The 115,343-nt window shown below is 69.7% G+C and carries 95 protein-coding genes and 3 pseudogenes (2 of these 98 running past the window's edge); 54 read left to right on the top strand and 44 right to left on the bottom strand.

The window, feature by feature from the left end; translation table 11 throughout:
- Nucleotides 1-620: the 5' end (the start) of a helix-turn-helix domain-containing protein gene (locus tag ACWDLG_RS23395; RefSeq protein ID WP_449923069.1), read on the bottom strand. 1,636 nt of this gene lie to the left of the window's left edge; the window shows 620 of its 2,256 coding nt (coding positions 1-620); it begins with the start codon at nt 618-620; its stop codon lies off the left edge, out of view.
- 163 nt (nt 621-783) lie between these two features.
- On the opposite strand from ACWDLG_RS23395, the gene ACWDLG_RS23400 reads away from it, so the two are divergent.
- From ACWDLG_RS23400 to ACWDLG_RS23420, 5 genes are all read left to right on the top strand, one after another.
- The gene (locus ACWDLG_RS23400; protein ID WP_449923072.1) at nt 784-1,608 is read left to right on the top strand and encodes an alpha/beta fold hydrolase; all 825 of its coding nucleotides are present in this window, start codon (nt 784-786) and stop codon (nt 1,606-1,608) included.
- Between the two features lie 10 nt (nt 1,609-1,618).
- Entirely contained in the window at nt 1,619-2,437 is an 819-nt protein-coding gene (locus tag ACWDLG_RS23405; RefSeq protein WP_449923075.1) for an alpha/beta fold hydrolase, read from the top strand.
- Nucleotides 2,438-2,446: 9 nt separating this feature from the next.
- The gene (locus ACWDLG_RS23410; RefSeq protein WP_449923078.1) at nt 2,447-3,244 is read left to right on the top strand and encodes an alpha/beta hydrolase; all 798 of its coding nucleotides are present in this window, start codon (nt 2,447-2,449) and stop codon (nt 3,242-3,244) included.
- Between the two features lie 76 nt (nt 3,245-3,320).
- The gene (locus tag ACWDLG_RS23415; RefSeq protein WP_449923081.1) at nt 3,321-3,614 is read left to right on the top strand and encodes a WhiB family transcriptional regulator; all 294 of its coding nucleotides are present in this window, start codon (nt 3,321-3,323) and stop codon (nt 3,612-3,614) included.
- Between the two features lie 130 nt (nt 3,615-3,744).
- Nucleotides 3,745-4,536, top strand: coding sequence for an MBL fold metallo-hydrolase (locus tag ACWDLG_RS23420; protein WP_449923084.1), 792 nt, complete (start codon nt 3,745-3,747; stop codon nt 4,534-4,536).
- Between the two features lie 74 nt (nt 4,537-4,610).
- Here ACWDLG_RS23420 and ACWDLG_RS23425 read toward each other — a convergent pair whose 3' ends face one another.
- Together ACWDLG_RS23425 and ACWDLG_RS23430 are read right to left on the bottom strand one after the other, a co-directional pair.
- On the bottom strand, nt 4,611-5,273 hold the full coding sequence (locus tag ACWDLG_RS23425) for a recombinase family protein (protein ID WP_449923901.1): 663 nt from the start codon (nt 5,271-5,273) through the stop codon (nt 4,611-4,613).
- A gap of 54 nt (nt 5,274-5,327) precedes the next feature.
- Nucleotides 5,328-5,456: pseudogene (locus ACWDLG_RS23430) on the bottom strand (zinc finger domain-containing protein); the annotation flags it as partial.
- A gap of 169 nt (nt 5,457-5,625) precedes the next feature.
- Between ACWDLG_RS23430 and ACWDLG_RS23435 the strand changes: the two are divergent.
- A complete protein-coding gene (locus ACWDLG_RS23435) occupies nt 5,626-6,633 on the top strand; it encodes an RNA polymerase subunit sigma-70 (protein WP_449923087.1) in 1,008 nt (335 codons plus the stop codon).
- A 249-nt stretch (nt 6,634-6,882) separates the two neighbouring features.
- Here the strand turns inward: ACWDLG_RS23435 and ACWDLG_RS23440 are convergent, their stop codons facing one another.
- Complete coding sequence (locus ACWDLG_RS23440) at nt 6,883-7,467, bottom strand: dihydrofolate reductase family protein (protein ID WP_449923090.1); 585 nt, start codon at nt 7,465-7,467, stop codon at nt 6,883-6,885.
- 566 nt (nt 7,468-8,033) lie between these two features.
- On the opposite strand from ACWDLG_RS23440, the gene ACWDLG_RS23445 reads away from it, so the two are divergent.
- Nucleotides 8,034-8,279, top strand: a complete 246-nt coding sequence (locus ACWDLG_RS23445; protein ID WP_449923093.1) for a Tn3 family transposase — start codon at nt 8,034-8,036, stop codon at nt 8,277-8,279.
- Between the two features lie 388 nt (nt 8,280-8,667).
- Here the strand turns inward: ACWDLG_RS23445 and ACWDLG_RS23450 are convergent, their stop codons facing one another.
- The 3 genes from ACWDLG_RS23450 to ACWDLG_RS23460 all read right to left on the bottom strand — a co-directional run bounded on the left by ACWDLG_RS23450 (nt 8,668) and on the right by ACWDLG_RS23460 (nt 13,971).
- The gene (locus ACWDLG_RS23450; protein WP_449923096.1) at nt 8,668-10,752 is read right to left on the bottom strand and encodes a prolyl oligopeptidase family serine peptidase; all 2,085 of its coding nucleotides are present in this window, start codon (nt 10,750-10,752) and stop codon (nt 8,668-8,670) included.
- A 458-nt stretch (nt 10,753-11,210) separates the two neighbouring features.
- Nucleotides 11,211-12,635, bottom strand: a complete 1,425-nt coding sequence (gene rox, locus ACWDLG_RS23455; protein ID WP_449923904.1) for a rifampin monooxygenase — start codon at nt 12,633-12,635, stop codon at nt 11,211-11,213.
- 682 nt (nt 12,636-13,317) lie between these two features.
- The gene (locus ACWDLG_RS23460) at nt 13,318-13,971 is read right to left on the bottom strand and encodes a TetR/AcrR family transcriptional regulator (protein ID WP_449923099.1); all 654 of its coding nucleotides are present in this window, start codon (nt 13,969-13,971) and stop codon (nt 13,318-13,320) included.
- 97 nt (nt 13,972-14,068) lie between these two features.
- Here ACWDLG_RS23460 and ACWDLG_RS23465 point away from each other — a divergent pair, with 97 nt between their 5' ends.
- The 4 genes and pseudogenes from ACWDLG_RS23465 to ACWDLG_RS23480 all read left to right on the top strand — a co-directional run.
- Nucleotides 14,069-15,085 carry a hypothetical protein gene (locus ACWDLG_RS23465; protein ID WP_449923102.1) on the top strand — a complete coding sequence of 339 codons (1,017 nt, stop codon included), beginning with the start codon at nt 14,069-14,071 and terminating at the stop codon, nt 15,083-15,085.
- Nucleotides 15,086-15,195: 110 nt separating this feature from the next.
- Nucleotides 15,196-16,755, top strand: coding sequence for an FAD-dependent oxidoreductase (locus ACWDLG_RS23470; protein ID WP_449923105.1), 1,560 nt, complete (start codon nt 15,196-15,198; stop codon nt 16,753-16,755).
- 359 nt (nt 16,756-17,114) lie between these two features.
- A complete protein-coding gene (locus ACWDLG_RS23475; protein WP_449923108.1) occupies nt 17,115-17,930 on the top strand; it encodes a CPBP family glutamic-type intramembrane protease in 816 nt (271 codons plus the stop codon).
- Nucleotides 17,931-17,962: 32 nt separating this feature from the next.
- Nucleotides 17,963-18,156, top strand: a pseudogene (locus ACWDLG_RS23480) (ISAzo13-like element transposase-related protein); the annotation flags it as partial.
- A 467-nt stretch (nt 18,157-18,623) separates the two neighbouring features.
- Here ACWDLG_RS23480 and ACWDLG_RS23485 read toward each other — a convergent pair.
- The gene (locus tag ACWDLG_RS23485) at nt 18,624-20,189 is read right to left on the bottom strand and encodes an alpha/beta hydrolase (RefSeq protein WP_449923111.1); all 1,566 of its coding nucleotides are present in this window, start codon (nt 20,187-20,189) and stop codon (nt 18,624-18,626) included.
- A gap of 428 nt (nt 20,190-20,617) precedes the next feature.
- Between ACWDLG_RS23485 and ACWDLG_RS23490 the strand changes: the two genes are divergently transcribed.
- Complete coding sequence (locus ACWDLG_RS23490) at nt 20,618-20,764, top strand: hypothetical protein (RefSeq protein WP_449923113.1); 147 nt, start codon at nt 20,618-20,620, stop codon at nt 20,762-20,764.
- Nucleotides 20,765-20,865: 101 nt separating this feature from the next.
- Here the strand turns inward: ACWDLG_RS23490 and ACWDLG_RS23495 are convergent, their stop codons facing one another.
- On the bottom strand, nt 20,866-21,318 hold the full coding sequence (locus ACWDLG_RS23495; protein WP_449923116.1) for a VOC family protein: 453 nt from the start codon (nt 21,316-21,318) through the stop codon (nt 20,866-20,868).
- A gap of 687 nt (nt 21,319-22,005) precedes the next feature.
- Between ACWDLG_RS23495 and ACWDLG_RS23500 the strand changes: the two genes are divergently transcribed.
- Nucleotides 22,006-25,512 carry a S8 family peptidase gene (locus tag ACWDLG_RS23500; RefSeq protein ID WP_449923119.1) on the top strand — a complete coding sequence of 1,169 codons (3,507 nt, stop codon included), beginning with the start codon at nt 22,006-22,008 and terminating at the stop codon, nt 25,510-25,512.
- A 3-nt stretch (nt 25,513-25,515) separates the two neighbouring features.
- Here the strand turns inward: ACWDLG_RS23500 and ACWDLG_RS23505 are convergent, their stop codons facing one another.
- On the bottom strand, nt 25,516-26,478 hold the full coding sequence (locus tag ACWDLG_RS23505) for a helix-turn-helix domain-containing protein (RefSeq protein WP_449923121.1): 963 nt from the start codon (nt 26,476-26,478) through the stop codon (nt 25,516-25,518).
- A gap of 812 nt (nt 26,479-27,290) precedes the next feature.
- Nucleotides 27,291-27,902 carry a class I SAM-dependent methyltransferase gene (locus ACWDLG_RS23510; RefSeq protein WP_449923124.1) on the bottom strand — a complete coding sequence of 204 codons (612 nt, stop codon included), beginning with the start codon at nt 27,900-27,902 and terminating at the stop codon, nt 27,291-27,293.
- Nucleotides 27,903-28,416: 514 nt separating this feature from the next.
- On the opposite strand from ACWDLG_RS23510, the gene ACWDLG_RS23515 reads away from it, so the two are divergent.
- Nucleotides 28,417-29,154: a VOC family protein gene (locus ACWDLG_RS23515; protein ID WP_449923907.1), complete on the top strand. Its 738-nt coding sequence runs from the start codon at nt 28,417-28,419 to the stop codon at nt 29,152-29,154.
- Nucleotides 29,155-29,696: 542 nt separating this feature from the next.
- Here ACWDLG_RS23515 and ACWDLG_RS23520 read toward each other — a convergent pair.
- Nucleotides 29,697-30,236: a hypothetical protein gene (locus ACWDLG_RS23520; RefSeq protein WP_449923127.1), complete on the bottom strand. Its 540-nt coding sequence runs from the start codon at nt 30,234-30,236 to the stop codon at nt 29,697-29,699.
- 828 nt (nt 30,237-31,064) lie between these two features.
- Entirely contained in the window at nt 31,065-32,108 is a 1,044-nt protein-coding gene (locus ACWDLG_RS23525) for a PKD domain-containing protein (protein WP_449923129.1), read from the bottom strand.
- 750 nt (nt 32,109-32,858) lie between these two features.
- On the opposite strand from ACWDLG_RS23525, the gene ACWDLG_RS23530 reads away from it, so the two are divergent.
- Entirely contained in the window at nt 32,859-34,343 is a 1,485-nt protein-coding gene (locus tag ACWDLG_RS23530) for a UDP-N-acetylmuramoyl-L-alanyl-D-glutamate--2,6-diaminopimelate ligase (protein ID WP_449923132.1), read from the top strand.
- Nucleotides 34,344-34,426: 83 nt separating this feature from the next.
- Nucleotides 34,427-34,957 (top strand): site-specific integrase, encoded by a 531-nt coding sequence (locus ACWDLG_RS23535; RefSeq protein WP_449923135.1) that lies wholly within the window; start codon nt 34,427-34,429, stop codon nt 34,955-34,957.
- A 56-nt stretch (nt 34,958-35,013) separates the two neighbouring features.
- On the opposite strand, the gene ACWDLG_RS23540 is transcribed toward ACWDLG_RS23535, so the two are convergent.
- Nucleotides 35,014-35,613 (bottom strand): TetR/AcrR family transcriptional regulator, encoded by a 600-nt coding sequence (locus ACWDLG_RS23540; RefSeq protein ID WP_449923138.1) that lies wholly within the window; start codon nt 35,611-35,613, stop codon nt 35,014-35,016.
- A gap of 177 nt (nt 35,614-35,790) precedes the next feature.
- Between ACWDLG_RS23540 and ACWDLG_RS23545 the strand changes: the two genes are divergently transcribed.
- Together ACWDLG_RS23545 and ACWDLG_RS23550 are read left to right on the top strand one after the other, a co-directional pair.
- On the top strand, nt 35,791-36,969 hold the full coding sequence (locus ACWDLG_RS23545; protein WP_449923140.1) for a YbfB/YjiJ family MFS transporter: 1,179 nt from the start codon (nt 35,791-35,793) through the stop codon (nt 36,967-36,969).
- Between the two features lie 49 nt (nt 36,970-37,018).
- Complete coding sequence (locus ACWDLG_RS23550; protein ID WP_449923143.1) at nt 37,019-37,693, top strand: alpha/beta fold hydrolase; 675 nt, start codon at nt 37,019-37,021, stop codon at nt 37,691-37,693.
- Between the two features lie 206 nt (nt 37,694-37,899).
- Here the strand turns inward: ACWDLG_RS23550 and ACWDLG_RS23555 are convergent, their stop codons facing one another.
- The 4 genes from ACWDLG_RS23555 to ACWDLG_RS23570 form a co-directional block, all read right to left on the bottom strand.
- Nucleotides 37,900-38,061: a hypothetical protein gene (locus tag ACWDLG_RS23555; protein WP_449923146.1), complete on the bottom strand. Its 162-nt coding sequence runs from the start codon at nt 38,059-38,061 to the stop codon at nt 37,900-37,902.
- A gap of 8 nt (nt 38,062-38,069) precedes the next feature.
- Entirely contained in the window at nt 38,070-38,624 is a 555-nt protein-coding gene (locus ACWDLG_RS23560; protein ID WP_449923148.1) for a DinB family protein, read from the bottom strand.
- A 68-nt stretch (nt 38,625-38,692) separates the two neighbouring features.
- A complete protein-coding gene (locus tag ACWDLG_RS23565) occupies nt 38,693-39,319 on the bottom strand; it encodes a site-specific integrase (RefSeq protein ID WP_449923151.1) in 627 nt (208 codons plus the stop codon).
- A gap of 660 nt (nt 39,320-39,979) precedes the next feature.
- Nucleotides 39,980-40,798 (bottom strand): MBL fold metallo-hydrolase, encoded by an 819-nt coding sequence (locus ACWDLG_RS23570; RefSeq protein WP_449923153.1) that lies wholly within the window; start codon nt 40,796-40,798, stop codon nt 39,980-39,982.
- Nucleotides 40,799-40,910: 112 nt separating this feature from the next.
- On the opposite strand from ACWDLG_RS23570, the gene ACWDLG_RS23575 reads away from it, so the two are divergent.
- Entirely contained in the window at nt 40,911-41,519 is a 609-nt protein-coding gene (locus tag ACWDLG_RS23575) for a helix-turn-helix domain-containing protein (RefSeq protein ID WP_449923156.1), read from the top strand.
- A gap of 119 nt (nt 41,520-41,638) precedes the next feature.
- Here the strand turns inward: ACWDLG_RS23575 and ACWDLG_RS23580 are convergent, their stop codons facing one another.
- Complete coding sequence (locus ACWDLG_RS23580; protein ID WP_449923159.1) at nt 41,639-41,920, bottom strand: recombinase family protein; 282 nt, start codon at nt 41,918-41,920, stop codon at nt 41,639-41,641.
- Nucleotides 41,921-42,052: 132 nt separating this feature from the next.
- Nucleotides 42,053-42,709 carry a TetR/AcrR family transcriptional regulator gene (locus tag ACWDLG_RS23585; protein ID WP_449923162.1) on the bottom strand — a complete coding sequence of 219 codons (657 nt, stop codon included), beginning with the start codon at nt 42,707-42,709 and terminating at the stop codon, nt 42,053-42,055.
- A 20-nt stretch (nt 42,710-42,729) separates the two neighbouring features.
- On the opposite strand from ACWDLG_RS23585, the gene ACWDLG_RS23590 reads away from it, so the two are divergent.
- Nucleotides 42,730-43,557 carry a class I SAM-dependent methyltransferase gene (locus tag ACWDLG_RS23590; protein WP_449923164.1) on the top strand — a complete coding sequence of 276 codons (828 nt, stop codon included), beginning with the start codon at nt 42,730-42,732 and terminating at the stop codon, nt 43,555-43,557.
- A 259-nt stretch (nt 43,558-43,816) separates the two neighbouring features.
- Here the strand turns inward: ACWDLG_RS23590 and ACWDLG_RS23595 are convergent.
- Nucleotides 43,817-46,727: pseudogene (locus ACWDLG_RS23595) on the bottom strand (Tn3 family transposase); the annotation flags it as partial.
- A 749-nt stretch (nt 46,728-47,476) separates the two neighbouring features.
- Between ACWDLG_RS23595 and ACWDLG_RS23600 the strand changes: the two are divergent.
- From ACWDLG_RS23600 to ACWDLG_RS23610, 3 genes are all read left to right on the top strand, one after another.
- The gene (locus ACWDLG_RS23600) at nt 47,477-48,022 is read left to right on the top strand and encodes a TetR/AcrR family transcriptional regulator (RefSeq protein WP_449923166.1); all 546 of its coding nucleotides are present in this window, start codon (nt 47,477-47,479) and stop codon (nt 48,020-48,022) included.
- Nucleotides 48,023-48,076: 54 nt separating this feature from the next.
- The gene (locus tag ACWDLG_RS23605; protein ID WP_449923169.1) at nt 48,077-49,273 is read left to right on the top strand and encodes an MFS transporter; all 1,197 of its coding nucleotides are present in this window, start codon (nt 48,077-48,079) and stop codon (nt 49,271-49,273) included.
- 487 nt (nt 49,274-49,760) lie between these two features.
- Complete coding sequence (locus ACWDLG_RS23610) at nt 49,761-50,441, top strand: helix-turn-helix domain-containing protein (protein WP_449923172.1); 681 nt, start codon at nt 49,761-49,763, stop codon at nt 50,439-50,441.
- A gap of 374 nt (nt 50,442-50,815) precedes the next feature.
- Here ACWDLG_RS23610 and ACWDLG_RS23615 read toward each other — a convergent pair whose 3' ends face one another.
- Nucleotides 50,816-51,532 carry a TetR/AcrR family transcriptional regulator gene (locus ACWDLG_RS23615; RefSeq protein WP_449923174.1) on the bottom strand — a complete coding sequence of 239 codons (717 nt, stop codon included), beginning with the start codon at nt 51,530-51,532 and terminating at the stop codon, nt 50,816-50,818.
- 79 nt (nt 51,533-51,611) lie between these two features.
- On the opposite strand from ACWDLG_RS23615, the gene ACWDLG_RS23620 reads away from it, so the two are divergent.
- The gene (locus ACWDLG_RS23620) at nt 51,612-52,997 is read left to right on the top strand and encodes an MFS transporter (RefSeq protein WP_449923177.1); all 1,386 of its coding nucleotides are present in this window, start codon (nt 51,612-51,614) and stop codon (nt 52,995-52,997) included.
- A gap of 316 nt (nt 52,998-53,313) precedes the next feature.
- On the opposite strand, the gene ACWDLG_RS23625 is transcribed toward ACWDLG_RS23620, so the two are convergent.
- Nucleotides 53,314-54,390, bottom strand: a complete 1,077-nt coding sequence (locus ACWDLG_RS23625) for an LLM class flavin-dependent oxidoreductase (RefSeq protein ID WP_449923180.1) — start codon at nt 54,388-54,390, stop codon at nt 53,314-53,316.
- Nucleotides 54,391-54,909: 519 nt separating this feature from the next.
- Here ACWDLG_RS23625 and ACWDLG_RS23630 point away from each other — a divergent pair.
- Nucleotides 54,910-55,422: a GDSL-type esterase/lipase family protein gene (locus tag ACWDLG_RS23630; RefSeq protein ID WP_449923183.1), complete on the top strand. Its 513-nt coding sequence runs from the start codon at nt 54,910-54,912 to the stop codon at nt 55,420-55,422.
- Between the two features lie 699 nt (nt 55,423-56,121).
- Here ACWDLG_RS23630 and ACWDLG_RS23635 read toward each other — a convergent pair.
- The gene (locus ACWDLG_RS23635; protein ID WP_449923185.1) at nt 56,122-56,643 is read right to left on the bottom strand and encodes a helicase associated domain-containing protein; all 522 of its coding nucleotides are present in this window, start codon (nt 56,641-56,643) and stop codon (nt 56,122-56,124) included.
- 39 nt (nt 56,644-56,682) lie between these two features.
- On the opposite strand from ACWDLG_RS23635, the gene ACWDLG_RS23640 reads away from it, so the two are divergent.
- Nucleotides 56,683-57,228, top strand: a complete 546-nt coding sequence (locus tag ACWDLG_RS23640) for an RNA polymerase sigma factor (RefSeq protein ID WP_449923188.1) — start codon at nt 56,683-56,685, stop codon at nt 57,226-57,228.
- A gap of 68 nt (nt 57,229-57,296) precedes the next feature.
- Entirely contained in the window at nt 57,297-57,908 is a 612-nt protein-coding gene (locus ACWDLG_RS23645) for a hypothetical protein (protein ID WP_449923191.1), read from the top strand.
- A 61-nt stretch (nt 57,909-57,969) separates the two neighbouring features.
- Here the strand turns inward: ACWDLG_RS23645 and ACWDLG_RS23650 are convergent, their stop codons facing one another.
- The 4 genes from ACWDLG_RS23650 to ACWDLG_RS23665 form a co-directional block, all read right to left on the bottom strand.
- Nucleotides 57,970-58,116, bottom strand: a complete 147-nt coding sequence (locus ACWDLG_RS23650) for a hypothetical protein (RefSeq protein WP_449923193.1) — start codon at nt 58,114-58,116, stop codon at nt 57,970-57,972.
- 146 nt (nt 58,117-58,262) lie between these two features.
- The gene (locus tag ACWDLG_RS23655; RefSeq protein ID WP_449923910.1) at nt 58,263-58,664 is read right to left on the bottom strand and encodes a (R)-mandelonitrile lyase; all 402 of its coding nucleotides are present in this window, start codon (nt 58,662-58,664) and stop codon (nt 58,263-58,265) included.
- A gap of 119 nt (nt 58,665-58,783) precedes the next feature.
- Nucleotides 58,784-58,981: a carboxymuconolactone decarboxylase family protein gene (locus ACWDLG_RS23660; protein WP_449923196.1), complete on the bottom strand. Its 198-nt coding sequence runs from the start codon at nt 58,979-58,981 to the stop codon at nt 58,784-58,786.
- Nucleotides 58,982-59,265: 284 nt separating this feature from the next.
- Nucleotides 59,266-60,240: a helix-turn-helix transcriptional regulator gene (locus ACWDLG_RS23665; protein WP_449923199.1), complete on the bottom strand. Its 975-nt coding sequence runs from the start codon at nt 60,238-60,240 to the stop codon at nt 59,266-59,268.
- Nucleotides 60,241-60,376: 136 nt separating this feature from the next.
- Between ACWDLG_RS23665 and ACWDLG_RS23670 the strand changes: the two genes are divergently transcribed.
- From ACWDLG_RS23670 to ACWDLG_RS23680, 3 genes are all read left to right on the top strand, one after another.
- Nucleotides 60,377-60,772 carry a RidA family protein gene (locus tag ACWDLG_RS23670; RefSeq protein ID WP_449923913.1) on the top strand — a complete coding sequence of 132 codons (396 nt, stop codon included), beginning with the start codon at nt 60,377-60,379 and terminating at the stop codon, nt 60,770-60,772.
- Between the two features lie 201 nt (nt 60,773-60,973).
- A complete protein-coding gene (locus tag ACWDLG_RS23675; protein ID WP_449923202.1) occupies nt 60,974-62,113 on the top strand; it encodes a sensor histidine kinase in 1,140 nt (379 codons plus the stop codon).
- The gene (locus ACWDLG_RS23680) at nt 62,110-62,769 is read left to right on the top strand and encodes a response regulator (protein WP_449923205.1); all 660 of its coding nucleotides are present in this window, start codon (nt 62,110-62,112) and stop codon (nt 62,767-62,769) included. The genes ACWDLG_RS23675 and ACWDLG_RS23680 overlap by 4 nt, the downstream gene beginning before the upstream one ends.
- Here ACWDLG_RS23680 and ACWDLG_RS23685 read toward each other — a convergent pair.
- On the bottom strand, nt 62,739-63,482 hold the full coding sequence (locus ACWDLG_RS23685; protein WP_449923207.1) for a DUF2306 domain-containing protein: 744 nt from the start codon (nt 63,480-63,482) through the stop codon (nt 62,739-62,741). The genes ACWDLG_RS23680 and ACWDLG_RS23685 overlap by 31 nt on opposite strands.
- 207 nt (nt 63,483-63,689) lie before the next feature.
- On the opposite strand from ACWDLG_RS23685, the gene ACWDLG_RS23690 reads away from it, so the two are divergent.
- On the top strand, nt 63,690-64,676 hold the full coding sequence (locus ACWDLG_RS23690; protein ID WP_449923210.1) for an NAD(P)-dependent alcohol dehydrogenase: 987 nt from the start codon (nt 63,690-63,692) through the stop codon (nt 64,674-64,676).
- 261 nt (nt 64,677-64,937) lie between these two features.
- Here the strand turns inward: ACWDLG_RS23690 and ACWDLG_RS23695 are convergent, their stop codons facing one another.
- Nucleotides 64,938-65,978: a trypsin-like serine peptidase gene (locus ACWDLG_RS23695; protein WP_449923213.1), complete on the bottom strand. Its 1,041-nt coding sequence runs from the start codon at nt 65,976-65,978 to the stop codon at nt 64,938-64,940.
- Nucleotides 65,979-66,468: 490 nt separating this feature from the next.
- On the opposite strand from ACWDLG_RS23695, the gene ACWDLG_RS23700 reads away from it, so the two are divergent.
- Genes ACWDLG_RS23700 through ACWDLG_RS23715 form a run of 4 tightly spaced genes read left to right on the top strand, consistent with a single transcriptional unit; the run spans nt 66,469 to nt 71,077 of the window.
- Entirely contained in the window at nt 66,469-67,587 is a 1,119-nt protein-coding gene (locus ACWDLG_RS23700) for a hypothetical protein (protein ID WP_449923216.1), read from the top strand.
- 34 nt (nt 67,588-67,621) lie between these two features.
- Nucleotides 67,622-68,788, top strand: a complete 1,167-nt coding sequence (locus tag ACWDLG_RS23705) for a toxic anion resistance protein (RefSeq protein ID WP_449923219.1) — start codon at nt 67,622-67,624, stop codon at nt 68,786-68,788.
- A 38-nt stretch (nt 68,789-68,826) separates the two neighbouring features.
- Nucleotides 68,827-70,461: an extracellular solute-binding protein gene (locus ACWDLG_RS23710; RefSeq protein ID WP_449923222.1), complete on the top strand. Its 1,635-nt coding sequence runs from the start codon at nt 68,827-68,829 to the stop codon at nt 70,459-70,461.
- The gene (locus ACWDLG_RS23715) at nt 70,448-71,077 is read left to right on the top strand and encodes a hypothetical protein (protein ID WP_449923225.1); all 630 of its coding nucleotides are present in this window, start codon (nt 70,448-70,450) and stop codon (nt 71,075-71,077) included. Before ACWDLG_RS23710 ends, ACWDLG_RS23715 begins: the two co-directional genes overlap by 14 nt.
- Nucleotides 71,078-71,085: 8 nt before the next feature.
- Here ACWDLG_RS23715 and ACWDLG_RS23720 read toward each other — a convergent pair whose 3' ends face one another.
- Nucleotides 71,086-71,403, bottom strand: coding sequence for a hypothetical protein (locus tag ACWDLG_RS23720; protein WP_449923228.1), 318 nt, complete (start codon nt 71,401-71,403; stop codon nt 71,086-71,088).
- 196 nt (nt 71,404-71,599) lie between these two features.
- A complete protein-coding gene (locus tag ACWDLG_RS23725) occupies nt 71,600-72,409 on the bottom strand; it encodes a helix-turn-helix domain-containing protein (RefSeq protein ID WP_449923231.1) in 810 nt (269 codons plus the stop codon).
- 154 nt (nt 72,410-72,563) lie between these two features.
- On the opposite strand from ACWDLG_RS23725, the gene ACWDLG_RS23730 reads away from it, so the two are divergent.
- The 3 genes from ACWDLG_RS23730 to ACWDLG_RS23740 are packed head-to-tail and all read left to right on the top strand — an operon-like array spanning nt 72,564 to nt 74,923.
- A complete protein-coding gene (locus tag ACWDLG_RS23730) occupies nt 72,564-73,421 on the top strand; it encodes an alpha/beta fold hydrolase (RefSeq protein WP_449923234.1) in 858 nt (285 codons plus the stop codon).
- An 18-nt stretch (nt 73,422-73,439) separates the two neighbouring features.
- Entirely contained in the window at nt 73,440-74,693 is a 1,254-nt protein-coding gene (locus ACWDLG_RS23735) for an FAD-dependent monooxygenase (RefSeq protein ID WP_449923237.1), read from the top strand.
- Nucleotides 74,694-74,746: 53 nt separating this feature from the next.
- Nucleotides 74,747-74,923, top strand: coding sequence for a hypothetical protein (locus ACWDLG_RS23740; RefSeq protein WP_449923240.1), 177 nt, complete (start codon nt 74,747-74,749; stop codon nt 74,921-74,923).
- 626 nt (nt 74,924-75,549) lie between these two features.
- On the opposite strand, the gene ACWDLG_RS23745 is transcribed toward ACWDLG_RS23740, so the two are convergent.
- Entirely contained in the window at nt 75,550-75,942 is a 393-nt protein-coding gene (locus tag ACWDLG_RS23745; RefSeq protein ID WP_354908692.1) for a nuclear transport factor 2 family protein, read from the bottom strand.
- A 142-nt stretch (nt 75,943-76,084) separates the two neighbouring features.
- Between ACWDLG_RS23745 and ACWDLG_RS23750 the strand changes: the two genes are divergently transcribed.
- The 4 genes from ACWDLG_RS23750 (at nt 76,085) to ACWDLG_RS23765 (ending at nt 80,248) form a co-directional block, all read left to right on the top strand.
- The gene (locus ACWDLG_RS23750; RefSeq protein ID WP_449923244.1) at nt 76,085-76,564 is read left to right on the top strand and encodes an AAA family ATPase; all 480 of its coding nucleotides are present in this window, start codon (nt 76,085-76,087) and stop codon (nt 76,562-76,564) included.
- Between the two features lie 642 nt (nt 76,565-77,206).
- Nucleotides 77,207-77,992 carry a TIGR03084 family metal-binding protein gene (locus ACWDLG_RS23755; protein WP_449923247.1) on the top strand — a complete coding sequence of 262 codons (786 nt, stop codon included), beginning with the start codon at nt 77,207-77,209 and terminating at the stop codon, nt 77,990-77,992.
- 498 nt (nt 77,993-78,490) lie between these two features.
- The gene (locus ACWDLG_RS23760; protein WP_449923250.1) at nt 78,491-79,051 is read left to right on the top strand and encodes a cysteine hydrolase family protein; all 561 of its coding nucleotides are present in this window, start codon (nt 78,491-78,493) and stop codon (nt 79,049-79,051) included.
- Nucleotides 79,052-79,276: 225 nt separating this feature from the next.
- Nucleotides 79,277-80,248, top strand: coding sequence for an AraC-like ligand-binding domain-containing protein (locus tag ACWDLG_RS23765; protein WP_449923253.1), 972 nt, complete (start codon nt 79,277-79,279; stop codon nt 80,246-80,248).
- Between the two features lie 7 nt (nt 80,249-80,255).
- On the opposite strand, the gene ACWDLG_RS23770 is transcribed toward ACWDLG_RS23765, so the two are convergent.
- On the bottom strand, nt 80,256-80,774 hold the full coding sequence (locus ACWDLG_RS23770; RefSeq protein WP_449923256.1) for a hypothetical protein: 519 nt from the start codon (nt 80,772-80,774) through the stop codon (nt 80,256-80,258).
- A 45-nt stretch (nt 80,775-80,819) separates the two neighbouring features.
- On the opposite strand from ACWDLG_RS23770, the gene ACWDLG_RS23775 reads away from it, so the two are divergent.
- The 7 genes from ACWDLG_RS23775 (at nt 80,820) to ACWDLG_RS23805 (ending at nt 98,860) form a co-directional block, all read left to right on the top strand.
- Nucleotides 80,820-81,689 (top strand): SseB family protein, encoded by an 870-nt coding sequence (locus ACWDLG_RS23775; RefSeq protein ID WP_449923259.1) that lies wholly within the window; start codon nt 80,820-80,822, stop codon nt 81,687-81,689.
- A complete protein-coding gene (locus ACWDLG_RS23780) occupies nt 81,686-82,078 on the top strand; it encodes a hypothetical protein (RefSeq protein ID WP_449923262.1) in 393 nt (130 codons plus the stop codon). The genes ACWDLG_RS23775 and ACWDLG_RS23780 overlap by 4 nt, the downstream gene beginning before the upstream one ends.
- A gap of 76 nt (nt 82,079-82,154) precedes the next feature.
- Nucleotides 82,155-82,562 carry a YbaB/EbfC family nucleoid-associated protein gene (locus ACWDLG_RS23785; RefSeq protein WP_354908707.1) on the top strand — a complete coding sequence of 136 codons (408 nt, stop codon included), beginning with the start codon at nt 82,155-82,157 and terminating at the stop codon, nt 82,560-82,562.
- Nucleotides 82,559-82,903 carry a hypothetical protein gene (locus ACWDLG_RS23790; protein ID WP_449923266.1) on the top strand — a complete coding sequence of 115 codons (345 nt, stop codon included), beginning with the start codon at nt 82,559-82,561 and terminating at the stop codon, nt 82,901-82,903. The genes ACWDLG_RS23785 and ACWDLG_RS23790 overlap by 4 nt, the downstream gene beginning before the upstream one ends.
- On the top strand, nt 82,900-97,830 hold the full coding sequence (locus ACWDLG_RS23795) for a WXG100-like domain-containing protein (protein ID WP_449923269.1): 14,931 nt from the start codon (nt 82,900-82,902) through the stop codon (nt 97,828-97,830). The genes ACWDLG_RS23790 and ACWDLG_RS23795 overlap by 4 nt, the downstream gene beginning before the upstream one ends.
- A gap of 5 nt (nt 97,831-97,835) precedes the next feature.
- Nucleotides 97,836-98,297, top strand: coding sequence for a hypothetical protein (locus ACWDLG_RS23800; protein ID WP_449923271.1), 462 nt, complete (start codon nt 97,836-97,838; stop codon nt 98,295-98,297).
- Complete coding sequence (locus tag ACWDLG_RS23805; RefSeq protein ID WP_449923274.1) at nt 98,294-98,860, top strand: hypothetical protein; 567 nt, start codon at nt 98,294-98,296, stop codon at nt 98,858-98,860. The genes ACWDLG_RS23800 and ACWDLG_RS23805 overlap by 4 nt, the downstream gene beginning before the upstream one ends.
- On the opposite strand, the gene ACWDLG_RS23810 is transcribed toward ACWDLG_RS23805, so the two are convergent.
- Entirely contained in the window at nt 98,857-100,134 is a 1,278-nt protein-coding gene (locus ACWDLG_RS23810) for a WXG100 family type VII secretion target (protein WP_449923277.1), read from the bottom strand. The genes ACWDLG_RS23805 and ACWDLG_RS23810 overlap by 4 nt on opposite strands.
- 2 nt (nt 100,135-100,136) lie before the next feature.
- Complete coding sequence (locus tag ACWDLG_RS23815; RefSeq protein ID WP_449923280.1) at nt 100,137-100,553, bottom strand: hypothetical protein; 417 nt, start codon at nt 100,551-100,553, stop codon at nt 100,137-100,139.
- A 113-nt stretch (nt 100,554-100,666) separates the two neighbouring features.
- On the opposite strand from ACWDLG_RS23815, the gene eccB reads away from it, so the two are divergent.
- Nucleotides 100,667-102,100, top strand: coding sequence for a type VII secretion protein EccB (gene eccB, locus ACWDLG_RS23820; RefSeq protein WP_449923283.1), 1,434 nt, complete (start codon nt 100,667-100,669; stop codon nt 102,098-102,100).
- Between the two features lie 15 nt (nt 102,101-102,115).
- Here the strand turns inward: eccB and ACWDLG_RS23825 are convergent, their stop codons facing one another.
- From ACWDLG_RS23825 to ACWDLG_RS23850, 6 genes are all read right to left on the bottom strand, one after another.
- Nucleotides 102,116-102,874, bottom strand: coding sequence for a WXG100 family type VII secretion target (locus ACWDLG_RS23825; protein ID WP_449923285.1), 759 nt, complete (start codon nt 102,872-102,874; stop codon nt 102,116-102,118).
- Nucleotides 102,874-103,971 (bottom strand): hypothetical protein, encoded by a 1,098-nt coding sequence (locus ACWDLG_RS23830; RefSeq protein ID WP_449923288.1) that lies wholly within the window; start codon nt 103,969-103,971, stop codon nt 102,874-102,876. The genes ACWDLG_RS23825 and ACWDLG_RS23830 overlap by 1 nt, the downstream gene beginning before the upstream one ends.
- Nucleotides 103,968-105,308 (bottom strand): hypothetical protein, encoded by a 1,341-nt coding sequence (locus ACWDLG_RS23835; RefSeq protein ID WP_449923290.1) that lies wholly within the window; start codon nt 105,306-105,308, stop codon nt 103,968-103,970. The genes ACWDLG_RS23830 and ACWDLG_RS23835 overlap by 4 nt, the downstream gene beginning before the upstream one ends.
- A gap of 2 nt (nt 105,309-105,310) precedes the next feature.
- Nucleotides 105,311-105,691, bottom strand: coding sequence for a hypothetical protein (locus tag ACWDLG_RS23840; RefSeq protein WP_449923293.1), 381 nt, complete (start codon nt 105,689-105,691; stop codon nt 105,311-105,313).
- 62 nt (nt 105,692-105,753) lie between these two features.
- Nucleotides 105,754-106,059 carry a WXG100 family type VII secretion target gene (locus ACWDLG_RS23845; RefSeq protein WP_354908732.1) on the bottom strand — a complete coding sequence of 102 codons (306 nt, stop codon included), beginning with the start codon at nt 106,057-106,059 and terminating at the stop codon, nt 105,754-105,756.
- A gap of 24 nt (nt 106,060-106,083) precedes the next feature.
- Nucleotides 106,084-106,548 carry a WXG100 family type VII secretion target gene (locus ACWDLG_RS23850; protein WP_449923916.1) on the bottom strand — a complete coding sequence of 155 codons (465 nt, stop codon included), beginning with the start codon at nt 106,546-106,548 and terminating at the stop codon, nt 106,084-106,086.
- A 205-nt stretch (nt 106,549-106,753) separates the two neighbouring features.
- Between ACWDLG_RS23850 and ACWDLG_RS23855 the strand changes: the two genes are divergently transcribed.
- Nucleotides 106,754-107,173, top strand: coding sequence for a hypothetical protein (locus tag ACWDLG_RS23855; protein WP_449923296.1), 420 nt, complete (start codon nt 106,754-106,756; stop codon nt 107,171-107,173).
- A gap of 68 nt (nt 107,174-107,241) precedes the next feature.
- Here the strand turns inward: ACWDLG_RS23855 and eccD are convergent, their stop codons facing one another.
- A complete protein-coding gene (gene eccD, locus ACWDLG_RS23860) occupies nt 107,242-108,738 on the bottom strand; it encodes a type VII secretion integral membrane protein EccD (protein WP_449923299.1) in 1,497 nt (498 codons plus the stop codon).
- A gap of 136 nt (nt 108,739-108,874) precedes the next feature.
- Between eccD and eccCa the strand changes: the two genes are divergently transcribed.
- From eccCa to ACWDLG_RS23875, 3 genes are read left to right on the top strand one after another with little or no spacing between them, the layout of a single operon-like run.
- Entirely contained in the window at nt 108,875-112,807 is a 3,933-nt protein-coding gene (gene eccCa / locus ACWDLG_RS23865) for a type VII secretion protein EccCa (protein ID WP_449923302.1), read from the top strand.
- A gap of 21 nt (nt 112,808-112,828) precedes the next feature.
- Entirely contained in the window at nt 112,829-113,143 is a 315-nt protein-coding gene (locus ACWDLG_RS23870) for a hypothetical protein (RefSeq protein ID WP_449923305.1), read from the top strand.
- Nucleotides 113,140-114,354 carry a transglycosylase SLT domain-containing protein gene (locus ACWDLG_RS23875; RefSeq protein ID WP_449923308.1) on the top strand — a complete coding sequence of 405 codons (1,215 nt, stop codon included), beginning with the start codon at nt 113,140-113,142 and terminating at the stop codon, nt 114,352-114,354. Before ACWDLG_RS23870 ends, ACWDLG_RS23875 begins: the two co-directional genes overlap by 4 nt.
- 88 nt (nt 114,355-114,442) lie before the next feature.
- Here ACWDLG_RS23875 and ACWDLG_RS23880 read toward each other — a convergent pair whose 3' ends face one another.
- On the bottom strand, nt 114,443-115,343 hold the 3' portion of the coding sequence (locus ACWDLG_RS23880; RefSeq protein WP_449923310.1) for a serine/threonine protein kinase. The gene runs 1,214 nt beyond the window's last position; 901 of the gene's 2,115 nt are visible here — the last part of the coding sequence; the start codon falls outside the window, past its right edge; it ends in the stop codon at nt 114,443-114,445.

Consider the following 115,343-nt stretch of genomic DNA (forward strand, 5'->3'; position numbering starts at 1 on the left):
TCGAGGACGATCAGGCAGCTGCGCTCGCGCAGCAGCACCCGGTAGTGCCCCGCCCGCTCCTCCTCCTCGCCCGGGATCGCGTTCTCCGGGACGCCGAGAGCCTTGAGCAGCCGCGACAACGCCACCGCGGGAGGCAGGGGCGTGGCGTCCATGCCGCGCAGGTCGAGGTAGTAGCGGCCGTCGGGGAACAGGCCGGCCAGCTGCCCGGCGGCGTGCACGGCCAGGGCAGTCTTGCCGATGCCGCCGGTGCCGGAGACGGTGGCGATGCTCGCGGCCGGGGCGCCGGCCTGCTCGGCCAGCCGGCGCAACTGGAGCAGTTCGGCGGCTCGTCCAGTGAAGTCGCCCACGCCGCGCGGCAGCTCGCACGAACCCGGCGCGGGACCCGTCGGCCTCGGACGGCCCGCCTTCGCGGCGTCGGTCAGCGCCGTCCGCCGCTCGCCGTCGAGCTTGAGCGCGTCGGCCAGAGCATCCACCGTGCGCCGTTGCGGGCCGCGGCTGTGGCCGCGCTCCATGTCGCTGATCGCCCGCGCGCTCACGCCCGACACAGCGGAAAGCTCTTCGAGCGTCAGCTCTGCCTCTTGCCGCAGCCGCCGTAAGAGCAGACCGAACTCACTGACCATGCATCCTCCCCACTGACGATGAATCTACGGCTTGCGCCAGTTGTGGATCAACGTGTCCGGATCGTGGATCCGCGCTACTTCTGCATGCGGTTCTGCATGGTCGCCCCACGGCCACGCGACTTGGATGAAGACCACAAAGCCCACGTCAACCAAGGAATCCGACATGCCTTACGTGACCACCAGCGACGGAGCCTCGATCTTCTACAAGGACTGGGGAACCGGCGGCTCGCCGGTCCTGCTCAGCCACGGCTGGCCGCTCAACTCCGACGCCTGGGAAGCGGCCGCCCTTTTCCTCGCCGAGCACGGGCACCGCGCCATCGCCCACGACCGGCGCGGGCACGGCCGCTCGGCGCAGACCTGGCACGGCAACGAGATGGACACCTACGCCGACGACCTGGCCTGCCTGATCGAGCAGCTCGACCTGCGCGACCTCACCTTGGTCGGGCACTCGACCGGGGGCGGGGAGGTAGCCCACTACCTCGGCCGGCACGGCAGCGACCGCGTCTCGAAGCTGGTGCTGGTGTCGGCCGTGCCGCCGCTGATGCTGCGCAGCGAGGACAACCCCGAGGGCCTGCCGGTCGAGGTCTTCGACGCGATCTGCGCGGGCGAGGTCGCGAACCGGTCGCAGCTCTACCGTGACCTGGCCGACGGCCCGTTCTTCGGGCACAACCGCAGGCAGGACGTCCCTCAGGGCTTCCGGGACGCGTTCTGGCTGCAGAGCATGGCGTGCGGGCACCGGGGCGCGTACGAGTGCATCGCGGCCTTCTCCGCCACCGACTTCCGGCCGGACCTGGCCAAGATCGACGTTCCCACCCTGGTCATTCACGGTGACGACGACCAGATCGTGCCGTTCGAGGTCGGGGGCAAGCGCTCGGTCGACATGATCAACGGCGCCGTCCTGAAGGTGTACGAGGGCAGCGGGCACGCCCTGCCCGACACCGACCGCGACCGCCTGCACGCCGACCTGCTCGCCTTCGTGAACTCCTGAGGAGCATGACGTGACCCTCCTACGCCGGGCCGGCCGCCTGCTGGGCGCCCTCGTCACGAGCTGTGCCCTGATCCTCGGACTGGGCGGAGCGACCGTCTCCGCCTCCGCGGCCCCCGCCAAGCCGACCGTGGTCCTGGTGCACGGGGCGTTCGCCGACGCCTCGGGCTTCAACCAGGTCATCGGCCTGCTGCAGCGGGCCGGCTTCCCCGTCATCGCCCCGGCCAACCCGCTCAGGGACACCGCCGGTGACGCGGCCTACATCTCCAGCGTCCTCGACACCATCACCGGGCCGGTCATCCTCGCCGCCCACTCCTACGGCGGCATCGTCATCACCAACGCCGCCCGCGGGCACGACAATGTCAAAGCCCTGGTCTACCTCGGCGCCTTCGCACCCGACGAGGGCGAGAGCGCGCTGCAACTGGCCCAGCAATTCCCCGGCAGCGAACTCGGCACAGCCCTGATCACGCGGAAGTACCCGGTGCCGGGCCGTACCGAACTCGGGACCGACGGCTACATCGACCCCGCCAAGTTCAGGGCGGTGTTCGCCGCCGACCTGCCCGAGTCCACCACCCGGCTGATGGCCGCCACCCAGCGGCCCGGCAGCGTCGAAGGACTCTCAGGACCCAGCGGTGTGCCCGCCTGGAAGACCATCCCGTCCTGGTACCTCATCCCGGCCCAGGACAAGGTCATCCCGGCCGCCGCCCAGCGCTTCATGGCCAAGCGCGCCGGCAGCAAGGTCACCGAGATCAACTCCTCGCACGTGGTCATGATGTCCCACCCCGCCGCCGCCACGGCCGTCATCCTCGCCGCCTACGCCGCCACCCGCTAGGAGCAGCCGATGAAACCCGACACGATCGTCCTGATCCATGGCTTCTGGGTCACCCCGCGGAGCTGGGAGAACTGGATCGCCCACTACGAGGCCAAGGGGTTCCGGGTGCTCGCCCCCGCCTACCCCGGCTTCGAGGTCGAGGTCGAAGCGCTCAACGCCGACCCCACGCCCATCGAGCGGGTCACCGTCCCGCAGATCATCGACTCCCTGGAGAAGCTCGTCAGCGGCCTGGAGCGGCCGCCGATCCTCATGGGACACTCCGCCGGCGGCGTGTTCACCCAGATCCTGCTCGACCACGGGTACGGCACGGCCGGCGTGGCGATCAACTCCGCCCCGACCGAGGGGGTGAAGGTCATCCCGCTCTCGCAGGTCAAGGCCACCTTCCCGATGCTCAGGAACCCGGCCAACCGGCACAAGGCGGTCGGCCTGGACTACGAGCACTGGCGCTACGCCTTCACCAACACCTTCCCCGAGGGCGAGGCGCGGGCCGCCTACGAGCGCTACCACATCCCGGCCTCCGGGCACATCTTCTGGGGGAGCGCGCTGGCCAACATCCACCCCGGCAAGGACGACACCTACGTCGACTACCACAACAACGACCGCAAGCCGCTGCTGTTCATCTCCGGTGAGCACGACAACCTCATGCCGCCGAAGATCCAGCGCTCCAACGCCAAGCACTACAAGGCGCCGGACACGATCACCGAAGTGGTCGAGTTCCCCGGCCGCTCCCACCTGATCCCCGCCCAGCAGGGCTGGGACGAGGTCGCCGACCACGCCCTGAACTGGGCGCTCAGGCACGCCGGCTAAGGCGAGCAGGTCCGGCGTGACGGCACAGCCACGCCGGACCTCACTCCCCGGTGACAGCCCACGACAAGGCACGGACATGACACAGCTGAACCTGCACTGGGCCGAGTCGGCGGCGTGCGGCGCCCAGGATCCGGACGTGTTCTTCCCGCTGGACTGGAAGACCGTCCCGGCGGCACAGACCGCAGAAATCCGCCGGATCTGCACCTCCTGCCCCGTCAGGCTCCCGTGCCTGGAATGGGCGGTGACCACAGGCGAACCGGACGGCATGTGGGCCGCGACCACCCCGGCCGACCGCCGCCGCATGCGGGCCGCCCAAAGGCCGGCATCTCCCTCAGCGCACCCACCCACACGGGCCCGTTCACAGAGCTGACCTCACGGGAACCGCTCTGCAGAGGAGGCGATGAACCTCGTTCCAGGCGGCACCCTCCTCCCCCCACCATCGCCGTTGCCAACGGCTTGCGGGCCCTGACCGGCACCACACCACACAAGGAAGCGGTCACGTGACGAACGTCCACTTCACCCATATCGGCGGCCCGACCGTGCTCATCGAGTTCGGCGGCTGGCACCTGCTCACCGATCCCACCTTCGACGCTCCCGGGCAGACCTACTCCTTCGGGTGGGGCACCTCCTCACGCAAACTCACCGGACCAGCCGTGAGCGCCGCCGATCTGCCACCCATCGACGCCATCCTGCTCACCCACGTCCACCACGGCGACAACCTCGACCACGGCGGCCGGGCCCTGCTGCCGGACGCGGGAACCGTGGTGACCACCCGGTCGGGAGCCCATGCCCTCCCGGTGGCGGCTCGCGGCCTGCTCGCCGGCGAATCGACCCGCCTGGAAGCGCCCGGCCGCCCGCCCATCGACATCCTGGCCACACCCTGCCGGCACGGGCCGCCGCTGAGCCGCCCGATCACCGGCGAGGTGATCGGATTCGCCCTGACCTGGCCAGGCCAGGCCCACGGCCCGCTCTGGATCACCGGCGACACCGTCGACCATCGGGCGCTGCGCCGGGCCGCCGCCGCGATCCGGCCCAGCACGGTGCTGCTCCATCTGGGCGGCGTCGGCTTCCCGCTGACCGGGCCGTTGCGGTACAGCATGACCGGGCGCCAGGCCGTACGGCTGTGCCGGACCTTTACCCCGCGCACGGTGCTGCCGGTCCATTACGAGGGCTGGGCGCACTTCCGGCAGGGCCGCGACGGCGTCGAGCGCGACCTGGCGCGAGCTCCGGAACAGATCAGGGGCCTGTTCCGGTGGCTCCCGCGAGGTGCGGCGGCACAGTTCCAGATCTGACCTCTTCGGGTTGAGCGGGCGTCGGGCTCCTGCTCAACCCGAAGCCGTTGGCGTGAGCCGACGAACTGGGGGTGTCAGGTCGGCGTGCCCTCGTTGTCTGCGAGGATGCGGTAGACGCTGGCCACGGAGGGGTTGCTGCCCTTGTTCTTGCCCGTGGGGATGATCAGCTTGGACGCGATGTCGGGCACCGCCACACCGCGTTCGCGTAGCGTTCGCGCGTAGGCGATCATGTCGTCGTCGAAGACCTTGGAGCGGCCTCCGTGGCGGCCGCGCTCGCGGGCCGAGGCCTGGCCCTCCAGCGATTTCTCGCGCACGTACTCGCGCTCGGACTCGGCCATGCCGGCGAAGAAGGCGAACAGTGCGGCGCCGTGCCCGGACGGGTCGTAGACGCCTTGCAGCGGGCCGGTGAGCAGCTCCAGTTCGATGTCGTGGTGGCGTAGGTCTTCGGCGATGGTGAGCAGTTCGGCGGCGCCGCGTCCGAGGCGTTTCATCTCGTGCACGGTGAGGATCACGCGCTGGTGCGGGACGGCTTGCTTGATGGTGCGGGCGTACTGCTGCGCCTTGGCGAATTCGGGCCGTACCTTGATCCGGGTGCTGATCCTCTCGGAGAAGACCGGGTCGCATCCGGCGTCGGCCAGGGCGTCTAGCTGACTCTGGAGTTCCTGCTGGGCGGTGCTGCAGCGGGCGTAGCCGACGCGGGCCGGCTTCGTGGCGGCTTGCGGCGCCGGGGCGTGGATCGCCGCGCCTGCCGCCCAGCTACGACCGGGGCCGCGATCGGCCGGAGTGCGTACCTCGAGTTCGGCGCGTAGCTGGGGCGCCAGGGTGAAGCGCGAGGTGTGGTACTTCGGGGCGACCTTGCCGCCCCGGGTCCGGCAGGGGCTGCCCGCCGCAGCGGCGCACATCGGGCAGGCGAAGGCTTCGACGGCGGCGGCCGCCGACCCGAGAAGGGGCCCTCGACATCGAGGGTGTGTCCGACCCGACCCATCCGGCCTGACGAACGGCCCGGTGTCAGCGCTTCACCGCTCAGAAATCCTCCGCCACGTCGTCTGTTCTGGTGTCCCCTCGCCACCTGCGGAAGGATTGACGACCATGACCGACGCCAGACTGCTAGGCGACGACGAAGCCGCGTTCATCGCGGCGGCCCGCTCACATGACGCAGCACAGTTCGCGCTCATCACGGAGCGCTACCGGCGTGAGCTGCAGGTGCACTGCTACCGGATGCTCGCGAACTACGAGGACGCCCAGGACATGACGCAGGAGACGTTCCTGCGGGCGTGGAACAAGCGGGAGTCGTTCAAGGGCCACGCTGCGCTGCGGACCTGGCTGTACCGGATTGCGACGAACGCCTGCCTCGACTTCCTGGACAAGCGCAACGACCGCACACCCGTGCCTGCCGAGCTGCCGGGAGCGGGCTCGGAAGTGCACTACCTGCAGCCCTACCCGGACCGGATGCTCCCGGAGGACCCGCAGGAATCGGTGGTGGCGCGGGAGACGATCGAGCTGGCGTTCATCGTCGCCGTCCAGCACCTGCCGCCGCGGCAGCGGGCGGTGTTCATCGTGCGCGACGTCCTCGGCTGGCCGGCGTCGAAGGCCGCCGACGCCCTCGAGCTGACCGTCGCATCGGTGACCAGCGCACTGCAGCGGGCGCGCGTGACGATGCGCGAGCAACTGCCCGACCGCCGCCTCGACTGGCGGCGCTCAGCCACGCACGAGCTGTCGGATGACGAGCGCGACGTGGTGAAGTCGTACATCGACGCCCATGAGCGCAACGACCTCGACGGGCTGATGGCCCTGCTGCGCGACGACCTGCGCTTCGCGATGCTGCCCGACCCGGGCACCTTGATCGTCACGGCCAAGGACGCGGTGGACGGCTGGGTCTCCAGTGGGCTCTTCCAGTGCGGCTACGACGACTGGCGCTGCATCGCCACGACGGTCAACCGCATGCCTGCCGCCGCGCTGTACCTCCGCACCCCCGACGACCCGGAATACCGTTTGTTCACCATCGCGGTCCTGCACATCGTCAACGGGAAGATCGCCGAGCTCACCGGATTCGACGCCACCGACAAACCATGGCTGGGCCTGCCCGCGACGCTGTGATCAGGCAAGTCGCCATCGTCGACGAGTCCTGCGCACGGGCCGGCCTTACCGAAGTCACCGCGGAATGAGCACCCCGACCAGCTGAACACCAACGCGGCAACGCGAACACCACCGCCCCGCCGGCGTTGCCGGCGGGGCATCTTCATGCCCGAAGAACATCGTCACGATCAACGGCGCCGTCGTCCTCATCTTCAGCGAGTCGGTCAACAACTCACTCGGAACGCAAGGAAGCGCCGGGAGAAGGTTCCCTCATCGCCGCGTCTCGTATCGGGTCAGCATCACGCCGCCGGGAAATGTCCGCGTCTCGACCAGGTTCAGGTTCACCCAGCTGTCCAGCGCGGTGAAGAACGGCGTGCCGCCGCCCACCAGGACCGGCACGGTGACCAGCGCGTACTCGTCGATCAGCCCGGCCCGCATGGCCGCCCCGGCGAGCGTCGCGCCGCCGATGTCCATCGGGCCGCCGTCCTCGGCCTTGAGCCGGGCGATCTCGGCGACCGCGTCACCGGTGACCAGGCGGGTGTTCCAGTCGACCTTGTCGATCGTCGATGAGAACACCACCTTCGGCATGTCCCGCCAGAGGCGCGCGAACTCGATCTCCGCCGGCGTGGCGTTGGGCCGCTGGTCGCCGGTCGGCCAGTGGGAGCTCATCGCCTCCCACAGCTTGCGCCCGTACAGCGACAGATCGCTCGCCCGCATCTGGTCATACCACCACTGGAACAGCTCGGCGCTCGGCGATGAGTCCGGCCCCTCTCCCCCACCCCAGCCGATGTCGTCGCCGGTCGCGGCGATGTAGCCGTCCAGGGTCACGTTCATGCCGAAGATCAGTTTCCGCATCCTGCCAGCCTCCTGTGAGTCGATCTCACACGTACAGACGGGCGCGGCGCGGAAACCTAATCGGTGCGCGATCTGCGTCCGCGGGTAGCACTCGCGTTCCTGACTCAGCACCCGGCGTACTCGGCGGGCTCGAGCACCACCGACCGGATCTCGATTTCACCCTCGCGAACGCCTGGTCACACAGCTCACAGCGCCGGGCCCTCTCACCGCGCTGGAGATCGCCAAGCAGTTCCCGACGCTGGGCATCTCGCTCGGCGACCAGCGGCCGCAAGATCCGCGAGTACCTACCTCTCTACCAGCGCCGACGCATGTGCCCAAGGCCTGGACCGAGGCGATCACCGATGCCGCCAGCGGCCGGATCGAGCGCATCCCGTACGAGTTGTGCGTGCTGATCGCGTTGCGCGAGGCTTTGCGCCGCCGGGAGGTCTACGTTGAGGGCGCGGGCCGCTGGCGCAACCCGGATGAGGACCTGCCCGGCGGACAACCGCGACGTGCACTACGCCGCGCTTGCCAAAAGGAGAACTGGAACGGCGCCAACGACAAGATCTTCTGCGGCAAGGAAAGGCGTGCTCACCGGCCCCGACCGCGAGCACGCCGAGGTCTCCATGCTGGCGCTGCACCTGCTGCAGTCCTGCCTGGTCTACGTCAACACCCTGCTGCTGCAGGCGGTGCTGGCCGACCCGGCCTGGGCCGAGCGGCTCACGGCAGAGGACCGGCGCGGCCTATCACCGCTGTTCTGGTCGCACATCAACCCCTACGGCCGCTTCCACCTCGACATGGCCAAGCGTCTGGACCTGTCCGGCGTCGCCTGAAAGCAGCTTCTGGTCCTCCTGTCCCCCGTCACCGCCCGAACGCCCGCCACCACGACCCTTTGACGGCTTTGCCGCGGTAGACAGCGTCGTGACGGCGCGCCGCCACTCACGCGGTGACGGCCTGCTCAACCTTGTCGCGCGGGCGCCTCGTCGTAGGCACCGCCGAAGATGCGGCTCTCCCAGAGCCACCTGTCCCCGCCGGGATGGGCGGTCAGGCCCCGTTGCCGGTCCCGGTGACGAACTGGGACAGGTAGCCGCCGTCCTTGGCAGCCTGTCGAGGACCGCCAGCTCGCCACCAGGGTTGAGCGTCACACGCAGGCCGGGATCGACCGGGCCGTGACGTGGCTGAGGGCGCGTGCGTGTGCCGTACCCGACATGTCTGTCGTCATCATGACCCGTCGGACGCGTGCAGGATGAAGGCCAGCACATCGGCGAGCAGCGCCTGCTCCTGGTCTCTGGTCGAGCCGGCGCCATGCCAGCCGTGCTCCTCGACGCGCATCAGCACCGGCCGGCCGGAGGCCGTGGCCGCCTGCAGGCGAGCAGCAAGCTTCGCCGGCTGCCACGGCGGCACCCGCGCGTCGCGCAGGCCGGCGGTCAGCAACACCGCCGGGTACGGCACGCCGTCGTGAACCCGCAGGTAGGCGTCGATGATCAGAAGGGCACGCAGGCCCTCCTCGGTGGTGATGCTGCCGAACTCGGGCACGTTAATCGGCCCGCTCTCGGTGAACTCGTTGCGCGTGGCGTTCACCGTCGGCACGTGCATCGCCATGGCCGCCCACAGATCGGGGCGGCGCACCAGCGCGCCGCCGGTGGGGATGCCGCCGCTGCTGGCGCCCTCGGCGGCCAGCCGTCCCGGGCGGGTGTAGCCGAGGGCGATAAGATGTTCGGCGCAGTCGATGAAGTCCGTGATGGTGGCCTCCTTGCGCTCGCCGCGCCCGGCCTCGTGCCATTCGCGGCCGTAGGTGCCGCCGCCGCGCAGGTGCGCGACGGCGTAGACGCCGCCGCGCTCGTACCAGGCGAGCATCTCGGGACGGAACTCCGGCAGGTCGATGAACCCGTGGGAGCCGTAGCCGGTGAGCACGGTCGGGTTGTCGCCGTCCAGCTCCAGGTCCTTGTGGTGGATGACGGTGAGCGGGATCGGCGTCCCGTCCTGCGCGGGCGCGTACAGGGTGCGGGCGTGCACGTCGCCGAAGTCCACCGGTGAGCGGGGCGCCAGCCCGGTGTCCTGGAGGGACTGGCCGTCGTAGCGGTAGAGCCGTGGCGCGTCGGTCCAGCCGGCCACCAGCAGCAGGGCTTCGGGCCGCGTCGGGTGGGTGGTCCACTCCAGGATGGTGCCGTCCACTGGCATCGGGAGGTCGGCGGGCTCGCCGCCGGACAGGGGCGCGTGCCGTATCCGGCTGACGCCGCCGTCGAGATCGCGCACCAGCAGCCGGTCGCCCACCACCCGCACCGTCTCCACCGCCCGCTCACCCGCGGGCACGACCACCCGGGCTCGGGACAGATCGGGTGCGGCAAGCGGAACGGCCAGCACGCGGGAGCGCGGCGCGTCCCGGTGGGAGACCAGGTAGAGGGTGTCGTGGCTGGTGGCGAAGGCGGTCACGCCGTCCGCTGCGCCCGCGACCGTCCGCCACGGGCAGGCGTCCGGGTCGGCCAGCCCGGCGCGCGGCGCCACGTATATCGTGCAGTCGCTCAGCTGCTCGCTGGTCCAGGGCCAGGGACTGAGCGCGCCGTGGGAGATGATCGCCAGCATCCACTCGCCGTGCGGCGGCACCACCAGGAAGGGCCGGTCCTGCGGGGTCAGCTCGATGTGGGGATTGAGTCCGCGGGCCAGCACCACCGTGTCCTGCGCCGGGTCGGCGCCCAGCTGATGCAGGAAGGAGCGGCTGTCCAAGCGGTTCTGCTCCACGTAGCGGTGATAGACGAACGACCGGCTGTCCTCCAGCCAGCTCAGGAAGGCGAAACGCGTCGTGGGCGGGATCGTCTCCCGGAGGACTCCGGAGTCGGCGTCGATCACGTGGATGGAGCTGTCCTCCGACCCGGAGTCGGAGACGGCGCAGGCGACGTGGCGGCCGTCGGGGGAGGGCACGTACCAGTCGATGGCGTGGTGCCCGTCGCCGGGCACCGTGCCGGGGTCGAACAGGACCCTGCTCGCTCCGTCGGCCTCGGTCACCGTCAGCACCGGCACGCGGGCGTCCGGCTCGCGCACCAGGGCGAAGACCTTGTCGGCTGCCATCGCGAGGCCGAAGTACTGCGTGAGCGCGCTGCCCAGTTCGCGCATCCGGGTCAGCAGGCCGGCGCGGTGCGGCAGGGCGTCCAGGTGCTCGCGGGCGTGCCTGGCCTGGCCGTCCAGCCAGTGCTGGATCTCCTCGCCTTCGGTTTCCATCCACCGGTAGGGGTCCTCGAGTGTGATGCCGTGGAGGGTCTCGCGCACGACGTCCACCCGGGCGATCGGGGGTTCGGTGATGTCGCTCATATGCGCATGATCATATGCCGGAGATCCAGTGACTTATCGGACATTGGATCGCGCGCCCCTCCGCCGGGCTCGCCTGACTGCCTGGCTGCGGAGGGGATGTCGCACTCGCCAACCTCTCAACAAACGGCCGTCGACGGTTATTGAAGGGGTTTTTGACGGCCCCAGCGCCGCTTCCGAGGTCGATTTCATGATCTACAAAAAACGCTGCGAGTTACTTTGCCCTCGCCGTAGCTTCGGGAGCACTGGGCCCTTTTGTATGAAACGCGCGGATGCCTGCGCCGATGCACCCCGCGGTGCTCTTCCGCCGTCTCCCGGTCGCCACTCGGAGGCTAACCCTCCTCGCAGGCCGACCCTGGCGCCAGAGCACCGCGGTAGATGCTGCCTCCAGCCTTCCGATGGTCAGTCGCTGCTGGCCGTTCCGATCCTTCTCACGGACCTTTTCGGTTGCTCAGGCGACATCAGTTGGCGGGCTTGCCGAACCAGCGGGAGAGATGGTCGTCCAGGTCCTGCTGATCGTCGCCGATCCAGGCGACGTGGCCGTCGGGGCGTAGCAGGACGCACGGGACATCCAGTTCCGCAGTGCGATCCGCGAGGTAATCGACCCGGTCTGACCAGCCGCCGACGGTCAGACGTTCGGTGCGGTCCAGCAGCAGGCCGCGGCCGCGGTGCAGCAGACCGTAGAGGTGGCCCTGTTTCACGTCGATGTCGGGCAGGCGGCGGCCGAGCAGGTCGGGGCCTTCGCCGAAGTCGTAGCGGATGCCGATCGCGGTGATCTTCTCGATCAGATGGCGGTTCACCTCGTCGAAGTCCATCAGTTCGGTGAGCAGCCTGCGTACGGCCTGCGGGCCCGGTTCGGTGGACAGCAGTTCCATCTGGGCGCGGGTGTTGTCCAGCACGTCCTCGGCGACCGGATGACGTTCGGCCTGGTAGGTGTCCAGCAGTGTTTCCGGGGCCCAGCCGCGGACCTGTGCGGCCAGTTTCCAGCCGAGGTTGAATGCGTCCTGAACGCCCAGATTGAGGCCCTGTCCGCCGATGGGTGGATGGATGTGTGCCGCATCGCCGGCCAGTAGCACCCGCCCGACCCGATAACGTTCGGCCAGCCGGGTGGCGTCCCCGAAGCGGGACATCCAGCGCGGGGAGTGCACGCCGAAATCGGTTCCGGCGATGGTGCGCAACTGTTGTTTGAAATCCTCGAGGGTGGGCGGTTCCGCGCGATCGCCGACTCTCGCGGCGGGGACTACGACGCTGTAGACCCCTTCGCCGAAGGGCCGAAGCCACAATCGCTGATGGGTCTCGCGGATTTCGGTCACCTTGGCGGCGATCTCCTCGTGCGGCACACCCACTTCCATCTCGCCCATCAGCGTGTCGGTCCGCGAGGGCTCGCCAGGGAAGCCGACACCGAGCAGTTTGCGCACCGTACTGCGCGCGCCGTCACAGCCGACGAGAAAGCGTGAACGCAGCTGTTCCCCGTCGGCCAGCTCGACGGTCACACCCTCGTCGTCCTGCTCGAAACCGGCCACCGCACAACCGCGCCGGACCTGCGCACCCAGTTCGATCGCGTGTTCTTCAAGCAGACGTTCGATGACCGGCTGCGGGATACCCAGCAGATAGGCGTACGCGGAATCCAGGCCCTCGGGCGCGGGTTTGTTGATGGCGGCGAAGAAGCCACCGGCCGGACGCTGTCTTCCATGCTGGAGAATGCGCTCCAGCAGTCCGCGCATCGCCATCAGCTCGAGACTGCGAATATGCAGACCGACTATGCGGACGAACGACGCAGGTTCGGTTTCCTTCTCCAGAACGAGTACCCGCACATCGTGCAGCCGCAGTTCGGCGGCCAGCATCGCACCGGTCGGCCCGCACCCGGCAATGATCACATCGAACATGAGGGGCGCGCGATCGGCGCCGGAGGCCGGCGACCAGAGGACTCCGGGGACGTCGCCCACCGTGGAGTCACGCTCGACCCTGTCGTTCGACGACAGCTCGGCGGTGAATTGCGAAGAGTGCATAGGTGTTGCCTTTCGGGAGTGCCTTGGTGGCGAGGCGCTCCCGGCGACACCTACCTCAATCGCCCGACCGTGACGGGAAGGGGGAGCACCCACATCGATACAGCGTTCATGGGTCTCACCTCCTCGGGCGGCGTCACGATCAACTGCAAGCTACAAGCCCGAGCATCATCCCGTCCAATCCTTTCCCAGCCACGTGATCACGACTCCAAAGGGCTCGTGCGGCTGCAGGGCGAATCCGGCGTGGCGGCCCGGCTGGTCCCGGTCACGGTAGACGGTCTGATCCTGGCTGCCCCCATCCCGCCCCCCGGACGCGATGATCGAGCGAACAGGACGACGGCGGCCTGGCCCTGATGGTCAGGCTGCGAGGTCGAGGCGGCGGCCCATGTCGATGTCGATGGTGCCGTAGAGGTTGGCCTTGGACCAGAACAGCGGCGACCATCTGGTCGTTCTGCTGGGCGATGATCTCCGCAACGGTCATGACCCGCAAGCGCGATCTCTCACTCGGCTACCTGACAGCTGGGGACACGTTCGGGAGCGGAGGCCCCTTGCGGCGGGGAGTTCACGGATGCCGGTGGCGGAGTGCTCGTTGCTCGGCGGCGTCGAGTGCGGGTGTGAGGGGTGCGAGCGTGGTGCGAAGGAGCTCCGGGAGCGAGCTGGACGGCACGACGAGTCCGCTGGTTGTGGAGGACGCGGCAGTCGTCTGCAGCCATTGCTCGAGCGCCACGCGAACGGCGGCGGCCACGCTCGCGGCGAGCACACGGGCGGTGTGCGGGTCGGTGTCGCCGAGGCGTTCGGCGATCGCGTCGGTGAGGGGATGTTCGATCGCGGTGGTGGTTTCGACGAACGCGTCGCGCAGCGCGGGGCGGGTGGTGATCAGCAGCAGCGCGTCCCGGCCGGGCTCGCCTGGGGCGGTGTACTGATCCACGATCGCCTCGACGACGGCGTCCGCGAGGCCGACGCCATCGGGCCGGTCGGCCACTGCCGCCGCGACCCGCGCTTCCCGTTCGCTGGTGACGGCGGCGACGATCGCCTGCTCCCGGCTGGAGAAGTAGTTGTTGTACGTCCTCGGCGAGACGCCGGCGGCCTCGGCGATGTCATCGACGCGCACGTTGTCCGGTCCACGCTCAAGAGCCAGCCGCAGTGCCGCCGCGCTCAATGCCTCTCGGGTGGCCTGCTTCTTCTGCTCGCGCAACCCCGTTCGTCGTGTCGTCACGGTGTCAGCATAACGTGGGTGCGTGCACGCAAATTTGCGTGCACGCACTTTTTAGGCCTAACCTGGCGGCCTCACTCCGTCAGGAAGGACCAGAACGATGAGGGCCAAGGGCATCAGCTACGACACCGGCTTCGTCAAGAACGGAGCGATCTCCCGGAAGCACTTCGACCCGGACGCGGTCAAGCGCGAGTTGCGCATCATCCGCGACGACCTGCACTGCACCGCGGTCCGTGTCATGGGCGGTGACGCCGATCGGATCGAGCTGGCGGCGGCACACGCAGCCGAGCTGGGCCTTGAGGTCTGGTTCTCCCCCTATCCCCTCGAGCTGACAGCCGATGAGATGTTGTCGCTGTTCGCGGACTGTGCCGAACGCGCGGAGCGGCTGAGGCGGCGGGGAGCCGAGGTGGTGTTCGTCACCGGTGCTGAGCTGAGCCTGATGAATCCGGGGTTCCTGCCCGGAGACAGCACCGACGAGCGGGTCGCGTCGCTGAGACAGCCGGATCGCGTGCGGGAGCAGATCGGCGAGGTCAGCGCACGTGTCAACGAATTCCTCGGCACAGCCGTGGCACTGGTCCGCGAGCGCTTCGGCGGCAGGGTGACCTACGCCTCCGTGCCGCTTGAGCGCGTCGACTGGGCGCTCTTCGACATCATGTCCGTGGATCTGTATCGGTCGGCCGAGATCGCCGACCGTTTCGCCGAAGGCGTCCGTGGCCTGGTCGCGCAGGGCAAGCCGGTCGCGATCACCGAGTTCGGCGCGGCCTGCTACCAGGGTGCCGGTGACAGGGGCGCTCTCGGTCTGGAGATCGTCGAGTACGACGAAGCCGGCCCTGTCCGGTTGAACGGTGAGTACGCCCGGGACGAGGACGGGCAGGCCAGGCATGTGCTTGAGCTGCTGGAGGCATTCGACGCCGGCGGCGTCGACAGCACGTTCGTGTTCACCTTCGCGCTGTACGACCATGTGCACCGCCCCGACGGCGCTCCCCGCGACGACCTGGACCTGGCCAGTTACGGCATCGTCAAGGTCTACGAGGACCGGCTCGGAGCCGCCTACCCCGACATGCCCTGGGAACCCAAGGCCGCCTTCACCACCCTCGCTGAGTACTACCGCGGCTGACCACGTCCCAAAGACCGCAACCCGGAGCGAGCCGCACCGGCACCGCCCACGGCCCTGCGCTTCAGCGCTCCATCCGTCCCGTCCCCTTCCGTACGAATCAAGGAGAACACGTGATCACAGATGTCGTCATCGCCGGCGGCGGCCCGAACGGGCTGATGCTGGCCTGCGAACTGAGCCTGGCAGGGGCCCGGCCGGTCGTGCTGGAGCGGCTGGTCGAGCCCAGCGAGGAACCGAAGGCGAACGGATTGCTCGGCCAGGTGGTGAAAATGCTCGACCACCGGGGGCTGCATGAACGTCTCAGTGGCAGCCCACAACCTCCGCAGCCGAACTCCGGATACTTCATGTTCGGCGCGATGGGCCTGGACCTGAGCCTGCTGCAGGACAGCCCCGTCTATGCCCTGCCGGTGCCGCAGCGACGCATAGTGCAGGTCCTGCAGGAGCGCGCCATCGAACTCGGCGTGGAGATCCGGCGAGGACACGAGGTCGTCGGCCTGTCGCAGGACGACGACGCGGTGACCATCGACGTCGCGAGCCCGGGCGAGGCCTACCAATTGCGGGCCCGGTACCTCGTCGGCGCGGATGGAGCACACAGCACCACGCGCAAGCTCTCCGGCATCACATTCCCCGGCATCACCTACGACCGGATGACCGTCCGCTCAGCGCACGCGACGGTCCCGGCGGACTGGGTCGATCCCGCGACCGGTGCGCTGAACGTGCCCGGCCACGGCGCTGTCCTGCCGTTCCTGCCCCACCGCACCGAACACGGAGGGTTCTCCTACGCGCCGATGCCCGGCCACCCACCGCTGGTCAGCACCACAGAGTGGGACCGGCCCGAGACCGACGCCCCAATGAGCCTCGACGAGTTGCGGGCGAGCATCCGCCGCGTGCTCGGCGTCGACGTGCCGCTCGGTCCACCCGACGGCGCAGGGCCGCACGTGCTGCGCCGGCTGGCCGGCGGGAACACCCGAATCGCCGAACGGTTCGCCGACGGCCGAGTGTTCCTGATCGGTGACGCCGCGCACGTGTACGCCGCCACGGGAGGTGGTCCAGGGCTCAACCTCGGCCTGCAGGACGCGGTCAATCTCGGCTGGAAACTCGCCGCCGAGATCCGGGGAAGCGCCCCGTCCGGACTGCTGAACAGTTACGAGGCAGAGCGGCGATCGGCCGCCCAGCGCATGGTGCTGAACGCGCAGGCACAGGCGGCCCTGATCGCCCCAGGCAGCGATGTCACCGGACTGCGCGAGGTGTTCACCGAACTGCTCCGCGACCCGGACACCGTGCAGCGCCTGGCCGAACTCACCGCGGGCGCCGACGTCCGCTACGACATGGGCGAACGCGAGGCGCACCCTTTGACCGGCCGGTTCGCCCCGAACATGGAGCTGCACACTCCGACCGGGCCGGTCCGGCTGGCCGAGCTGACCAGAACCGCACGCCCTCTGCTGCTCGACCTGACCGAAGATGCGTCACTGGCGGAGACACTTGCCCCACGGCACGACCAGGTCGATATCGTCACGGCGCGCTCCCAGACCCCCGCGCCCACCGCCCTGCTCCTTCGACCGGACTGCTATGTGGCCTGGGCATCTGCATCCCCCCGGCCCGATCCCATGGAGATCGAAACACTCCGGGCAGCCTTGCAGCGGTGGTTCGGAGTCGAACCCGCCCACGCCTGAAGTCGTACGCGCTGACTCGGGCACGTACGTGGGCAGTCCCACGTTCGTTCTCCTGCTCACACAGACCGAGCCGTGAGCTTGGTGGCGGTCCGCGCCGTGCGCGGGCCGCCCCCGCCCACGCCTCCTCCACCTGGCGGCGCAGGGCCAGTCAGGGCGTCAGCCCCAGCTCACGCAGTTGCGCCGGCCGCAGCGGCCGCCATCCGCTGGTGTCGAGCTTGACGTGGCAGCGGCCGGCCAGGGGCGCACCGACCTGCTCACCCGTGGCCAGACCCGCCGCGACCTGCGCCTTTCACGGCGACTCGAAGCCGTGTCAGCGCGATGTCAGGTCCGTGTTAGGTCGCGGGGCCACCATTCTCGGCATGGATACAGCAATGCAGCCCCCGGCAGACACCCAAGGCGCCCAGCCGAGAGGCTTCGTCGCGAAGCTCCTCGCCGACCGTCACTCCGTCCCGTTCTCCATCGCACTGCACCTGGTGCCCGGCGCGGTCATCGTCGCCGTGTACGCGTTCATCGCCGCCCCCCTGGTCCGGGCGATAGGCTTCCCGATCTTCCTGGCCTGGGCCATCGCCCTCGCGGTTGTGCTCTTCCCGCTCCAGCTGTTCCTGCTGTGGCTGGGCAAGAAGCGGACCGGCCGCTTCACGATGAAGGGCGTCGTCCACTACCGCGACAAGCCGGTCTCGCGCGGCAAGGTCTTCTGGCTCGGGGCCGCGTGCCTCGTGTGGATGACCGTGGTCGCGCTCTCGCTGACCCCGCTGGACAACATCGTCTACGACTGGTTCTTCACCTGGGTGGACTACCAGGGCGCCGGCCCCGACGGCACCGCCTACCTCCAGGGCTACTCGCAGGAGCTCGTGCTCACCACGCTGCTCATCTGCGCACCGTTCACCGGCTTCACCCTGCCCCTGCTCGAGGAGTACTACTTCCGCGGCTTCCTGCTGCCCCGCCTCCCGCAGCTCGGCAAGTGGGCCCCGTTCTTCAACACCTTCTTCTTCTCGGTGTACCACTTCTGGGCCCCTTGGACGGTCCTGTCGAAGCTCGTCTTCCTCTACCCGGGCGTCTGGCTCGCCTGGAAGAAGCAGGACATCCGCATCTCGATCGCCATGCACCCCGGCTCGGCGCTGCTGATGACCGTGGTCGGCGTCATCGCCCTCGCCTCCGGCGCCTACTCGATGTAAGACCGCCCGAAACGAGGGGCGCCGTCCGCAGGGAGGGCTGGATGCGTCGATCCGGAGCGGTCCGCAAGCGCGCCGAGCAGGTCGACCCCCGGCTGCCCGCGGTGCTGGATGCGCTGGTGGAGCCGGCCACTCGGGGCGATCCGGAGTCGCCGCTGCGCTGGACGGCGTTGTCTTGAACACGCTCGCCACCGAGTTGACCTGCCAGGGGCAACCGGTCAGCAGGCCCGCGCCGACGGCCTCGCCGGGCCGCGACCGGCCAAGCTGCTTCACATCGGCGTCGCCCTGGCCGTCACCCTCCTCGCCGGCGGACTGCAGGTCGGCGCCCTGGCCTGGATCGGCCTGCCGCCCAGGCTCGACGAACTCACCACCGGCAACCTGCTGGAGATCATCAAGATTGCCCGTGCCGTGGTCGGCGGCGCTGTCGCCTACCGCAAACAGCGCCTGGCCGAGGAGGACAACCACCAGGCCCGCGACAGGCGGTCTTCGGCCTGCTGGACCGCTGCGGTGAGAGCGTCCGCGTGGACGTCGGGGAGGCTCCTGGCCCCGAGACTTGCGACGGCGAGCACGCCCGAAGAACGACAAGCACCTGTTCGCCGCTCTTGATGCCGCATTGCTGGCCGCCGTCGTCGGCCTTACCCTGAGGGCCCTACCACCCGCTCTGGCCGTAGAGCCCGATCATGTCTCATGAACGGCTCACCGTCGTCCGGCCGGAGCGCTGTCCTTGTCGCAGGTGGTGGCGCCGTCGGGCAGGATGCCGTCCACCAGATACCGGTTGACGGTGGCGTCCACGCAGGCGTTGCCCGCCGCGAGGTAGGCGCCGTGGCGGAAGGCGCCGCGCAGGGTGACCATGCGGGAGCCGGTCAGCGCTCGGTGCATGGCCCGCTGGCCGGGGTGGGGCGTGACGGGGTCGCCGTCGGCGCCGACGATCAGCATCGGGGTGTCGTTGCCGATCGTGGTAGGCGCCTCCACCGGTGTGGTCGGCCAGAAGGCGCAGGGGCTGATGTTGCGGGTCATCGGCCCGAACAGCGGCTCGCCGGCACGGTGGGCCTGGATCGCGCGGAAATAGGTCTCCAGGTCGCGAGAGGCGGCCCGGTCGGCGCAGAGGATCGAGGTTCCCGCCCGGTCCTCGGCCGTCCCCGAGCCGGTGAACAGGCCGTCGAGGGTCTCCTTCAGCGAGGCCGGGACGGCAGTGACCGCCTCTCCACGGGCGGCGTCGGCCAGCACCCGAACCTCCGCGGCGAAGCCGGCGTACGCCCTTGCGCTGTCGTCGTAGAGGCGGATGAACAGCAGATAGGGGACGTGGTGGGCGTCGATCCGGTACCCGCCGACCCGCAGCGGGCGCCGGGTGGCGGCCTGGTTCACGCGCTCCACAGTGGCCAGGACCTCGGCCTCGGTGGCGCCCAGGCCGTACTCGGCGTCGTGAGCGGCGGCCCATGAGGCCCAGTGCTTCAGTGCGGCGGTGATCGCCGGGCCGTTCTCGGACAGTAGATCGGGACCGTAGACGTCCGGATCGACCGCGCTGTCCAGCACGACCCGGTCGGCCCGGCCGCCGAACATCTGCGTGTAGACGGCGCCCAGGTAGGTGCCGTAGGAATAGCCGAGGTAGGACAGCTTGGACTCGCCGAGGGCGGCGCGGATGACGTCCATGTCGCGGGCGGTGTTGCGGGTGCTGGCGTACGGCAGCAGGCCACGGTTGCCTTGGACGCACCCGACCGCCAGCTTCTTCATGAGGACCACGCTCTCGTTGAAGGTGCGGCGGGTCGGGCCCGCCGAGCGGGTGGGGGTGTCGGTCGTCCACCGGCAGTGGATCGGCGTGCTACGGCCGACGAAGCGAGGATCCATCCCGATCAGGTCGTAGCGGGCCGCGACGGCGGGCATGAACGTGCCGAGGAGCGCGCGTTGCAGCCCGCGCCCGCCCGGACCACCGGGATTGATCAGCATGACGCCCCGGCGCCTGGCGGGGTCGGTTGCCTTGATTCGTGAGATCGCCACCGAGATGGTCCGTCCCTGGGGCCTGCGGTAGTCCAGCGGGACGGTGATCTCGGCGCACCGGGCGCCCGCCGCGTCCAGCTCCTCGCCGGTCTCGTCGTTCGGTCCCGTCTTACAGCCGTGCCAGTTGATCATTTGGTGCTGAAACCGGGCCAGTACTTCGGTCCCGGCGTCACCCGCGACGCTTGCCGATGCTTGGCCGGTGACCGCCATCCCCGCCAGCAGAGTCGCGCTCGTGGCGACGGCCGCGGCGATCTTTCGTGCACGCACAGGAAGCTCCTTTGTCCGGATGATCTCGTCACCCGACGCTAGGGTTCCGCGCGGTTGATCTTGATCGGCCATATGGCCGACCGGGATCGACCATACGGACATTCCCTCGTCGCCTCCGGCAGGAGGCGTTCGTCGAAGGGCTCTCAACGGAGGACACGTGATGGCGTCCTGCTGCTTCACGCTGCCTGACAGCGCCCTTCATGCGGGCCTTCTCGTCCCGACGCCGGGGCGTCACGCACGGTCACACAGCTCCGTGAGCAGGCGGGGTTTCGGTCCGGGTACGGCGGGATGGTGAGGCGCCGGTCCGGAGATGGGCCGCACGTGATGCTGGACGCCGAAGGCTTCCGCACGCCGTTCCTGCCCGGCTGGACGACGCCGTCCGGCGACCACGCACCTTGCCGTGCTGCGAGTTCGACACCCCAACCGGGGTGGACGCCAAGTACGCCGAGCTGGTCGAGGCCGGCCATCGCGGGATCGCCGAGCCGTTCGATGGGTTCTGGGGGATGCGCCACACCACGGTGGCCGACCCGGACAGCGGCGGCGCCGGCCTGTACGCCGCGCTTCCGGCCAGCTGAGCCCAGGGCTCCTCGACTGGTTTGGCCGCAGCCCGTGATCAGGTTCGCCCTCCGGGGCGCACGTCGAGGTTCCGCTCGCGCCCGTCCCCGGCCGGACGGGGTCAGGCGGGCGGGTCGGCGTAGACGCCGTGCAGCATGCCGGTGGCCTGGCCGACCTCGATGAGGTGCCCGTCCGGGTCGCGCATGTAGCAGCGGATCTCGGCCTTGCGGTCGATCGGCTCGGTGAGGAACCGGGCGCCGAGCGACGTCGCGTGCGTGTGGAAGGCGGCGATGTCGGCGACGCGGACGTTCATGAACGCGGTCACCGGGTCGCCGGGCTCGGGCGCCCGCAGCGTGACGTCCGGTTTGTCCGGGGTAGGCCCGCCGCCGGGGTTCATGATGATCCACGTGTTGGCGACCTTCACGATCGCCGGGTTCTCGTCAAGCACGACCTCGCCGCCCAGGACGTCCGCGTAGAACGCGCGCGAGCGGGCCACGTCCCGGACGGTCAGGAAGTGCGTGACCACGAGCCCTTCGACGGGCGCGGGCAGCTGTTCGCGGTCGACCATGCTCATCCCCTCACAGGCTGTGGTGCGCCCGGCGGGCGGGGTCGCTCTCCAGGGCGTCCCGATCCCAGCGGGCGAGTTCGGCGGTGGCCTCGCTGCAAGGTGGCGCGCATCTTGTGCCAGTTGGCCACGCGCAGCCGCGGCCGGACCTGCCGTCCCATCGCCGTCCCCCTCGGCCGATCGGTCGTGCGCCGTTCTCACGCAAGGGGGTCATGCCCGGCCGGACGGGGGGTTAGTCGGGCAGCGAACGTCACATATCGACCGGCCCCGCTCGGCGCCTTCGCGGCGGTGAGGTGCGAGAGCGCCATCAGCCGGCGGTCGAGCTGGTACGGCCTGCGGCCGAGCGCTGGTTCTTCTCCCAGCGGTGGTGAATCACCAGGCTCTTCCCGGAGTCGCGGGTGATGGGTGCCGATCCGGTGTCGAGCAGGTCGCCGATGTTGCAGATGAACGTCGATCCGGCTGCGCGGTGTGCACCTGGAGACCGCCGTTGCCGTCCTGGAACGGCAGCGTGAGCAGGCCGTGGTCGGTGTGCTCCTTTGACGCGCCCGGGCGATGCCGGTCATGTGTCCAGGTAACGCTGCACCCCTGTCGCATTAACGACATGGCAGACAAACGGCAGGTCTGCGCACTGGCGGGCAGGACCCGCCATCGCCACTCTCGTGATCACTAGTTGTTGATACGAGAGGTTCACCCCCCATGCACTGGTCCGCACATGTGGCGGCGGTGGGAATATCCGCCGCCGCCCTGCTGAGCTCTCCATCACCGGCGACGGCACAGCCTGCCGCCTCCGGCGTCCACCGCGTCACGTTGATCACCGGTGACGTGGTGACCGTCAGGCAGGCGGAACAGGGCAGGACCGCGGTAGAGGTGAAGCCGGGGCCCGGCCGTGAGCGGATGGGTTTCCACACCACCGAGGAGGACGGCGAGCTGCGGGTTCTGCCGGTCGACATGGTGCCCTACCTGGCGGCCAAGCGGCTGGACCCGAGCCTGTTCTCCGTGACCGACCTGATCGAGCAGGGCTACGACGACGCGACGACGGACAAGCTGCCGCTGCTCTTCGTCTACGACGCCATGGCCACCAGGACCGCGGCTCCGCTGGAGAGCGTCAACGGGCGGGCCGTGTCGGCGGACAAGCGCACGATCGGCCGGCTGTGGAAGTCTCTGGACGGTGAGCGGGCGAGCCTGGCCCAGGGCGTGGCGAAGATCTGGCTCGACGCCAAGGTCAAGGTCTCGCTCGATCACAGCGTGCCGCAGGTGGGCGCGCCCGAAGCGTGGCAGGCCGGGTTCGACGGCAAGGGCGTCAAGGTCGCCGTCCTCGACACCGGAGTCGACGCGGCCCACCAGGATCTCGCGGGCCGGGTGACGCGGACCAAGGTGTTCACCGGCGACCCGGACGTGAACGACGCCCACGGGCACGGCACCCATGTGGCCGCCACCATCGCGGGCGGGGTCGGTAAGAAGGGCGTCGCCCCGGGCGCGGAGCTGATCATCGGAAAGGTGCTCGGAGACGACGGGTCCGGCACTCTTTCCGGCGTCATCGAGGGCATGGAATGGGCCGCCGCCGAGGGAGCGTCGGTGATCAACATGAGCCTCGGCGGTGACGTCACCGACGGCACCGATCCGCTCAGCGTCGCCGTCGACAATCTCACCGAGCGGACCGGCGCGCTCTTCGTGGTCGCGGCCGGCAACGACGGCACGGCCTACTCCGTGGGCAGCCCCGGAGCGGCCACCTCCGCGCTGACCGTCGGGGCCGTGGACGGCAAGGACGCCATCGCGGACTTCTCCAGCAGGGGTCCGCGACTGGACGACGCGCCCAAGCCGGACCTCACGGCGCCTGGCGTGGGCATCGTCGCTGCCAGGGCGACGGGGACGGGGATGGGCCAGCCCGTCGACGAGCAGTACACGGCCGCGTCCGGCACCTCCATGGCGACCCCCCACGTGGCGGGGGCCGCCGCGATCCTCAAGCAGCGCCATCCCGAGTGGAAGGCGGCGCAGATCAAGGACGCCCTGGTGGGCTCGGCCAGGACGGTGGACGGCCAGCAGGTCGACGACGCGGGCGGGGGCAGGCTCGACGTGGCGCGCGCCCTGCGGCAGGGCGTGACGGCCACGGGCGTGGTCAACCTCGGCAGGCACGAGAAGGGTGAGGGGACAGGCACGGCCGAGGGCACGATCACGTACACCAACGGCACGGCGGCGCCGGTGACGCTGGAGCTCTCCAGCACCCTCACGGGCGCCGTGCTCAGCGCGCGGAACGTCACCGTCGCCGCCGGCGGCACCGCCGAGGTCCAGGTCCGGGTGGATCTGGCCAAGCTGCCCTTCGGCAGGTACGGCGGGCACGTCACCGCGACCGCGGGAACCGAGAGCGTGCACACGACGCTGGCGCTCACCTGGAAGGGACCACAGCACACGGTCCGCTTCACCGCCGTGGACGCGGCCGGCAAGCCCACCGGCACCGACACGCTGTCGATGTTCGGCGCGTCGCAGCAGGACGACGTCTTCACCTGGGTGCCCGAGCAGGGTCTGACCGTGGAGGTCTCCGAGGGCACGTACATGACGCAGGCGATCAACCTCGCGAACGGCTGGGGCCGCATGCACCCGCGCGACGGGCTCGTCGTCATTCCGGAGCTCAAGGTCGACCGTGACCTGGAGGTGGTCCTCGACTACCGCAGGACCAGCCCCGTCACCGTCAAGGTGAGCGAGCCGGTGGAGCAGGTGGGCATCTTCACCTACTTCACCCACCGTGCCTTCGGCTCGCGCAAGATCTCCCAGGGCGTCATGAACTTCGACGTCGTCGAGGGGCTCAACGTCTCGCCCACCCAGCCGGTCAGCGAGGGCACGTTCGAGTTCGCCTCCCGCTGGCAGCTGGTCGCGCCGAAGATCTCCGCGCGGGTGGCGGGCTCCGCGTACCCGATGGGCTTTCTCGGCGGCTCGCCCGGCGTGGAGGGCCGTCACCTGTGGCGGCTCGCGGAGGGGGCGGGCGCCGCTCGGGGCAAGGTCGCCGTGATGGGCGACCCGTCAGTGGCGTGGGGAGACGCCGCTCAGGCGGCGGTGAAGGCCGGGGCGGTCGCGGCGATCATCGTGATGACTCCCGATGACGCGCTCGGGCGTGGCTGGAACCCGGTCCAGGTCTCGCTGCCCATCCCGGTCATGCTGATCGCCAACGATCACGGCCAACGGCTGCTCGAACGGGTCAGGAAGGGTCACGCCCTGCTGGACATCAGCGGGACGATGGCGTCGCCGTACCTCTATGACGTCATGCAGGTCTCCAGCGGGCACGTGCCGGACGAGATCGTGCACGAGGTGAGCAACCGCAACACCGCACGGGTGGATACGAAATATCAGGACACGGGCGGTTTCGGGTGGGCCAAGGAGCAGCGGTTCGGCTGGCGGCCCTGGCAGGCCTACTCCCTGGGCAACCAGATGGAGACGCAGCGGATCGTGCGGACGCCGTTGCGGCGGGCCGAGTACATCAGCGCGGACGGCTCCTTCTGGCAGCACATCGTCAACCACCAGTTCACCTGGGACGACATGAACCGGTTGCGCGACGGGCTGACCGAGCCGCCCCGCACCTACCAGCCCGGTCAGCAGGTCAGCGAGAGCTGGCACGCGCCCGTCGTACGGCCCGCCATCCCGGACTGGCTGGCCCCCTCCACCCGCACGGGCGACACCCTGGAGATCCGCGTCCCCGAGTTCGTCGACGCCTCCGGCCACGCCTCCCGCGCAGGGGTCGACAACGACAGCGCCTCGGCCAGGTTCCTGAGAGACGGCAAGCTCGTGGAGGAACGCGACGCCGCGTGGGGCGCCTTCCCCGCCGTGCCGCAGGAGGCCGAGTACCGCCTGGAGCTGTCCACCAAGCGAACCTCCGAGGAATGGACGCGGGCGATCGCGACCGAGACGGCCTGGACGTTCAGGTCGAAGCAGGGCCAGCAGGTGCTGCCGCTGCTGCAGGTCGACTACGACGTACGGCCCGGCCTGCTCGGCTTCGCCGTACGGCACCAGAAGGGCGTGAGCGGGCTGACCGCCAAGGACCTGCGGCTGGAGCTGTCCTACGACGACGGCGTGACCTGGCGCAGGCAGCCCGTTCTCACCCTCGGCCACGGTCGCTACAGCGCGGTCGTCCTTCGTCCGCATCCGTCGCTTCGCGTCACCGCCACCGACTCCGGCGGCAACCAGGTCACGCAGACGGTGATCAGGGCCTACTGACCTTCACAGCCAATTCTCGCGGGCGGCGTGCCAGGCCAGCTGCATTCTGGTCTGGGCGCCCGCCTGCTCCATCAGGTGGGTGATCCGGCGCTGGACGGTCCGCTGCGACACCTTCAGCTGCGTGGCGATCGACTTATCGGGCACGCCCGCCACCAGCAACGACAGCAGGTAGAGGTGATCGGAGTCGAGCGGGCTGCCTGGCGTGGTGAGACTGACGGGGGTGGCCCGCTCCCAGAGGCTCTCGAACAGCGCCTTGAGCGCGTCCAGCAGGCTGCTCGGCCTGATCAGCGCCGCGGTGAGCTGGGTCAGCCCGCCGGTGTGCTGGATCAGCGGAAGCACGCCCAGCTCGCCGTCCGCGACGATCATCCGCACCGGCAGGGTGGGCAGGGCGCGCGCCTGCTCACCCAGCTTGATCCCGTCGGCGAGGTTGACCAGCATGCCTGGCTCCTCGAGCAGGGCGCGTTCGTACACGACGCGGTAGCCCACCCCACGTCGCAGCGCGGCCAGCTCCTCGGTGTTCTCCTGCGAGGTCATCGCCACGTGCCCGGCCCGGCAGAGGCAGACGACCTCGTGACGGGCGTTGTCCTGCAGCAGCCGCAGCTGCTCGCGCAGCGCCGTCCTGCTGGTGATCACCTCGACCAGCTGGGCGGCCTCGCGACGCCGCGCATGGGCCAGGTACTCCCCGGTGAGCTGCTCCACGGCCTGCCTGGCCCGGTCCACCTCCTCCTGCCGCCTGTGCAGCCGGGCCGCGAGCGCCACGTCCGGCGCGACGGCGCAGAACCTGTCGTGCTCTCCAGGTACGGCGCGCGCCAGGCCCTTGGCGAGCAGGGAGCCGAGCACCCGCCGCGCCGCTCCGCTCTCGACGCCGAGCTCTTCCGCCAGCTCGGTGGGCTCGACCCCGGCGGTCCTGACCAGGAGCCGGTAGGCGGCCTCCTCCTCGGCGCTCAGCCCCGCGGCGCTCAGCACGTCGCTCGGGAGACCCGGCGCGCGCCCGCCAGGCCGACATGAGCCACCGCACACCTGACGCCGCGCAGGTCGAACGCCGTCAGCTCCTCGCGCGAGAACACCCTTCGGGTCGGGTTCCGCCGGTTGGCCGGCAGCGGGATGCCGCATCCTGTCACATCGGGCTCCTCGAATCGCCAGGAGTCGCCGCGTGGCGGCATCGGGATGGACACGATCGAGCGGTCGGCCCCGGCCCGCGTCTCGAGGAGAAGCGGGTGCGCGGGGGACGTGCGAGGCCACCGGCTCGCCGGGGCGCCCAGGTGGGAAGCACGCCAGGACTCGCGTCAGCCCACTTCACCCCGCCACGTCGTGTCATCCGGCCATTGTAGGGAGACCGCTGCCCGTCCAGGCGCGCGTACGATGCCCGGCTGGCTGGAGGACAGATCGCCCATCAGCCCGCGCCGAAGCGGTCCGCGCCTTCTGCGGTCAGCTCGGCCAAAGGTTCACTGTGGAGGTGCGGCCGCACTGGTGGAATGCGGGCGACCAACGCAGATCGACTGGGAGGTGAGCGAGGACGGTCACCCCACGCGCGAGGAGGTGGCCGCCCACCGCGGCACCCGCACGCACGTCGACCACATCACCCTGTCCACGCGGGTGGGCGAGATGATCGGTGGGTGCGCCAGTCCCTGCGCTCGCCGTGCTGCTGCGCCGCAACGGACAGCCCGCTTCTCACCGTGGCGCTGTGGGACGCGGTCACCAGCCCGCCCCGATCCGCCGGCCCGGCAGCCACCGTTGTCATGCCTGCTCCACTGGTCTGCCAGATGCCGCTTCTTTCGCTACGAACGGCCCTCCCGCTCGGGCGGCGTGGCCACGATCGGGCGTCGGCAGACGTACGTGCGCGCGGGCGGCAGGTTGCGCCAGACGGTTCTGGTCGTCAGCACCTCGTCGAAGGCCGCGCCCAGCCGCCCGCGGAACCGCCTGCCTGGGCCGAAACGGGTGCCGGTCAGATAGGCGATCGTGGCGAAGCTGCCGCCGGGCGCCAGGACGCGCGAGACCGCCTCGAGGATGCGCCCCTGAGCTCGTTCCGGGATGAGCGTCCACGGCAGCGCGCTCACCACGGCGTCCACCTCGCCCTCGCCGATGCGTGAACCCAGATCGGCGGCGTCCATGTGCAGCACCTCCAACCACGGACGGGTCTCCGCCAGATGATCGACCATCGCGGGGTCGGTCTCCACCGCCACGAACCGCGCATGGGCCGGTAGCCGCGATCTGATCAGCCCGCTGATCACACCGGTCCCTGGACCCAGCTCCAGCACGGTCGGCGCGCCCCGCTTCGGCACCACCTCGACCAGTTGCGCGGCCAGCGTTTCCGAAGTGGGGGCGAACGCGCCGATCACCAAGGGCCTGCTCACAGCCGCCTTCAGGAAGACGCCAAGATCAGATCGCATGCTTCGACGCTAGTGACGCGGCGGTCCGGCCGACTCCTGCCTGGCGGCGATCTCTTGTCTCCGCCCACGAGCCGGGGCCCGGCGGCCGACAGGCCGGACCTGTCCTCCTGCGGGAGGACCCACTCACGCCTACGGTAGGCCGCCCGTCCTACCCGATGTACTCGATGGTGAGCTGCGCAGCCGACGTGTGATCGGGCTTGTCCCGGTCGGCGAGGACCACCAGAATCTCGGCCCGGGCCGGCGGCTGGTGCTCACGCCACCGCACCCGGCTACGAGTGGACCACCAGCCCGCACCGCCCGCGATGCTCTTGTCATCGGAATCAGCTGACCACCCCGCTGACTTCAGGAACCGGCGCCGGCCCCATTCCGGTGAAGCGCATTCCTGCTCGCGTGAGACCTGGCTCCACCCGCTCGGGTCTGGGACTGGCCACCTCTCCCCTATCCAGGCGACGAACCCGCGTTGAGCGGCTGGATGCGGACAAGGGCTCATCTACCTGGCCATATGATCGGCGGCATGGCATTGAGACTCGTTCAGGTGAACTTCAAGGCTCGGGACGACTCGGCGCTCGGCCGGTTCTGGGCGGAGGCGCTCGGTTGGGGTGTTTCCAGCGAGGGGCCCGGCGTGACCAACCTCGAGCCCGAGGGCTTGGTCTGGCCGGACCCCGCCGGCTTCTACATCGATGTCGTGACCGTCCCGGACCCCGAAACGGTGAAGTACCGCGTACACATCGAACTCGCCACCACCTCTGCGGCCCATCAGGCCGAGTTGGTCGCGCGCCTCCAGGATCTCGGCGCTACGCCCGCCGATGTGGGTCAGGGCGACGTGCCGTGGACGGTTCTGGCCGACCCGGAGGGCAACGTGTTCTGCGTGCTGGAGCCTCGGGAGATCTACCGGGACACCGGGCCGATCGCCGCGGTGGTGGTCGACTGCGCGGACCCCCGGGCCATGGCCCGGTTCTGGGGCGAGGCGGTGAACTGGACCCTGCACGAGATGACCGACGATCATGCGGTGCTGCGCTCCGCCGAGGGCGTCGGGCCGTATCTGGAGCTTCGCCGCGCCTCCGACGGGACGACCGTGTGGAATCGCGTCCATCTCGACCTGCTGCCGTACCCCGTTGACGACAAGGAGGCGGAGGTGGCCCGGCTGCGGGCTCTGGGCGCCACCAGCGCCGACGTCGGCCAGGGCGAAGTGTCGTGGACGGTCCTCGCCGACCCGGAGGGCAACGAGTTCTGCGTTCTCGGCAAGGGCTGAAGCAGAGCTTCTTCACCTGCGGGTCGTACAACGGCTCCTCAGCGGCGTGGTCGGGCATCTTCCCGTGCAGCGAGGCCATCGCCGTCCGGTCAGCGCGGTCCTGACGGTGACCTGCGGCGAGCGGCGGCCATCCTCGGCAGCGAGGTGGGCCAAATCTCACTGACGACCATGGAGCACTGAAGATCGACAAGTGGGGTTACTTCTCGCCCGTGGAATCACCCCACCGCTGTCCCGCGTGAGGCAGCGCCGGGCGGAGAAAGAGGAGTTTCCGGATGGCCCCGGGCCGCTACAGCTTTCCATCCTGATCAAGGACGCTGCCCGGGGGCTCTCCGGTTACTTCGCCCCTGATCGCATGAACCCGAGTGGCGGGCCGGGTAGGGGCGGCGCATTACTGCGCCGCCCCTACCCGGTGAGCGCCAGCCCTGACTTGACGCCCGCCGCAGCCGGGCCGGCCGCTGGCCGAACGCCCGGCAGGGCGGGGTGCGCTCCTGACGGGGCAGGGCAAGCTATCGACTCTGGTCTACTCCTGGCTGCGACGTTGATCAGGCGTCACAGACCTGCATGATTCCATGGCCGGCGTCCACGCCCCAGCCGATTCGGCCTGACGGCCATGCAGTGCCGTCGGTGAACCAGATGTGGGACACGGGCGCGTCGCCGGGCACGTGTCCGCTGGACGCGAGCCAGGTGAATCCTGAGTATGGGTTTTCGTCGAAGACGAGGTTCACCAGGCGCTCGCCGGTCTGGCTCTCTAGCTGCCACTCCATTCTTGCGGTCGCGTAGTTGCTGGGGACGTAGAAGTAGAAGTTGCAAAAGCGCGAGGTGGTCACCGGGTAGTAGTCCACGCGGAGGCACGGGTGGTCTTCGTTCGTGGCGTTGGTCCAGTTGATCTCGACGTTCTGGTAATCGCGCGCATTGAAGTACTGCGTTGCGCCGCGGCAGCCGTCGGTGTTCGCCTCCGTTACCGTCACGTGAGGGGCGATGTAGAAGACCTGCGAAGGCTCCGCCGATGCGGGCGCGGTGATGGCGGCCGTTGCCAGGGCCGTGCTGACGACGAGGACCGCGATGCGCTGAATGGATCTCACGAGAGGAACTCCTGTCGGGGACGAGATGGTGTGCCGTGATGGCGTGAGATCACTTTCGACAGGCCGATGCCGTGTCCACCACCAGTGGACAGCGGGTGCGGACGACAACCGGACACCCACCGGGCGTGGACAGCCGTTGACCAGCGCAGAGAAGAGAGCATCGGCGAGTGTCCGAACGTGATGAGCCGGTCGCCGAGCACGGCCATGGACACCGCCTTGGGTCGGGCGAGGACCCGGTGGCCGCCTTCATCGCGCACTTACGGGTGCTGCGTCAGCGGCGGGGGCCGTCGGTGCGGGAGTTGGCGGACAGGACCCGGCGCGCCCGGATGCCGTATCCGAGGTCGGTCATCGGCCAGGCACAGGGGATCGTCTGCCCTCGAAAGGCGTGGGTTCGATCCCAGCCCTGGGGTGGAGCGCCGCGCCCAGGTCCTCGCAGCCGCCAGGACCCTTTCAACGGCGCAGCGAGAAAACCTTGTCAAGCAGACCCTCGGCGAGGGCGACAGCGCCGATGAACAGGCGGCCTCAGCCTGGAAGAGGCCTGCCCGGCTTCATGCCAATGACCGCCGCACGCTCCTGTCGGGCCGGCCCTCCCCCGCGATAGATGGTCGTGGCGGCGGTCCAGGATGTCGCTCTGGGCGGCACGGATGCAGGCACTGGCCCCCGGCCCACCCGGACACGGTCCGGAGGCCGGCGTGATGATCAAGAGGTGTGTCGGGGCTGGTTTGCGCAGTCCCGGGCACGCTCACAGCTGCTCGACGCGGCCGCCGTCCAGCCGGGCGCGGGCGTCGCTCTTCCCGTAGGGACGCGGTGGCGGGGACCGGCCGCGCGTCAGCCACACCGGTTGATGTACGGGCGGCTCTCGGAGGCGACGATGCCATCGGTGCCTGCGATCTCCAGACGCCACAGGCCGCTCTGCCCCATCGGCGCGGTCCAGGTCTTGCTGACGGTTTGACGGCCGGGCGAGTTGGAGGTGGTGAAGGTGAGGGTCTGCCAGGGGTCGCGGATCCATTCGTCGCCCTCGTCGGGCACCTGACGGGACCACGCGTAGGAGATCTCACCCAGCCCGTTGCTCTCGATGGAACCCGTGAATGAGTACCTGAAGGGCGCGCCGGTGCGGCAGTTGCCTGACAGCCAGGTCAGCTTGGTGAATTCCGCGCTCACGCAGGTCGTCCGGTAGTACAGCTGGCCGCTCTCCACCTGTGACGGGCTGGTGGTCCGGATGTATGCGGCGCCGCCGTACGGGGCGTCGGGCAGGGTGACCCGCTGGAACGGCGCGCTGACGATCTTGCTGCCGGGCTCGGTGAACACCACCTCCCGATCGCCGTCCAGGCCGGGAAGCGGCTGGCCGAAGCCATCGACCCAGCGGTAGCGGACGGCCTGGGCGGCCGGGGAGTCGATCCGCGCGTTGATCGTGTGAACCACGTCGGCGCCGCAGCGGCCGATGTAGTCGTTCGCGGGCTGGATCTGGGCAGTCTGCGGGACGGCGTCCGTGCACGACAGCTGGTAGGTGACGGTCGCCTGCGCCTGGTTGGCGCCCGTCACGGTGATGGTCCGGCTCTGCGAGCCGCTGCTGCCCGCGTAGTGGGACATGACTTCGGTCACCGTCTTGGTGCCCGCCTCGGTGAAGGTGACCGATTCAGGCCTCCGCCCCCATTGCCAGTGCGACCAGCGGTAGGAGACGGTGCCAGGACCGTTGGCGGTGACCTGCACGGTGGCGGTGAACTGCATGGACGGCGCGCAGATTCCGGTGTAGGAGGGAGGCGCGACGCCCGTCGGCGTCACCGAGACCTCCACTCCGTCGGCGGCCAGGGCTGGGACCGTACCGGCCAGCATCAGCACGATCGCCGCAAAGAGAACGCTCCACAAGCGCATGTCTCGTCCTTTCACATCAGATGACGGGAACGGATGGTGGCGGGGAGCGCTTGGGTTCCACTTGGAACGTTTGGAAGCGGCTGGAAGCGAGACGTCGTGAGGCGACACGAGCGACCTCGGCTCGAAAGCACTCCGCATCTGGACGGCTCAGGACTTACTGCGAGCACCACGCAGATGCCTGGACATGTCCAGCATTCGACCCGCTCTCCGAGCCGCTTGGTGAAAGGCGAACGCCGTGCCACGACGATGATCGGCAGGGCTGGCCGGAGCTCGCGGCGAGCAGGGATTTCTTGGTGCTGTCCTGCTCGGGCGGCCGCGCGGTCAGGCCCGCCTCCGCGGCCCGCAGCCGCGCCAAGTCCGCCCGTTCATCATGCAGGCTCTCCACCTGCTGGCGCGCCGTCGCGTGCTCGCGTGCGGCGTTCTCCCATTCGGTCTGCGCGCGGGTGAGCTGGACGGCCGCCGCGGTGCGGGGGCTGGCCGCTATGTGGACGCTGTTCCGCGTCTACAAGGCGACGTTCGGACGCCCGAGGCGCGCAGGTTCCGGGCGCTGGCGGCTGAGGCGGACTGCGCCTGGACGCGGTACTGCCTCGACGCCCGATAGCATGTGCCGCCCTCGAGGAACTGGGTGTAGGGCGCCAGCGGCTCCGGTGGCCGCCCACGCTCCACACCCTTCCGGGGCCGGCCCCGCTTCGGCGCGTTGCTCGGACGCCGGCCGGCCTGCCCGGCAGGCTGGCTCACGAAGGAGAGCTGATGAAACTGAGTGACCTACTCGCCGGCTACCCCCATGAGGTCGTGCAGGGTGAGCCGGACAAGACCGACGTGCGAGCCGGCATCGCCTACGACTCGCGGCGGATGACCGCCGGGTCGATGTACGTGGCGATGCGAGGCCGCCAGGCTGATGGGCATCAGCATGTGGCCGACGCGGTGCGTCGGGGCGCGGTCGCGGTGCTCGTGGACCAGCCGATCGAGGCCCTGCCCGAGCCGGTGTGTGTGGTGCGGGTGGCCGACACCCGCGCCGCCGTACCGCGGGTCGCCGCCCGCTACTTCGGCGAGCCCAGCCGGGAGATGGACGTGGTGGCCGTCACCGGCACCAACGGCAAGACCTCCATCTCGTACATGGTGGAGGCGGTGCTGCGGATCGCCAGCCTCGCGCGGGTGGGGGTGATCGGCACCGATGGGTACCGGATCGCCACAGAGACGATCGCAATGGACCGGACCACGCCGACCACGCCGGAGGCGGTGGACCTGCAACAGCTCCTGCGCACCATGCGGGATCGAGGTACCGGCACGGTGGTGATGGAGGCGTCCTCAATGGCGCTGGAGCTGCATAGGGTCGATCACACCGACATCGACGTGGGCGTTTTCACCAACTTGACCCCGGATCACCTGGACAATCACGGCAGCATGCAGGCGTACAAGGAGGCGAAACTCCTGCTGTTTCGGGGGCTGTGTCGGCGGGCGGTGGTCAACGCCGACGACCCGGTCAGCGCCGACATCGCCGCCCTCATGCCGGGCGCCACGACGACGTATGGACTGGAGGACGCGTCTGCGGACTTCCGCGCGACCGACCTGCTCATCGAGGCGACCGGCACCCGGTTCGTGCTGCACCACGCCGGCCGGATGCGCCCGGCGCGGGTGCCGCTGCCCGGCCGGTTCGCCGTCTCCAACGCTCTGGCCATGCTCGCCGTCTGCCACCTGCTCCGCCACGACATGGACGCCCTCGTCGCCGCCCTGGCGGAGCTGCCGCCGATCCCGGGCCGGTTCGAGACCTACCAGACGCCGGATGGGGTATCGGTGGTGGTGGACTACGCCCACAGCAGCGACTCGCTGGAGGAGGTGCTGACCACGATCCGAGGCTTCGCCGGCGGTCGGGTGATTACGGTGTTCGGCTGCGGCGGCGACCGGGATCCCAGCAAGCGCGCCCCGATGGGCGAGATCGCCGGCAAACTGTCCGACATCGTCATCGTCACCAGCGACAACCCGCGCACCGAGGACCCCGGAGCGATCATCGACCAGATCATGCCCGGCGTGGCGGCCACCGATGCCTCGGCCGTGCGGATCACCGATCGGCGCGAGGCCGTCGCCCGGGCCCTGCTGGAGGCCCAGCCCGGCGACATCGTGCTGTTGGCGGGCAAGGGCGCCGAGCCGTACCAGATCATCGGCGAGCGCAAGGCGCCGTTCGACGACATGAGCATCGTCCGCGAGCTGACCGGCGACTCCTCGCCGGCCCGGTGACCCGCGAGGGCGCCCGCGGACCTGCGCTCCGCGGGCACGTCAGGCTTGTCGTCGGTTCTTCAGCACCGTGAGGAACAACGGCTATGGCCTACTGCATCGCCGTACGACCACCTGGCGGCGCGCGAACGTGGACGGTGATCGATTCCACCTTCGCCACGGTGGGGCCAGTCGAGGAATGGCTGGAGGCCCATCGCCTGAGCTGGTCGCCCAACACGGTGCGCAGCTTCGCGACCGCGCTGTCGCAGTGGTGGACGTTCCTGCAGCACCGCGACGAAGCCGAGGGCTGGGATCGGCTTGGCGTTCCGGCGATGGCAGCCTTCGTGCGCTGGCTTCACGACGGCCGGCACCGTGAGACTGTGCCCGCCGTGCCCATGGTCGCAGCCGGGGCGGGTGGTGGGCTGTCGGTCAGCACGTTGGAGGCCCGGCTGGCCGCGGTGACCTCGTTCTACCGCTGGCAGGAGGCGGTGCATCAGGTGACCGTCACGCACCGCCTGCTCAAGGGCGTCTCCCGCCGCGCTCCTGCGCGGGGTCTGCTGGCGCACCTGGCCAGCAGACGTCCCGTGGTCGCGGCCAGGCTGGTCCGCGTGCGCCGTACGCGCCGGAGCGACCGGTGACGATGGCGATCAGGCGGGTCAGGATCTGGTCGTGGCGGTGGAGCGGCTTTGCGGCGTCAGGAGTCGTGCGGGGCGGCGGTGGCGGTCGCGAGCAGGGTGAGGGCGGCGTCGCGGGCCTGGTCGGCGGTTCCGGCCGTGCGGTGGTGTGCGGCGACGACGGTGGCGCCCTCGACCAGGATGAGCAGTTGGCGGGCGAGGGAGGCGGGGGCGGCGGCTCCGGCGCGGGTGGCGATGTCGGAGAGAAGGTCGAGGTAGCGGTCCAGGTGCCGTGCGGTGATGGCGCGCACGGTTTGGTCGTGGTGTTGGGTGGCCGCGTTCACCACGGCGCAGCCGCGGAAAGTCGGTTCGTCATGCCACTGTTGCAGGGCGTCGAAGATCGCAGCCAGCTGGTCGGCGGGGTTGTCTCCGGCCGCCGCGACGGCCGCGGCGAGCCAGTCGGACACGCGCTGGCTGCGTTTCTCCAGCATGGCCGCGACGAGGCCGTCCTTGGTGCCGAAGTGCCGGTAGAGCGTTTCCTTGGACACCCCGATGCGCGCGCACAGCTCGGCGACGCCGATGCCGTCGAGTCCGCGCTGGTACAGCAGCGGGGTGGCCGCCTGGAGGATGGCGGCGCGGGTGCGCACCGGGTCGATCGTCGTTCCCTTGGTCACTGGCACACACAGATGGTACCGCTCGGTTCGATTACTGCTAGGCTCCACAGGCCGAACCGATCGGTTCGATCTCTTGGGTGGTGTCAACATGATCATTGTTCGTCGGCGCGATCGTCGCAGTGGGGCCGCCCCGCGCAGGGCCCCCGATCGCCGGGTCCTGGCGGCCGGGTCGGTGTGGGGACGGTGAGGCCGCCGGTGTGGCAGGCGGTGCGGCTGGCCGCGGGTACCGCCTCGGCTCTCGGCCTGGCCCGCTTCGCCTATGGTTTGCTCCTGCCGGCCATGCGCGATGATCTTCGCTGGAGTCTGACCCAGGCCGGCGTGATGAGCGCCGCCAACGGGCTCGGCTACCTGTTCGGCGCGCTGGTGACCGCCGCCCTGGTCCGGCGGATGGGCAGCGCGGCCGCTTTCCGCTGGAGCATGGTGCTGACCGCGGTGGCGCTGGTGGTCACCGCGGTCAGCGGCCACTATCCGGCGCTGCTGGCCGCCAGGGCCGCGGCGGGCGTGACGGGGGCGGTGGTGTTCATCACCGGCGGTGTGATCGCATCGCGGATCGCCACTCGCGCCTCCTCCGGTGCCCCCATCGTCGTCTACTTCGCCGGCACCGGGCTGGGCATCATTCTCAGCGGCGCGACCATTCCGGCACTGGGCACCCACTGGCGCATCGCCTGGGTCGGCATGGGGCTCGCCGCCGGCCTGGCGACCCTGGTGAGCTGGACGGCCGCGAGCCCTGGGGGGGAGGAGAGGGCCGTCACCGCCGGACGAGCGCGACTGCGCCCTCTGCGGCGCATGCTCCTGGCCTACCTACTGTTCGCAACCGGATACATCACCTACATCACTTTCCTGTCCGCCTACCTCGCCGAGCGCCAGGCCCCCCTCACACAGGTGACACTCATCTGGACGGCCCTGGGGACGGCGGTCGTGGCGGCACCGGCGCTGTGGAGCCGTCCCATCACCCACTGGCGCGGCGGCAGCGCGCTCGCCGCGCTGTTGGTCCTGCTCGCCGGCGGAGCGGCACTCGCCCTGGCATCCCCTGCCCCGCCCCTCGTTCTCCCGTCCGCGCTCGTCTATGGCGCGACGTTCATGAGTGTGCCCGCCGCCGTCACCGCGCTGGTCAAGGCGGAAACCCCACCCGCCGACTGGACGGCCACGCTGGCGGCCTTCACCACCGTGTTCGCGGTGGGCCAGACCGCCGGTCCGTGGATCGCCGGCATCCTGGCCGATCACACCTCGACCAACGCCACGCTGGCCTGGACCGCGATCCTGTGCGCCGCCGCGGCAGCGATCGCCGCCACCGTAGGCCACCACCGGTCGCCCGCGCCGCCCGCCACGGCCACCACCGCAACGCACCAAACCGGCACCTGAGATCACCCGCACGCCGGCCTTCGCCGGCCACCAGACAAGGAGAACGACAGTGACCACCTTCGTGCTGATTCCCGGCATGTGCCACGGCGGCTGGTGCTTCCACGAGCTCACCGAACAGTTGCGCTCCCGCGGGCACCGCGCATACCCCCTGACCTTGAGCGGGCTGTCCGAGCGCAGCCATCTCCTGCACGGCGGCGTGAACCTGGACACCCACATCCAGGACGTGACCGGCGTGCTGGCGGCCGAGCAACTCCTGGACGCGGTGCTGGTCGGCCACAGCTACGGCGGAATGGTGATCACCGGAGTCGCCGACCGCATGCCCGAGCGCGTCAGATCACTGGTCTACCTGGACGCCGTCGTACCAGGCGACGGCGAATCCATGTGGAACCTGGTCTCCGACAACGAACGGCAGTGGTACCTGGAGGTCACCGAGACCGGCAACGCGGTCCGTCCGATGCCGTTCTTCGACCCGCGAGCCACACCCCACCCCCTTGCCTCCCTGCTCCAGCCACTGCGCGTCACCAGCAGCCCCACCCACAGCCGCCGCGACGTCTACGTGTATGCGGCAGGATGGCCGACCCCATCACCGTTCACCACCACCTACCAGCGGCTACGCCAGGACCCCGCGTGGACCACCCACGCGCTCGACAGCGGGCACAACCTCATGCGCGACGCCCCACAGGACCTGCTGAAGATCCTGCTCGAAGCCGGCGAAACCAGCTGACCCACCGATCTCGGCTACCCGACCGGACTACAGGCCAGTCCTCTACATCATCCTCGTCAACCCCGAGCGGGGCACCCGCCACCATCTGACGACGTCTCGTACCTCGGCTACCTGGCCGAGTTCGCTCATAGTGGGCGATGGCCTCCCCACGCGGGGTCGGGTTGCCGTCCCGCTGGATCATGCGCATCACGCCGTAGGCGCGGATCTCACCGGTGTAGATCGACACCACGACACGCAGGGATGTCGCTCCAGTGCCGCTTGATCTTTTCCAGGCCGATCTTCCCGCGGGCGAACCGGGACAGGCTCCCGTAGGCGGCGTCCTGGATGCGCCAGCCCTTCTGATCGGAGAGATCGACAAGGTCGCCCACCGCCGAAATCAGACGCCTTCGCGCAGGTACAGGTCGCGCAGCAGGCCGATCTCGCCGCCGTGATGTGTGACCTCTTTCAGAGCGTGCAGCGCGAGCTTCAGATAGGTCTCATCGGCCCAACCGCCGGGGCCCATGCCTATCGGCGCCAACAGGCGCTTGTCGCCGAGGGCTGCGATCCGGGAGATGAAGTGCTCCCAGTCCTCGGCGAGCGCCTGGATGCCCTCTTTGGCGGTGCCCGGCCACACATCGCGGTCGCCGTAGTCGGGAACGTCGTCGAAGAGGTAGATCACGTAGCCTCGCAGGCAGAGGTTGCCGATGTGCCAGATGCGCCAGGCGATCGTCGTGACGGGGTCCGGCGCCTCCGGACTCGATTCCGGAAAGAGCGTGGCGACGCGGAAGACGCCGTCGTCGCCGGGGCGGATGCCGATGCAGTCGCCGACCGGCTCCCAGTGGTACTCGGCGTCGGTCAGGCCCTCCAGGCGGCCGAACAGCTGGTAGCGCACGTTTTCGAAGGTCGCGAGAATGTCCCGCGTGACGGGGTCGGGCACGATCATGTCAGCCATGTCAACTCCAGGGCTCGGTGGTTTCGGGTCGGTCGGGATGATCAGGGTCGACGGGTTGGCCGACTCGGTCACGTGCCGCCGCCTCGGCGTGTGTCGCCGGGTGCGAGCAGGCTGGTGAGTTCGGCGATGGCGTCCGGCGACGGCTTGAAGTAGCGGCGGACGTTCTCCGCCTTCTTGTGCCGCGACTTGGCCATCAACATCAGCAGGCTCGCCCCCTGCTCTCCGAGGTGGGTCAGCCCGGAGTGCCGGAACTCGTGCAGATCCCAGCCTGTGCCCGCCCCGTGCAGCGCGGTGTGCTCGTCCAGCAGGGCGCGGGCCTGGCCGTACGACAGCCGGGCCAGCCCGGAATCCGGGCACACGTCCCGCGACGAGACCACCTTGCCCGGCCCAGGGCGGCGGTGAGTGACGAACACCGGGCCGCGGGTGCGGTTCTTCAGCAGCCGCGGCAGCAGCCGGGCGGTGCCGGCGTCCCAGTACACAGGCTCCAGCACGAAATCCTCGCGGGCCTGGCTGCGGCGGGCCTTGGACTGCGTGCCTGTGGCCTTCACCAGAGCGCGGCGGCCGGCGAAGTCCACGTCCTCGATGTTCAGCGGCAGGATCTCCCCTGCCCGCGCCACGGTCTCGTACAGCATCCGGTAGAAGCACTTCTCCCGCAGGTGCACCTCGCGGCGGGCGATCAGTCGGTCGATCGCCATCTTCGAACGCGCCGGCGTCTCGGAGTCCGGCGGGGTCAAGCGCTTGGCCCAGGCCGGCACCTCCGGGCCGTCGAAGCCGCGCTCGGCGCACCAGGCGAGCCAGGACAGCACCGCCGCCCGGCGGGCGTTTCCAGGTGTTCACCGCCGTCGAGCCCCACAGCGCTTCGAGGGCCTCGCCGATCTCGTCGTCCGCGACCTGCCCGAGCGGCCGGCCCTCACCGACCCGTTCGGCGGTCTTGCCGACCCCGATCGCGTAGTTCCGCACCGTGTTCGGGTTGCCGAGCGCGTCGAGGAAGGCGTCCGCGGCGCCACGGATGGTGAGCGCCTTCCCGGCGGGCAGCTGCGCGACGGTGGCCACCGCTTCCCCCTCGCCACAGATAACAGGGCCGCTTCGCGTAGCGGCCCGGAACCGTCGCCGCAGGTCGCGATCAACGATGCCCCAGATAATAGGGCGCTATCTGCGGCAAGGCTTCAGCATCCCCCGACGCCGCCGGCGTCACCGACCGCCCACCAGGGCCGATCAAGGCTTGGCGCCGGTTTTCGTTCCGATGTTCCTCAACCCCCGTCCAGGTAGTCGAGTTCGTGGGCGGTCAGCCGGGCCAGACGAGCTTGCCCTCCTTGGCCGCCATCGCGAGCGCGGCCCGGAGCCGACAGGCTCGATCAGCCGATCGGTGGTGCGAGGTACTCCAGCGCATAACCGTCGCCGGAGGGGGTTACGCGGGCGATGCCGGGTGAGTCGAGGTGGGCGCCGGCTACGAAGTGGTGTGGTCGGGTCAGTTGTTCGAGGAGGGCCGCTCGCGCGGCGCGGGCCTGGGACTGGTTGCCGTCAAGCTCCCAGGACACCTTCGGCTGATCGAATTGGAGCGTGGGAACGTGAACGGTGTCGCCCCAGGCGAGAAGGTGGCCGGTGCCGCTCCTGACGTCGTAGACCGTGTGACCGGGTGTGTGGCCCGGTGTCGGGATCGCGGTGATCCAGTCGTTGATCGCGACCTTCTCCGACACGGGTACGACCCGGTCGCGGATCGGCTCGAGCCGCCCCGTGAACACCGAGGTGTCGCCCGCGCCGATCCACACGCGCTCGAGTTTGGCGAACGCCTCTGAACCGTCCGGCGCGATCAGGCCGCTCACGTGGTCTTCGTGCTTGTGGGTGATGGCCACATCGGTGACATGCGCGCGGTCGATTCCCGCTTCGTCGAGCGCGTCGTAGATCAATCCCATGGTGGGGTCGTGCCAGGCGTTGGACGCGCCGGTGTCGATGAGAACCGACCGCGTGCCGTCGGTGACGAAGAAGGCGTTGACCGACAGCCGCAAGTTGTCGCCGGCCAGCGGGACGGCGGCCGGCAGCTCATCGAGCGTGCGCCCATCCTCGTCGCGGAGCCGTGTCGGCGGCATGTCGATGTACCCGTCTCGCAACGAGATCACCTGCAGATCGCCGAATTCGAACGTGGCATGGTGCTGGCCACTCGAGATCAAACGCATGGAACCTCCGTCGTGTTGGGCACACATCTTGTGTCTTCGATAGAAGAGCATATCTTCTTTAGAAGAAACCCTACACTGTGGGCAGCGAAGTACCCATCGATCGAGGAGCACGGTGCTCGAGCAAGACGGAAACGCGGCCGGACCACAGCACGGTGACGACCTGGCCGGCGCGTTCGGCGGTAACGTGCGGCGACGCCGCGAGGAGGCGGGCCTGACGCTGGAGCAGCTGTCCACACAGTCGTCGGTCAGCCGGGCGATGCTGTCCAAGGTCGAACGCGGTGAGAAGAGCCCGACGATCGGCGTCGCGTCCAGGATCGCCCACGCGCTCGACGCGTCGCTCTCGGACCTGATCGGTGCGCCGGCTGCTGCCGCATCTGGTGTGGCCATTGTCATGCGCAAGAACGATCGCCCCGTTTTCCGTGACCCGGAAACCGGCTTCGAGCGGCACATGGTGTCAGCGGCCCCGGGCGCGGGAGGAGCCGAGATGGTCGTCCACTACCTCCCCGCGCAGGTCTCTACCGGACTGCTGCCCGCGTATCCGCCGGGTACGGAGAAGCAACTCGTGGTGCTCGAAGGCACCCTCACCGTCGCGATCGGCGGGATCAGCGAGACCCTGAACACAGGCGACTCCCTGTTCTTCCAGGCCGACGCGGACCACGGCTTCGCCAACCGAACGAACGCTCCCTGCGAATACATCATGGTCATCTCGCGCAGAACCTGATCGGCCGCAGCTTGCGGGGCTGGACGAAGCTGGCTAGGGCATCGCCAAACTCACGGCATTCTCCGGGAAAGCCGACTTGCGAGCATCGCCCGCCCTTCCATGGTGGCGGTGTCGATGCCCTACTCGATGACGTGCAGTCCGATACCGCGCTCGCGCAGCTCGGCACCGAGCGTCACCAGGTGCAGCACGGAGCGGGAGAGCCGGTCGAGCCGGGTGACCTTCAAGGTGTCACCCTCGCGCAGCAACTGCATGACGAGGTCGAGCTTCGGGCGGGACGCCTTCGCGCCGCTGGCGACGTCGACATGGATGTTGTCGCGGTCCACGCCGTGGCGGAGAAGCGCGTCCATCTGATGATCGGGGTTCTGGTCGGCCGTCGAGGTGCGGCAGTAGCCGATGAGCATTGTCGGAAACTACCCGAAGGGCCGTTCTCCGACGTTGATGTCCGACGCGAGTTGCCGACAGTGCCCACCTGCGGGTTCACGATCACAGACGGAAGTGTCGGCAGACGATCGTTTGCCGACACTGAGGGTTCTCTAGGCCGGTCGTCGTTGCACGGCGTCGGCGATGACCGCTGTCACGAGCTTGTTGACGACTGACGTGGTAGGTGGGCCGGGGTCGCGGTCTGCGAACAGGAGATGCCCACCGCCGACCAGGGAGAGGGTGAGTGAGTCGATATCGGCGTCGGCCGCGATGCGGCCCAGTTCACGCTCGTCGGCGAGATAAGCGGAGATCGCGGTCGTGGCCTGGGCGAGGATCGCGATGCCCCCTCCTGGTCTGGCTTGCCGCAGCCGTGTGCGCAGCTCGTCCCGGAAGGTGATGAGCGGGATGATTGCCACCGGAATCGGTCCGAACAGGGTGGTCAGTGCGCTGGTGAGGTTGTCGGCCACCGTGCCAGTTCCAGCGGACTCGCGCAGCGCCCTCGCCTGCGTCTCAAGCTGCGCGGCCCGGTCGAGCACGAGGTCGGTGAGGAAGGCGTCGAAGTCGGTGAAGTGCCGATGCAAGACGCCTTTGGCGCAGCCTGCCTCGTCGGTGACGGCCCGGCTGGTCAGCCCGTTCGGCCCGTCCCGCAGAAGCACACGTTCGGCAGCGTCGAACAGTTGCTGCCGCGCGTCGCGGAGGTGTACCCCAGTTGGCACTCGCAGATCCTCTCGTGCGGTCAGCCCGATGGCATCCGTTGCCTTAGTGGGCATGCGCCCACTAAGGTGGGCGCATGCCCACCTTACCGCGAGAACAACCAGAACCATCCCCAGCGGAGCCGTATAAGGCCCGGCGGACGGCCGAGTCGTTCGGCATGGATGCTCAGCGCTACGACCAAGCCCGGCCTGGCTACCCCGATGCGCTAGTGGCGCGGATCGTCGCAGGCAGCCCCGGGCCTGACGTGCTCGACATCGGCTGCGGCACCGGCATCGCAGCCCGACAGTTCCAAGCCGTCGGGTGCGCCGTGCTCGGCGTCGAGCCCGATGCGCGGATGGCCGACTTCGCGCGAGCCCGTGGCCTGGAGGTCGAGGTGGCGGCCTTCGAAGCCTGGCAGCCAGCCGGCCGGACGTTCGACACGGTTATCGCCGCCCAGTCGTGGCACTGGGTGGACCCGGTCGCCGGCACCGTGAAGGTCGCACGTGTGCTGCGTCCAGGGGGACGGCTGGCGATCTTCGGGCACGTGTACGAGCCGCCTGCCGAGGTGGCCGAACCGTTCGCCGCTGCCTTCCGGCGGTTGGCGCCCGACTCCCCGCTTAGCAGTCAACCGGCCCGACGCCCGCTCGACCTCTACCAGGCGGGATACGCGAAGTTCGCCGACAAGATCCGGGAGACCGAACAGTTCAACGATCCCGAACAGTGGCGATTCGACTGGGAGCAGTCCTACACGCGCGACCAATGGCTGGACCTGCTACCCACCACCGGCGGCCTCACCCAACTCCGTCCCGATCAACTGGCCGAAATACTGGACGCGGTCGGGAACGCCATCGACTCCCTGGGCGGACGCTTCACGATGAACTACACCACCCTGGCCGCGACCGCCGTGCTCGTCGGCACCTCCTGAGTCCATTCGCCAAGTCGCGGCCGACCTAGGAGTCCGCGCGGCCGTTCGATGCTCCGCCGGGCGCAAGCAGAGTGCGGCCAGGAGTTGACGGCGGGCGGGTTGCCGGTGACGACCGGGATGCCGATGGGGCCGGGATGCTTTTTCGGTGCAGTGCGCGCAGGCGGTCGATAGGCGTGCCGAGGCCGCCTCACGGTGTTGAGCGCAACGACCGTGTCGGGGTGTCGGCCGCTCGGCGGGGTCCGGGCATGGCCAAGGGCAACAGGTCGAGCCGCTTGTCCATGTCGAGGCGAAAGGTGCCGTACGGGTTGACGTTGGACCAGAACAGCGCGGTCAGGCCGCGCCGGTCCTCGGCGGTGAGCTTCTTGGCCCACTTCGGCTCCGCCAGGACCTGCTGGAGCAGCAGCGTGTTGACGTGCACGAGCGCGGACTGGAGCAGGTGCAGCGCGAGCATCGACGTCTCGGCGTGCTCCTTGTCCGGGCCGGTCAGGGCGCCGTCCTTGCCGTAGTGCAGCACAGTGTTCGCGCTGTTCCAGTTCTCCACGACCTGGAGGCCGCCGTGGATCTCGCGGCGCAGGTCGGGGCTGGCGAGGTAGTCGCACGCGAAGATCGTGCGCACGGCGCGGCCTAGCTCTTCGAGGGCCTGGTAGGTGGGGTGTTTGGGGCCGCCGCGGGTGAAGCGCCGCAGCACCTGCTCGGCCTCAGCCGTCCCCAGCCGAAGGGCGGTGGCGTACTTGACCATCTGGTCGTACTGCTGCTCGATCAGGTCCCAGCGGATCGGCCGGGTCAGCGAGCCGCCGAGCGCCGGCCAGCCGGGCGGGGCGTCGTCCGGACGGTACAGGCGGATGCTGCCGATGTTCTTCAGCCGCGGCAGCAGGCGGAAGTTGAGCAGCTCGGTGAAGGCGAATCCGACGACGCTCGCGCCGTGGGTGTCGACGTAGTTGGACTCGATCTCGGCGTCCGTGCAGTGTCGCAGCAGGCCCTCGATCATCGCTGCGACCTCGGACGACGAACAGGACTTCAGCTGGGAGTAGATGCAGACCATTCTTCTTCTCGACGTGCCAGTAGATCATCACGCCGTTGCCGCCGTAGCGGGCGTGGTACTCGGTCATGAAGTTCGAGGACCAGGACCCGAACTTCTTCGAGTCCGACGCGCACGAGGTGCCTTGTCCCCACCAGGCGGCATCCCTGGCGGCGAAGGTGCCGTTCACCAGCCGGGTGACGGCCGAGCGGAGGTTGTCGACGGTGATGAAGTGCCGGCGGACGTGCCGCAGGGCGGCCTCGGTCTCGCCGTGCTCGCCGGTCGCCACGATTGCCCGGATTCCCATGTTCGTGCCCAGGGCGAACAGAGCTAGCAGCAGGCGCCGCTGGAGGGTGGCGCGGTCAATGCGCTCGTACGCGGCGACCGAAGAGAACTCGTCGGTGAAGCCGGTGAGGAAGTCGGCGTTCTTCAGCACGTCCAGCAGGTCGAGCACGCCCCACCGTCGTACGACCTCGTCCTTGAGGGCCTGGAGGCCGGTGGGCTCGTCCAGCGGCTCCAGCTTCGGCACGGTGATCCACGACTCGCCCTTGCGGGTAGTGACCTTCACTCCGCCCGCCGAGCCGTCCGCGAGCGCCGCCGACAGCCGATTTAGGCCGTCCGTCATCCGGCGCTTCAGGCCCGTGACGAACTTCTTGGGGTCCTCGGGCTGGCGGATCGCGGCGTAGTGCACGGTGCGGGCCGACTCGAAGTCACCGGGCAGGTCGTCCTCCGGATCGCCCCACCGCCTCCCGCCCTCGACGTAGATCTCCCGGCGCCGGATCGCGTCCCGCAGCGCCACCAACACGCACAGCTCGTACGGGATGCGCTCGATACGGCCCTTGTCGTCGACAACCGCCTCGCGCCAGTCCTTGCGTACGACGCCGTCCATCGGCACCGCGTCGCCGGCGTCGTAGAAACGGGCCTTGCCGTCGACGTCGGCGTACTTCGCCAGCAGCGCGAGCGCGTCCATCACCGGCCGGTAGGCGGTGTTGTTGCACTTGAAGCCCAGCGTGTTCAGCAGCGGCGGCAGCATCTGCCGGTAATACGAACTGTACGACGAGCGCAGTGTGGTGCGGACCTTGGCCTTGAACGCCTTCTCGTTCGCCTTCGCCTCCGCGACCAGGTCGCGCAGCGTCTTCTCACCCACCACCGGGTACAGCACCGCGCGTACGGTCCGCTCCGGCCGTCCCACCGCGGCATCCGCGAGGCGGAAGAGGATGCCCTCCTTACCCCTCACCTTCTTCAGCTCCGCCGTCAGCTGCCGTTCCACCCGCCGCTCGGCACGAGCGTTGATCTTGTGGACGAGGGCAACAAGCAGTTCCACCAGGGCATCGGTGATCTCCGCCTGACGGGACGCGCACAGCGCGGCCAGCAGCGTGATCCATACGTCCTCGCCGGCATCCCGCAAGTCCGAGGGGTACATCTTGATCGCCCGTGCCCGCCACGCGGCCACCAGCTTCTCCGAACAGTCCGCGAACAGGCCCTCCGGCAACCCAAATCGCCGTACGGCGGTCAGCTTGGTGATCTCCGTCAGCAGCGAGTCCAGACCCACCGCACCGGGGTCCCGCTTCAGCGAGGCCAGTAGCGCGGTCCCGTCCTCGTTGCCCTCCGCCACCAGCTCCAGCAGGCGCCGGGCGCATACCTCCCCCAGGCGCGCGACGGTCTGCATGCAGAAGACCCGGTCCGCACGTGCCCGCGCGGCGGCCACGATCCGCTCGATACGGCCCGGGGGCTCGATGCGGTCACTGCGGCACTGCACGAGCAGGGCCTCGCGCAACCGGTCTTCCACCAGCTCCACCCGGCAGACCTCATCGGCGAGCCAGCCGGTCAGCCGCTCCTCATCGGCCCGGGTCGCCGGGCGGAACCCCAGGGCCTCGCGGATCTGCGTACGGTGGCCCTTCGCCGAGCGGGACGACAGGTCGTACTTCGCCAACTCCTCCGCCGGCACCTTGACCACGTCGGCCACGTAGTCGACCGCGGCCTGCGGGAACTCCTCCAGGAACTCGGGGAACCGGCCCTCCAGCTCGAAGAACTTCAGCATCAGCACGAACCCGAGCCGCGTCGGGCCGGACTTGTTCGCGACCAGGTTCCAGTCACTGCCCACCGGCGTCCAACACGCCACCACATCCTCGGGCGACCACTCCCTGCGCATGAACGGCCCCGCCCCTCTGTCGACTACTCGTTCGGCCTAACGAACAGGCCGGGCACGAAGCAACGGGGCGGGAAGGAGGGCCGGTGGCCACTTTGCATCGTGGGTCAGAGATAGGAGACCGGGGCCGTTTCGTAGAGCATTCGCCACAGCGCCCGCTCACGCAGCGGGATGTCGCGGCGTGACAGCAGCCGGTGGATCGTGGTCTTGGCCACTGCGCGGGTCTCGTCGGCGCTCTCCTTGCGGCGTTCGGCCTCGGCCGGGACCGACGGCGCGGCCCAGTGCTTCTTGCTCTGGCACCAGGACAGCCAGGCGGTGACGGCGGCGCGGTTGCGGTTCCAGGTCGCCGGCGCGCATCGGCCCCACAGGGTTGGCGGTGCGCGAGGTGGTCAGGAAGGCGTCGGCGGCCGCGGCGAGGCTGACGCCTCCACCGTGCAGGGCGGTGACCTTCGAGGCGGCGCTCATGCCGCCCGCCGGGCGACGTCCGGCGCGACGTACCGGATAACGTGCCAGAGTCGCGCAGCGGCCGCGCGAGTGGATCGCCTGGTTGGCGGACGGCTCTGATCGCTCATGTACGTGATAATGGATCATTATCTGGTACATGCTTCCGGCCTTGGCGTGCTCCTGGCGTACTCCGGCCACCTCCCCGCTCGATGAACGATCTCGTATTGCACCGACTGATGCAAAACAGGTAGCGTGCTCATATGGCGAGGCCGAGATCATTCGATGAGGACCGGGTCCTGGACACTGCGATGCGCACGTTCTGGGCGAACGGCTATGAGTCGACCTCGACCAGGGACCTGTGCGAGGTGCTCGGTCTCGACCGCAGCAGCGTGTACAACGCCTTCACCAACAAGCGCGAGCTGTTCAAACGCGCGTTGACCCGCTACATGGACATCACCACCGCTGACCAGCTACGCATCCTTGACAATCACGAACTGCCGGCGATCGAACGGATCCGCGCGTTGTTCGCCAAGATCCTCCAGACGGAGGCGGAGAACCGGAGCGACGGCCACGGCCTCGGCTGCCTGACCGTCAACACCACGATGGAGCTCGCCGGCCGCGACCCGGAGATCGCCCTGATGCTCGCCCGCGACACTGAGCGCCGAGTCGCCAGCCTGAGTGCGGCCATCAGGGGCGGGCAGCGCGAGGGCGACATCGGCTCCACCCGCGATCCCGCCGAACTCGCCAGGTTCGTCAACGCCGTGATCGCCGGGATCCGGGTGGCCGCTCAGGGTGGCGCCGACGACGCCACCATCGCGGCCATCGCGGCCACGGCCATGGACGCCCTGGCTTGACCTCTGCTTTTTCGTGCCCGAATTCTACACCGATTGATGCAAAAAGGAGTCCCGTTGCCCAGAGCCGTCTACGTCCTGGCCATAGGCATCTTCGCCATGGTGACCAGCGAGTTCGCCGTCGGAGGCTTGATGCCCGAGATGGCAGGCGGACTCGGCGTGACCATCTCCCAAATCGGCTATCTGATCACCGCCTTCGCGGTGGCCATGTCGGCGGGCGGGCCGCTGATGTCCGTCGCGCTGGTACGGATACGCCCGAGACCCGCACTCATGCTGCTTTTCGCGATCTTCCTGGGGGGCAATGTGCTCGCGGCGGTTGCGCCCTCGTACCCGATCATGATGGTCGCGCGCGTCATCACCGGCGTCGCCTCCCAGGCGTTCTTCGGAGTCGCCATCTCGGTGGCGGTCCAGCTGAGCCGCCCAGAGGTACGTGGCCGGGCTCTTGCCATCGTCCTGAACGGATTGATGCTCGGCACCCTGCTCGGGCTGCCACTGTCCACACTGATCGGCGGGCAGCTCGGCTGGCGCGCCGCCTTCTGGGCCGTCGGTGCCCTGACCGTCATCGCCGCACTTGCCACGATGATGGGCGTTCCCAGGCTCGGGCGTACTGACGGTGCCAACGGCAACTTCCGGCAGGAGATGGCGGTCTTCAGGAACGGCAGGCTGTGGTTGGCGCTGTCGACCAGCACCCTCATCATCGGCGCGACCTTTGCCGCCTTCAGCTATCTCAGCCCGATCCTCACCCAGGTCACCGGGTTCGCCTCGAGGTCTGTACCCCTCCTGCTCGTCGCGTACGGCGCAGCCACCGTGATCGGGAACTACATCGTCGGACGCCTGGCCGACAAGCACACCATCAGCGTCCTGCTGTCCGGGCTGATCCTCAACGCTATCTTCCTGGCCGGTTTCGCGCTGTTCGCTCACCTCAGCGTCCCCGCAGTCATTGCCATGCTGGGCGTCGGGCTGGTCGGAGTGACCATGAACCCGGCGATGGCTGTACGCATCCAGCGCGTCGGCAACCCGGGGCCGCTGGTCAATACCGTCCACGCCTCCTTCATAACCCTCGGGGTGATCATCGGCTCCTCGATCGGCGGGCTGGTCATCGACGGCTTCGACCTGCGAGCCCCCCTCTGGCTGGGCGTTGGGCTGGCCGCACTCGGGATCGCGTCTCTCCTGCCCGAGCTCAGCCGCACCAGGGCCCAGTCATCGACGGAGAGCCTCACACAGGAGCGCGTCGAAGCCGCCACCACCCACTGACGCGCCACACAAACCGCATCCACCACCCACCGAAGCGACGCACGGGCCGAACCGCACAACGGGCGGCCCGTCCGCACGAGAGCGCGGCATGCTGGGGTCTACTTGCCTGACATGGACCCTTCCTCACCACCTCCCTGCTGGAGCAGGCCCGCACCCACCCACCTGCCCTGTCGATGACCTCGACCTGCGCCTGGTCCTGGCACTCAACCACCTCATCGACATCGTCCTGGGTCGCTACCTGTGCAAGGCGCCATCGCCGACCGAGTGCGACCTCGACACCCTCATCGCCCTCGTCGCCCCGCCGTCCAGAACTACCTCACCAGCCCGCTGCCCACCGCCTCCGCCAACCAGCCCGCCAAACGGCTGCGGCCGCGCATAACTCCGTTACCGCCGGCGACTTTCGCCAGCGGAGCGGGAACACTCGGTGCGGGGCCAGTGAACGAGGCCAGCGCAGTGGTGTCATGGCCGGTCTGAAGGGGGACGGGTGATGAAAGCAGCCGCATCAGATGGTGATCCCGCCCCGCTGACGGGCTTCAGCGACGCCCAACGCCGGACGGCGATCGAGCGCTGGCGGCTGCTGCGGCCCCATCTCGAAGAGGGTGTCCCCCTTTCCCAGCTCGCCTCCTCCTGCGGAGTACCCGAGCGGACGCTGCGCCGCTGGCGCGCGGCCTACCAAACCGGCGGCCTGGCCGCTCTGGTGCGCCGTCCGCGCTCGGACCGCGGCCGGACGAAGATGCCCGAACCGTTGCGGCTACTCATCGAGGGCCTGGCGCTGCGGCCGCCCCGCAGAAGTATCGCGGTGATCCACCGGCAGGCCGCCAGCGTCGCCACCGCGCAGGGGTGGCCGATCCCCGGCTACTCCACCGTGCACGAGATCGTCCGCAACCTCGACCCGGCGCTCGTCGCGCTCGGGGTGGAGGGCACCAAACGCTACCGGGAGGTGTATGAGCTGGTGCATCGCAGGGAGGCGTCCAAGCCGAACCAGATCTGGCAGGCCGACCACACCGAGCTGGACCTGTGGGTTGTAGACCCCAAAGGCCAACCGGCCCGGCCGTGGTCCTCCGGCCCCGCCACACGGCGGGGCCGTGCCTTTGCCGGTCAAGGGATCATGTCTGGCCACGTAGCGCCAGAGAATCTCGGCCATTTATCGCCGGAATTTACAGGCTAACGATGCCTCGCAACGATCAATTCATGGCTTTGCGCTTCAGCGGGCGATTCCCGTCAGCTGGAGCGCTAAGTCACATGCGGCGATGTCCGAAGCGCGTCGCCGCGACGCTATGACTTGACGTCGGGCTCTTTGGGCGTCAGCCCCAGCTGGCGAAGCTGTGCTGGCCGCAGGGGCAGCCATCCGCCGGCGTCGAATCCGTCCCGTCTGCCTCAGTCGCCACGCGAAGATCATGATGGACGAAGCGTCAAGCATGTGCGCGAACCGTCAAAGCTCCCTAGGAACCAACCTGTCAAGGATGTCCCGGAACCACACAGTGACAGGCGAAAAAGCGATGACAGCAACAGGGCATAAGCGCCGCTCGCTCCCCGCGCCGTTCACACCCCACTGGCCCGGCAGCTTTGGGCCGGCTCGTCTACCCGGAGGTGGAGCCCGTCGAGCATGACGGTTAGAAGCTGATCACGGTGTGCGGGGGTCCGCTCCGCCGCCCAGGCGACTGAAGCGATCAGGGAGAAAAGGGCGGAGGCGTCGATATCGGGTCGGATCGTCTCTGTGTGCTGGGCTCTGGCCAGTAGTTGCGCCCCAGCGGCCTTGACGGCTTGGCAGGTGGCGTGGAGTTCGGATGTGGGGTCGGCGAGGCTCTCGACGAGGGCGTCGACCAGGCCGCGATAGGTCATGGCGTGCTCGACCGCGGCCGTCAGCCAGGTGGCCAAGGCCTGGTGCGGGGACGGGGAGGCGAGCAGCTCATCTGAGCGGGCTTTCAGGCCGCGCAGGCTTTCGCCCAGCAATGCCTCCAGCAGTGCCTGGCGGGTCGGGAAGTGCCGGTAGAGGGTCACGTTGCCGACGCCGGCGGTGCGCGCGATGTCGGCCAAGGAGGCGCCAACGCCGTGTTCGGCGAAAGCCGTCCGGGCGGTCGTCAAGAGCCGCTCGTAATTGCGTCGCGCATCTTTGCGCCCTACGGGCCGGGTCTGCGTTGATCGATCCGCCACGGGACCCTCCACACGTTTGCTAAAACGAGGAACCTCCTCATATGTTAGCTCACCGAAAGCGAGGAACTTCCTCGTTTCGTTGCGTACCATCCTGAGGAGTGCCATGACCGAACAGAGAACGCACGTGGCGACAGCGAGATCCGGGCCCGCCGGCGCCTCCCGCCCGCAGCGCCACCCCGGCCTGGTGCTCGCCATCGTGCTGATCTGTCAGACGATGTTCATCCTGGACACCAACGTGGTGAACATCGCCCTCCCCGACATCCAGCACGACCTCGGCTTCTCTGCCGCCGGCCTGTCCTGGGTGCTCAATGCCTACATGCTGGCCTTCGGCGGTCTGCTGCTGCTCGGCGGTCGCGCGGGCGACATCGTCGGCCAACGACGGGCTCTCATCGGCGGGGTGGTCATCTTCACCGTCGCTTCACTGGCCGGAGGGCTGGCCACATCGGCTGGGATGCTGCTGGCGGCCCGTGCCGGTCAGGGGATCGGCGCCGCCATCGCCGCACCGACCGTGCTCGCCCTCATCACCGTAGGCTTCCCGGAGCCTGCACGCAGGGCGCGGGCGCTGGGGGCCTACGCGGCAGTCTCCGGTTCCGGCGCCGCGATCGGCCTCATCGCCGGTGGCATGCTCACCGACTGGATCTCCTGGCGGTGGGTGCTGTTCATCAACGTGCCGATCGGCATCGTCCTGCTGATCCTGGCCCCGCTGTTCATCACCGAGACCGATCGCCACCCGGGCCGCTTCGATCTGGCGGGTTCGCTGACCTCGACGCTTGGTATGACCGCGCTCGTCTACGGCTTCATCCGCGCCGCTGAGCAGGGCTTTGGCGACGTGGTCACGCTCGGCGCACTCGGCGTGGCCGCCGTCCTGCTGGTCCTGTTCGTGGCCGTCGAGTCCCGTGCCCGGCAGCCGATCGTCCCGCTGCGGCTGTTCGCTGACCGCAACCGCGCCGGCGGCTACGTTGTACTGCTGTTTGTCCTGGCCGCGGGCAACGGCATGTTCTTCTTTCTCACCCAGTTCCTGCAGCAGGTCCGCGGGTACAGCCCTCTGCAGGCGGGATTCGCCTTCGTGCCGCTGGCCCTCGCGATCCTGGCGTCTTCCGGCATGGCGGCCCGGCTGCTGCCGCGCCTGGGCGCCAAGACGCTGATTGCCGTCGGCGCCGCGGCGATCAGCCTGGCCCTCCTGTGGATGACGCAGCTGACGCCCCAGGCCGGCTACGCCACGGCGCTGCTCGGCCCCATGATGATCGCCGGCCTCGGCATGGGCATCTTGCTGGTAGGAGCCACCACCGTGTTGTCCTCCGGGATCCGAGCCGAGGATGCCGGTGCCGCCTCGGGCCTGCTCAATGTCATGCAGCAGATCGGCGGTGCGCTGGGGCTGGCCATCCTCGTCACGGTGTTCGGCGCCGCCACGCGCGCTTCACGCGGACCGGCCCACCAGGTCCTCACCGAGGGAGTCACCACGGCCTTTACCGTCGCAGCTGCGTTCACCGCCAGCGCAATCCTCCTGGCCCTGACCATGAAGAACAGGCAGGCCCACACAGCCGAATCCGCGGAGGAGCTCACCCGATGACGTAGGGACCATCCTCAATCTGTGCCCCGACGCTCCGGACCTGCCAGGTAGCTGATCTACAGGTCTTCGGGGCTCGCTCGCCCCCAAAGCGGGAGTGCACGCCCTTGCCGGTCAGGAGGTGAGGTTCAGCGGCACAGGGCCGCGTCGACGGCTTTCTCCAGGTGCTCGATGGCTTGTCCGGTTTTCGGTTCGAGGGTCATCGTGACGCTGGCGGCGCGGCTTCGCGGGCAGAGCCATGTACGAATAGACGAGCAGAGCTGATCAGCGAGACCTCACCACCGTTCTGTCTCATTCAGCGGAACGGATTCGGGTCCGCTCAGGTGAGGAGTTTCGCTAGCTGGGCCATCTCAGTGGGTGGGTCGATCACCGGCTGGATGAGCAGTTCGTCGATGCCGGCTTGTTGCAGGGTGGCGATGCGGGCGCGGAGGTCGTCGCGGGTGCCGACCAAGGCCAGGGTGTTCATCAGCGAGGGCAGGATCAGGTCGCGGTCCTGCGGTGCGATGCGTCCGAGGTAGTTGGGGTAGAGCTTGGTGTGCCGGTCGGGTGCGGTGGCGCTGGTGCCGCGCCGGTCCAGCAGTCGCCGCACCGTCTCGCGTTCGGCGGGGCCGAGCTGCTCGGCGAAGGCGGGTGTGTCGGCGGCGGTGTCGGCAGCGAAGGCCAGCAGCGACAGGACGAGGTGGCCGGTCGCGTCCCGGGCCGCGTCGCCGTGGGGGTCCTCGTCCTCGTCGAGTATGTGCAGCGCGGTGACCACATAGGAGTCCGCCCGAGGGTCTGTGCGGGAATCGGGGTCGCGGGGTGTCCCGCGGGCGGCGTTACGGCGGGCGTCGTGCAGCGCGTGCCAGGCGGTGGGGTCCAGCAGGCCGAAGGAGATCAGGCCGGTGCCGCGGCGGCCGGCGACGGCGGCGGCCTTCGGCCCCAGCGCGGCCACGACGAACTCGATCGGGTCGGCCGTGTTCACCTGCCCTCCGGCGTGCAGGAAACGGACGTCGCGAACCCGGTCACCTTCGCGGTACTCGATGGTGCGTCCGGCGCACAGGCCCTGCAATGCGGCGGTGAAGGTCTCCACCGTGGCCGCCGTGGTCGGCCGCATGCCCAGCGTGCGCCGGGCGGTGTTTCCAGTCCCGACCCCGCAGATGATCCGGCCCGGTGCCAGCGCGTTGAGGCTGGTGAGTCCACCCGCGGCGGCCGGCGCCGAGCGCAGCGCCGGTGAGGTCACGCCGATGCCGAGCCTGATGTGGCTGGTGGCCATCGCACACAGGCTCAAGGCGACGAAGGCGTCGCCGTGGACCATCGGGGTGTCGTTGACCCAGAAACTGTGCAGGCCCAACTCCTCGGCCTGTACGGCGAGGTCCTCCACGCCTGGCTGTGCGGTGACCACGACGCCTGCACGCATCGAAACCTCCAAGGGACGAGGATCCCAACGTACTCAGCTTGACAGCTCACCGGCTCTGCACTTCCAGGAGTACCCCGACAGCTGGCGCACTGTCGCGGCGATCGCCACGGGCGCGCCGGGACCCGGCCTCACCCCGGCCGCGGCCTGCCCGCCGGTCCGGAGCCGGAGACGGCACATGGATGAGCAGGCGCTCGGCAGCGGCCTCGAGCCCGCCTCCCGCCGCTGGTCCGTAGCTGCCGACGCAGCGCGAGGCCGAGGTGTACGCGCAGATCCCGGCTGTAGCATGCCGTGGCCTGTGCGGGCCGATCGACTGCACCGACGACATCGGTATGAGAGCACGGGGGCCGGCGTGCCCGTTCGGCTGTCAGGTCATCGAAGCGCGCCCGCTCCCCCGCGCCGAGGCCTTCGCCTTGGCCGACGCGCACCGACTGCCAACGGCTGGAGAGCGCACAAGGCCTCGGCTTCGGCTACCCGCTCCGCATCGCGGGCGAGTGGGGACTCCGGCACCCGGACCGGGCCGTGACCTGGCTGAACTCCGCCATCGCGGGCGACAAGGTGATGGACCTCGAACCCCGATGGCAGGCGGACGTGCTCGACGCGCGCCCCGACGTGGTGTCGATCCTCGTCGGCGTCAATGACGTCGGCTGGCACACGTACGCCCCGGACGGCTACGTGATCCCCGCGGAGGACTACGCGGCAGGTTACGACCGCCTGCTCGCGCCCCTCGCCGAGGCCGGCGCCGACCTGATCCTCATCGAGCCGTTCCTCCTGCCGATTCGCGGCGGTGTCGAGGTCGGCGACGCGCACCTCGGCGTAGAGGACCGGAAGAAGTGGCGCGCCGACCTGGACCCGAAGATCCAGGTCGTGCGCGAGCTCGCCCTCAAGTACGGCGCGCACCTGCTCGCCGCCGACGGCATGTTCGCCGAGCTCGCCGCGACGACCGGACCGGAGTACTGGGCTGCGGACGGCGTGCACCCGACGCCGGCCGGTCACGCCGCACTCGCGGAAGCCTGGTTGCGCCTGGTCGCGTGACCAGCCCTCGCGATCCCAGGCGGGCCCGCCGCTCGACGGCCCGCGGCCGGCGCCTGGGACGCTCGCCGGCGATGACCGCCGAGCAGGTCCGGCACGCCCGCGACCTGCTCGCCCGGCCGGAGGACACCGTCTCCTCCATCGCCCGCCTACTCGGCGTCGGCCGCTCGACCATCCACATGTACGGACGTCGGCGAGGTCGACGTGACAATGGTCTGCCGGCGTGTTGGCAGAGCAGGACCCTGCTCCCAGGGCGAATTCCTCCCTCCGTCGGAAGATCCGCCGGATTTCGCGAGCGAGAGTCGGCCCTCGCTTGAACCCCGGTCCACAGGATGGACGCTCAGTGCCCGCGAGCCGCCGCGCCGCTTTCCTGCCGGTGAACGCGAAGAGCGGACGCGAGCACCTCGGGACAGACGGCCAGCGTGGTAGGCGGCGGGCCAGCTCGCCGACCCCTCTCTCCCATCCGGCCGGCGGCTCGGTCTCGGCGGCCTGATCGACGTCGCCAGCAAGGACTGGGCGAGCGTAGCGGCCAGCCGGCGGCCAGGCGGCCGCGCACCTGTCGACGAGGCTCGACGCCACCCGCATAGCGATGACCTGCACGAACACGGCTAAGCGCAGGATCCGGCTCGGATGTTCCTCAGCCCAGGGCCACGCGGCGGCTCGAGGGCAGGGATACGGTGCGAGGATGGCGCGCCTTCCCGGCTACCAACCGATGATCGCCCAGGCCGGCACCACTCCGCCGGGCGACGGGGATCGGTGGGCGGTGGAGATGAAATGGGACGGCATCCGCGCGCTGCTGTACGTCGAGGACGGCCGGGTGCGGATCCGCAGAGTGCCCTTGCGCTTTTCGACACGTCGGGACTGCATACCGATCTTGTCCAGCGCGTCGCTCAGGTCGGGAGTGAGCTTGCCCGCCTTCCGCGGGCTGTGCTGCCGGCTGATCCAGTCCTTGAGATAGTCGTTGTCGGGCTCGAGTCTGCCGGTGCTGGCGTGTAGCGCCTTGGCCTGCTCGTAGGCCTCTTGCCATTTCGCTTCGGCGGGCTCCCAGAGGATGTGGAGGCGGTCCAGCATCGCGACGCGTTCGGCGGACAGGGCGCCGCGGCGGCGTTCGCTGCGGCGGTGCGGATCAGCAGCGCTTCGGCGAAGCCGGGGTTGACGGCGCTGCCCATCACCTCGCAAGTCCTCCCGATCCTGAGCGGAAACGCTTTTCGTCGCTCGGTCCAAGTACGGGTGTAAGGCGAACGACGAAAGGGATTGCAGGCGATGCGCCTCAACGAAGACCCTGCGGCCTATGAGGCCTTTTATCGCCGCCACGTGGATGCCGTACTGAAATTCGTGGCCCGGCGGGTGAGGGACCCTCATCTCGCCGCGGACCTCACGGCGGACATCTTCCTGGCGGTCTTGGACTCGGCTCATACCTACGTCCCCGGCCGGGGCAGCGAAATCGCATGGCTGTACGGCGTCGCGCGCAACGTCGTGTCGGCCCAGCATCGCCAGGCGGCCAGGGAGGCGCGGGCCAACGGCCGCGTCGCGGGTCGCCGGCTGATGGACGACGACGATCTCGTCAGGATGGAGGAACGGATCGACGCCGAGCGCCACATGCGCTGTGCCCTCGAGGCCATGGCCAGGCTTTCCGAGGGCGAGCGCGCCGTGCTGGAGCTCGTGGCGATCGACCAGCTCTCCGTCGCCGAAGCCGCCGCGGCCCTGGGCATCAGGCAGGTGACCGCGCGGGTCAGACTGCACCGGGCCAGAAAGACCCTTGAAAACGTCGCTTCGCCAGCACCTGTGTACGTGGAAGGACAGGCATGAGCAATTTCGAAGAGCGCCTTCTCAGTGCACTCAAGGACGAAATCACGACGAGAACGGCGGAGGACAAGATGACCACTGTTACACCGGTTCAGCGCGGCTCGCGGCGGCGCTTCGTAGGGCTGTCCGCCGCGGTGGCGGGGGTCGCGGCGGCCGCCACCGCGGTGGTGCTCATGACCGGTATCGCGGGCGCTCCGGCATACGCGGTCACCAAGGGCGCGGACGGCGCGGTCAGCGTGCAGATCAACTCGTTCACCGACCCCGAAGGGCTGGAGGCCGAGCTGGCCGCCAACGGCGTCAAGGCGGTCGTCGACTACCTGCCTGCGGGGCAGACCTGCCAGGAGCCGCGCGGCCAGCGCAGCAGCATGACCGGGAAGTTCGCGACGAGCATCGGCTCGGAGGGCAACGGGATGTCCTTCAAGATCGTGACCGGGCAGATCCCGGAGGGCGAGACGCTCGTGCTGGCCGTGTCCAGGAGCAAGGACGGCGACGACAAGCCGCCGTTCGCGACCTCGCTGCAGGTCGTCAAGGGCGCGGTCGCGCCGTGCGAGGCCACCTCGGCGTCGGAGCCGTCGGCCGACGGCTCCGGTGGCACCAGCGAGAGCAAGGGCGACGATTCCGGTCTGAGCTCCAAGAACGACGGCGAGGACAACGGTCCCAGCCTGAACGAGGAGACCAAGTAGCCCCTCTACTCACCAGGGCCGGCGGTCCTTCCCCACATCACGCATCGCCGGCCCACCCGGATCAGCGGCGGTTCTTGGCCGGCCACCGGAACGAGGCAGGGCGGCCAAGCGGGTAGGGGGCATCGCCGTCGGGCGTGGCGATCACCCCGATCGGCTCGTTCACCAGACGAGCCAGGTCATTCACGTCGTACCAGTCGGCTCGGTCCATAGTCGAGCAGCCTACGCCTGTCCATAAAAGAGGACGAGGAGGCGTCGATCTCCACGCATGGCGGATACTCCCTTGCTCGATTCGGTCGGTTCTGGTCTCGGGGAACCTGCGGCCCCAGGCCGTCCAAGGTCGGGTGGCCGGGGATCTCAGGTGAGGTGGTCGGTGGGAGGGCTGGTGTATTCGGTGTCGGTGACGTGATCGAGCCAGGTGACCTCATCGCCTTCCCACAGGGCGATGTGGGTCATGAACTGGTCGGGGGCGGCGCCGTGCCAGTGCTCTTCACCGGGCGGAGTCCAGATGACCTGGCCGGGGTGGGCTCGGAGGATCGGGCCGCCCCGGGACTGGATCAGGGCGATCCCCTCCACGATGTACAGGGCCTGGCCCCTGCCGTGGGAGTGCCAGGCAGTGCGGGCGCCGGGCGTGAAATGTACAGCGTTCGCCCGCATCGCGGAGGCGTCGTGGCCTCGGTAGATGACGTCGGCGAAGGCGTCGCCGGTGAACCACTCGGCCGGCAGCTTGCCGGTGGCGGGACGCTTCAGCAGTTCCATGATGTTTGTTCCTTTCGCAGGACGGGCCGGTCGGGCGCGAAAGAGATCTTTGGTGACCGTCATGGCGGACATGGCGCGGGGCCAGCTGGCGTAGAAGGCCAGGTGGGTGATCGCTTCGATCAGCTCGGCCTCGGTGACGCCATTGTCGGTGGCCCGGCCCAGGTGGAAACGCACTGCTCGGTGCTGCCGCTGGTGACCGGGCTCGCGACCGTGACCAGGGACCGGTCACGGGCCGACAGGTCGGGACGCTCCCACACCTGTCCGAACAGGACCTCGTCGGTGAAGTGCACCAGCTGCGGAGCGAAGTCACCGAACATGCGGGCGGCACCCGAAGGCCGCTCGTCGCCGGAATGGTCATTCCCCCCTGTGATGTTGAGAGTTGTGGTGGATTGCCGCCCGGCCGGGTGGTCGGGAATCTCGACAGGCAATGTCCTCCCTCGACATGCTCGTCTGTGCACGTCAGGACGGCTGTGAGGCACGCCGGGCCGTCATGCGGGTGAATGGACTATGACCGTCTACCGCAAGGCGGCGCCGCGCGTTGTGCATGCGTCGTTCGGCGCTTGGCGCCTACCAGGCGGCGGCCCGGAGAAGGCGGCAACTCTCAGGACGACGCTCCGTAGCGGGTGGCGATCGCGGCGGCGCGGTCGCGCAGGGAGTTGCGCAACCACTGCGGGGCCAGGGCTTCCGCGTTCGTGGCCAGCTGCCACAGCGCCCATTCGGCGTGTCTCGGATCTTGGAAGGTCACCTCCAGCCGCAGCCGGCCGTCCGAGTCGAGTTCCTCGGCGAGGACGGCCAGCGCGGTGCCCACCAGGTCCTCCCGCCGCGCCGGGTCCACCCGTACCAGCACGGTGACCTGGTCGCCGCCGGTCCGAAACTGCGTGCTGCGTTGCCGCCAGACCCGGTCCAGATCGACCCGGTCCGGCCGCTGTGCCGGTTCGGGAAGTTCCTCGGCGGCCAGGACCCGGGACAGCCGGTAGGTGCGGTCCGCGCCGGACCTCGTGGCCAGCAAGTAGCCCTGGTCGCGTACGGTGACCAGGCCGATCGGGTCCACCGTGCGCCACTTCGGGGTCTGGTCCACAGCCGCGTAGTGGATGCGCAGTCTGTGTCCGGCGAGCACCGCGCGCCGGACCTCGGCCACTACGGCGTCAGGCACCTCCTCAGCGACCAGCCGACGCGAGAGGAGGTCGGTCTCCGGGTCGATGAGCAATCGCTCGGCCGCGCCGGCCGCGGTGTCCCGATAGCTTTCGGGTAGCGCGTCAACCACCTTGAGCATCGCCGAAGCGAGCGCCGAGCCGAGGCCGAATGCCTGCGCGCCGCGCCGCGATCCGGCGATCAGCAGGGCAAGGGCCTCGTCGTGGTTCAGTCCGGTGAGCTCGGTCCGGAAGCCGGGCAACAACGCGAAACCGCCGTGCCGGCCGCGTTCGGCGTAGACCGGGACGCCGGCTGCGGACAGCGCCTCGATGTCGCGCAGCACGGTGCGGGTGGATACCTCCAGCTCGCGGGCCAGCGTGGCCGCGGACAGCCGGCCGTGCTGCCGCAGCAGCAGCACCAGCGAGACCAACCGGTCAGCGCGCATCCAAAAACCCTACAGGGATACACGACACAGGATGTCGTGATTTGCCGGGAGGCTTGGCAACACGACGTCAAAGGCGGTGGCTACCGAGCCGACGGACGTCCGTAATGTCGACGAATCCGATGGAGCTGATATGGCAGTGGAGCGAACGGCGGTCAACCCGTGGCCGTGGTCGGTGGAGCTGGGCTACAACCAGGGTGAGGTCGTCTCCGGGCACACCCGGACCCTGTACTGCGCCGGGCAGACCGCGATGAGCGGCGACGGCAAGCCCCAGCATGCCGATGACATGGCGGCGCAGTTGGCGCTGAGCATCGACAACCTGGAGGCCGTGCTCGGCGAGGCCGGCATGTCCCTCGCGAACCTCGTCCGGCTCACCGTCTACACCACCGACGTCGATCGGCTCTTCGAGCACTACGGCGTGCTGGCGTCGCGGTTGGGCGCCGCCGGGGTGGCACCGGCCACCACGATGCTCGGGGTGACACGGCTGGCGATCCCCGACCTGATGGTCGAGCTCGAGGGGACCGCCGTCGCGTGATGCGACCTCGCCGCCTCCGGCAGGGCTGCCCGAGGCGGCGAGCCCGGTTCGCCTACGAGCACCACCCCGAGCTACGCCGGCTCCAGTACGCCGAGGACGACCGCCAGGGGGTCGGCAAGCGCTCCCGCCGTAACGTCCGATCCCGCGGGAAATGTGAACTTGCTCTTCGGGCTGGACAGGGGCACTCGTTACCATGATTTGGTGCACGGCCTCCTTCGCTCCGTGTGGAACGAGCCACGTCCCCCCGACCCGCCGCCGCGGGTGTGGCGGGACTGGGCGCTCGTGGGTGTCCTCGTGCCGATCGCGGTTCTCGAAGGAGTCCTGCGGCCGGACCTTCCGTGGCGGGCCGTCTCGGTGCTGGTCACCCTCGGGCTGGTGCCCACGTTGTTGTGGCGCAGGACCAGACCGCTGCCGATGCTCGCGATCGCCTTCGGAACCACGAGCCTGGCCCCGCTGTTGACGGGCGGCGAGTCTCCGGAGACGTACACGATGGTGTACCTGCTGTTCCTGGTGTACGCGTTGTTCCGGTGGGGGTCGGGACGCGAGGCCGCGGCCGGGTTGGCGATCATGCTCGTCGCTGTCCTCCTCTCGATCGTTTTCGACCGCATCGTCCTCGCCGACGCGGTGGCGGCGTTCGCGGTCATGTCGTCGGCCATCGCACTGGGCGTGGCGTTCCGGTACCGGGCCAGGGCGAGGATGCGCGAGCTCGACCAGGTCAAGCTGCTCGAACGCGAACAGCTGGCCCGCGACCTGCACGACACCGTCGCTCATCACGTCTCGGCGATGGCGATCCGCGCGCAGGCGGGCATCGCCACGTCGGCGTCGCGGCCGAACGCCGCGACCGAGGCACTCCACGTGATCGAGGCGGAGGCGGCGCGCGCCCTCGCCGAGATGCGCACCATGGTCCGGGTCCTTCGCCAGGACCAGCAGGCGGACCTGGCGCCCGGACGGGGCGTCGCCGATCTCGAACGGCTCGCGAGCCAGGGCCCCTCCGTCCCGGCCGTCGACGTGGAGATCTCGGGCGACCTCGACGACCTTCCCCCGCTGGTCGGGGCCGCGCTGTACCGCCTGGCCCAGGAGTCGGTCACCAACGCCAGGCGGCATGCGCGCCATGCCACCCGCATCGTGGTCCGCGTCGCCGCCGACGACACGTCGGTGCGCCTGCGCGTGAGCGACGACGGCGACAGCAGCCTCCTGCGCCAGACCGGGTCGCCGGGGTACGGGCTCATCGGCATGATCGAACGCGCCGACCTGCTCGGCGGCACCTGCGTCGCCGGCCCCGACCCCGACCGGGGATGGACGGTGACCGCGGTGCTGCCTCGAACCAGGTCGGCGACATGAGCATCCGGGTGATCGTCGCCGACGACCAGGAGATCGTCCGTACCGGGCTCTCGATGATCCTCGACGCCCAGCCGGACATCGAGGTCATCGGCGAGGCGGCCGACGGGCGGCGAGCCGTCGAACTCGCGCGGCGCCTGCGCCCGGACGTGTGCCTGTTCGACATCCGCATGCCAGGCCTCGACGGCATCGAGGCGACCCGTTCCCTCGCCGGGCCGTCCGTCGAGGACCCCCTCGCCGTGGTCGTCATCACCACGTTCGATCTCGACGAGTACGTCTACGCCGCCCTGAGGGCCGGCGCCCGCGGGTTTCTGCTCAAGAACGCCGGCGCCCACCTGCTCTCGCAGGCCGTCCACGCCGCCGCCAACGGCGACGCGCTCATCGCCCCGAGCATCACCGCCCGGCTGCTCGGCGCCTTCGCCCGCACCGGGCCCGCCTCTCCCCCGGCCCACCCCGTCGAGGTGCTCACGGACCGTGAAGAACAGATCCTGGCCACCGTGGCACGCGGGCGAACCAACAACGAGATCGCCGACGAGCTGCGCATCTCACTCAGCACCGTCAAGTCCCACATCGCCAGCCTCATGGCCAAGCTCGGCGCTCGCAACCGCGTCGAGATCGCCATGTGGGCCTACGAGACCAACCGTGTCCAGCGGTCCTGAGAAGGGCGGGTCCCGCCGCGGATGATCCGTTCGGCCACGGCGAGATTGATCACCCAGCTGCCGCCCAGGAGCAGCGCCCTGGAGATCTCGCCGGGCGTGCCGATGAGCAGGAACCAGAGCGCCAGCACCACCGCCTGCGTGCCCGCGCCCAGGCCGATCGCGTAACCACGGACCATCCAGGCGCGGTGCCCGGCGACGTCCCGCCGCCGGATCGCGGCCAGGCCCAGGGCAAGGGACAGGACCATGGCCGCGCCGAACACGAGCCGGAACCCCGCGAGGAGTGCGCCGTCACCCTCGGGGCGAGGATAGAACAGGGACATCCACAGCCCCGCCAGCGCCGCGAGGAGTCCACACGGAACCAGCAGCCTCCCGGCGACACGGTGCCAGCCGGGCCTCCGGCGGCGGAACCCCGCCGCGAACTGGAAGGCGCCCAGCACGCTGTACACACAGGCGCCGATGATGTGCAGCACCACGGGCAGGGGCGCCACGAAGAACCGTCCGTTCTCCGGCGTGATCGCCGCGCCGCCGGCAAGCTCGGTCAGGCGTACGGCACCGGCGACCACGGGAACGGCGCCGAGCACGATCAGCGCGGTCGGCACGAGCCACCCCGCCCTCGAGGACGGGGCTGTGGCCTCGCTCCGGCCGTCCTTCAACCGGCCGGCTCGCGACGGCTGCGGCAACGGCTGGCGTCCCGCCGGGCTCTCGTCGGTCATGCCCTCGATCGTGACGGCTGAGGCGACGGCGGGTCATCGGCAGAACGGCCCTGCCTGACCTGGCCGATCGTCCGCCAAACGGGCGTACTTTCGGCTGATGAGCCCCCTGACCACGCCTTCTACGCTGATTTTCACGACACGCCGTCGATGCGGGAGCGTGACGGCCCCCGATGGAAGTCCGCACTCGCCGTGGATGAGGAGAATGTGATGAAGGCGTTCGTCCTGCGCTCGTACGGCTCGCCCGACGTCCTGGATCTCACCGAGATCGAGACGCCCGTGCCAGGCGACGACGAGGTGCTGGTCCGGGTACGCGCCACCTCCGTCCAGCCGTACGACTGGCACTTCATGAGAGGCGAGCCGTACATCGCGCGCCTGATGGGCGGCGGCCCCGGACTGCGCAGGCCGAAAATCAGCGTCCTGGGCGCCGACGTGGCGGGGCAGGTCGAGGCGGTCGGCAAGGACGTGACAGAGTTCCGCCCCGGCGACGAGGTGTTCGCGATGCCCAAGCAGGGCGGCTTCGCCGAGTACGTTTGCGTCCGGGAAGGCGAACTGGCATCTCGACCGACGAACCTGTCGTTCGAGCAGGCGGCCGCGGTACCGATGGCCGCCGGCACCGCCCTGATCGGACTGCGCGACCAGGGACGCGTTCAGCCGGGGCAGCGTGTGCTCGTCAACGGAGCCTCAGGAGGCGTGGGCACGTTCGCCGTGCAGATCGCCAAGGCGTTCGGCGCGAAGGTCACCGGCGTCTGCAGCACGCGGAACCTGGACCTGGTCCGGTCGCTCGGCGCGGACGAGGTCATCGACTACACCCGAGAGGACTTCACCCGGAACGGGCAGCGCTACGACCTGCTGCTGGACGTCGCGGGCGGCCATCCGGGAGCGGCCTGCCGGCGGGCGTTGACCCCCGAGGGCACCTACGTCGTCGTCGGCGGGCCCGCCGGCCGGTGGGTGCGACCCGCCGGCCGCATGTTCTCGACGCTCGCGGTGTCGCCGTTCGTGTCCCAGCGGATGGCCTTGGCGGACGTGGTCCGCTGCACGCAGAACAAGCGGAACCTGCTGACGCTGACCGAGCTCATCGAAGACGGCAAGGTCACCCCGGTCATCGACCGGGTCTACCCGTTCGAGGAGATCCCTGAGGCCATCAGATATCAGGAAGAGGGGCACGCTCCGGGCAAGGTCGTCATCGCGTCCTAAGACCAGGCCCGGCAGCGGGTGTCGATCCCACATCAGCCGTCCGGGCGTCGCCTGCCGTACGAAACCGGCACAACCTGTCGAGAAGATCCGCCCGACGCCCTCCCCGGCGTCCGCTTCGACGACATCGCCATCCGGCCCTTCCAGCGCAGGTTCGACGGAGTGCTGTTCGGCCTCGTCATCGAGGCCTTCGAAGGCGACGAACACGCCGAGTTCCACCCGAACAACGCTGCGCCCGCCCGGCGGGGCGGGCGCAGCGGCCTTCTACACGATGGGACCGCTCGCGAGCTGGTTCGCGGCGGAGTAGACCGCAGCCACTTCACCGTCGAAGTACGGGGAGACGCTGGTGTCGTAGCGGTCGTCGCCGTCGGTGTCGGAGACGCTGATCGTTATGCCGTTCAGGTAGCCGAGGCGGCTGTCTCGGCTGTAGTGGTACAGCCACGAGGAGCCGAGGGAGCCCTCCCCGGTGAACCGGGAGTCGACACCGACGGGTCGGTCGGCGGAGAGGTCGGAAAGCTTCACGGGGAATGTCGGCCCGGTGGACGATTCGAGGGTGTGGCCGGTGTAGGGCTGGGTTCCGTCGGGGTTGAAGCCGGCAGGGTAGCCGAAGACGTCGACCGAGGAAGGCGTCGGCTGGTTGTAAGACAAGCCCTGCCCGCCGACGCTGTCGACCAGCCTGCCGGCATCGGTCAGCACGCCGGAGGAGGACGAGACGACGCCGTTGTACACGTTCACGAAGGCGAAGTCGCGGTCGTAGTCGGCGTACACGTCGAAGTCGTAGTGGGCGACGGCCTGCTTTCCGACGTACAGGCCCGACGGGATCGTGCCTTCGGAGTAGCCGGGAACGAAGACCCACTTGTCGAGCGCGGCGCCTGCGCGCTGGGTGTCGTACACGCAGTGACCGGCGGTGGCGACGAGGTTGCGATAGTTCGACCGCATGGCGGTGCCCGTACACCAGTGCGGCTGACCGTCGGCGCCGACGAAGAACACCTTGCCCGAGGTAGTCGGCAGCTTCCCCGTCAGCGAGAGCGGACCCGGCACCGGCGCGATCAGGCCGGGCTTGCCGTCGGGGGCTATGGCGGTGGACGTCCGTTCCCCATGGACCACGGTCTGGACGGCGTAGGGTGTGGCGCTCTTCAGGTTGGCGGCCCCGTCGGCGAGCCAGAACGTCGCGGCCTGCTGAGCAGCCGACACGCTGGAGGCCAGAGGGAGCATCACCGGGCTCGCGGCCAGAGCCGGTGAGGAGACGACGGTGGAGCCCACCAGGCTCAAGCCGATACCTAATGCGATCAGTGCACGCCTCATAACGGATCTCCCAGTCCCATTCATGGGGGCGTTCGTGACGGCCCCGTCAGCATGGACCCCGGCCGGGCTGTTCAGCCTGACCGAGGAAAGGAAGATCATAACGCTGGCGGGATGCCCACAAGGGAAGCGTTGGACCTTTATATCCAATATGGGGCAATTCGTCCAGTTTGGGGGCGCGCCTTGTTGGGGCCATCCAGCTTGACGCTTGTGCCGCAAAGAAGTCGACGCGCCAGCGAATTCACCGACGCGGATTTTCGGGTATCGATGGCGACCGATCGAGTACCCGCCCGCCATCGCGTCAATCATCCCATTTCATGAGGTATGGCCGTTTAGCGAACCGTTCAGTCAATCACCTAGTGACCTTTCCGTGAACAGGAGCTTAATTGTCAACGCGTTATACGTGAGTCGCCGCCGACAACCCTGGTATCTCACATAATCCGATAGGGAGCGCCGGTATGCGGCGATACGGGGTGAGTTATTGGGGAACCAAATGAAGCGATGGATCGGCGTCGGGCTGGCGCTGCTCCTCGGTGCCGCCGTGGTGGTGGCGATCGTGGTGGGCGACCGCAGCGGAGGCGGCGCCGAGAAGGAAGACCTCACCCTTGTCCGCGGGGTGATCGGGTCGGAGAAGAAGCCCTTCTTCGACGACCGGCGAGTACAGGCCGTCTTCGCCGGGCACGGCCTGCGGGTCGAGGTCGACACCGCCGGATCGCGCCAGATCGCGGCCTCGGTGGACCCGAAGAAGTACGGCTTCGCGTTCCCGTCGAGCGTGCCGGCCGCCGAGAAGATCAAACGCGACCACGGCGCCGCCCGCACGTTCGCACCGTTCTCCTCCCCGATGGCGGTCGCCACCTTCGAGCCGATCGTGGACGTCCTCGCCAAGGCGGGAGTCGTCCGGGATTCCGGTCAGGGATACCAGCTCCTCGATATCAAGAAATATCTGGACCTGGTGGCGAAGGGGACCCGGTGGGACAGGCTCCCTGGCAACACCGCCTACCCCGCGCGCAAGAGGGTGCTGCTCACCACCACCGACATCCGCACGTCGAACTCCGCGGCGATGTATCTCTCCATAGCCGGCTACGTGGCCAACGGCGACGACGTGGTGAGCTCCAACGCGCAGGTCTCCAAGGTGGCCGAGGAAGTCGCGCCACTCTTCCTCGACCAGGGCTACTCCGAGACCTCCAGCGAGGCGCCGTTCGAGGACTACCTGTCCCAGGGCATCGGCAAGACGCCCATGGTCATGATCTACGAAGCGCAGTACGCCTCCCGTCTCTTCGCCGGCGACGGTTCGATTCGCCCTGACATGCGGCTGCTGTACCCCTCGCCGACGGTCCTGAGCAAGCACACTCTCGTACCGCTCAGCGCCCAGGGCACCGAGGTGGGCCGCCTGCTGCAGGAGGACCCGGAACTCGGGCGCCTCGCCGCGGCCTACGGCTTCCGCACCGCCGCCCCCAAGGCGTTCGGCGACATGGTGGCCAAGACCAGGGCACCGCTGCCGTCCAGCTTGATCGACGTGGTCGAGCCTCCCGCCTACGAGCGACTGGAGAGCATGATCACCGAGGTCGAGAAGCTGTACCGGTCCGGCGCGGCCCCCTCCCCCACCCCGTGACCCCGCCTTCACTACTGCCCGCAGGAGACACCACGTGAGCGATCTCGTCCTCAGCCCGCCCGAACCCGTGGCCAAGGTGCCCGTGGAGAAGGCGGCTACCATGCTGCCCATATCCGAGGGGCGCAGCGACGAGCTGGCCGAGAAGGCCAAGGGCTTCGCTGAGGAGCTCAGCGAGCTGGACCCCCGCTCCCCCGAGTTCACCCGCAAGGTGCACGACATCACCTCGATGGGCGACTCGGAGATCCGGGCGTCGTCCCAGGTCGCCAACCGCATGCTGCGGCGTCCCGTGGCGGCGCTCGCGTCGGCCAGGGGTGAGGGCAAGGACGCGCAGGTGGCGGTGGCGGGCCAGTTGCTCGCGCTGCGCCGCACGATCGTCGACCTCGACCCGAAGCAGGCGTCGGGCCCCGGCAGGAAGCTCCTGGGCATGATCCCGTTCGGCGACAGGCTGCGCGACTATTTCGCGAAGTATCAGTCGGCTCAACAGCACATCGACGACATCATCCGTGCCCTGAAGTCCGGGCAGGACGAGCTTCTGAAGGACAACGCGGCCATCGAGGGCGAGAAGGCCAACCTCTGGGAGTCGATGACCAAGCTCCAGGAGTACGCCCTGCTCGCCGCCGCCCTCGACTCCGCGGTCGAAGCACAGATCATGCGGGTGGAGACTGCCGACTCGGAGAAGGCGACCGCGCTGCGCTCGGACGCGCTCTTCGGCATCCGGCAGAAGCACCAGGACCTGTTGACCCAGCTCGCGGTCTCCGCTCAGGGCTACCTCGCCCTCGATCTGATCCGCAAGAACAACCACGAGCTGATCAAGGGTGTGGACCGCGCGACCACGACGACGATCGCCGCGCTGCGCACCGCGGTGACCGTCGCGCAGGCGCTGGCCAACCAGAAGCTGGTGCTCGACCAGATCGCCGCCCTCAACACGACCACGTCGGATCTGATCGTGGCGACCAGCGAAATGCTGCGCACCCAGGCCGCGGACATCCAGACGCAGGCGGCCTCCACCACGGTCGGCATGGACGCGCTGCGCAAGGCGTTCGACAACATCTACGCCACCATGGACACGATCGACACGTTCAAGGCGCAGGCCGTGGAGAACATGGCGATCACGGTCGACAACCTGACCGTCGAACTCGACCACGCCCGTACATACCTGGAGCGCTCCCAGTGCGGCGACGAACAGGCCCTCCCCCGATGAGAAGGCAGACCCCCGGCGCAGGTTCAGGGGCTCCCCGGGTGCGAAGGCCGGCCTACGCCGCCACGCGTGCCACCGCCTCCCGAGTGCTCACGATGCGACCGGCCGGGCGGGCGCTTGCCGTGATCGCCCTGCTCGTCGTGTCGGCGGCCTGCGGCGGTTCGGGCTCCCCCTCCGAGCCCGTGAACGGCCCCGACGTGCTCCGCGTCCTCGCAGGCAGCGAGATCAAGGACCTCGAGCCGCTGCTCGAACGGGCGCAGGAGGCCGTCGGCGTGCGGGTCGCGCTGTCGTACTCCGGGACCGTCGACGGAGCGGAGCAGGTGGGGAGCGGCGGCGCGGACGGCACGTACGACGCGACCTGGTTCTCCTCCAACCGCTACCTGTCGCTCATCGAAGGGGCGACCGCGCGGCTGTCGACCCAGACCAAGGTCATGGCCTCGCCGGTACTGCTCGGCCTGAAGCAGTCGAAGGCCCGCGAGCTCGGCTGGGACACCGAACCCGTGACCTGGAACGACATCGCCGCCGCCGCTCGCGCCCACAAGTTCACCTTCGGCATGACCAGCCCGGCCGCCTCCAACTCCGGATTCTCCGCGCTGGTCGGCGTGACCGCCGCACTCTCGGATGCCGGGGAGGCCCTGGACCAGGCCCAGATCGACGCGGTGACGCCGAAGCTGACGGAGTTCTTCTCGGCGCAGACGCTCACCGCGGGCTCCTCCGGCTGGCTCGCCGACGCGTACATCAAACAGGGCACGGTGGACGGGCTGGTGAACTACGAGTCCGTGCTTCTCGGTCTCAACGCCTCGGGCAAGCTCGAGGAGCCGCTCACGCTGATCTACCCGACCGACGGCGTCGTGACGGCCGACTACCCGCTCACGCTGCTGAACTCGGCCGGAGCGGAGAAGAAGGCGCTGTACGGGAAGCTCGCCGCCTGGCTGCGCGAGCCCGAGATCCAGCGCGAGATCATGACGACGACCTACCGGCGGCCGTTCGTGCCGGAGGTGCGGCCCGACCAGCGCTTCGGATCGGCGTCCCTGGTGGAGCTGCCGTTCCCCAACCGGCGCAGCGCCGCCGACGAGCTCATCGGCGTCTACCTCAACCAGGTGCGCGAGCCCTCAAGGACCCTCTTCGTGCTGGACACCTCCGGATCGATGGAGGGTGATCGCCTCGATGCGCTGAAGCAGGCGCTGACCGCGCTGGCCGGAGCCGACACCTCCGTGAGCGGGACGTTCTCACGTTTCCGCAACCGCGAGACGGTCACGATGATCCCGTTCAACTCGACGCCCGGGGAGCCGCGCACGTTCACGCTGCCCGAGCGGAACGCCGACCCCGTCCTCCGGCAGATCCGCTCGTACGGCGAGGCGCTGCGGACCACGGGCGGTACGGCGATCTTCGACAGTCTGCGCGCCGCCTACGAGCAGGCGAGGTCGTCACCGTCCGCGGACTTCACCTCGATCGTGCTGATGACAGACGGCGAGAACACGGACGGCAGCTCCTACGACGACTTCGCCTCGTACTACCGCTCTCTGCAGGTGAAGTTCCCGGCCTTCGTCGTGCTCTTCGGTGACAGCGACGTGGCGGAAATGAATCAGGTCGCGCAGCTCACGGGTGGTGCGACATTCGACGCCCGCTCGGGATCGCTGACGGCGGCCTTCAAGGAGATCCGTGGCTACCAGTAGCCCGGCCGCCCGGGTCCTCGCCTATGCCGGATCCACGAAGAACATCGCCGGATGCGCTCTGGCGCTGGTCGGCGTGGTGCTGGTGTTCCTCGGGGTGGCCGGGGCGTACTGGCCGGTGGTGGTGGCCGGGCTGTACGGCGTCGGGGCGTTGCTCGCGCCGGCGGACCGGGTGAAGCTGACGATCTCGCACGCGGAGGTGGAGAGCCGGCAGCTGTTCGCCGAGCTGGACACGCTGCTGGCCAAGGTCGGCCGGAACCGTTTCCCCGACGACGTGGCGACCGAGGTCGCCGAGCTCGCCGAGGTACTGCGCGACATCCTGCGCCGCGCGGACGCGCTCACCTCCTCCCCCGACCACCTGCACATCGTGTCGCAGACGATCAGGGACTACCTGCCGTCAAGCCTGGAGGCCTACGCCAACCTGCCCCGCTCGTACGCGCTCACGCGGCGCGGCGAGCGGCAGCGCAGCGCCCACGAGGAGTTGCTGGCCCAACTCGACCTGCTGGACGCCCAGCTCCGCAAGGTCGCCGAGTCGGTGTACCGGGGTGACGAGCAGGCTCTGCGCGACCAGGGCAGGTTCCTCGAAGACCGCTTCGGCGGCTCCGACCTGGATCTCTGACCGCCCCGTCAGCGTGGGCGGCTGAGGGCGGCCTCGGCCAGATCCGTCCATTTCTCGGCCGAGGAGTGGGGCACGACGACCCAGTCCTTCACCACCCTGCCCCGGCCCGAGGGGTCGAACAGGGACGCCCCGGCCAGCTGGAGTGCGGCTGCGTGTTCGGGGGTGTCCCTGACCAGCCGGAACACCATCGCGCCGTCGCGCTGCAGGCTCGCGAACACCTTCCCCGCCTGATCTTTGAGCGCGGGACTCCCCATCATCCTGGAGATCCGTACACCCAGGTCGGCCAGCTCGGCGCCGACCTGCTGGAAATCCTCTTCCGCGCTCATCGTCAGTCAGTCCCCAACTCCATGGCGGCGTGGTCGGGGTCCTTTCCGCGGGACGCGATCGCCTCGGCCGCGCCTTCCGGCAGCACGGCGCTCAGGCTAGTCGTCCCGGCGGGACCGATCAAGGCCGGATGCGGGGTGCCGACCATGCCGAGTCCCGCCGCCGGTCCTTGACCGTGCGCGACAGCTGGTCTACGTCTCATCTCCGGCCGGCGACCGAGCCGGAGATCCCTGGAGACGTGAGGCTGTCGGGTGTTCCGCGGCTGGGCCATGCGATGTCGTCAACGGCGAGAAACGGCTCGCCGGCCACGGTCGCGGGGGTCGCCCCGGTGAACGCCATGACGTCCCGATGCAGGTGGGACTGGTCGGCGTAGCCGGTGTCGGCCGCGACTTGGGCCGCGGCTTCACCCGCGACCAGGCGGTGGGCGGCATGGTCGAAGCGGACCAGCTTCACGGCGCGCTTGGGCGGCAGGCCGAGCTGCGACCGGAACCGGGACCACAGCCGCTTACGGCTCCACCCGACCTCGGCCGCGAGTCCGTCGACCCGGGCCAGGCCACGGCTGCCGACGATCCGGTGCCAGGCCCAGGCCGCCTCCGGGTCCACCGGCGGCCCCGCCTCATGCCGGCGGGCGAGCAGCGCGTCCATCAACGCGAAGCGATCCTGCCACGACGAGACATCGCCCAGTCGCTCACGGATCCGGGACACCTCACGGCCCCACAGGTCCTCGAGGGCCACCACGGTGCCGTCGAGCTCGGCGGGGGAGACGCCCAGCACCGCGCGTGCGATCACCGGGGACAGGCGCACCTGCACGCACTCGACGTTCTCACCCCGCGCCCAGACCGCGCCTCCGGACCCGACCCCGGGCCCGGCCACGACACTTCCCCGCTGCTGCCGCCCGGCCGTATCGTCCACGACGGGCGAACCGGCGCCGAACTCCACCAGCAGCGTCACGGCCGGGTGCGGGACCAGCCGGAGCGCGTCCAGGTCACGGACACGGAACCCGGCCATGCTGACACCTGCCACCCGGCTGGGCCGCCGCGGGCACGCGACGCCCCACACAGCCGCATCGTGTACGAACGTCCGCACCGTCCCATGCTAGCGAGCCGACGGAGGGGAACATTTGTCCAATCCTCCGGCGCGTACCGGCGGCGACAGTGGACTCATGACTGTTTCTGACGGCGGACCGTACGTGACCGGCGGCGCCGAGGCCACCCAGATTTCGACCCTGCCGATGGACGACGGCGACATCCACGTGTGCCAGGACGGCCCCCGCGACGCCCCCGCACTCCTGCTCATCCACGGGTCCGCCTCCTCGACCCGATCGTGGGAGTCGATGGTTCAGCTGCTGACCGGATCTCACCGCGTCATCCGGATCGACCTGCTCGGGCACGGCCGGTCGGCCAAACCGGCCGACCGCAGCTACGCGCTCCCGGACCAGGCACGCAGGGTCGGCGCGGCCCTGGACCTGCTCGGCGTCGAGCACACCGTGGTCGTCGGCCATTCCAGCGGCGGCGCGGTCGCCACCGCCCTCGCCGAACAGCGGCCCGACCTGGTGACCGCGCTCGCGTTCATCAACACCGGCCCCAGCCTGGACGCCTTCATCGCACCGGAGTCCGCCGCATTCGCAGCCTCGCAGTGGCCGCCGACCGACGAGCAGCTCCGCCAGTTCGCGAGCACCGGTTTCAGCCGTGCGGGCTACCAGATCCCACAAGAGCTCCTGGACGACGCGCGCGCCATGACCTACCACACGCTCACCACGACGATGCAGGCCACCCGCCATTACATGGAGCAGCGGGCGCTCCCGGATCGGCTGGCGGTCCTGGGCAAGCCGCTCCTGGTGATCTTCGGTGAGGACGACCGCAGATGGCGATCCTCATCCGCCTCCGACTACCGCGCCGTTCCGGGCGCGAAGGTCGAGTTGCTGCCCGGTCTCGGGCACTCGCCCCTGCTTGAGGATCCGTCGCGGACCGCCACTCCCCTGCTGGCCTTCACCGCGATCCACGCCGTACGGGTGGACTGAATGACAAGGAAAGGTGCCATGCGGATTCTCGTCTCCGGTGCCAGCGTCGCCGGTCCGGTGCTGGCCTACTGGCTCACGAGATACGGCTTCGAGGTCACCGTCGTGGAACGGGCCCCCGTGCTGCGCAAGACGGGCGGGCACGCGGTCGACCTGTTCCGGCCCGCGACGAACATCTCGGAGAAGATGGGCGTGCTCCCGCGCGTCGAGGAGCGGGCCACCGGCACCAACCGGATGACCGTCCACCCGGAGGGCGCACGGCGTCCCGTCCGGGTGGACCTCTCCAAGATCTTCAGCGCTACCTCCGACCGGCACGTCGAGATCATGCGCGACGACCTGAGCGAGATCTACTACGACGCCACGCGCGACGACGTCGAGTACGTCTTCGGCGACTCGATCAGCGCGATCTCGCCCGGCGGAGAGGTGCGGTTCGAGAACGCCGCGCCGCGCCGTTTCGACCTCGTCGTCGGCGCGGACGGGCTGCACTCCAACGTGCGCCGCCTTGTCTTCGGTGAGGAGTCCCGCTTCAGCGACTTCGTCGGGGCCTACCTCGGGGTGCTGACCCTGCCCAACGTCTCCGGCCTCGACGGCGAGCTCCACATGCACGTCGGCGTCGGCCGCACTGCCGGCATGTACGGCGCGCGGCACCTCGGCGACGCGCGGGCGTTGTTCCTGTTCCGGAGCGAGCGCGAGCTCGACTACCACCACCGCGACGTGCCCCGGCAGAAGGAACTGCTGCGCGGCGCGTTCGAGGGCATGAACGCCGACGTGGACCGCTGGCTGGACGAGCTGGACCGCGCCCCGGCGTTCTACTTCGACTCGATCACACAGCTCCGCATGGACACCTGGTCGCGGGGAAGGGTGACGCTCGTCGGCGACGCGGGCTACTGCCCCGGCCCGGCCGTCGGCGGCAGCACCAGCCTGGCCGTCGTCGGCGCGTACGTCCTCGCCGGGGAACTGGCGCGGGCGGGCGGTGACCACGAGCGCGCCTTCCCCGCCTACGAGCGGGCGATGGCCGAGCACGTGCGCGGCAGCCGCGCGGTCGCGCTGAGCGCGGCGAAGACCCTGGTCCCCACGTCCCGCCTCGGGGTGTGGGGGCTGGCCCAGGGTGCCCGCCTGATCTCCGCCCTGCCCGCCGGGCCCAGCCGCGCCCTCCTCCGCCTCACCACCAAGAGCGCGCGCCTCTACAACTCCATGACCGTCGACGACTACCCGCCGTCGCCCTCTGCATCACGAGGCTTGATCGGCCTCGAGGGCGGACGCGGGTTGGACTGAGGAGTGTTCGCCGGGTAGTGGAACTCGGATGACCACCCGCTCGTTGCGCGAGAGTGACCACACCCCAGCTCACCTGCCCGCTGTGCCACAGCACCGAATTCACGCGGCAGGACGGCCGCATCGACAACAAGAACGGCTACCTTCCCAACCCGGTGGCGCTCATGATCTGCAAGCTGTGCAACTACGTGTTGCCGTTCTGGGAAAGGAAGTCGATCTTTGACCTGAGCTGAGGTCACGCCGCGATCCGGCGATTACGTTCGCGATGCGGAGCGTCACGCCCTGGGCCCTCACGCGCGGGCGCGGACGCTCAACCTGGGAACCATTCGCGCGCTACAGCAGCGCGGCCGGCTCGCCGAGGGGGCCGACGAACACGGGCCGCCGACGGCGCCCAGACCGCAGACCGGCCCAGGCCCGACGTCGAGCGGTGTTCGCAAGCAACCCGCTGCGCCGTACGGACAGGTGACAGGGTTCCGAAGTGACCACGCATCGTGGGCGGCCAGTCGAGGCGCCTGCTGAAGTTCTTCCGTCGCCTGATCAGCGTCTCGGAGCCGTCCTCCGATCATGAACGCGGTGGCGAGGCCGTTGGCGAGCAGGCGCGCGGCGGCGGCCCACAAGGCGGTGGGGGCCGCGCCCGTACGGAGGAACAGCGTGCCGAGCAGGGCGAGGCCGAGCGTGCCGCCGAGTTGCTGAACGGCTTTGAGCAGCCCGGCTGCGCAGGCCGCTCCCACGTCCCACCGGAGAGGGGCGCGTGGAGGACCGCGGTCCTCCACCGGCTAGGGCACGACGCACACCGTGGCCCCTGACGCCTCACCGAGCGGCAGGGGCCGCTTTCCCCTGACCGCTGTCCCGGCCTGGATCAGGCCTTGATCGCGGTGCCCTGGGCGGAGACGAGGCGCCAGGTGCCGTGGGCGTCGGCGGCGTAGACGTGGGTGTAGCGGCTTCCGGCACTGAACGTGGCGCCGTCGGAGGTAGTGAAGTTCATGCCGGTACGCCCGACGACGATGCCTACTGTGCCGATGACCCGGACGATCGCCTCGTCCGGGAACGAGTGGATCCGCGGAAACCGGAGGGAGCCGGAGGCCACCAGGTCGAGCAGGATCCCCCTGTCGGCGACGGCCCCGTCCTCGACCCCGACCAGGACGAAGTCGTCCGCCAGCAGTTCCTCCAGAACGGCGAGATCGCTTGCCACGAGGGCGTCGAAGAAGCTCTGGTCGTACTTGAGGAGGGTGACCCGATCCAAGCTGTTCATGTCGCGACGGTAAACGTTGACGCTGGTGACAAGGTCAAGCCGGCCTCAGGGGCGCGTTCATCCGGGTGCCTGTGAGCGTCGGATCGCCAACCTCGGTCATACGAAGCCGACCGAGATCAGGGCGGTCCGGTAGTCTCGGCCGATGGCGAAGATCCTGGTCACCGGCATGTCGGGCACCGGCAAGTCCACGGCGTTGGCGGTGCTGGCGGCCCGGGGTCATCGCGCCGTCGACACTGACACCGACCGGTGGAGCCACTGGGTGACTCTGCCGGACGGATCCACTGATTGGGTGTGGCGGGAGTCGGCCATCAGCGACCTGCTCGCCGACCACCGTGAGGGCGCCCTCTTCGTGGCCGGCTGCAAGTCCAATCAGGGTCGGTTCTACCCGCGATTCGACCACGTCGTACTGCTGAGCGCTCCCGCTGAGATCATGCTTGCTCGCATCGCGACGCGAACCAACAACCCCTTCGGTAAGCGCCCTGAGGAACGTGCGGCCATCCTGCGCGACCTGGCCGACGTGGAGCCGCTGCTCAGGGCCACCTCCACTGTCGAGATCGACGCTTCTGCGCCGATCGACAAGGTTGTCCAGCAGCTTGAAGAACTGGCGCAAACGACGCCGTGACCAGGGGCTGCAGGAACATCCACCGCTTCTAGGTTCAGGCGCAGGCCGCCAGGAGCCTTGCGAGGCGTTCAACCGGGGTGTCCGGTCGCTTCCGGCGAGCACCGCGACCGCGGACCGCAACCCGAAGCCACAGCCCGAGCATCCCCAACGCGGCCAACGCGACGCGGATCCCGCACCTGCCGATCGCCGCACCTCCCCGGGCCGTGGCCACCCTCACCTTCGCGGTGCTGACGCTGCCGGCTCAGCTCATCCGGGAACGCGCCGCGCCCGTTGTCGGTGCGGATCAATGGGTGCGTCCCCGTGATCGAGAACAGGTCATGCCGGGCCCGAATCGAGGCACTCGCATGAACGCCGAGCAGAAGGTGCTCGACCGCATCGAGGCCGGCTCCGTCGCGAGCCTCGTGGCGTTCCTTGACGGCCTCGGCGACGACAAGCGCGGTGGCCCGTCACTCGCCCGCTCACCTGAGCGGGAGCGATCTGGCCTTGCGCGTGGCGTCCAGGAGGCCGGCTGCTCACGGTTCCCAACCTGTCAGGGGCGATGTCGGCGACGCCAGCTCGGCATGCCGAGATCAACCTGGGTAGCCTGCCCACATTAGATCAACTTTGCCCGCCCGAACGGGACAAGCCCATTGCCGTCAACGCGTGGAGGCGACACCGATCTTGAACTACGGCCTGGACATGTCCGGTGTAGAGCTCGGCCTTGCTCTGCCCGACTTGGTGGCTGAAGGGGATGAGCTTGACGCCCTGGTATCAGCGCAGGCCGACTGGTCGAAGCCTACGCCGGCAGCAGGGTGGACGATCGCCCACCAGATCGCTCATCTTGCTTCAGCTGATGCGAACGTTCTCATCGCCATACGGACTCCGGAGGCGTTCGACGTTGTGCTGAAGCAGGCGGAAGCCGCAGGCAGCCAATACGCTGATCTCGACGCCGCCGCAGGAGCAGCCAAACCGCGATCCGTACTGCTGGAACAATGGCGGGCTGGTCGAACCGAGGTGGCGGCGGAGCTACGTGACCTTCCACTGGACCATGGGTTTCCGTGGTACGGCTCGCAGTTGACCGCAGCGCTCATGGTGCCGCTTCGACTGATGGAAACGTGGGCTCACGGGCAGGACGTTTTCGATGCGCTGGGTGTCTCACGCCGTCCGACGGGTCGGCTCCAGCATGTGGCCTCGTTGGGAGTGGTAGGGCGAGAGCTGTCGTTCCATGCCGCCCAAGTGCCTGCTCCGGCAGAGCCGTTCCGTGTCGAGCTGACTGGTCCCGACGGCCAAACCTGGGCGTGGGGCCCAGAAGATGCCATGCAGCGGGTTCAGGGCAGTGCCCTCGACTTCTGCCTTCGAGTCACCCAAAGGTCCCGAGCCCAGACTGACCTCACGGCAGTCGGCGAGGACGCGCAGAAGTGGCTTGACATTGCTCGCGTTTTCCTCTGAAGGAGCACCTTCGTATGCGGACGACCGTGTGAAGCCGCTATCCCCCGCAACTTCTCTGTCAACGACGTCTGAAACAACCGCAGCACCACCGCGCCGCGCATGGTGCGGCTGGCAGCCCTGCTCTCGCCGAGCTGCCCGAGGGCTCCTGTCCGATCCTCGTCAAGGTCACGATCGCCCCCCTTCGCGATGAGGACGGCAAGACGAGGACGGCGACACGCGCGAGCGGGTAGTCGTCGCCAACGGGGGTGTCCTGTGACATCGGACCTTGGGCTCGTGCCATCGAGGTTCGAGCGAGTCAGGGGCTGGTTGTGGTGGACATGGAGCCGATAGTGCGGTCTACGACCCAAGCCGCCTGCGCCGCGGCCAATGGATCATAAGCGGATCTGTCCCACTATCGTCGTACCAGATCAGTACGAGGTCAGTACGAGATCGATGACAACAACGCCAAGGTACGCCGTGAGGATGGCCGATGGCGCGCCGTACAGACAAGGAACCCGTATGACCACCACCGCGCTCATCGTCGGCGACCTGCAGGCGGGCATCGTGGACAACTACCCTTTCGCCGCCGCCGTGCTTCCCGCCGTGGAGAGGGTTCTTCCCGCGGCCAGAGCCGCCGGAATCCCGGTGATCTTCGTGCGTTTCGGGCTCAGGGCCTCAGGCCTTGATGTGGCAGCGGGAAACCAGTTGATCAGCGCCCTGCAAGGGGCGGGGACGCTGTTCCACGAGGAATCACCCGAAACGCTCGTGCACCCGCGCATCGAGCCGTTGCCGGGCGAGGCCGTCGTTCTCAAGCGCCGTGCCAGCGCGTTCGCGGCGACCGACCTCGATCGGCTCCTGCGCGCCCAGCGCATCGACTCGATCGTGCTGACCGGTGTCGCGACCGGGGCGATGGTCGCCGCTACGCTCTACGACGCCGCCGACCGCGACTACGGCGTGACCGTGCTCAGCGACGCCTGTGCCGACGCGGAACCGGACGTGCACGACTTTCTGATCAATCGCGTGTTCCCGGCCAGGGGTGTTGACGTCCTCACGAGTCACGAGTGGATCGCCCGCCTGTGACCAGCCGTCAGCAGTAAAAATCCCGCGATGAGACGGCTCGCGGGCGCCGGGAGCGGGGCGGTCGCGGGCCGCTGATCTTTCGGCGGCCGTTGTGCCGCCGGTCTTGCGGCCGGGGCCCGGGTTGTGGACCCTTGGACGGTGGCCGACAGCGTGGATGCGGTGTGCGATCACCAGTTCCGGAGTTCCTGGATCCACCGCACCGTCAGACCGAGCCCGGTGGTCTCCGTGTCCACCGACCCGATCCCGAAGAAGGATCGCCTGGAGTGGTGGGCGCACATGGCCGCGCACGAGATCGCGCCCACGTCGCTGTCCAGCGAGCACGCCGACGACTTCTACGGCCGGGTGCACTCCATCGACCTGTCGCGCGTGCGCGTGGGCGAGTTCACGATGTCGCCGCTGGCGGGCCGGCGCACCCCCACCCACATCAGGCAGTACGACCCCGAGGGCTACCAGCTCTTCCTCGTCCACGACAACCCGGTACGGCTGCGGCAGCAGCGCAACGACTCCTTGTTACAGGCCGGCGACATGTCGCTGTTCGACACCTCCTCCCCCTACACCACCGAATTCCTCGACGTCGGCGGGCTGACCCGGTTGACGATCCTGTTCCTGCCGCGCGACGCGCTGCCCCTGCCACGGAGCCAGGTGGAACGCCTGCTGGCCGCCAGGCTCCCCGCCCGGACCGGCTCGGGAGCGCTGCTGGCCCACTATCTCACCGGTCTGCGCGAGCACGCCGGCGACTGCCACCCCGCCGACCTGCCGAGGCTCGGCAGCATCGGCCTGGACCTGGCCGCCGCGTTCGTCGCCGGTCGCCTCGACGCCGACCACCGGCTGCCGGCCGAGAGCCGCCACCGGACTCTGGTCACGCACATCGACGTCTTCATCAACCACCATCTCGGTGACCCCGAGCTGGGGCCGTCGAGCGTCGCCGCGCACCACCACATCTCCGTGCGCACCCTGCACGCGCTGTTCGAGCAACAACCGGAGACCGTCAGCGCCACGATTCGGCGGCGCCGGCTCGAACGCTGCCACAGCGACCTGGCCGACCCCCGGCTGGCGGAGCATCCGATCGGTGAGATCGGCATCCGCTGGGGCTTCAGGAACGGTGCGGAGTTCAGCCGCGCCTTCCGCGCCGCCTACGGCATCAGCCCGAGGGAGCACCGCCGCCAGGCGCTCAACGGACACCAGGACCGGGACTGACCCGCGGTCAACGGCCGGCGAGGTCGCGGTAGGTGTCCCTGACGACCTGCAGGCGGTCGCGGCGGAAGCGAGGGGGCTCGGCGGCACGCACCTCCCGTCCGCGTGCGGTCCAGAACGCCTCCGCGGGGACGTCGTCCCGCCCCTCGGGGATGAACTTGAGCACTTCCTCCACGGCCGCGCGCGCCATGGACAACGTCCGGCGAGCGTTCTCCGGGTCGTCGGGGACGTTGCCGGCCGTGAGGTCGGCGAGCCACATCCACTCCCCGGCATCGAGCAACTCCGACGGTTCCGTCCCGCCGAAAGCCGGCCAGCCGACCGGCATGGTCTCGCGCCGCGGCAGCGAGAACAGGTGCTCCCGCTCCGCGCCGCAACCTTCGCAGACGCCCGAGTAGCACGTGACCAGCGAACCTTCGACGCTGACCACGCCGCTGTCCCACTCGGTCTCCACAGAGCCGCACTCGCACGGGTTCAGGTCGAGGTATACGAGAGCCTCGTCGCGGGTGCGGGCAACCGGCCGATCCGTCACACCCGCAACCTACAGGGGTGCGAGGGAACCTACTAGGGTGTCGCCATGCAGGCACCGAGCGCGTTCGAGAAGCGACTCCAGGAGGCGCACGGCCGGCAGGACCTGACCACCTGTCTCACGCTGTTGCGGTACGCGGACTTCGCCTGCCCGGTCACCGACGCCGCCGCCAGGGGTGACGAGCGGATCGCCTGGCCGACGTTCCTCGGGGCGGATCGGGTGTGGGTGGTGGTGTACACCTCGGCGGAGGCGATGCGGGAGGCCACCGGCGACGCCGTCCGGCATTTCCGGGTCTTGTCGCTGGTCGAGCTGGCGGCCGGCTGGCCCGATCCCCGCTGGGGCCTGGCGGTCAACCCTGGGCTGGAGCCGTCGTTCCTGCTCGAACCCGGCACGGTCGCGAGGCTGGCGGTGCCCACGCTGGAGCAGGACCTGGCCGCCGAGCCGGACAGCGGCATCCCGATCGTGCAGAAGCTGCTCGAGGTGGCGCAGCTTCAGGAGCTGCTGGCCGGCGAGCGGCCGCGGATCTCCGGCTACTGCCATCACGCCCTGGACGTCGCGCACATCGCGACCCCCTCCGTGCTCGCCGACGCGCTGCTTCAGGAGGACGCGCTCACCGCGGAGGGCGCGGTCAACCTGTTGCGCTGGCCGGCGATCGGACTGGAGCTCTACCGCACGCCGTACGGCGGCACCGACGAGGTGGGCCGCCTGGCGATGGCCGGCTGGGTGATCGAGGAGCCGCCGTTCGCCGGCATGGGCCTGGTGCCGAACGCGACCGAGACCATCAGGGAGTACAAGATCGACGGCATCGGCCTGCCGCACGGCGCCGAGATCGTGGAGCTGGCCGCCGACGGGAAGGAACGTACGCAGGCGAGGTACGACGCCGACCACGGCCGCTGGCTCATGGTGGCGGACGCGTGAGCCGCGAGCCGTACCGCGCCCGCTGGGCCGGGACCGACTACGAGGCGTCGGCGGACCTCGTCGACGGCCGGCTTCACCTGCGCCTGTACGGCTCGGCGCCCGCCGACGGCTTCGAGAAGGTGGCGCCCGGCCGGTTCGTGCGCGCGGTTCCCGCCGCGGACTGCTCGGCGGTCTGGCACGTGACGACCGTCTGCGAGTGGCACGGCGCCCCGTTCCTGGTGCACACGGCGCGGGAGGCCGAGCTGCTCATCGAGTACACCGGCGGGGACGCCCTGCACGCCGCGGGGCTCGGTCTGGAACGGATCGAGCGCGGCGTGTACCGCATCTGGGTGAAGCGAGAGGAGGTGTCGGCGCTCGGCGAGAAGCTCGTAAAGATCGTCAGCAGTTGATGAACAACACGGCTCATGTTCTCTTTCACGCCCGATGATGTTGTTGTTATATTCGCCCCAGTTAGGGGGTGGGGCCTTGATCGAGGACGCCGACGTAGTCGGGCTCCAGGCCTACGCCGACGAATTACGCGCAACCTTCATGCGCATGCAGCGCGAGGCGACCGATCTCAACGCCCGGGCGCAGGCGATCCGGGTCACCGAGAAGTCCGCAGACGGGCTCGTCTCGGCCACGGTGAGCGTCCGTGGCGAGCTGATCAGGCTGGACCTCGATCCCCGGGTGTTCCGCCGCCCCGACGCCAGAGGGCTGGCGGACGCGATCACCGACACCGTGCGGCGGGCCGCCGCCAAGGCCATGGACGAGCTGCTCGAGGTCTTCCAGCCGGTGGTGCCGCCCGAGCAGTTACGTGCTCATCTGGAGGGCGATCTGGAGGCGGTGCTCGATCAGCTCTCCGGCCCGATGCCCGGGGAGAGACGCCGTCGATGACCGCCGACGACCGGGCGGACGTGCACATCCGCGAACCGATCAGCAACAGCCTGAACCAGTGGGACGCCATGGCGAACAACCTGAGCGCCGCCTGGCCGGCCATCGCGGCGCGGATCCGGGCGCTGAACGCCGCCCGCCCTCAGGGCGACGGGCCGGACGGCCAGTCCTTCAGTTCGCGATACCTGGCCGGTGGCGGCCCCGAGCGATTCCTGCGGGACACCGACGATCTCATCAAGGAGATCTCCGGTTCCGGGCCCCTGCTGCGCGCGACGGTCTCCAACACGCTTACCACTGAGCAGGCGATCGACCTGGGCCTGTCGACGACCTACCGCCAGGCATGATGGCGGGCAAGGGCGATGTCAACAACGACGCCCGGAAGCCGGCAGGCGGCACCGGCGCGTTCGACGGCGGGATCGCCACCAAGGACGTGGAGCCCGTCTGGCGGACCGAGGCGTTGCCCGGCTGGGTGGTCCACCACCTGATCCCGCTGCTCACGGCGGGCCAGAGCTGGCCCGAGGGAAGCGAGAGCAAGCTCTGGGAGCTGCGCGTCGAGTACGTCAAGCTGATGAACCTGCTCATCAGCACGCTCGACCCGACCTCCACCACGGTGCAGACCCTGAACGGCAGCCTCCAGTCGCCCGCCAAGCCGGCCATCTTCAAGCGGCTGGCCAAGCTCTACGACGACAAGGCCGGCGTGGTCGCCAAGGCGCAGGAGTCCTTCTCCTACGCGAAGATGGTCGACAACTTCGCCCGCGAGACCCAGTACACCAAGCTCTCGATCAACATCGCGTTCTGGATCGCGGTGATCGCCGCGTTCATCGCCCTGATCGCCGCGGGTTTCTTCCCGCTCGCGAGCATGCTGCTGCGCAGCGTCGGGACGGCGGGGGCGAGCAGGATCGCCCTGATCATGGAGCGCCTGGCGCTGGTGGCGTCGAGGTCGGGCACGGTCGCCGCGAGCGGCCAGGTCACCAAGCTCGCCGGAGCCGGTGCGGGCAGCAGGTTCTTCAACGCGGCGCTGGCCGCCGAACTGTTCGAGGAGATCACCGAAGAGCTCTCCATCGACGTCCTCTCCCAGTACCAGCAGATCAAGATGGGCACCCGCGACTCGTGGGACTGGAAGAAGATCAAGGCGGCGGCGATCGGCGCGGGCGCCGGCGCGATCGCGGGCACCAAGCTCGGCGGTCCGATGTCGCGCTTCGCCAACGACCTGCCCGGCATCTCGCGGCTGAACAGGATGGCGGGCGACAACCGCGGCGTCGGCAACGCGTTCCTGCGTTTCCCCGGACGTGCGCTGAACACCGGCCTGAACAACATGGTCGCCTCACCGGCCGGCAGCGTCGTCGCCAACTACGCCGTGTACGACCAGTTCGCGCTGCCCGGCGCGGAAGGCTTCTACGGCGGCTTCCTCGGCGGCGCGGGCCGTACGAACACCTTCGGCCCGACCAGCCATAACGTCGTGAGCGCCATCGTCTCCCCGATCTCCACGCTGAGCGGCGTGATCAACGAAGCGATGGCGGCCCAGCAGAACCCGCCCGGTACGGCAGGCCCCACCGCGGGGGACTTCACCTCGCCGGCCGGGCCCCGTCCCGGCTCGTCCGACGGCACAGCCGTGCCGGTGGTGACAGCGCAGCAGCCAGGCGGCGACCTGTCCGGCGCGCCCAGACGTGACCGCGGCGCTCCGGTCGCCGAACCGGCCGGGCCGCAGCCCGCGCAGAAGGGGACGCGGTCCGTACCGGCGCCCGACGTCGCCGGCCAGGACGCGCACCAGACGAACAGGTCGCAGCACGGCAACGACGCGAAGACGCGACAGGACACCGCCGCCGCGCAGAACCCGAACGTCCAGGACCAGTCCCAGGACCAGCCCGAGGACAACCAGGACCAGCCACGGGACCAGGACTCGCGACCGGCGTCCCGGCCTGCCGCGCAGGACGCCGCCCCCGCCCCCGACCAGCGGCCCGCGCCCACGACGGAGCAGGCCCCGGCCGAACCGTCGGCCGCGCCCGACGGCCCGCGGGACTCCACCGTCACCCCGGATCCGACCGGCACCGCGGATCCGGCGAACACCGCGGATCCGGCGAACACCCCTGATCCGACCAGGACCCCGGAGCCGGCGAACACCCCTGATCCGACCGGCACTCCGGATCCGGTGGGCGCCCCGGAGCCGGCGAGCGCCCCCGACGCGGCCGGCGCGCCGGAGGTGGCGAGTGCTCCGGAGACGGCCGCCGCTCCGGACCCGACCGGCGCCCCGGAGGGCGCCCCTCGAACGCCCGACCCCAGCGGCAGCCCGCAAGACGTCGGCACGCCCGGCACCGTCACCACGACGGAGACGGTGACCGTCTCCGGCACGACACCGCAGGCCGACACGCGGCCCGCCCCCGCGCCGGCCCAGCAGGCCGCGGACCCCGCACCGGGCCTGGTCACCCGGCTGATCAGGACCGCGCGCCGGACCAGGGACGCCCACGCGCTCGTGAGCGGCCGTCCCATCAGGAACACCAGATTCGTCGCCGATGGCCGCGAGAGCGGCGTGCCCCGGCTCACGGTGGCGGAGGCCAGGGCGGCGTTCGAGGCCGAGGTGCTCGCCGCCGACCTCGGCGAAACGGTCACCGGCCTGCGCTGGACCGCGCCCGACACGCTGGTGGTCGAGCTCAGCGGCCTCCCCGACCAGACGTTCACCTTCGAGGTGGGCCGCGTCTCACGCGGACGGCTCGGCCGTACCGTGGTGAACCCGGGCAATGTCAACGAGGTGCGGCTGGCTCCGGGCGTGGCGCCCGACCAGGTGGCCAGGCTGGTACTGCACGAGATCGTCGACACCCTGCACGCCAGGAACCACCCTCGCCAGAACCTGCTCCGCCGCCTGGTCACCCGGCCGGAGGGCCGCGACGAGTGCCTGACGGCGCGGCAGCGCGAGGAGGCGTTCCTAACCCGCCGGATCGGCGCGGTGAGCGAGGACCAGCGGGCCGACCTCGTGGCGGAGCGGAACGCCGTACGCCGGATCCTGGAGGCGCACGGCCTGAGGACGGCGCCTTCCGAGCCGGCCCCGGCCGCCCCGCCGTCGGTGGCCGACCTGGTCGGCCGGTTACGCGAGCACGACCACGCCGTCGACCCGCTCGTACGGGATCTCGACCAGGCGCTGGCGCAGCAGATCGACCGGCTCCTGGTCGTCGAGATGAACCTCCGCCTCCAGGCGATGACGATGGCCGGCGGCATGAGCACCGACCCGTTGCTGGAGGCGGTCTCCCAGGCGAGAGCCGCCTACGAGAGCGCCCAGGCGCTCGTGCACACCGCGAGCACCCCTAACACGAGCGTCACCGAGTTCGCCAGGGCGCTGTATGCGGCCAACCGGCTCCACCAGCGGTACGAGGAGCAGGCCGGCCAGGTCAGCGTGGTTCCCGCGCTCACCGACGCGGCGCCGGAGCCGGACCTGCTCCGCCGGCAGATCGCCGCGCTGCGCGCCGCCGCCGCCGAGCTCACCGGCCCGGCGTCGCGGTCGCCGGGCACGGCGGCCGAGCGGCAGGCCGCGGCGGCCTCGGCGGTGCACGCCGCCGAGGTCTACGGGTTGCTCCTCGACGAGACGGTTCGGGCGCGCCGCATCGCGATCGGCCCGCCGGAGGTGCTCGCCGCGCAGTTGCGCCGCCTGGGCGCCACCTACGAGCAGCACTACCGCCGGGTCGCGGCGCAGGAGAAGTCGGCCGGCGCCCGCGGCGCCCAGGACATCCTCGCGCTGTACGCCGACCTCCGCGGACATCTGACCGCCCGCCAGGCCACCGCCCTGACGCTGCGCGCCACCGTCGAGGCGCTCGGCGGGGTCGTCGCCGCTCAGCGCGCGACGGTACGTGCCTACAACGAGTCGGCGGGCGGGGCGTACGCCCTCGCGGCGGACGCCCTGGCCAGGAGCGACCTGGACGGCGCGCGGACGTGGCAGGCCACCGCGGCGGATCTCGGCCGGATCGGCGAGCTGCACGAGGGGGCCGAGCGGCTGGCGATCGCCGCGCGCAACGCTCTCCGGGAGCTCGACGGCCTGCTGGACGACGTGATCACGGGAGTTCCCGTCGACCACGTCACGCTGGCGGCCCACGCGGACGCGGCCACCGCGGCCCTGAGGACGTATCAGGAGGCCGTCGCCGCGCTGCCGCCCGCGACACCGCCCGCTCTCCCCCGGCTGTCACAGCCGCCGTCCAGCCCGCTGGCGCAGCTCAGGAGGGAGATCCACGAGGAGGAGAGGGCGCTGGAGGTCGCCCGCCAGCACAACCTCGAGCTCGGCCTCGAGCACCGGCACAACGCCTGGATCGCGCGGGAGAAGGTTTTCGAGGCGTTGCACCAGGCGGCCCTTCACGGCCGGAACCTGGACGACAGCGCGCCCGAACGCACTCGCCGGGCTGAGCTGGACGCCATGACCGCGTTGTCGATCGCCCAGCACCACACCCGCATGGCCGAGCGGTACGAGGCCGCCGCCGCGGCCGCCGACCACGCGCTCGAAGCCGCTTATGCCACGCTCGCCGCCCTGAACAGGGTGAACAGGCCGGACAAGCCCAAAACGCTGCAGGTCGAGTCCGCCATGCACGAGCTGAGGAGCCGGAGGGACGCCTACGAATCGGCGAGCCGGGCGGTGCTGCCGTCGGCGCACGCTCTGCTGGCGAGCTACGCGGCGGGGCCGATCGCCAACCTGCCCGTGCTGACCGAGCTGGTCAACGACATGCTCAGGCAGGAGGGGGTGGCCACACAGCTCACCCAGGAGGAGCTGAGGTACGCGATCCGCCAGGCCTTCCGCGGCGTGGTCTCGGAGGACGGCCTGCTCCTGCGCCTGAACGTGGCCACCGGCACGGAGCTGCGGATCAAACTGACGCTGGACGACCTCATGGAGGTGGCCAGGCCCGGCGGCACGCACTCCGAGACCATGTACGGCCGGCTGAGGCAGGGCGGCGGCAGATCGTCCGTGACCGGTCGGATGCCCCGCGGGCTCGACTTCGACCGGGACCTGATGGATACCGTCAGGGGGATGCTGCGGTTCCTGCCGTTCGAGACCGCCCGTCAGATCGCGGAGCACGGCGTACTGAGGCTCAGGCTCGGCTGGGACGACGGTCGCTCCGTCACCACCTCGGCCCAGAACAACTGGGTGGGCGGCAACGTCGAGGACAACCGCGGCATGGCCGCCATGTTCAGCGCCAGGGCGAGCTGGGAGGTGGAGCTGCGCACGGCGTCCGGCCACTCGGTGACGCGTGAGCTGCCCGCCGACAGAGAGTCCGCGCGGCAGAACGTGTGGATCGCGCACGCCTACCTCACCGACCCTCCGGAGCACGTCCTCCAGCTCCCGAAGGAGGAACGGCAGCAGGCTCCCTTGCCCGAACACGTCGTCACCGGCATGACCGGCCTGATCACGCTGGCCGACGACGCGGTCCGGCTGATCGAGGAGGCCGGGCTCAGGCTCAGTCCTGTCGCCCGGAGCCAGGTCCTCACGACGTTCACCGAGGATCTGCCCAGTTACCTCGGCGAGGCCGTCAACAATCCGTCGGGGCTCCGCCGGACCATCACCGTGCACGGCCGGGCCAGGGCCACGGTGACCGTACGCACCGCCGTGCTTCCCGGGGGCACCCTCGTCGGCGGCACCGTGAGGCAACGCCAGGAGCGGCATCGGACCGGATCCTCCATCGCGGGCCAGAGCCGTTCCAACAGCCACGACAAGGGCCTCGGAGCGGACGTGGGCGCCACCACGAAGTCGCACGAGCAGCAAGCGACCCCCGAGCTCGTCGTGAAGGGCACCTTCGGCGGCAACCTGGACCGGGCGGGTTCCACGAGCACCAGCGAGACCGCGGCGTCCCTCCATCCGGGCGTGCAGGCATGGGATGGCCAAACCCAGAGCTATCTGCTGAACATGGTGCACACGGTGACGATCCAGGTGGACGGGCAGCCACCGATCACTCTCGTCTCCGACCCGAGCACCGGACTGTTCCGCATGACCGAACCGGATGCCTACCGCTACGGACTGCCGGTCGACACCAAGGCGGAGATCGGGCGGAACGCGGACGGATCCATCGTGCTCCGCGGCGACCCCGTCAAGGTCGCCCCGCCCGGGAGAACCGGCGTGCTGCCCACCTGGCTCGGCAGCGATCCGGGACAGACCCGCGGCGCGGGCCCGGCACTGGTTCAGCAGGTCACCGGCATGAACCAGGTCCGGGCCCAGGTCGAGGACTATCTGCGTGACAAGGGCGTGTTGCCCAAGCTCAAGAACGGCGTCCCCGACTACTCCATGGACCCGTGGCTCAGGGCGAGCCAGATGGCCAACGAGCAGCTCGTCGCCGAGCAGTTCTCCGCGGAACGCCTGGAGACCGATTATGACCAGGCCGCCCAGGAGGGCCTGCTCATCAACCTGGTGCACCACAGGACCGGCCTCACGGCCGAGCACTACACCCTGCGCATCAAGCTGGAGCAGGACTTCGACAACGCCGTCTACGAGGGGGTGTCGACCGCCGAGCGCGTGGTGACGCTGGACATCGGCTCGGACACCTACACCTCGGCCCGGAACCAGGGCACGTCGGCCGGGCTCGGGATCCGCGGCGAAGCCGGGCTGAAGAACGCGCCCGGCGGAGTCGGAGGGTACAGCGGCGGCCTCGACGCCGGCCGGGGCAGCTTCGGGGAGCACACCACGGGCAGCACCGTCAACCAGGTGAAGCTCATGGAGGGCCTCGGGCAGACCGCGGTCTTCCGCGTCCCGCACACCGTCCGCGTCGATCGGCTGACCGGCCCGAACCTCATGCAGACCGTGGCGGAGGGACAGACCGGCGACGCGCGGGTCCTGCTTCCCGCCGATCTGCTCCCTCTCGCGCCGTCCGCGGACGGGCACCCCAGGCCGGAGAGCCCACGTCATCCCACCTCGGAGCGGGCGTTCCGGCTGGCCACGGTCGCCCACCTCTACGTCGGCGACATCGCGACGGCCGCCGCGAACGAGCTCGCCAAGTCGCTCGGCCGCGACTCCCCCGAGTTCCAGCACCTCGCGGCGTTCTTCAACGTACGCGGGCTGATCAGCCACCGCGAGGTGTTCTCCACCGGTCACCGGACCGGGGTGGACACCCGGACGGCGGCCGGGGCGGCCCGGCACCAGCCGGTCTCCCTCCACCTGAGGCGGGGCGAGTCCCGATTCCTGTCCGCCACGGACGTGCTGGTCGGCGACATCAATCTCACGCTCGGCTCCCACAGCAGCTCCGGCCGGCAGTCCAGGCCGCGCAGCGCAGGGGGCGGCCTGAACGTGCCGGTCACCACGAAGGGGGGCACCGACGAGGGCGCGGGGGTCTCATGGGGACGGACGACCGCACTCGAGCAGAAGATCATCGCCGGTCCCGAGCGGCTGGGCATCGACACGGGCAAGCAGTACGCCTTCGTGATGGACGTCACCCCCGAGCTGACCGTGGGCTCCGGCGCCGACGCGAGGACGACACAACCGGACAAGGGCACCGTCGTCTACCTGCTCGCCGAACGTGACGCGCTCGACCTGTACGCGAGCGGCGAGGTGCGGCTGCCCCTGCACCAGGTCGCCGACGCGGCCGAACGGCTGATGAACCGCAACCTGAAGCTCAGCCGCCGGGTCGCGGTCAGGTTCATGGACCGGTACCTGCAGGACCTGGCGCAGGCCAGGGCCGAGTCGCCGGGCCTCACCGCCGTGCCCGGTGTCCCGCTCACCTCGGAGCACAGCATGGGCAGGGCGCTCGCCGCGCTCCTCGACCTGTTCCCCACCGACAGGCTGGTCGACCTGATGCCGCCCGGGGTGCCTCCTGGACGGCCCGGCGAAACGGACTCCGAGACCATCGAGCGCATGCTGCGCCGGACGGAGTTCCATCCCCACGTTCTGGACAACCTGCGAGCCGCCGCCCTGCGGCTGGAGAACGGCGAGGTGGCCGCCGCGCTCGCGCCGACCTACCAGGACGCCATCGGCATGAGCACCGTCAAGGGGGTAAGCCTCCATCCGGCGAACAGGCCCGGCACCGAGGTGGAGCTGCTGGAAGAGATCGTGGCGGCGGTCGAGGAGGTGGCTCCGGGCGCGCTCGACCAGGACACCGCCCTGTGGCGCGCGCTGACGAACGACTTCTCCGGCAACACCTGGCTCGGGAAGATCGACAGCATGCTCGACCCGGACTCGCCCCCCGCCGACTACACCGTCAGGGTCGGCAGGGACGCGGAGGCGCTCGAGATCACCGTACGGGCCGAGCTCGGTGAGGACGCGCGGTATCGGGGTGAGGTCTCCGACTACGGGCAGATCCTCCAGCTCTACACCATGCTGGAGGACAACGCCTCCGAGTCGGCGGCGTTGACCGGCAGCGCCGGCTTCAAGGGGTCGGAGAGCACCGAGGCGGGCGCCGCGGGCACCGACCTCGGGCACGGCAACACGGGCGCGAGCAACATGCAGCAGACCCGGATCCAGCGGGTGGCGGCGTCCGATGGCACGAGGGCGGAGGTGCGCCAGGGCATCAGGCTCGTCGTCGAGGTGCGGCGGGTGGGCAAGGGCGAAGCCCCGCGCCGGGCCGCCCGCAGACAGTTGTCCGGCACCATCGACCGGATCATCCCGCCCGGCATGGTCACGCACGCGGGCGCGGCCACCGCGCCGGCACCCGCCGTGGCCGATCCCCGGCCCTTCCCCGTGCCGGAGAACTTCGCCGTCGAGAGCACGCGGGCGCCAGGACTCGCCCAGGCCGTCGAGCAGCGCCTGAAGGCCGCGCTGGGCCTGGAGCTCACCCGCGAGGGCTCCAAGGCGCTCGCCCGGCTCCTGTCCGGCAACGGCAGGAACGCCCTTTTCGAGCGCATGACGGCCAAGGACGGGTTCATGGTGCTCGAACTGCCGATGCCGGGTGGCCGGATGGTGCGCGTCCGCGTCGGAGCGGTGTTGTCCGACCCCGTGGTGATGGCCCGAGGTCACGTGAGCCAGGAAATCGGCCAGGTCGACCGCAGGCAGTGGAGCACCTCGGCGAGCTCGAACCGAGCCCGGCCGCTCCCGCTCGGGATCACCGTCGGCAGCAACGACCAGAACACCTGGGTTCCCGGCGATCCCGACATCGGCATGAGCGCCGGCTACCGGGACCAGGCCGGTGACGGCTCGTCGGTCAGCGGCGGCAACCGGGACGAGACCAGCGTCTTCGAGAAGGCCCGCAGCAGCTCGGTCCGGTTCCGGGTCGACTACGACGTGCGCTTCGAGGTCTGGTCGAATCCGGCCACCGACCAGCGGCCGTCGCGGACCATCGTGGAGCAGCGCATCGCGACGGGCGACGTCGACACGGTCGTCCACGACCACGTGTTGCGGGCGCTCGCGGCGCAGGCGGAGAACCCGCGGGCGGCCGTCCCTCCCGCGGATCGACCGGCGCGGCACGTACCCGGCCCGCCCGTGTCCCTCGCCGACCTGGGCGTCGACGACCATCACAGGCTGGCCGCCGAGCTCGCCAGGCGGCCGGGCCCCGTCCATCTCGACGCCGACCTGGCCGCTCCCCCGTACGGGCAGCTCAGGCAGGCGCAACTGGCCGCCCGAGAGCTGAACGCGGAGGTCAGGGTCACCGTTCACCTCCCGGGCGGCCCGCCCAGGACCTACCTCGCCACCCCCGACGGCCGGCTGGCGGCGGAAGAGATCGACGGAGGATTCGGGCGGCGCTTCTCCGGCATGCCGTCCGCTCTGATCGCGGCGGCCGAGCAGTACGGGATCGACCTGCACGCGCTGCACGAGCGGACCAGCGCGGACGGTGACACGAGCCTCGCCGAGCAGCTGCGGCGCGAACTGACCAGGCGTGCCCTGCCCCAGCCCGCGGCACCGGCGCCGGCCTGGCCGATCAAGGCCGCACCCGACGACACCGAGCAGGGGACGGACGGCGCGCACGGCTTCACCCACGGCTCGCCGATCCCCGGCTCCCGTTTCGTCGCGGACGGCCGGCCCGCCACGGAGGACGACCTCACCGTCGACGAGGCCAGAGGGTCGTTCAACGACGAGGTGCTGCCGGAGGACTTCGAGGGCGCCGACGACAGCTGGCGGATCACCTGGAACGAAGGCGACACCCTCACGCTGGAGTCCGACACCTTCGGGCGGCTGCACTTCCGGGTCCAGGTGGGACCGGTCGAGGGTGGCTACCTCGGCAAGACGACGGCGGTGAACGTCGCGGGCACGGAGGGGGATCCGCATGTGGTGACCCTGGCTCCGCGTGTCGCCCGCGATCAGGTCGCCAGACTCGTCCTGCACGAGATCAGCGATGTGCTCCAGCACCGGAACGCGGCCGAGCACGGGCACGCGCACACGCACGCGCCCGGGGAGTCCACCCGCGACGAATGCGTCACCGCCCGCCGCAACGAGCTTCGTTTCCTGGAGCGCAAGCAGCGGGCGGCCCTGGTGGCCGGCGACACCGCGGCCGCGGAGGACCTGGCGGGCGAGATCGCCGCGGTGCAGGGCGACCTGGCCGCGCGCACCCGCCCGTCGCAGTCCATCGACGACCTGATCAACTTCACGGACGACGAGGAGCTGACGGCCCTGGGCGTCCGGGGCGAACCGGAGCCCCTCGGTGCGAACGTCTCCAAGGTGACGCTGGACGACGGCTCTTCCGCGCTGCTCCTGGAGGAGAGCACCGTCCAGGGGAGGAACCGGCAACTGCTGGTGACCCGGCTGGCCCACCGCCTGGGGCTGATCGGGCCGCCCAGGGCGGCCGGTGACCGGCACATCCTCATCGACTGGACGCCCACCGGCACCACAGCCGGCATCCTCGGCACGCGTGAAGCGGTGCTCGCCGGATACCTCGTCGCCCTGGCCGACATCACGCCGGTCGTCGGCAGACCGGCTCTGCACGTGATGCCGAGCGGCACGCCGCTGCTGGAGTTGTTCCTGCGCGAGGACGCCTCCGGCGTGCGCGACTGGGGAAGCAACCCGCTGTCCCCGTCGGACGTGCGGGCGCTGGCGGCCATGCTGGAGGCCGCCCGCCCGGAGTTCGAGCAGATGGGCCTGCCGTCCGAGTTCGAGCGGATCCTGGAAAGGCACTGGGCCCTCGCCGGTGGCCCGCTCGCCAGGAACGCGGTCGGCCTGGAGAGCGTGGTGGCCGCCGCGCCGGGGCACCACCTGCCCCTCTTCGGAATCGGCCCGCTCAGGGCCATGGACGAGGGCTCGTCCGCCACGGGAGCGGACCTGGATCCGGCCGCCGAGGGCCAGGTCATCAACGCGGCTCGCCGCCTGCACAGCAACATCCAGCGAGGGGTCGTGTCGGAGCGGGAGTCGCCCCTGGGCGGCGTGGTCACGTTCGCCGACGGGTCCCAGGCGCTCAGCGTCCCCATCTTCGAGGGCAAGGAGATCCTCGTCCGGGCACTGCTCAGGCAGGTGTTCGGCCTCGCCGGCCCGGCCGTCGAGCTCGACGAGGACGGGTACGTGTGGCGTACGTTCGGCAACGACGCGTTGCGGGCGAGCCTCGCCACCGGCGTCTCCGAGGTGATCGACGTGCCCGGGTCGGACGGGCGCACGACAGAGGTGGTCTTCGGCGACGGCCGGCGGGCCCTGCGCCACGAGTTCCCGACCCCCGCGGCGGCGGACGAGCACGAGGCCAGGCTGGAGGAGGCGCGCGAGGCACGGGGCGACCTGCCCGGCACCCATCGGGCCACCCCCTACATTCTGTACGAAGAGATCGTCAGCCCACCGGAACCCACCGCCGAGTCCGAGGCCCGCCTGGCCACCCGGGCGCTGTACACGTTCCTGAGCCGCGGCCGGCCGTTAGACCACGCGACGCTTCGACGGCTGCTCGACGCCAACCCGCTCCTCGTCCGGTTCGGCGAGGCCGGCGACTGGGAGTTCCGGGCCGGCGCTCCGGTCCTGTCCGCCCAGGACGTCGCCCGCCTCACCGCCGCGTTCGAGGCGCTGAGCGACTCCTTCGGCATGCTCCATCTCGGCGACCGGTACGAGCGGTTGCTGAGCATGCTGAACGAGTTCGCCGGGTCCGACGACGCCAGGCTGATCCCGCTGGCCTTCTCCGAGGACCCGACGACCGTCGAGTACCGGGCGCCCGCCTGGCGGCCGGGACCGGGGCCCATCCTGGGCGAGCTCCTCCAGGGGGATCGCCTGGCGCAGGTGAACGCGCGCAACCAGACCGACGTGCTCTCCCGGGCCGACGCCGAGCTGGCGGCACGGCCGAGCACGGAGGGGTACGTGTTCGCCCGGGTCCCCGCCGGCCTCGTCCCCAAGGACATCCGGCCCGGCGAGGAGTTCACCGTGGATACCCTTCTCGACGGCGTCGACAACGCCGACCAGGTGGGCGAGAGTCCCCATGGCACGCGGGTGACCATCCTGGCGTCCGACTACGTGCCGGTCGGAGACCTATCGGGCAAGCCGCACCAGGCTCTGTTCAGGGCCGGCGCCCGGTTCGAGGTGACGGCGAGACTGACCACCGACGACGGTGAGGTGCACTACTTCCTCACCCAGCAGCCCGCCCGGTCGCGAACCGGCCCGGTGGTCGCGCCGAGAATCGAGCTCACCGGCGAGCTGGCACTGGATCTGGCGACGCATGTCCACAACGCGCTCCGTAAGACCCTGGCGGGAGTACGCTTCCCCAGCGGCGTGGACGACGACGCCGCCTGGCACATGCCCCCCGTCAAGGACGCCTTCGTGGTGGAGGGCCGCTACTCGGAACGCGGCATGATGGTCGGCAGGCGGCGCCTCCGGTCCGAGGTGGTCGCGGCGACGCTGCTGTGCTCCCCCGGCCTGCCGCAGGACGCCCCGATCGTGCTCGTCGGCCCCCATGACGGGACGACGACGTTCGCGCAGGAGCTCGCCTGGTACACAGGCCGGGTCGTGCTGGCCGCGGACGGTGGCGTGGAGATCACGACGCTGGGCAACCTACGCGTCGGGGACGGCAGACAGTTCCGGATCTTCCTGCCCGCCGACAGCTCGCACACAGTCGCGGAGCAGCTCAGGACCTGGCTCGGTCCCGCGCTCGCGGCGCTGACGAGCGCCCCGCAGACCGGTCACACAACGCCCACGCCACCCGGGCGACACGTCCAGCCCCCGCTCCTCGCGGACGTCAGGCCCGGCCAAGCGTCCAGCCCCGTCTCCGCACCGCCGCTGAGCAGCCGCCACCGAGACCTGATCTTCCAGCATCGCCGCGAAGTCTCCGCGGGCATCTGGTACCGCGACGAGAACTCCGCCGTCATGTCCACGGCCGATCCACGCCTGCTGCGGCGTTCCCCCGGCGTCATCGACGTCGCGATCGCCGGCGACGGCACCGGTTTCCTCATCGGCGACGAACGGCTCAGCGCGGCCGACCTGGCCACCATGCTCGCTCACGACCCGCGCGTGATCGCGCAGCCCGACGCCTGGATCCGCATCCTGGGCTGCGAGACGGCCCGCAACCAGGCGGTGCTCCAGGAACTGGCCGACATCACCGGCCGGTCGATCCTCGCCGGCAACGAGATCGTCTACATCGGTGCCGACCGGCGCCCGCACACCGCGGCCGTGCAGAGCTACGACTCGGACGGGCGGCCGATCTTCCCGCGCGACGACAACGGCCAGTGGCTGCAGGCCCACCCGGCCACGGCGGTGACCCCCCCGAGGCCCCTCCCCGTCCCGGGAACGCAGGCCGCTCCCCGGCGCGGCCTGCCACAGGGCCTCGTCGATGCCGCGCTGGCCGCCGATCCGAACGAATGGGAGTTGTTCGGACAGCAGGGCAATGAGGGCATTGTGGCACACCTCACCCTGGAGGACGGCACCAAAGTCGTACGGAAGGAGATACCTGCCCCCAAAGCCAGGGCCGAGATCCTCAGTGCGCTGGTAGGCCAGCGCTTTGGCGCCAACGTCCCCATCGTCGTCGAGCACCCGACGGACCCGACAGTGATCTTCATGGAGTACATCCACGGCGAGCACCCCGGTGAGGAGGCGAACGTGAACAACAGACGTGGCGCGATCCTGATCGAACTGCTCGACCTGGTGATCAACAACAACGACCGGCACCGGAAGAACCTCTTGCTCACGGCCGACGGCCTCGCGGGCATCGACCATGGGCTTGCCCTCAGCGTGAGCATCCCTTACGTGTTCGAGGGCGAATACCTCTTCGGCAACTTCGTCTCGTCCAGAGCCTACGTAAGTGACGTGTGGATAGACAACCCGCTGACCCTGCAGGACGTGGACGTCCTCACGGACGTCATGATGTCGCTGCGTCCTTACTATGAGAAGTACAACTTCCTGGACGCCTACGACCTGGCGCTGGACCGGCTGTACCACATCGGGATGCACGCCAAGGGCGAGATCTCGCTGATAGCCCCGGCGGCGCCCGCACCCACGCGGGTCCAGCGCCACTTCGGCTGGGACTTCGACGCCCACAACGAGGTCGTCGAGGACGTTACCCAGCGGCTGGCGGCCGGCGAGGACGTCGCGTCCGTCGTGCCCTACATGACACGCGACGCGATGCACGTGGACGTGGCCTTCGGGCTGGAGCTGGAGTTCGCCCACACGGACGGCACCGCGGGCTTCTGGGAGAGCGACGTGCGCCTGATGGCCCGTGAGCTGTACCAGGAGGGGCTCATCGCGAGCCCGGAGGTGTTCGGGCACCACAAAGCCCCCGCCTCGATGAACGGCCTGCCGCACATGGAGTGGGAGGCGAACCGGCAGCGCCTCGCCGGTGAGTTCGTCTCCGGCATCCTCCGGGACACCGAGGGGACCTGGGCGGACCTGCCCCGGATCACCGAGATCATCCGGTCCTACGGCGGCGAGATCACCACGGCCGCCGGCGGGCACATCCATGTCGGCGCTCCCAACCTCGGCACGGACGTGAGGGCGCTGCGTCGGCTGTTCACGCTCTACCACGGCTACGAGGACATCCTCTTCCGGCTGGGGCAGGACCCCAGGGAGCCTTTCGGCATGCACCGGCCCTACCGGGCGTGCATGCCCAACGACGTCCTCAACGTCACCGAGCGTACGCCCGCGGGGTTCCGGGTGCCCGGCGCCCGCGCCTGGGCCCTCAACCTGTCCAACGTCGTCGGCGCGGAGAACGATCACGTCGAGTTCCGTCACAACGACGGGCATCTGGACCCCTCGATCATCCAGGCACGGATCAAGCTCGTCACCACCATCGTGGACTACGCCCGCAACGGCGAGGAGCGCCTGCCCGCGCGGGAGGTGCTGGGCACCCACCTTGAATACGACTGGAGCCCGCGACAGGAGGCGGCCTCCTTCATCGACATGGTGAACACCCTGTTCACCCGCCAGGTCGACAAGGAACAGCTGACCGCCCTGTTCGCGATCACCCAGTGGCAGCCGGCTTCGGACGACGGACGATGGTGAGCGATATGAGCGTACGCGTCAGGAACACGTCGGCGGCCGAGGCGCCCCCGCCGCCCCCGGTGCGGGCCGACGGCACGCCGTACACCTATGAGGTGATCGACGGCTGGTGGCGCTTCTACGGCGACGAGCCCGCCGAACTGATCGCGGAACTGATCCCGGGCTATTCGGGCACCCTGGCGGACCGGGAACGCTACGCGCTCGCCGCCGCGGCGCGGCTGCAGGCCGGACTGGCGGCCGAGGGGCCTTTCGACGACTGCACCGACGCGGAGCGTGCGTCGCTCCTGGCCGACCGCGCGCGGGTGCCGCACGTCGGGCACTGGAGCGCGGCCGTGCCGCTGGTGCTGGTCACCACGCGCTGCCCGGAGCCGGGACCCACAGGCGAGATCGTCTGGATCGACCCCGCGGACGACCTCTCCCTGCTGTCGAGCCTCGGCCGAGCGGGCTTCGTCCAGGTGAGCGCCGCATGAGCACGCTCAAGGTGGTCGTCATCAGCTCCGACACGGTCATCGGCACGCTGACGCGGGACGGGGACCGGCTGGAGTACAGTTCGGCCGATGTCCGGTCGATGATCGAGACGATGGCCAACGCTCGGGGGTGGACCCCGGCCGAGGCCTTCGACGGGTTGCGCGGCTGGAGCAACGGCTACGTGGAGATCGTGCCGACGATCTCGGTGGCCAGGGTCTTCGACGGGGTCAGGGACGGCGTGCCGTACTTCCTGCCCGATCACCCACGGGAACAGGACCCGCGGCTGGCCGACTACCTGAAGGCCGGCGCCGCCATCCTCTCGACGACGAGTCTCGACCTCGATCGGCTCGACCCGGCGCGCGGCGCGGTGGTGCCGCTCAGCTTCCGGACCGACGGCACCTGGGTCTGGACGGACACGGTCACCTACTACCTGGAGGAGCACGGCATCCGGCCGGATGAGGACCTCTGCGCGCACATCGTCGCGCAGGGCTTCCGGTGCCCGGCGGTGGACCAGGCCACCGCCGAACGGACGCTGCGGGAGCTGCGCCGGTCCTCTTCCGGCTAACCGATCCTGCCGGAGACGGCGCCGTCCGTGTCGTCGCCCCAGACGTCGTCGTCCTCGTGGAGCCAGGTGCTGTTCTCCTTGTCCTCCGACTCGTTGGCCCCCGCCCCGGCCATCGGCATGAACGGCATGCCGCCGCCGGTCGCGGAGGCGGACCTGGCGTTGAGAGGGAGAGCGCCCGGGCCGGTCAGCACGTTGCCGCCGACACCGACGCCGGGGCCGTTGCCCGTGGAGGGGTAGGGAGTGGGGCCGTTCGGGAAGGAGGAGGGGTCCGGAGCCCAGCCGGCCGGGCGCTGGAAGTCCTCCAGGGTGGTGTTCGTCCCGCGGGTGTTCGGCAGGCCGCCGGTGTCCGGCGTCCCGGCGCCGGCGTCCGGGCCGGCGCCGTTGGTGTTCGCGCCGCTCCGGTCGGCGCCGTTCGGCCCCTTGCCGCCCGGGTCGCCGGCGTCGAGGCCGTTTCCGTCCGGGTAGCGGCCGTCAGTGCCGGAGCCGTCCCAGTCTGTGCCGGAGCCCGGGTAGCCCCCGTCGCCGCTGAGGGTGTCGCCGGGAAGGCCGGGCACGGCCGTGTCGCCGGCCGAGGTCTCATCGATGCCGTCGAGGCCGGGGCCCTCGAGGTCGCCGCCCGGAGGGGTGAAGGAGCTCGTATCGACGTGATGGTCCCCGGGGTCCTCGGTCGTGACCACCGGGGGGCCGGGAATCGTGGGAGGCTTGAGGTCGGGCACGACCTTGTGGACGTTGAACGGCCACTCCTCGTAGACCTTGCGCAGGTCGTTGTTGAGCAGCCGCAGATGCTGGCCGGCCAGCTCGTCCGACGAGCCCCACTCGTACCCCGACGAGTTCATCGTGTGATACCAGCCGGGGATGCTGTCGTCCCAGGTGTGGTCGTTGTCGCTCCACGCCTCGGACTTGTTCTCCACGAACTCCTTGTGCTCCAGCAGCCGCCTGCCGAGCGCCTCCAGCGGCAGGCCCACCGCCTTGAACTTCGCCGCCAGCTCGCGGATGGTGGCGTGCAGGGTGCGCAGCGACTGCTGCGACTCCACTGACGAGGGCCCCTCCCAGACCTTGGCCATCGCGGTCGCCCCCGACACCAGGGCCTCGTTCATCGAGGTGAGCCTGTCGGCGGCCGCCAGGTAGGACGCCGCCGTACGCTGGATGGTCGCCGGGTCGAGCATCATGATGAGGTTCTTGATCCCCGCCACGCTGCGGCCGTCGTCGTTGACGGAGAAGGGCACGCTCCCGTTGAAGCGGATCGTGTGGTCCGCCGTCACGTTGTCAGCCATCTCTAGCCCCCGTTCGCCGCGTTCGCGCGCTTGTAGTTGCCGGCGCCGACGTCGATGAGCGCGAACGCGATCGCGAGCTTCTCGTTGACCTCCTTGTAGACCTTGGCCAACTCCTCGTGGCTCTGCCGCAGCGCCGTGGCGAAGCTCCTGCCGCCCTCCCAGTTCTTCACACCCTCAAGGTGATCGGCGAAGAAGTCCAGCGCCGGTCCGTGCTGCTCCACGTCAGGGTAGGAGCCCGGACCGCTGGTCGTGGCGGCCTGCTGCCCCGTCGGATCGCTGCCGTAGACCTCAGGCAGCTTCGCCCACAGAGCGTTGGCGACCTTTTCGAGCTCCATGGGACTGTATTCGACGCCGTCCCTGTCGGCCACCAGACCCGGCCAGCTCTGCTCCAAATACCAACCATTGTCGGTTGATGCCATGAAAGCCTCCCGCATGCGGTTGATCAAGAAGCCTACTCGCCCGCCATGCCTTATAAAAGTGTGATATCCCTTCTCATTAAATAACTTTCGCGACCTGCGTAATATTGTCCGTCATGCAGACCCGAAAGGATCTCTACCAGGCGCACAAACTGATGACCCAGCGCCTGGGATTGGCACTACTTCAGGGTGAGCCCGATCTGCCCGAGTCGCCCATGCGGCGATACAACGTGGCGACGTTCGCCGGCATTCTCCTCCTCGTGCTGATCACGGCCGGATTCGGGATCTGGGGCATGCTCAGCCCCGGAGGAGCCACCAAGCTCAAGGAGGCGGGCCAGCTGCTCATCGAGGAGGAGACCGGCGCCTCCTTCGTCTACAACCAGAGCGAAGGCAAGCTCCAGCCGGTGGACAACTACGTCTCCGCCAGGCTCCTGCTGGACAGCCAGGAGATCAAGGTCCGTACGGTGTCGGCCGAGTCGCTGGCCGGCTTCGCCAGGGGGCGCAAGATCGGCATCTCCGGCGCGCCCGACTCACTGCCCAAGCCCGAGAGGATGGTCACATCACCGTGGACGGTCTGCGTGGTCGAGCAGCCGGACGCGACAGGAGTGCGCCGTCCGTACGTCACGCTGCTGGGCGGCATCGACGTCGGCGGCACCCCGGTGGGCGCCGACGCGCTGCTCGTCACCGACGGGCAGCAGAACTGGGTGTTGTGGAACAACTACCGCATGCTCGTCGAGAACCCGCGCCGGCTCACCGACCAGGCGCCGCGCAGAGTGCCGATCACCTGGGTGAACGCCATTCCCGCCGGTCCTGACTTCGTCGCGCTCCAGATCCCGGAGCGCGGCAGGCGGGTGACGGGCCCCGGCGGCTCGCCCGCGAGAGTGGGGCAGATCTTCACCCTGGCCGCCGTTCCGGGCGTCCAGGAGCGCTGGTACGTGCTGCTCGCCGACGGCCTCGCCCCCGTCAGCCACACGCAGGCGACGCTCCTGCTCCAGGACCCGGACACCAAGATCGCCTACGGCAGGGGCCGGGTACGCCCGCTCGCCGTCGACGCCGCCACGGTCAACGCCGCCAAGATCTCGGCACGGCGCGTCATGGGCGACGGGCTGCCGGTCACCATGCCCCGCTTCCGTACACCGACGGCCTCCGCGCCCTTGTGCGCGGTGTACGCCGACACGGTCCGCGGCTCGGTCCGGGCGCAGCTGACGACCGGCGCGACGCTGACCATCCCCAAGCCGCCGAGCAGCGGCAACCCCGACCGCGTCGACCAGGTGCTGCTGCCTCCCGGCGGTGCCGCACTGGCCGGCCGGCTCTCCGGAGAGGGACAGGCGGGCGCGATCCACGAGTACTCCCTCATCACCGACGAGGGCAAGCGGTTCCGGCTGGCCTCCGCCGACCTCGTGGGCACGCTGGGCTACGACGCCGCCCAGGTGGCGCCGGTGCCCGCGCATCTGCTCCGGCTCATTCCCGAGGGGCCGCTCCTGGACCGCGCCGCAGCGCGCGAACCCGTCGCGGAGACGTCGGCCGGGCGGCTCGCCGGCCGCTCCTGAGCCCGTCGGCCCGGCTCAGAGGCCGCCGAGGCCGCCCTTCGTGTCCAGTTTGGGGGTCAGCGTGCCGCCCGCCACGTCGTAGTCGAGTGCGGAACTGCTGAACTCCGGCATGGTGCCGGACTTCAGGTTGGTGAGCTGGTTCGGGATGCCCTTCATCGTGGGGAAGGCCTTCCCGCTGGCCTCGGACTGCTGGACGGCCTGGTAGAGCAGGGTGGTGAGGAGGCCGACCGCGATGCCGTGCTTGAGCAGCACCTTCTTCCCCGCTTCGACGGCGACCTTGCCGACCTTGAGATCGAGCGCATAGGCGAAAGGCACGTAGCGCTGGATCGCGATCATCGCCAGGGCGTACATCATCATGAAGCTGGCGATGCCCATGAAGGTGATCGCCCCGTAGTAGTACAACTTCGCGCTCTGGTCGACGGCTTCACCGGTGGCGTTCCGCGTTGACTTGAGCGTGGCGAGGGACTGGGTGAAGTCGTTGTACGCCTGGTCGAACTGCTCGCGGGCCGCGCCCTCCCACTTGACTCCCGGGCCGCTGAGCGCGGCCTGCAACTCCTTGAGCTGCCCTTCGAGCGCGGTCAGTTCGGAGGTCAGCCCGCCGTGGTCGGTGGTGCGCCAGTTCTTGGCCGACGAGGACATCCGTCCGGGGTCGGAGACCATGAGGCCGATCATCAGAACCACGTAGTAGGCCCAGGGACGCCTGATCAGGAGTGCCGCGCCCGATGCGGTGGCGGCCGCTGCGTAGTAGAGGCCCTTGCCCTCCCCGTAGCTCACTACTTCTCCTTGCCGATGATCTCGGGGGCGATGTCCTCGTCGTCACCCCACACGCCTTCGTCCTCCGACAACAGCGAGCCCTGCTCCCTGTCGCGCTCGTCGCTGCTCGCGCCGCTCATCGGCATCATGGGCGCCATCGGCATGCCGCTGCCCAGGCCGCCGGGCGTGCCCAAGCCTCCCTGCCCCCGCAGACCGGCGCCGGCGCCACCGTCGGAGCCCGCGCCGCTGCCGGTCGGCGAGCCGAATGCGGTTCCCGGGCGCGTGCTCAGATCGGTCAGGTTCGGGTTCGGTACCCCGTTGAGCTGCTGCGTCCTGGGATCGAACGAGGACAGGCCGGTCTTGTCCTGCGGCTCGTTGAGCGCCGAGTCGATGTCGGGGACTTTCATGTTGGGGTCGTTGCCGCCGGGCAGGTCGGAATCCGGCCGGTCGACCCCGGGCAGATCGGCGCCCGGCACGTCGGTCGTGGGCCGGTCGGTGCCCGGCAGGTCGCCGCGCGGGAGGTCGCCACCCGGACGGTCCGTGCCGGGCAGGTCCGTACCGGGGAGATCCGTGTCCGGCAGGTCGCCGCCGGGCAGGTCGCCGCCGGGCAGGTTCGTGTCCGGCACGGTGGGCATCTTCGGGGTCGGGACACCTCCGGCGCCCGAGTCGATCTCCTCCTCGTTGCGCCACATGCCGTAGTCCGACGTCTCGGCCTCGTGGTAGTTGGCGTCGGCCTTCTTCAGCGCGGCCTGCCAGCTCTGCAGCGCCTTCTTGCCTCTCTCCAGGGCGGCGGACTGGGCCGCGATCGCCTTGTCGTGGGCTCTGGTGATCCCGATGCCGATCGTCCCGAAGCTGGGAAACGGGACACCCATGTGGCTGGACTTGGCCCGCAGCACGTCGATGAGTGCCGCCTGGCCGTTGATCTTGCCGCTGGCCGCGTCGAGTTCTCCTACCTTGAAGGAGATGCCCGACGAGCGCTGCGGCACCTGGATGCTCGTCGGGAAGGCACCGTAGCCACCGTAGGGCTGCTGGCCCGTACCGCCCTGCTGCTGGCCGGTCGGTTGCCGGCCCGTGCCGCTTGGCTGCCGGCCTGTGCCGCTTGGTTGCTGGTCGCTCATCCGATCACCGGGTCCGTCACGTCGTGGCTGCTGGTCCAGGCCGATCTGTCCTCCGACAGGTGGGTGGCGCGCTCCAGGTCGCCGCCCTCGTCACCCATCGGGCCTCCGGTCCCCATCATGGGCAGGAACGGCATGCCTGACAGGCCCGCCGGGCTGCCGCCGCGCATCGCCCCGAGGCGCCCGCCGGGTGTGTACGCGCTGTTCGGTGAACCGATCACCGACGGGACGCCCGGGGTCGTGCCGGTCGGCGTCGGGGTCGTGGCGGGGATCGCCGTTCTCGGAGGATGGTTGCCGATCGTGGTCGGCGTGGTGGTCGGGGGCTGGTAGGCCGAGGTCTCGGTCCGGGCGGGGTCGGCCTCGGGAGTGGCGTCGTCGAGGTCGGTCCTGTCCTGGGCGCCGATGACCGGAGGGGCGGTGCCGTCCTCCGTGCCCGCGCTTGTGCTCTGGCCGCCCGGCTGTTGCCCGGATCCGTCCCCACCGCCTGGTCGCTGCCCGTCGCCGGGCTGCTCCTGGCCGGGTTGCTCAGCGGGTTGCGTCCCCGGGACGGCGCCGTCGTCGCCACCCGGGCGGACGTCGTCCTGGTGGCCGTCCGCCGCGACCCGCGTGGCGGTCTCGCCCGTGCCACCCGAGCCGCTGACGCTCGCACGGTCGGCGCCGGGATCGCCGTCGCCGAACGTGGGCCCCTGGCTCCCGCTCGTCCCCCCGTATTGGACGCTCGTCAGGTCACCACCGGGCCCGGCCGGGATCGTCACGGCGGGCAGTTCGTAGGTGATGTTGTAGGGGACCGAGGTGAGGTGCAGGTCGCGGATCTTCTCATTGAGTCTCTTCAGGGCCTCCTGCGCCCTGAGGTCCTCGACCGCGGCGATGGCGTTGGTCTCGTCGTCGCCCTCCAGGTCGACCTTGAGCAACAACTTCTGGACCCGGACCATCTCCTGGACCTGCGGGTCGGTCTTGTCCACCTTGATGCCCTGGACCTCGGCGATGGCCGCGGGGATGTACCCCGCGTAGGCCTCCAGGCTCCGGCCCATCTCCGCGAGCTTCCTCGCCAGTTCCTGCCCTGTGGCGTACATGAGTTCAAGCGCGGTGCGGGCCCTGTCGGCGTCCGGCCCCTTCCAGATGGTGAGGATCCTGCCGGCGTGGTCCTCGATCCCGACGACCGCGTTGATGACCGCCTCGGCCGCGCTGATGTAGGTGGATCCGGCCCCTTTGACCTGATCCGGCTGGCACGTCCCCAGCAGGCGGAGGATCTCCGCCTTCGGATGGGGCTCGCCCTCACCAGTGGGCACCCTGTCGCTCCAGATGACGAGCGTCTCGCGCTTCGAACCGCTGTCGGCCATGGTCAGGTGCTCTCGTTCCGCGTGTCCGCCTCGGCGTGGTTTCCCGCGCTCGCCTCGATGGCCGCGATGACGTTCTTGTACGCCTTGATGAACTCGGCGTGGACCTGGCCGAGCTTCTGTCCCGCGCTGTCCTTGCCCGCGGTCGCGCCGAAGGTCTTGGCGTCCGCCCATTCCCCGAACTGGGTGGCGCCGGGCTGGACGTCGATCAGAGCCCTCCCGCTGATCCCCGGCCTCTCCAGGGTCGCGAGGTTCTTCGACAGAGCCTCGGCGATCGAGCGCATCATGGAGGGCTCGTGCACCCTCCCGTCGCCCTGGAACTTCTCGGCCGTGTGCGGCTCGACGCTGAGCGGATCGGTTGGCGGTTCGGGTTCCTGCTTGCCCATCGCTTACCCCTGCAGATGCGAGATCTCGGTCACCGCGTCGCCACGGTGACCGAGGAGGCGCGTCAGTCCGTCCAGATGGCGATGTTGCGCCGCTCGGCGCTCTCGTAGTTGCCCTTGGCGATGTTGACGGCGCCGGCCGCCTGGAACAGTTGCTTGGCCATCGCCTGCTCGTGGGCGTTCCACTGGTCCTTCTTGGTGTTGAAGAACTGCTCGGCCTCGCCTTCCCAGCTGGCTGCGAGCTCCTTCTTGATGTCGGAGAACAGATCGTCCGTGGCCTTGTCGAGCTCGGTCACGATCTTCTTGAGCTCCTCGTACGCCTGCTCCATGCTGCCGAACTTGACGAATGTGTGATCATCGGGGACGGTCACTGGGATCTCCGTTGCCTCGGTCGGCTAGTTGTCGTTGACGACGTTGTCGATCCGGCCCATGAAGCCGTCCCTGGTCAGCGACCCGGACAGCTCCATGTTCTGGTCGGCGGCGTTCCGGTAGACGCCGGCGCCGATGTTGAGCCGGTCGTGGATGTCCTCGAGGATCTTGATCACAGCCTTGAACTCGACGTCCCACTCGTCGAGCGCGTGGCTGAACTTCTGGGCCGCGCCACCCCGCCAACCCTGGGTGGTCAGGTCGCCCTTGATCGTCTGAACCCGCTGACGCATGCCTTCGATGTACTGCGCGGTGTCCTGGCAGTACCCGGCAGCATTGGTCAACTGCGTCGGACTTGCTCCGTACAGTGCCACTGGACCTCCAAGTGGACATTTCCTTGTCTCGCACGGCGGTTGGTCGACGCGAATAGGGCGGACAACCTCCGCGAAACAACATCGATTCGCATGGTAACCACCACTTGCCACACTGATCACAAAGTCGCGCAAACGGGAAAAACTCTGCGCTTAGCGCCAACACTTTCTGCGCTCTGCGCTAACGACGCGAAGAATGCGGCGTCGCAAGATTGCCCCTCGGCGAATGCGGCGCGGCCCGGATGGGGCCTGAACGCTCGCAGAACCGCCACCGTCGAGCGGATCAGCCGGCCCGACGGTCAAACCCCGCGATATGGAGATGAAGATCTTGAGGTTGAAGAAGAGGACGATCGGCGCGGTCATCGTGGCCGCGCTCGGCACGACGGCGGTCTTCACCGCCACCACCGCCTCGGCCTCCGGCCGGACGACCGAGACGCCCGCCACGGTCTGCGGCCCCGGCTACTCGGTCGAGCGCCAGGCCACGTTCACCGGCGGCGTCGCCTACCTGCTCTACAACGCCGGCAAGCAGAACGCCTGCGCGGTGACGTTCAAGACCAAGGACGTGGGCACGCGCACCTTCGTCTGGTCCGCGGTGGACGTGAAGGGAGCGGGCGTGGTGAAGAACGAGGAGATCACCCCTCTGCACACCGTGCCCGTCTACCACGCCGCGCCGACCGGCTCCTGGGTGAAGTTCTCCGGCGGCACCAAGACCACCGACTCCGGTGGCGGATACGAGCGCATCAGCTGACGACCTCGTCCCCGGGCGCCGGGCGCCCGGGGACCCCCTCGCTCCGCCGCTTGGCTCGCAGCAGAGTGTCAGCCCGACAATCCGCGTACCCAGGTGTAGATCTCGAGCACGCCGGCCGCGAGCGGGAAGAGCTCGACGACGAGCAACACGTCCAGGATGTCCCCGGCCCGCCCCCAGAACGGCGAGGGCTTCCCCGACGACAGGGTCCTCCCGATGCCCACCGCCAGCAGGGCCACCCACAAGACGCAGACCGCCACGGCCAGCGCGCCGATGACCCCTCCCTTGGAGCTGAGCGCGAAGGCCACCATGGCGAGCCCCGCCAGGCCGGAGCCGACCAGCCAGATCCGCTGGCCGACGCCGGAGAACACGCGGGCGCGCATGACGAGCGTCAGGGAGAGCGCGACCGCCATGATGTCGGCGACCAACCCGTCGTGCAGTACCAGCAGCGCCTCGGCGACCAGCGCGGCCAGCCCGACAGCGGTGATCAGCCCCGTGGCGTAGTGCTGGGCGATCACGGTGCGCTCCTGGATCGCCGCCGCGTCGAGCCGCTGGTTGTCGGCGCGCAGCTCTTCTGCCGTGGTGGGCATGGCCGGCAGCGGCACCCGGGCCAGCCGGAACGAGAGCGTCGGCACCAGCGGGCTCAGCGCCAGCAACACGGCGATGGCCACGGCCGCCACTCCCGCGGGGGCGGCCCCCGACACCATGACCACCGCCGCGCAGACCGCACCGCACGTCGCGGCGACGGCCGTGCCGAGGAAGCCGGGTATGCCGTGCGAGATCGTCATCCCGGCGACGGCGGCGGCGAGCGCCGTACAGGCGAACGCGGCGAGCACATGGGGAGCGCCGACCTCGGCCATGCTCCCGCTGCCCGCGGGGGTGAACAGCCCGGCCAGGAAGCCGTACGGCAGCGCCGCGTGGCCGATCAGCGCGCCGGCCGTGGAGTCGCCCATGGCCCGCGACAGCACGGTCCCCGCGGCGATCAGCAGCAGCGCGAGCACTCCGAAGACGACCGTGCCGACCAGCGGCGGCAGGCCCGCCAGGGCCAGGCCGACGGCGCCGAGGACCAGCAGTCCCGTGGCGCCGGCCGCGCCGAGGGCCCTGCTGTGCGCCGCCGTCCACGTGCCCGGTCCGTTGCGCACGCCGGTGGCGACGACGTCGGCCACGTCATCGAAGATCGCGGCAGGCAGGATCGACTCGCGCGGGCGGAGGTAGAGGACCTCGGCGTCGAGCACGCCGAGCGTGCCGAGGCTCTGCTCCAGGTCGAGCGGAGCGCCGCCGAGCCGCTGCAACGTCCATCCCGGCGACGACGTGGCGTCACCGCCCACCTCGCCGAGCATGCGCAGCAGCCCCGGCAGCACGTGCGGCAGCGGGATGTCGGCGGGCAGCGTCAGGTCGGCCTTGCGGTTCGGCCCCACGATCGTGACGTTGCACAACACCGGCAGCGGCAACGGCAGTTGCGCGAGGGCACCCTGCTGGATCGGCCCCGACTGCGTCGGCGTGGAGCTGTCGGCTCCCTCCGCAGGCGGCTGAGACTCCGGCGGCGGCTTCTGAACCTTCGATCCCACGGTGCACTCCGTCCCAGAAGCATCACGGACAGCACAGAACATAGCGGGTCGCTTCTGGTAAGAACGTCGCGTGAGCAAAGTGGTTGTCCGGCGCCCTGAGCGCCGCCCCGGCCCCAAGCCACCTCGCGGGGAAGTCATGCTGGAGTCCCCGCCGGAGATCCCCGAGGTCCAGGGCCAGGGGTTCATGCTGGTGCTCGCCTACCTGCCCATGGTGGCGGGCGCCGCGGCGATGGCCCTGATGTTCACCGCGGGCGGCAACTCCAACCCGATCATGTACGTGGCCAGCGGCCTGTTCGCGGTCTCCATGGTCGGCATGACCATCGGCCAGATGGGGCGCCAGGCGGGCGAGCGCAAGCACCGGCTGAACGGCGCCCGCCGCGACTACTTCCGCTACCTCGGCCAGATCCGCAGGAAGGCCAGGCGCGCCGCCAAGCAGCAGCGCGAGGCCCTGGAGTGGAGCGGGCCCGAGCCTGACTCGTTGTGGTGGATCGCGATGGGACCCCGCTTATGGGAGCGCCGTCCCCGCGACGAGGACTTCGGCACGATCCGCCTCGGCACTGGCGTGCAGAAGCTGGCCATCCAGCTCTTCCCGCCGGACTCCAAACCCGTGGAGGACCTGGACGCGCTCTCGTCCGGCGCGCTGCGGAGATTCATGCGCGCGCACTCCACGCTCTCCCGGCTGCCCGTGGCCGTCGCCCTCGCCTCCTTCGCCCGGATCCGGCTCACCGGCGACCTCGCGGCGATGCGGGATCTCGTACGCGCCGTGATCGGCCAGATCGTCGTCTTCCACTCCCCCGACGACATCCGGATCATGGTCTGCGCCGACCAGGAGCGCATGCCCCACTGGGAGTGGGTCAAGTGGCTCCCGCACGCCCTCCACCCCGACGTGGTCGACGCGTCCGGGCCGGTCCGTCTGATGGCCGAGAACATCGGCGAGCTGGATCGGCTCGTCGGCGGCGACCTCAAGGAGCGGCCCAGGTTCCAGCCGGGCGCACCCGCCGACGAGCTGCCGTACCACGTGGTGATCGTGGACGGCGGGCACGTGCCGCACGACTCCCAGCTCGGCAGCGACGCCATCCTGGGCGTGACCGTCATCGATCTGACCGGCTCCACCGGCGCCGTCGAGGAGGGCAACACGCTGCGGATGGAAGTCCAGCCGGACAACCTGCACATGGTGAAGCTCGACCACGCGGGCAAGGAACGCAAGACGCGGCTGGGCGCGCCGGACAAGCTCTCCTTCGTGTGGATGGAAGGGCTGGCCAGGCAGCTTTCCCCGCTTCGGGCCTCGTCGAGGAGCGGCGGCGACGGCGAGGACATGTTGTCGGTCAACACGACGCTCACCGACCTGCTGGGGATCAGCGACCCGCGCACGCTGGACCCGGCGGTCACCTGGCGGCCACGGGCCGGCCGTAACAGGCTGCGCGTGCCGATCGGGCTCGGCGCCGACGGCCGCATGGTGGAGCTCGACATCAAGGAGTCGGCGCAGGGCGGCATGGGCCCGCACGGCCTGCTGATCGGAGCCACCGGCTCCGGCAAGTCGGAGCTGCTGCGCACGCTGGTGCTCGGGCTCGCGGTCACGCACTCCTCGGAGATCCTCAACTTCGTCCTGGTCGACTTCAAGGGCGGCGCGACCTTCCTCGGCCTCGACTCCCTCCCGCACGTCTCAGCCGTCATCACCAACCTGGAGGACGAGCTCCCGCTGGTCGACCGCATGCACGACGCCCTGCACGGCGAGATGGTGCGCAGGCAGGAGCTCCTGCGGGCGACCGGCAACTACGCCTCGCTCCGCGACTACGAGCGGGCCCGCGAGCAGGGCGCCGACCTGTTGCCGCTGCCCACGCTGTTCGTCGTGCTCGACGAGTTCAGCGAGCTGCTGTCCACGAAGCCCGAGTTCATCGACCTGTTCGTGATGATCGGCCGGCTCGGCCGCTCGCTCGGCGTGCATCTGCTGCTGGCCTCCCAGCGCCTGGACGAGGGCAGGCTACGGGGGCTCGACACGCACCTGTCGTACCGGATCGGTCTGCGCACGTTCTCCGCCATGGAGAGCCGGGCCGTGCTGGGCGTGGCCGACGCGTACGAGCTGCCCTCGGCGCCGGGCAACGGCTACCTCAAGTTCGAGACCACCGGCATGACCAGGTTCAAGGCCGCCTACGTCTCCGCCGCCTACCAGCCCGACCCCAGGCACGTGACGGACAGCGGGCAGCCCGCGGCCCGCGAGGTCATCGAGTACGGCCGCGCCTTCGCGCCGCTGCCCGTCGTCGAGACCCCGCCGAAGGAGGCACCGGCGGAGGCGGAGGAGGGCGGCTCCCAGTCGAGCCTGCTCGACATCGTGGTCGGCCGGCTGGCGGGACGTGGCCCCGCGGCGCACCGCATCTGGCTTCCGCCGCTGGCCGAGCCGCCGACCCTGGCCCACCTGCTCCCCTCGTTGTCGGTGACTCCGGAGCTCGGGCTGTCCACGCCGGGATGGGACGGCAGGGGACGCCTGCACGCCGTCATCGGCATCATCGACCGGCCCTTCGACCAGCGTCGCGATCCGTACTGGCTGAACCTGTCCGGCGCGGCCGGGCACGTCGGCGTCGCGGGCGGCACGCAGAGCGGCAAGAGCACCGTGCTGCGCGCGCTGATCGCCAGCATGGCGCTCACGCACACGCCTCAGGAGGTGCAGTTCTACTGCCTGGACTTCGGCGGCGGCACGTTGTCGGCGCTGGAGGGCCTCCCGCACGTGGGCGGCGTGGCCAACCGGCAGAACGCCGACAGGGTCCGCCGTACGGTCGCCGAGATCTCGACCGTCCTCCAGCAGCGGGAGCGGGACTTCACCGAGCACGGCATCGATTCGATCGCCACGTACCGCAAGCGGCTGGCCGACGGCAGCATCGAGGGCGACGGCTGGGGCGACGTGTTCCTGGTCGTGGACGGCTGGCTGACGATCCGGCAGGAGTACGAGAGCCTGGAGCAGGTGATCACCGACCTCGCCGCGCGCGGGCTCGGCTACGGCATCCACGTCATGGTGACCACCAACAAGTGGTCGGAGTTCCGGCCGGGCATCCGCGACCTGTTCGGCACCAGGATCGAGCTCAAGCTCGGCGACGCCTACGAGTCGGAGGTCAGCCGCAGCGCGGCGCTGGCGGTGCCCGAAGGCGCGCCGGGACGCGGGCTCACCAAGGACGGCATGCACTTCCTGGCCGCTCTTCCCCGCATCGACGGGCTGCGCGGCGCCGACGACCTCGCCGACGGGCTGCGCGCCCTCGTGGAGATCGTCAAAGACTCGTGGGAGGGCCCGGCCGCGCGTCCCGTGCGGCTGCTGCCGTCCCTGCTCCCCGCGACCGCCTTGCCGGGCCCCGAGGAGACCGGCAAGAACCGCATCGCGATCGGCATCGACGAGGCGACGCTCTCGCCGGTCGCCCTCGACTTCGAGGCCGATCCGCACGTCGTCGTCTTCGGCGACACCGGGTGCGGCAAGTCGAACGTGCTGAAGCTGATCATGGAAGGTCTGGTCGCGCGCAAGACGCCCAAGGAAGCCAGGCTGGTCGTGATCGACTACCGCCGGTCGCTCCTCGACACCGCGGCCACCGAGCACCGCATCGGTTACGCGGTCTCCAGCGCGGCGGCGGCGGAGCTGGTGCAGGAGGTGCGCTTCGCCCTGCTCAAGCGCCTGCCGCCCGCCGACCTGACGCCCGACCAGCTTCGCGAGCGCAGCTGGTGGAAGGGTTCGGACCTCTACGTCGTGGTGGACGACTACGACCTGGTGGCCACCTCGAACAATCCCCTGCAACCGCTGGCCGAGCTGCTGCCGCAGGCGCGGGACATCGGACTGCACCTGATCCTCGCCCGTCAGATGGGCGGCGCCAACCGTGCCATGTACGACCAGGCGGTGCAGCGGCTCAAGGAGATGGCCAGCCCGGCGCTGATCATGTCGGGCAACCGGGAGGAAGGTGTGTTGTTCGGCAAGGTGCGACCGCAGCCCCTCCCGCCCGGCCGGGCCTTTTATGTGGACAGAAGGTTCGGAGACCGGCTGATCCAGACAGCTTCCTTGGAAGTGGAGGAAAACGGGACTCACCAACCTCAATGATCTCCACTATGCTCGACTTTCATGAGCGCAGGCTTCGTTGATGTTTCCTACAAGGCATTCGACGAGTGCAGGACGCGGATCAACATCGCGGCCAAGGGGTTCGATCTCGACGAAATCTTCAAGAAGACCAAGTCGAAGCCTCCCGCCGAGCTGACGGACGCCAAGCTGTTCGGCAAGCTGGACGGCGCGCAGGAGCTGGCCGCCAAGATGGACGCCGCCTGGTCCGGAATCCGCGTCGAACTCGACAGCGCGCAGCTCAAGCTGGAGAGCGTCGAGCGGGCGCTCAACGATGTGGAGGCCAACCTCCGCAAGGCGGAGAAGGACTCGGGCGCATGAGCACCGACAGCACCATCATCATCACCGTAACCGCGCCGGACATCACCGAGGTCCCCCGCGGGGCGGAGTTACAGGCCATGCTCGACAAGGTGACGGGCAATCCTCAGGGAATCAGGGCCCTCGCCTCGACCTGGCGATCATGCTCCCACCAGGCCGCGGACGTCACCTCCGCGCTCATCAGGAACATCAACGAGGTCGACCTGAAGTGGGAAGGCGATTCCGCGGACGCCTTCGACCGCCACATGCGTCTCTATCCCAAAGCGGGCGGCGAATTCAACACCGCCGTCACCGCCTGCGCGACAGCGCTCGACCAAACCGCCACGGCACTGGAGAAGGCTTCCGCGGAAATCCGCAAGCTTTGCGATGAAACGGTCGGCGGTGCGCAAGTTTTCATCGGGAATTACCTTGTCAACCACCGCGACAAGGATCAGGTCGACGCCATGCGCGCGCTGCCCGAGGACCGGGACTTCACCACTCTGGTGAACACCAAGATCGAGCTGGCCAAGGGACATGTCAAGGCCGCCGAGGAGGCCGTCACGGCCGCCAAGAACACGCTGGCCGGCCGCGTCCAGGCGAGCGGGACCGGGGAGAACTCGCGGTTCGGCTTCTTCTCCGACATCCCGTATCCCGGAGGGGCGGACTTCGACCCGGGCGACAAGAAGGTCATCTGGAAGCGGACGACATCCTCTCAGGGGGACACGCGGCTGTCGGGCGGTGACGGCTCGAAGTCCGGCGGCGGCGCGGGAGCCGGTGGCGGCTCCGGGTCGGGCGGCGGGGTCTCGCCGGCAGGCACCACGCCCGCGCCCAAGGCCGAGGTCGTCGAGTGGATCAAGCAGGCGCTCACCGTCATCAAGTCACCCGAGATGGCGGACGTCATGCGCGAACGCGGCGTCGACGTCAATGACCTGGACCCGAACGACCCCCAGGACGTCCAGCGCATCTGGACGATCATCTACCATGAGTCCGGCGGCAACCCCGGCGCCGTCAACACCTGGGACATCAACGCCAAGAACGGCGTTCCGTCCCAGGGCCTGATGCAGACCATCCCGCCGACGTTCAACGCGCACGCCCTGCCCGGCCACGGCAGGATCCTGGATCCGGTCGACAACATCATCGCGGGAGTCCTGTACACCTACAGCCGCTACGGCAACCTCGGCGGCCACCCCGGCATCCAGTCCCTCGAACGAGGCGGCGGATACAAGCCCTACTGACGGTCGCGGCAGCCGCCGCTCGTCCGGATCTCGGGCGACGACGACGGCCCCACCCGGAAAGCTCGGGGTGGGGCCGTCGGTCGCCGGATCAGCCGCAGTTCGCCCAGCCCGCGGCGGTGCTTCCCGCATCGACGCTGCCGGAGAACTTCACGCACCTGCCCGGGGCGACCAGCTTGACCGGCCCGGCGTAGTACTTGTAGTTGCCGCTGTCGGTCGCGCTGCCCCCGCCCTGGACCTCGAGCGTCGCGCTGACCGGGCTCTCCCTGCCCACGCCCGCGTACTTCATCGTCACCACGCAGTTCTGCTTGGTGCCGCTGTTGTACAGCTGGAAGGTCTCACCACCGTTGAACGCCTGCGAGCGCTGCACGTAGAAGCCGGACCCGCACACCTGGACCGGCGTGTAGGGGTTCTTCGGCTCCGGCTGCGGCTGCGCGGGCGGCGGGGCCGCGCTCTTCGTCTCCGGCGGGGGCGCGGGGGCCTCCGTCGCAGGCGGCGGAGCCGGCGCCTGTTGCGTGCTCTTGACAGGAGTCGGCGTCGGGGACGGAGGCTCGGTGCTCTTCTTGGGCGTCGGGGTCGGGGGCTCGGTCGTCTTCTCAGGAGTCGGGGTCGGCTCCTGGGACTGCTCCGGCGTCCTGGTGTTCCTGGGCCTCGTGTCCTTGGGCGTCGGCGTCGCCGTGACCGTCTTGGTCACCCGCGGGCTCTTCGGCTGTGCAGGCGTCGCCTGCGGGGTCGTCGGCTGCGCGGTCGGCTGCTTGGTCGGCGGCGGGGTCGTCGGCTGAGCCGTGGGAACCGGCTGGGTCGGCGGCGGCGAGGGCGTCGGCACCATGCTGTACGCGGGCGCGGTCGGGACGCCCGACGGCTCCTCGGTGGGCAGGACGAGCGGGCCCACGCCGTACGGGTCGGCCTCGGACGCCGTGGCCCACGGCACGGTCACCTCGGGCTGCGGCTGGTCGGCGCCCGGCTCGCCCGGCTGCGCGACCGCCCCGTCA

This window comes from Nonomuraea sp. NPDC003727 (genome assembly GCF_053586935.1).

Excerpts from the sequence above, each read along its gene's own strand:
- ACWDLG_RS23400 (WP_449923072.1), top strand. The coding sequence starts at position 784 with ATGCCTTACGTGACCACCAGCGACGGAGCCTCGATCTTCTACAAGGAC.
- ACWDLG_RS23410 (WP_449923078.1), top strand. The coding sequence starts at position 2,447 with ATGAAACCCGACACGATCGTCCTGATCCATGGCTTCTGGGTCACCCCG.
- ACWDLG_RS23415 (WP_449923081.1), top strand. The coding sequence starts at position 3,321 with ATGACACAGCTGAACCTGCACTGGGCCGAGTCGGCGGCGTGCGGCGCC.
- ACWDLG_RS23435 (WP_449923087.1), top strand. The coding sequence starts at position 5,626 with ATGACCGACGCCAGACTGCTAGGCGACGACGAAGCCGCGTTCATCGCG.
- ACWDLG_RS23440 (WP_449923090.1), bottom strand. The coding sequence starts at position 7,467 with ATGCGGAAACTGATCTTCGGCATGAACGTGACCCTGGACGGCTACATC.
- ACWDLG_RS23450 (WP_449923096.1), bottom strand. The coding sequence starts at position 10,752 with ATGAGCGACATCACCGAACCCCCGATCGCCCGGGTGGACGTCGTGCGC.
- rox (WP_449923904.1), bottom strand. The coding sequence starts at position 12,635 with ATGTTCGATGTGATCATTGCCGGGTGCGGGCCGACCGGTGCGATGCTG.
- ACWDLG_RS23465 (WP_449923102.1), top strand. The coding sequence starts at position 14,069 with ATGAGGGCCAAGGGCATCAGCTACGACACCGGCTTCGTCAAGAACGGA.
- ACWDLG_RS23475 (WP_449923108.1), top strand. The coding sequence starts at position 17,115 with ATGGATACAGCAATGCAGCCCCCGGCAGACACCCAAGGCGCCCAGCCG.
- ACWDLG_RS23495 (WP_449923116.1), bottom strand. The coding sequence starts at position 21,318 with ATGAGCATGGTCGACCGCGAACAGCTGCCCGCGCCCGTCGAAGGGCTC.
- ACWDLG_RS23500 (WP_449923119.1), top strand. The coding sequence starts at position 22,006 with ATGCACTGGTCCGCACATGTGGCGGCGGTGGGAATATCCGCCGCCGCC.
- ACWDLG_RS23510 (WP_449923124.1), bottom strand. The coding sequence starts at position 27,902 with ATGCGATCTGATCTTGGCGTCTTCCTGAAGGCGGCTGTGAGCAGGCCC.
- ACWDLG_RS23515 (WP_449923907.1), top strand. The coding sequence starts at position 28,417 with ATGGCATTGAGACTCGTTCAGGTGAACTTCAAGGCTCGGGACGACTCG.
- ACWDLG_RS23525 (WP_449923129.1), bottom strand. The coding sequence starts at position 32,108 with ATGCGCTTGTGGAGCGTTCTCTTTGCGGCGATCGTGCTGATGCTGGCC.
- ACWDLG_RS23530 (WP_449923132.1), top strand. The coding sequence starts at position 32,859 with ATGAAACTGAGTGACCTACTCGCCGGCTACCCCCATGAGGTCGTGCAG.
- ACWDLG_RS23535 (WP_449923135.1), top strand. The coding sequence starts at position 34,427 with ATGGCCTACTGCATCGCCGTACGACCACCTGGCGGCGCGCGAACGTGG.
- ACWDLG_RS23560 (WP_449923148.1), bottom strand. The coding sequence starts at position 38,624 with ATGGCTGACATGATCGTGCCCGACCCCGTCACGCGGGACATTCTCGCG.
- ACWDLG_RS23565 (WP_449923151.1), bottom strand. The coding sequence starts at position 39,319 with ATGGCGATCGACCGACTGATCGCCCGCCGCGAGGTGCACCTGCGGGAG.
- ACWDLG_RS23570 (WP_449923153.1), bottom strand. The coding sequence starts at position 40,798 with ATGCGTTTGATCTCGAGTGGCCAGCACCATGCCACGTTCGAATTCGGC.
- ACWDLG_RS23580 (WP_449923159.1), bottom strand. The coding sequence starts at position 41,920 with ATGCTCATCGGCTACTGCCGCACCTCGACGGCCGACCAGAACCCCGAT.
- ACWDLG_RS23585 (WP_449923162.1), bottom strand. The coding sequence starts at position 42,709 with ATGCCCACTAAGGCAACGGATGCCATCGGGCTGACCGCACGAGAGGAT.
- ACWDLG_RS23590 (WP_449923164.1), top strand. The coding sequence starts at position 42,730 with ATGCCCACCTTACCGCGAGAACAACCAGAACCATCCCCAGCGGAGCCG.
- ACWDLG_RS23600 (WP_449923166.1), top strand. The coding sequence starts at position 47,477 with ATGCGCACGTTCTGGGCGAACGGCTATGAGTCGACCTCGACCAGGGAC.
- ACWDLG_RS23610 (WP_449923172.1), top strand. The coding sequence starts at position 49,761 with ATGAAAGCAGCCGCATCAGATGGTGATCCCGCCCCGCTGACGGGCTTC.
- ACWDLG_RS23615 (WP_449923174.1), bottom strand. The coding sequence starts at position 51,532 with ATGGCACTCCTCAGGATGGTACGCAACGAAACGAGGAAGTTCCTCGCT.
- ACWDLG_RS23625 (WP_449923180.1), bottom strand. The coding sequence starts at position 54,390 with ATGCGTGCAGGCGTCGTGGTCACCGCACAGCCAGGCGTGGAGGACCTC.
- ACWDLG_RS23640 (WP_449923188.1), top strand. The coding sequence starts at position 56,683 with ATGCGCCTCAACGAAGACCCTGCGGCCTATGAGGCCTTTTATCGCCGC.
- ACWDLG_RS23645 (WP_449923191.1), top strand. The coding sequence starts at position 57,297 with ATGACCACTGTTACACCGGTTCAGCGCGGCTCGCGGCGGCGCTTCGTA.
- ACWDLG_RS23650 (WP_449923193.1), bottom strand. The coding sequence starts at position 58,116 with ATGGACCGAGCCGACTGGTACGACGTGAATGACCTGGCTCGTCTGGTG.
- ACWDLG_RS23655 (WP_449923910.1), bottom strand. The coding sequence starts at position 58,664 with ATGGAACTGCTGAAGCGTCCCGCCACCGGCAAGCTGCCGGCCGAGTGG.
- ACWDLG_RS23660 (WP_449923196.1), bottom strand. The coding sequence starts at position 58,981 with ATGTTCGGTGACTTCGCTCCGCAGCTGGTGCACTTCACCGACGAGGTC.
- ACWDLG_RS23665 (WP_449923199.1), bottom strand. The coding sequence starts at position 60,240 with ATGCGCGCTGACCGGTTGGTCTCGCTGGTGCTGCTGCTGCGGCAGCAC.
- ACWDLG_RS23680 (WP_449923205.1), top strand. The coding sequence starts at position 62,110 with ATGAGCATCCGGGTGATCGTCGCCGACGACCAGGAGATCGTCCGTACC.
- ACWDLG_RS23685 (WP_449923207.1), bottom strand. The coding sequence starts at position 63,482 with ATGACCGACGAGAGCCCGGCGGGACGCCAGCCGTTGCCGCAGCCGTCG.
- ACWDLG_RS23690 (WP_449923210.1), top strand. The coding sequence starts at position 63,690 with ATGAAGGCGTTCGTCCTGCGCTCGTACGGCTCGCCCGACGTCCTGGAT.
- ACWDLG_RS23695 (WP_449923213.1), bottom strand. The coding sequence starts at position 65,978 with ATGAGGCGTGCACTGATCGCATTAGGTATCGGCTTGAGCCTGGTGGGC.
- ACWDLG_RS23700 (WP_449923216.1), top strand. The coding sequence starts at position 66,469 with ATGAAGCGATGGATCGGCGTCGGGCTGGCGCTGCTCCTCGGTGCCGCC.
- ACWDLG_RS23720 (WP_449923228.1), bottom strand. The coding sequence starts at position 71,403 with ATGAGCGCGGAAGAGGATTTCCAGCAGGTCGGCGCCGAGCTGGCCGAC.
- ACWDLG_RS23725 (WP_449923231.1), bottom strand. The coding sequence starts at position 72,409 with ATGGCCGGGTTCCGTGTCCGTGACCTGGACGCGCTCCGGCTGGTCCCG.
- ACWDLG_RS23730 (WP_449923234.1), top strand. The coding sequence starts at position 72,564 with ATGACTGTTTCTGACGGCGGACCGTACGTGACCGGCGGCGCCGAGGCC.
- ACWDLG_RS23735 (WP_449923237.1), top strand. The coding sequence starts at position 73,440 with ATGCGGATTCTCGTCTCCGGTGCCAGCGTCGCCGGTCCGGTGCTGGCC.
- ACWDLG_RS23745 (WP_354908692.1), bottom strand. The coding sequence starts at position 75,942 with ATGAACAGCTTGGATCGGGTCACCCTCCTCAAGTACGACCAGAGCTTC.
- ACWDLG_RS23750 (WP_449923244.1), top strand. The coding sequence starts at position 76,085 with ATGGCGAAGATCCTGGTCACCGGCATGTCGGGCACCGGCAAGTCCACG.
- ACWDLG_RS23760 (WP_449923250.1), top strand. The coding sequence starts at position 78,491 with ATGACCACCACCGCGCTCATCGTCGGCGACCTGCAGGCGGGCATCGTG.
- ACWDLG_RS23775 (WP_449923259.1), top strand. The coding sequence starts at position 80,820 with ATGCAGGCACCGAGCGCGTTCGAGAAGCGACTCCAGGAGGCGCACGGC.
- ACWDLG_RS23790 (WP_449923266.1), top strand. The coding sequence starts at position 82,559 with ATGACCGCCGACGACCGGGCGGACGTGCACATCCGCGAACCGATCAGC.
- ACWDLG_RS23795 (WP_449923269.1), top strand. The coding sequence starts at position 82,900 with ATGATGGCGGGCAAGGGCGATGTCAACAACGACGCCCGGAAGCCGGCA.
- ACWDLG_RS23800 (WP_449923271.1), top strand. The coding sequence starts at position 97,836 with ATGAGCGTACGCGTCAGGAACACGTCGGCGGCCGAGGCGCCCCCGCCG.
- ACWDLG_RS23805 (WP_449923274.1), top strand. The coding sequence starts at position 98,294 with ATGAGCACGCTCAAGGTGGTCGTCATCAGCTCCGACACGGTCATCGGC.
- ACWDLG_RS23810 (WP_449923277.1), bottom strand. The coding sequence starts at position 100,134 with ATGGCTGACAACGTGACGGCGGACCACACGATCCGCTTCAACGGGAGC.
- ACWDLG_RS23815 (WP_449923280.1), bottom strand. The coding sequence starts at position 100,553 with ATGGCATCAACCGACAATGGTTGGTATTTGGAGCAGAGCTGGCCGGGT.
- eccB (WP_449923283.1), top strand. The coding sequence starts at position 100,667 with ATGCAGACCCGAAAGGATCTCTACCAGGCGCACAAACTGATGACCCAG.
- ACWDLG_RS23830 (WP_449923288.1), bottom strand. The coding sequence starts at position 103,971 with ATGAGCGACCAGCAACCAAGCGGCACAGGCCGGCAGCCAAGCGGCACG.
- ACWDLG_RS23835 (WP_449923290.1), bottom strand. The coding sequence starts at position 105,308 with ATGGCCGACAGCGGTTCGAAGCGCGAGACGCTCGTCATCTGGAGCGAC.
- ACWDLG_RS23840 (WP_449923293.1), bottom strand. The coding sequence starts at position 105,691 with ATGGGCAAGCAGGAACCCGAACCGCCAACCGATCCGCTCAGCGTCGAG.
- eccCa (WP_449923302.1), top strand. The coding sequence starts at position 108,875 with ATGCTGGAGTCCCCGCCGGAGATCCCCGAGGTCCAGGGCCAGGGGTTC.
- ACWDLG_RS23870 (WP_449923305.1), top strand. The coding sequence starts at position 112,829 with ATGAGCGCAGGCTTCGTTGATGTTTCCTACAAGGCATTCGACGAGTGC.
- ACWDLG_RS23875 (WP_449923308.1), top strand. The coding sequence starts at position 113,140 with ATGAGCACCGACAGCACCATCATCATCACCGTAACCGCGCCGGACATC.